Source organism: Mesorhizobium sp. B2-1-8 (assembly GCF_006442545.2).
Classification (GTDB): Bacteria; Pseudomonadota; Alphaproteobacteria; order Rhizobiales; family Rhizobiaceae; genus Mesorhizobium.
Genome location: NZ_CP083952.1, coordinates 5992034 through 6107376, shown reverse-complemented (window position 1 = coordinate 6107376; position 115343 = coordinate 5992034). Strand labels below are relative to the sequence as shown.

At 62.6% G+C, this 115343-nt stretch carries 92 protein-coding genes and 4 pseudogenes (1 of these 96 cut by a window edge); 55 read left to right on the top strand and 41 right to left on the bottom strand.

The window, feature by feature from the left end; genetic code table 11:
• The first annotated feature begins 152 nt into the window (after positions 1 to 152).
• The 3 genes and pseudogenes from FJ970_RS29870 to FJ970_RS29860 all read left to right on the top strand — a co-directional run.
• Entirely contained in the window at positions 153 to 1079 is a 927-nt protein-coding gene (locus tag FJ970_RS29870) for an ArsR/SmtB family transcription factor (RefSeq protein WP_140764438.1), read from the top strand.
• Positions 1080 to 1259: 180 nt separating this feature from the next.
• The gene (locus tag FJ970_RS29865; RefSeq protein WP_140764441.1) at positions 1260 to 2771 is read left to right on the top strand and encodes an alpha-N-arabinofuranosidase; all 1512 of its coding nucleotides are present in this window, start codon (positions 1260 to 1262) and stop codon (positions 2769 to 2771) included.
• Between the two features lie 48 nt (positions 2772 to 2819).
• Positions 2820 to 3047, top strand: a pseudogene (locus FJ970_RS29860) (ATP-binding cassette domain-containing protein); the annotation flags it as partial.
• A gap of 26 nt (positions 3048 to 3073) precedes the next feature.
• On the opposite strand, the gene FJ970_RS29855 reads toward FJ970_RS29860, so the two are convergent.
• The 7 genes and pseudogenes from FJ970_RS29855 to FJ970_RS29820 form a co-directional block, all read right to left on the bottom strand.
• On the bottom strand, positions 3074 to 4705 hold the full coding sequence (locus FJ970_RS29855) for a tetratricopeptide repeat protein (RefSeq protein WP_227791966.1): 1632 nt from the start codon (positions 4703 to 4705) through the stop codon (positions 3074 to 3076).
• 134 nt (positions 4706 to 4839) lie between these two features.
• Positions 4840 to 6201, bottom strand: coding sequence for an HlyD family type I secretion periplasmic adaptor subunit (locus tag FJ970_RS29850; protein WP_181178798.1), 1362 nt, complete (start codon positions 6199 to 6201; stop codon positions 4840 to 4842).
• Between the two features lie 83 nt (positions 6202 to 6284).
• Complete coding sequence (locus FJ970_RS29845; RefSeq protein WP_227791965.1) at positions 6285 to 8582, bottom strand: peptidase domain-containing ABC transporter; 2298 nt, start codon at positions 8580 to 8582, stop codon at positions 6285 to 6287.
• Between the two features lie 207 nt (positions 8583 to 8789).
• A complete protein-coding gene (locus FJ970_RS33735; protein WP_265336208.1) occupies positions 8790 to 18548 on the bottom strand; it encodes a DUF4347 domain-containing protein in 9759 nt (3252 codons plus the stop codon).
• Positions 18549 to 19141: 593 nt separating this feature from the next.
• The gene (locus FJ970_RS33730; protein ID WP_265336241.1) at positions 19142 to 22390 is read right to left on the bottom strand and encodes a YadA family autotransporter adhesin; all 3249 of its coding nucleotides are present in this window, start codon (positions 22388 to 22390) and stop codon (positions 19142 to 19144) included.
• A gap of 411 nt (positions 22391 to 22801) precedes the next feature.
• A pseudogene (locus FJ970_RS29825) lies at positions 22802 to 23239 on the bottom strand (DUF4347 domain-containing protein); the annotation flags it as partial.
• A 90-nt stretch (positions 23240 to 23329) separates the two neighbouring features.
• The gene (locus FJ970_RS29820; protein WP_140756505.1) at positions 23330 to 23644 is read right to left on the bottom strand and encodes a hypothetical protein; all 315 of its coding nucleotides are present in this window, start codon (positions 23642 to 23644) and stop codon (positions 23330 to 23332) included.
• 831 nt (positions 23645 to 24475) lie between these two features.
• On the opposite strand from FJ970_RS29820, the gene FJ970_RS29815 reads away from it, so the two are divergent.
• Genes FJ970_RS29815 through FJ970_RS29800 form a run of 4 tightly spaced genes read left to right on the top strand, consistent with a single transcriptional unit; the run spans position 24476 to position 32746 of the window.
• Positions 24476 to 28252 (top strand): glycosyltransferase, encoded by a 3777-nt coding sequence (locus tag FJ970_RS29815; RefSeq protein WP_140756507.1) that lies wholly within the window; start codon positions 24476 to 24478, stop codon positions 28250 to 28252.
• Positions 28253 to 29332: a glycosyl transferase family 2 gene (locus FJ970_RS29810; protein ID WP_140756509.1), complete on the top strand. Its 1080-nt coding sequence runs from the start codon at positions 28253 to 28255 to the stop codon at positions 29330 to 29332.
• Positions 29333 to 29366: 34 nt separating this feature from the next.
• Positions 29367 to 30443: a glycosyltransferase gene (locus FJ970_RS29805; protein WP_140756511.1), complete on the top strand. Its 1077-nt coding sequence runs from the start codon at positions 29367 to 29369 to the stop codon at positions 30441 to 30443.
• Positions 30440 to 32746 (top strand): glycosyltransferase family 25 protein, encoded by a 2307-nt coding sequence (locus FJ970_RS29800; protein ID WP_140756513.1) that lies wholly within the window; start codon positions 30440 to 30442, stop codon positions 32744 to 32746. Before FJ970_RS29805 ends, FJ970_RS29800 begins: the two co-directional genes overlap by 4 nt.
• 69 nt (positions 32747 to 32815) lie before the next feature.
• Here the strand turns inward: FJ970_RS29800 and FJ970_RS29795 are convergent, their stop codons facing one another.
• Positions 32816 to 33904, bottom strand: coding sequence for an FkbM family methyltransferase (locus FJ970_RS29795; protein WP_181178353.1), 1089 nt, complete (start codon positions 33902 to 33904; stop codon positions 32816 to 32818).
• A gap of 384 nt (positions 33905 to 34288) precedes the next feature.
• On the opposite strand from FJ970_RS29795, the gene FJ970_RS29790 reads away from it, so the two are divergent.
• Positions 34289 to 35101 (top strand): hypothetical protein, encoded by an 813-nt coding sequence (locus tag FJ970_RS29790; RefSeq protein ID WP_227791964.1) that lies wholly within the window; start codon positions 34289 to 34291, stop codon positions 35099 to 35101.
• A gap of 246 nt (positions 35102 to 35347) precedes the next feature.
• Here FJ970_RS29790 and FJ970_RS29785 read toward each other — a convergent pair whose 3' ends face one another.
• Positions 35348 to 35542: a hypothetical protein gene (locus FJ970_RS29785; protein ID WP_140756517.1), complete on the bottom strand. Its 195-nt coding sequence runs from the start codon at positions 35540 to 35542 to the stop codon at positions 35348 to 35350.
• A 386-nt stretch (positions 35543 to 35928) separates the two neighbouring features.
• Here FJ970_RS29785 and FJ970_RS29780 point away from each other — a divergent pair, with 386 nt between their 5' ends.
• Together FJ970_RS29780 and galE are read left to right on the top strand one after the other, a co-directional pair.
• On the top strand, positions 35929 to 36903 hold the full coding sequence (locus FJ970_RS29780) for a UDP-glucuronic acid decarboxylase family protein (RefSeq protein WP_140756519.1): 975 nt from the start codon (positions 35929 to 35931) through the stop codon (positions 36901 to 36903).
• Positions 36900 to 37874: a UDP-glucose 4-epimerase GalE gene (gene galE, locus FJ970_RS29775; protein ID WP_140756521.1), complete on the top strand. Its 975-nt coding sequence runs from the start codon at positions 36900 to 36902 to the stop codon at positions 37872 to 37874. Before FJ970_RS29780 ends, galE begins: the two co-directional genes overlap by 4 nt.
• A gap of 19 nt (positions 37875 to 37893) precedes the next feature.
• On the opposite strand, the gene FJ970_RS29770 is transcribed toward galE, so the two are convergent.
• The 6 genes from FJ970_RS29770 to FJ970_RS29745 are packed head-to-tail and all read right to left on the bottom strand — an operon-like array spanning position 37894 to position 45163.
• Positions 37894 to 39114, bottom strand: coding sequence for a glycosyltransferase family 4 protein (locus tag FJ970_RS29770; RefSeq protein ID WP_140756523.1), 1221 nt, complete (start codon positions 39112 to 39114; stop codon positions 37894 to 37896).
• A gap of 6 nt (positions 39115 to 39120) precedes the next feature.
• Complete coding sequence (locus FJ970_RS29765; protein WP_140756525.1) at positions 39121 to 39861, bottom strand: class I SAM-dependent methyltransferase; 741 nt, start codon at positions 39859 to 39861, stop codon at positions 39121 to 39123.
• Complete coding sequence (locus FJ970_RS29760; protein WP_140756527.1) at positions 39858 to 41156, bottom strand: glycosyltransferase family 2 protein; 1299 nt, start codon at positions 41154 to 41156, stop codon at positions 39858 to 39860. Before FJ970_RS29760 ends, FJ970_RS29765 begins: the two co-directional genes overlap by 4 nt.
• Positions 41153 to 42376 carry a glycosyltransferase family 2 protein gene (locus FJ970_RS29755; RefSeq protein WP_140756529.1) on the bottom strand — a complete coding sequence of 408 codons (1224 nt, stop codon included), beginning with the start codon at positions 42374 to 42376 and terminating at the stop codon, positions 41153 to 41155. Before FJ970_RS29755 ends, FJ970_RS29760 begins: the two co-directional genes overlap by 4 nt.
• Positions 42377 to 42380: 4 nt before the next feature.
• Positions 42381 to 44171 carry an ABC transporter ATP-binding protein gene (locus FJ970_RS29750; protein WP_140756531.1) on the bottom strand — a complete coding sequence of 597 codons (1791 nt, stop codon included), beginning with the start codon at positions 44169 to 44171 and terminating at the stop codon, positions 42381 to 42383.
• Positions 44168 to 45163 carry a glycosyltransferase family 2 protein gene (locus tag FJ970_RS29745; RefSeq protein ID WP_140756533.1) on the bottom strand — a complete coding sequence of 332 codons (996 nt, stop codon included), beginning with the start codon at positions 45161 to 45163 and terminating at the stop codon, positions 44168 to 44170. The genes FJ970_RS29750 and FJ970_RS29745 overlap by 4 nt, the downstream gene beginning before the upstream one ends.
• A 1090-nt stretch (positions 45164 to 46253) precedes the next feature.
• Here FJ970_RS29745 and FJ970_RS29740 point away from each other — a divergent pair.
• From FJ970_RS29740 to FJ970_RS29720, 5 genes are all read left to right on the top strand, one after another.
• Entirely contained in the window at positions 46254 to 47003 is a 750-nt protein-coding gene (locus FJ970_RS29740; protein WP_140756535.1) for a Crp/Fnr family transcriptional regulator, read from the top strand.
• Between the two features lie 340 nt (positions 47004 to 47343).
• Positions 47344 to 47775 (top strand): DUF2231 domain-containing protein, encoded by a 432-nt coding sequence (locus tag FJ970_RS29735; RefSeq protein WP_140756537.1) that lies wholly within the window; start codon positions 47344 to 47346, stop codon positions 47773 to 47775.
• 5 nt (positions 47776 to 47780) lie between these two features.
• Positions 47781 to 49121 carry a PQQ-dependent sugar dehydrogenase gene (locus tag FJ970_RS29730; RefSeq protein WP_140757025.1) on the top strand — a complete coding sequence of 447 codons (1341 nt, stop codon included), beginning with the start codon at positions 47781 to 47783 and terminating at the stop codon, positions 49119 to 49121.
• 121 nt (positions 49122 to 49242) lie between these two features.
• Positions 49243 to 49458: a hypothetical protein gene (locus FJ970_RS29725; RefSeq protein WP_227791963.1), complete on the top strand. Its 216-nt coding sequence runs from the start codon at positions 49243 to 49245 to the stop codon at positions 49456 to 49458.
• A gap of 25 nt (positions 49459 to 49483) precedes the next feature.
• A complete protein-coding gene (locus FJ970_RS29720; RefSeq protein ID WP_227791962.1) occupies positions 49484 to 49639 on the top strand; it encodes a hypothetical protein in 156 nt (51 codons plus the stop codon).
• Positions 49640 to 49715: 76 nt separating this feature from the next.
• Here the strand turns inward: FJ970_RS29720 and FJ970_RS29715 are convergent, their stop codons facing one another.
• The gene (locus FJ970_RS29715) at positions 49716 to 50435 is read right to left on the bottom strand and encodes a Crp/Fnr family transcriptional regulator (protein ID WP_140757029.1); all 720 of its coding nucleotides are present in this window, start codon (positions 50433 to 50435) and stop codon (positions 49716 to 49718) included.
• A gap of 242 nt (positions 50436 to 50677) precedes the next feature.
• On the opposite strand from FJ970_RS29715, the gene FJ970_RS29710 reads away from it, so the two are divergent.
• Positions 50678 to 50872, top strand: coding sequence for a DUF6894 family protein (locus tag FJ970_RS29710; RefSeq protein ID WP_227791961.1), 195 nt, complete (start codon positions 50678 to 50680; stop codon positions 50870 to 50872).
• 11 nt (positions 50873 to 50883) lie between these two features.
• Here FJ970_RS29710 and FJ970_RS29705 read toward each other — a convergent pair whose 3' ends face one another.
• Together FJ970_RS29705 and FJ970_RS29700 are read right to left on the bottom strand one after the other, a co-directional pair.
• Entirely contained in the window at positions 50884 to 51141 is a 258-nt protein-coding gene (locus tag FJ970_RS29705) for a hypothetical protein (protein ID WP_140756541.1), read from the bottom strand.
• Positions 51142 to 51390: 249 nt separating this feature from the next.
• The gene (locus FJ970_RS29700; RefSeq protein WP_140757031.1) at positions 51391 to 51807 is read right to left on the bottom strand and encodes an HD domain-containing protein; all 417 of its coding nucleotides are present in this window, start codon (positions 51805 to 51807) and stop codon (positions 51391 to 51393) included.
• Positions 51808 to 52261: 454 nt separating this feature from the next.
• Here FJ970_RS29700 and FJ970_RS29695 point away from each other — a divergent pair, with 454 nt between their 5' ends.
• The 3 genes from FJ970_RS29695 to FJ970_RS29685 all read left to right on the top strand — a co-directional run bounded on the left by FJ970_RS29695 (position 52262) and on the right by FJ970_RS29685 (position 55023).
• Positions 52262 to 53245, top strand: coding sequence for an ABC transporter substrate-binding protein (locus FJ970_RS29695; protein ID WP_140756543.1), 984 nt, complete (start codon positions 52262 to 52264; stop codon positions 53243 to 53245).
• A 93-nt stretch (positions 53246 to 53338) separates the two neighbouring features.
• Positions 53339 to 54142, top strand: a complete 804-nt coding sequence (locus FJ970_RS29690; protein WP_140756545.1) for an ABC transporter permease — start codon at positions 53339 to 53341, stop codon at positions 54140 to 54142.
• A gap of 122 nt (positions 54143 to 54264) precedes the next feature.
• Entirely contained in the window at positions 54265 to 55023 is a 759-nt protein-coding gene (locus FJ970_RS29685; RefSeq protein WP_227792209.1) for an ABC transporter ATP-binding protein, read from the top strand.
• A gap of 137 nt (positions 55024 to 55160) precedes the next feature.
• Here the strand turns inward: FJ970_RS29685 and FJ970_RS29680 are convergent, their stop codons facing one another.
• A complete protein-coding gene (locus FJ970_RS29680) occupies positions 55161 to 56780 on the bottom strand; it encodes a GMC family oxidoreductase (protein ID WP_140756550.1) in 1620 nt (539 codons plus the stop codon).
• Between the two features lie 386 nt (positions 56781 to 57166).
• Here FJ970_RS29680 and FJ970_RS29675 point away from each other — a divergent pair, with 386 nt between their 5' ends.
• From FJ970_RS29675 to FJ970_RS29655, 5 genes are read left to right on the top strand one after another with little or no spacing between them, the layout of a single operon-like run.
• Positions 57167 to 58441: a flavin-containing monooxygenase gene (locus tag FJ970_RS29675; RefSeq protein ID WP_140757033.1), complete on the top strand. Its 1275-nt coding sequence runs from the start codon at positions 57167 to 57169 to the stop codon at positions 58439 to 58441.
• 42 nt (positions 58442 to 58483) lie between these two features.
• Positions 58484 to 58900, top strand: a complete 417-nt coding sequence (locus tag FJ970_RS29670; protein WP_140756552.1) for a RidA family protein — start codon at positions 58484 to 58486, stop codon at positions 58898 to 58900.
• A gap of 5 nt (positions 58901 to 58905) precedes the next feature.
• On the top strand, positions 58906 to 59580 hold the full coding sequence (locus FJ970_RS29665; protein ID WP_140756555.1) for a DUF1028 domain-containing protein: 675 nt from the start codon (positions 58906 to 58908) through the stop codon (positions 59578 to 59580).
• Positions 59581 to 59601: 21 nt separating this feature from the next.
• The gene (locus tag FJ970_RS29660; protein WP_140756557.1) at positions 59602 to 61092 is read left to right on the top strand and encodes an aldehyde dehydrogenase; all 1491 of its coding nucleotides are present in this window, start codon (positions 59602 to 59604) and stop codon (positions 61090 to 61092) included.
• Between the two features lie 49 nt (positions 61093 to 61141).
• Entirely contained in the window at positions 61142 to 62077 is a 936-nt protein-coding gene (locus FJ970_RS29655; RefSeq protein WP_140756559.1) for a LysR family transcriptional regulator, read from the top strand.
• 15 nt (positions 62078 to 62092) lie between these two features.
• Here the strand turns inward: FJ970_RS29655 and argE are convergent, their stop codons facing one another.
• On the bottom strand, positions 62093 to 63250 hold the full coding sequence (gene argE, locus FJ970_RS29650) for an acetylornithine deacetylase (protein WP_140756561.1): 1158 nt from the start codon (positions 63248 to 63250) through the stop codon (positions 62093 to 62095).
• Between the two features lie 223 nt (positions 63251 to 63473).
• Here argE and FJ970_RS29645 point away from each other — a divergent pair, with 223 nt between their 5' ends.
• A complete protein-coding gene (locus FJ970_RS29645) occupies positions 63474 to 65543 on the top strand; it encodes an FAD-dependent oxidoreductase (RefSeq protein ID WP_140756563.1) in 2070 nt (689 codons plus the stop codon).
• Between the two features lie 24 nt (positions 65544 to 65567).
• On the opposite strand, the gene FJ970_RS29640 is transcribed toward FJ970_RS29645, so the two are convergent.
• The 3 genes from FJ970_RS29640 to FJ970_RS29630 are packed head-to-tail and all read right to left on the bottom strand — an operon-like array spanning position 65568 to position 68325.
• The gene (locus FJ970_RS29640) at positions 65568 to 66593 is read right to left on the bottom strand and encodes an ABC transporter ATP-binding protein (RefSeq protein ID WP_140756565.1); all 1026 of its coding nucleotides are present in this window, start codon (positions 66591 to 66593) and stop codon (positions 65568 to 65570) included.
• An 8-nt stretch (positions 66594 to 66601) separates the two neighbouring features.
• Complete coding sequence (locus tag FJ970_RS29635; RefSeq protein ID WP_140756568.1) at positions 66602 to 67444, bottom strand: carbohydrate ABC transporter permease; 843 nt, start codon at positions 67442 to 67444, stop codon at positions 66602 to 66604.
• Complete coding sequence (locus tag FJ970_RS29630; protein WP_415752056.1) at positions 67441 to 68325, bottom strand: carbohydrate ABC transporter permease; 885 nt, start codon at positions 68323 to 68325, stop codon at positions 67441 to 67443. The genes FJ970_RS29635 and FJ970_RS29630 overlap by 4 nt, the downstream gene beginning before the upstream one ends.
• On the opposite strand from FJ970_RS29630, the gene FJ970_RS29625 reads away from it, so the two are divergent.
• The 3 genes from FJ970_RS29625 (at position 68293) to FJ970_RS29615 (ending at position 69705) form a co-directional block, all read left to right on the top strand.
• Positions 68293 to 68517 carry a DUF6772 family protein gene (locus tag FJ970_RS29625; RefSeq protein ID WP_321575746.1) on the top strand — a complete coding sequence of 75 codons (225 nt, stop codon included), beginning with the start codon at positions 68293 to 68295 and terminating at the stop codon, positions 68515 to 68517. The genes FJ970_RS29630 and FJ970_RS29625 overlap by 33 nt on opposite strands.
• Positions 68517 to 68852, top strand: a complete 336-nt coding sequence (locus tag FJ970_RS29620; protein WP_140756572.1) for a hypothetical protein — start codon at positions 68517 to 68519, stop codon at positions 68850 to 68852. Before FJ970_RS29625 ends, FJ970_RS29620 begins: the two co-directional genes overlap by 1 nt.
• A gap of 148 nt (positions 68853 to 69000) precedes the next feature.
• Positions 69001 to 69705 carry an SDR family NAD(P)-dependent oxidoreductase gene (locus FJ970_RS29615; RefSeq protein WP_246682563.1) on the top strand — a complete coding sequence of 235 codons (705 nt, stop codon included), beginning with the start codon at positions 69001 to 69003 and terminating at the stop codon, positions 69703 to 69705.
• A gap of 43 nt (positions 69706 to 69748) precedes the next feature.
• On the opposite strand, the gene FJ970_RS29610 is transcribed toward FJ970_RS29615, so the two are convergent.
• Positions 69749 to 71071, bottom strand: a complete 1323-nt coding sequence (locus FJ970_RS29610; RefSeq protein WP_140756576.1) for an MFS transporter — start codon at positions 71069 to 71071, stop codon at positions 69749 to 69751.
• A gap of 206 nt (positions 71072 to 71277) precedes the next feature.
• On the opposite strand from FJ970_RS29610, the gene cyoA reads away from it, so the two are divergent.
• The 8 genes from cyoA (at position 71278) to FJ970_RS29570 (ending at position 79566) form a co-directional block, all read left to right on the top strand.
• Positions 71278 to 72459, top strand: coding sequence for a ubiquinol oxidase subunit II (gene cyoA, locus FJ970_RS29605; RefSeq protein ID WP_140756578.1), 1182 nt, complete (start codon positions 71278 to 71280; stop codon positions 72457 to 72459).
• Positions 72460 to 72469: 10 nt separating this feature from the next.
• On the top strand, positions 72470 to 74467 hold the full coding sequence (gene cyoB / locus FJ970_RS29600; protein ID WP_140756580.1) for a cytochrome o ubiquinol oxidase subunit I: 1998 nt from the start codon (positions 72470 to 72472) through the stop codon (positions 74465 to 74467).
• A 9-nt stretch (positions 74468 to 74476) separates the two neighbouring features.
• Complete coding sequence (gene cyoC, locus FJ970_RS29595; RefSeq protein WP_140756582.1) at positions 74477 to 75103, top strand: cytochrome o ubiquinol oxidase subunit III; 627 nt, start codon at positions 74477 to 74479, stop codon at positions 75101 to 75103.
• Positions 75100 to 75477, top strand: coding sequence for a cytochrome o ubiquinol oxidase subunit IV (cyoD, locus tag FJ970_RS29590; RefSeq protein ID WP_140756584.1), 378 nt, complete (start codon positions 75100 to 75102; stop codon positions 75475 to 75477). The genes cyoC and cyoD overlap by 4 nt, the downstream gene beginning before the upstream one ends.
• Complete coding sequence (locus tag FJ970_RS29585; RefSeq protein WP_140756586.1) at positions 75474 to 76292, top strand: SURF1 family protein; 819 nt, start codon at positions 75474 to 75476, stop codon at positions 76290 to 76292. The genes cyoD and FJ970_RS29585 overlap by 4 nt, the downstream gene beginning before the upstream one ends.
• Entirely contained in the window at positions 76289 to 77641 is a 1353-nt protein-coding gene (locus FJ970_RS29580; RefSeq protein WP_140756588.1) for an ATP-binding protein, read from the top strand. The genes FJ970_RS29585 and FJ970_RS29580 overlap by 4 nt, the downstream gene beginning before the upstream one ends.
• Positions 77631 to 78167, top strand: coding sequence for a response regulator transcription factor (locus FJ970_RS29575; RefSeq protein WP_181178357.1), 537 nt, complete (start codon positions 77631 to 77633; stop codon positions 78165 to 78167). Before FJ970_RS29580 ends, FJ970_RS29575 begins: the two co-directional genes overlap by 11 nt.
• 136 nt (positions 78168 to 78303) lie before the next feature.
• Positions 78304 to 79566: a DUF763 domain-containing protein gene (locus tag FJ970_RS29570; protein ID WP_140756592.1), complete on the top strand. Its 1263-nt coding sequence runs from the start codon at positions 78304 to 78306 to the stop codon at positions 79564 to 79566.
• A gap of 18 nt (positions 79567 to 79584) precedes the next feature.
• On the opposite strand, the gene FJ970_RS29565 is transcribed toward FJ970_RS29570, so the two are convergent.
• Positions 79585 to 79785, bottom strand: a complete 201-nt coding sequence (locus FJ970_RS29565; RefSeq protein ID WP_140756594.1) for a KTSC domain-containing protein — start codon at positions 79783 to 79785, stop codon at positions 79585 to 79587.
• Positions 79786 to 79852: 67 nt separating this feature from the next.
• Positions 79853 to 80290, bottom strand: a complete 438-nt coding sequence (locus FJ970_RS29560; protein ID WP_140756597.1) for a GFA family protein — start codon at positions 80288 to 80290, stop codon at positions 79853 to 79855.
• A gap of 167 nt (positions 80291 to 80457) precedes the next feature.
• Between FJ970_RS29560 and FJ970_RS29555 the strand changes: the two genes are divergently transcribed.
• Positions 80458 to 81060, top strand: a complete 603-nt coding sequence (locus FJ970_RS29555) for an alpha-ketoglutarate-dependent dioxygenase AlkB (protein ID WP_140756600.1) — start codon at positions 80458 to 80460, stop codon at positions 81058 to 81060.
• A 154-nt stretch (positions 81061 to 81214) separates the two neighbouring features.
• On the opposite strand, the gene FJ970_RS29550 is transcribed toward FJ970_RS29555, so the two are convergent.
• Both FJ970_RS29550 and FJ970_RS29545 read right to left on the bottom strand, forming a co-directional pair.
• Positions 81215 to 82036 (bottom strand): DUF1236 domain-containing protein, encoded by an 822-nt coding sequence (locus FJ970_RS29550; protein ID WP_227791959.1) that lies wholly within the window; start codon positions 82034 to 82036, stop codon positions 81215 to 81217.
• Between the two features lie 122 nt (positions 82037 to 82158).
• Positions 82159 to 82944 carry an SDR family NAD(P)-dependent oxidoreductase gene (locus FJ970_RS29545; RefSeq protein ID WP_140756605.1) on the bottom strand — a complete coding sequence of 262 codons (786 nt, stop codon included), beginning with the start codon at positions 82942 to 82944 and terminating at the stop codon, positions 82159 to 82161.
• Positions 82945 to 83042: 98 nt separating this feature from the next.
• Here FJ970_RS29545 and uxuA point away from each other — a divergent pair, with 98 nt between their 5' ends.
• Both uxuA and FJ970_RS29535 read left to right on the top strand, forming a co-directional pair.
• Positions 83043 to 84227: a mannonate dehydratase gene (uxuA, locus tag FJ970_RS29540; protein ID WP_140756608.1), complete on the top strand. Its 1185-nt coding sequence runs from the start codon at positions 83043 to 83045 to the stop codon at positions 84225 to 84227.
• 306 nt (positions 84228 to 84533) lie between these two features.
• Positions 84534 to 85880: an NAD(P)/FAD-dependent oxidoreductase gene (locus tag FJ970_RS29535; protein ID WP_140756610.1), complete on the top strand. Its 1347-nt coding sequence runs from the start codon at positions 84534 to 84536 to the stop codon at positions 85878 to 85880.
• Positions 85881 to 86014: 134 nt separating this feature from the next.
• Here FJ970_RS29535 and nanR read toward each other — a convergent pair whose 3' ends face one another.
• Complete coding sequence (nanR, locus tag FJ970_RS29530; protein WP_140756612.1) at positions 86015 to 86698, bottom strand: transcriptional regulator NanR; 684 nt, start codon at positions 86696 to 86698, stop codon at positions 86015 to 86017.
• Positions 86699 to 86934: 236 nt separating this feature from the next.
• Between nanR and FJ970_RS29525 the strand changes: the two genes are divergently transcribed.
• The 9 genes and pseudogenes from FJ970_RS29525 (at position 86935) to FJ970_RS29485 (ending at position 96647) form a co-directional block, all read left to right on the top strand.
• Positions 86935 to 88536, top strand: a complete 1602-nt coding sequence (locus FJ970_RS29525) for an ABC transporter substrate-binding protein (RefSeq protein ID WP_181178360.1) — start codon at positions 86935 to 86937, stop codon at positions 88534 to 88536.
• 86 nt (positions 88537 to 88622) lie between these two features.
• Positions 88623 to 89579 (top strand): ABC transporter permease, encoded by a 957-nt coding sequence (locus FJ970_RS29520; RefSeq protein WP_140756616.1) that lies wholly within the window; start codon positions 88623 to 88625, stop codon positions 89577 to 89579.
• Entirely contained in the window at positions 89572 to 90474 is a 903-nt protein-coding gene (gene opp4C / locus FJ970_RS29515) for an oligopeptide ABC transporter permease (protein ID WP_140756618.1), read from the top strand. Before FJ970_RS29520 ends, opp4C begins: the two co-directional genes overlap by 8 nt.
• Positions 90474 to 92546, top strand: a complete 2073-nt coding sequence (locus FJ970_RS29510; RefSeq protein WP_210243031.1) for an ABC transporter ATP-binding protein — start codon at positions 90474 to 90476, stop codon at positions 92544 to 92546. Before opp4C ends, FJ970_RS29510 begins: the two co-directional genes overlap by 1 nt.
• Positions 92547 to 92571: 25 nt before the next feature.
• Positions 92572 to 93468: a dihydrodipicolinate synthase family protein gene (locus tag FJ970_RS29505; RefSeq protein WP_181178362.1), complete on the top strand. Its 897-nt coding sequence runs from the start codon at positions 92572 to 92574 to the stop codon at positions 93466 to 93468.
• 106 nt (positions 93469 to 93574) lie between these two features.
• A pseudogene (locus FJ970_RS29500) lies at positions 93575 to 93742 on the top strand (ornithine cyclodeaminase); the annotation flags it as partial.
• Between the two features lie 252 nt (positions 93743 to 93994).
• Positions 93995 to 95014, top strand: a complete 1020-nt coding sequence (locus FJ970_RS29495) for an isopenicillin N synthase family dioxygenase (RefSeq protein WP_140756620.1) — start codon at positions 93995 to 93997, stop codon at positions 95012 to 95014.
• A gap of 286 nt (positions 95015 to 95300) precedes the next feature.
• Entirely contained in the window at positions 95301 to 95990 is a 690-nt protein-coding gene (locus tag FJ970_RS29490) for an SDR family NAD(P)-dependent oxidoreductase (RefSeq protein ID WP_140756622.1), read from the top strand.
• 405 nt (positions 95991 to 96395) lie between these two features.
• Entirely contained in the window at positions 96396 to 96647 is a 252-nt protein-coding gene (locus FJ970_RS29485) for a DUF768 domain-containing protein (RefSeq protein ID WP_140756624.1), read from the top strand.
• Positions 96648 to 96713: 66 nt separating this feature from the next.
• Here the strand turns inward: FJ970_RS29485 and FJ970_RS29480 are convergent, their stop codons facing one another.
• The 3 genes from FJ970_RS29480 to FJ970_RS29470 all read right to left on the bottom strand — a co-directional run bounded on the left by FJ970_RS29480 (position 96714) and on the right by FJ970_RS29470 (position 100511).
• Positions 96714 to 97832, bottom strand: coding sequence for a P1 family peptidase (locus tag FJ970_RS29480; RefSeq protein ID WP_140756626.1), 1119 nt, complete (start codon positions 97830 to 97832; stop codon positions 96714 to 96716).
• A gap of 3 nt (positions 97833 to 97835) precedes the next feature.
• Complete coding sequence (gene xseA, locus FJ970_RS29475) at positions 97836 to 99482, bottom strand: exodeoxyribonuclease VII large subunit (RefSeq protein WP_140756628.1); 1647 nt, start codon at positions 99480 to 99482, stop codon at positions 97836 to 97838.
• 72 nt (positions 99483 to 99554) lie between these two features.
• A complete protein-coding gene (locus tag FJ970_RS29470; protein WP_140756630.1) occupies positions 99555 to 100511 on the bottom strand; it encodes a LysR substrate-binding domain-containing protein in 957 nt (318 codons plus the stop codon).
• Positions 100512 to 100782: 271 nt separating this feature from the next.
• Between FJ970_RS29470 and FJ970_RS29465 the strand changes: the two genes are divergently transcribed.
• Positions 100783 to 101073, top strand: a complete 291-nt coding sequence (locus FJ970_RS29465; RefSeq protein ID WP_140756632.1) for a DUF1127 domain-containing protein — start codon at positions 100783 to 100785, stop codon at positions 101071 to 101073.
• A gap of 141 nt (positions 101074 to 101214) precedes the next feature.
• Here FJ970_RS29465 and FJ970_RS29460 read toward each other — a convergent pair whose 3' ends face one another.
• From FJ970_RS29460 to FJ970_RS29440, 5 genes are all read right to left on the bottom strand, one after another.
• Positions 101215 to 101439 carry a type II toxin-antitoxin system HicB family antitoxin gene (locus tag FJ970_RS29460; protein WP_140756634.1) on the bottom strand — a complete coding sequence of 75 codons (225 nt, stop codon included), beginning with the start codon at positions 101437 to 101439 and terminating at the stop codon, positions 101215 to 101217.
• 98 nt (positions 101440 to 101537) lie between these two features.
• Positions 101538 to 102560: a DUF937 domain-containing protein gene (locus FJ970_RS29455; protein ID WP_140756636.1), complete on the bottom strand. Its 1023-nt coding sequence runs from the start codon at positions 102558 to 102560 to the stop codon at positions 101538 to 101540.
• A 90-nt stretch (positions 102561 to 102650) separates the two neighbouring features.
• A complete protein-coding gene (locus FJ970_RS29450) occupies positions 102651 to 104024 on the bottom strand; it encodes a glutamate--cysteine ligase (RefSeq protein ID WP_140756638.1) in 1374 nt (457 codons plus the stop codon).
• A 145-nt stretch (positions 104025 to 104169) separates the two neighbouring features.
• Positions 104170 to 104904 (bottom strand): 16S rRNA (uracil(1498)-N(3))-methyltransferase, encoded by a 735-nt coding sequence (locus tag FJ970_RS29445; RefSeq protein WP_140757039.1) that lies wholly within the window; start codon positions 104902 to 104904, stop codon positions 104170 to 104172.
• 31 nt (positions 104905 to 104935) lie between these two features.
• Positions 104936 to 105583, bottom strand: coding sequence for a hypothetical protein (locus tag FJ970_RS29440; protein WP_140756640.1), 648 nt, complete (start codon positions 105581 to 105583; stop codon positions 104936 to 104938).
• Between the two features lie 87 nt (positions 105584 to 105670).
• Between FJ970_RS29440 and FJ970_RS29435 the strand changes: the two genes are divergently transcribed.
• Both FJ970_RS29435 and FJ970_RS29430 read left to right on the top strand, forming a co-directional pair.
• Positions 105671 to 106369: a type 1 glutamine amidotransferase gene (locus FJ970_RS29435; protein ID WP_140756642.1), complete on the top strand. Its 699-nt coding sequence runs from the start codon at positions 105671 to 105673 to the stop codon at positions 106367 to 106369.
• Positions 106370 to 106645: 276 nt separating this feature from the next.
• On the top strand, positions 106646 to 106786 hold the full coding sequence (locus tag FJ970_RS29430; protein ID WP_023782442.1) for a hypothetical protein: 141 nt from the start codon (positions 106646 to 106648) through the stop codon (positions 106784 to 106786).
• A gap of 36 nt (positions 106787 to 106822) precedes the next feature.
• Here the strand turns inward: FJ970_RS29430 and FJ970_RS29425 are convergent, their stop codons facing one another.
• The 3 genes from FJ970_RS29425 to FJ970_RS29415 are packed head-to-tail and all read right to left on the bottom strand — an operon-like array spanning position 106823 to position 109596.
• Positions 106823 to 107596, bottom strand: coding sequence for a metallophosphoesterase (locus tag FJ970_RS29425; RefSeq protein ID WP_140756644.1), 774 nt, complete (start codon positions 107594 to 107596; stop codon positions 106823 to 106825).
• A gap of 34 nt (positions 107597 to 107630) precedes the next feature.
• Positions 107631 to 108767 (bottom strand): alpha-hydroxy acid oxidase, encoded by a 1137-nt coding sequence (locus tag FJ970_RS29420; RefSeq protein ID WP_140756646.1) that lies wholly within the window; start codon positions 108765 to 108767, stop codon positions 107631 to 107633.
• A gap of 25 nt (positions 108768 to 108792) precedes the next feature.
• Positions 108793 to 109596, bottom strand: coding sequence for a FadR/GntR family transcriptional regulator (locus FJ970_RS29415; RefSeq protein ID WP_140756648.1), 804 nt, complete (start codon positions 109594 to 109596; stop codon positions 108793 to 108795).
• A gap of 207 nt (positions 109597 to 109803) precedes the next feature.
• Here FJ970_RS29415 and FJ970_RS29410 point away from each other — a divergent pair, with 207 nt between their 5' ends.
• Positions 109804 to 111126, top strand: a complete 1323-nt coding sequence (locus tag FJ970_RS29410) for a DUF3422 family protein (RefSeq protein ID WP_140756650.1) — start codon at positions 109804 to 109806, stop codon at positions 111124 to 111126.
• 156 nt (positions 111127 to 111282) lie between these two features.
• Positions 111283 to 112779: an FAD-linked oxidase C-terminal domain-containing protein gene (locus FJ970_RS29405; protein ID WP_140756652.1), complete on the top strand. Its 1497-nt coding sequence runs from the start codon at positions 111283 to 111285 to the stop codon at positions 112777 to 112779.
• Between the two features lie 7 nt (positions 112780 to 112786).
• Here FJ970_RS29405 and FJ970_RS33980 read toward each other — a convergent pair.
• Positions 112787 to 112976: pseudogene (locus FJ970_RS33980) on the bottom strand (hypothetical protein); the annotation flags it as partial.
• 42 nt (positions 112977 to 113018) lie between these two features.
• Between FJ970_RS33980 and FJ970_RS29400 the strand changes: the two are divergent.
• Positions 113019 to 114224 (top strand): FAD-binding protein, encoded by a 1206-nt coding sequence (locus FJ970_RS29400; protein WP_140756656.1) that lies wholly within the window; start codon positions 113019 to 113021, stop codon positions 114222 to 114224.
• Positions 114225 to 114234: 10 nt separating this feature from the next.
• On the top strand, positions 114235 to 115343 hold the 5' portion of the coding sequence (gene glcF, locus FJ970_RS29395; RefSeq protein WP_140756658.1) for a glycolate oxidase subunit GlcF. It continues 217 nt past the right edge of the window; the window shows 1109 of its 1326 coding nt (coding positions 1-1109); its start codon is at positions 114235 to 114237; the stop codon falls past the right edge of the window.

The window sequence follows — 115343 nt, the reverse complement described above, 5'->3', positions numbered from 1 at the left end:
CGAACCTGATCCTCCGGCGTGGCCCGCGCGCCCAACACTGCGCGGTTGCGATCAATTAAAGTGACTTGGAGTCCGTCAGCGCATTGATTAAATCAGATTCCAAGATATACACGACAATTTCGGATATGGATTTCATTTAGACTGGCCAATCGATGAGTCGCAATTTTCTGGTGATCGAACCTGAGGAAGGCATGGCCGTCCTCAAGGGGCTGGCCTCTTCGGCGCGCATCTCGATGCTGAAACTGCTGCATGAGAAAGGGCCGATGAATGTCAATGACATCGCCGCCCTGCTGTCGCTGCCGCAGTCGACGGTCTCGACCAATATACAGGTGCTCGAGGATGCTGGCCTGATCCGCACCGAGAACCAGAAGGCGAAGAAGGGCAGCCAAAAGATCTGCTATCCGACCGCTGAGGAAGTGCTCGTGGTCTTCAAGAGCGAGTATCGTTCGCTCAAGAACGACGCGATCGAAGTGTCGATGCCGATTGGGCTATACACTGGATTCGAGGTCACCGCGCCCTGCGGTCTCTGCTCGGCGGATGGGATTATTGGTCTCCTCGATGTGCCCAACACTTTCCTCGACCCAGACCGTATGAAGGCCGGTCTGTTGTGGTTCACGCGCGGCTTTGTCGAATACCAGTTTCCCAACAATGCCAAACTCGCCAATGCCGAGATTACCGAACTCGAACTGGTGACGGAGCTGTCCTCGGAAGTGCCTGGCACCAGCGCCGATTGGCCCTCCGACATTACGCTGACGATCAATGGCGTCGACGTCGGAACGTGGACGTCACCTGGCGATTTCGGCGACAAGCGCGGCGTCTTCACGCCCTCTTGGTGGAAGCTCAAGGGCTCGCAATATGGCAAGCTGAAGAACTGGCGAATTTCCACCGACGGCACCTATGTCGACGGTGTCAGGATTTCAGAAACCAGCCTCGCCGTCCTCGACCTCAAGGGTCATCATTCAATCCGGGTCCGTATTGGCGTCAAGGACGATGCCAAGCGTCCCGGCGGCATCAATATTTTCGGCAAGGGATTTGGAAATTACGATCAGGACATCCTGCTCAGGATCAAAACCGGTTGATATCATCAAATGTCTCAAAAATAGCGCAGTGATTTCAATATATTGATTCCATTTACGACCGAGATTGTCAGTCAATTGTCAGACTTTTGGTGGTTTTTCGCTTGACGAATGGGTCCTGCTTCCCTTTGATATCGGATAAGGTGATGTAAATCATCATTTGTGATATTGAGGGAGGAATGCATGAAGGCAGCCATTACGGCGCATCCGCACTATGTTGTCTCGGAAATCGATCCGAGGCTCTACGGATCCTTTATCGAGCATCTGGGGCGGGCGGTCTACACCGGCATCTATGAGCCCGGCCATCCAACGGCAGATACCAATGGCATGCGTCAAGACGTCATCGATCTTGTCAGGGAACTCAACGTTCCGATCGTCCGTTATCCCGGCGGCAATTTCGTGTCCGCTTACAATTGGGAGGACGGTGTCGGCCCCAAGGAAGAACGCCCGGTGCGCCTCGACCTCGCCTGGCACACGTCGGAAAGCAACGAAGTCGGCCTGCATGAATTTGCGAACTGGTGCGCGTCCGCCAACACCAAGATGATGCTTGCCGTCAATCTCGGCTCGCGTGGCCTCGATGAAGCACGCAACTTGCTTGAATACACCAATCATCCAGGCGGAAGTGAGTGGAGCGACAAGCGTATCGCCAACGGCCGCAAGGAGCCCTTCGACGTCAAGCTGTGGTGCCTCGGCAACGAAATGGACGGCCCCTGGCAGATCGGCCACAAGACCGCCGATGAGTATGGCCGCCTAGCCCATGAGACCGCCAAAGCCATGCGCGCTTTTTCCAAGTCGCTCGAACTGGTGGTCTGCGGCTCTTCGAATGCCAAGATGCCAACCTATCCCGAATGGGAGGCCACCGTTCTCGACCATACCTATAACGAGGTCGACTACATCTCGCTGCGCATGTATTTCGACAACGAAGCCAATGACGCACCGAATTATCTCGCGATGAGCGAGAAGCTCGACGCCTACATCGTCTCGGTCGCCGGCGTCATCGACTATATCAAGGCCAAGAAGCGCTCCAGCAAGCAGGTCTACATCTCGTTCGACGAATGGAACGTCTGGTACCACTCCCAAGAGCAAGACAAGAAGATCCTCAGCGGCAATGACGGTTGGCCCTTCGCTCCACCATTACTCGAAGACATCTACAATTTCGAGGACGTGCTGCAGGTTGGCCTGATCCTCAACACCTTCATCCGTCGTTCCGATGTGGTCAAGATCGCCTGCCTGGCGCAGCTGGTGAACGTGATCGCGCCGATCATGACCGTTCCGGATGGCCCAGCATGGCGCCAGACGATATTCTACCCCTATCTCTATGCCTCGATCTACGGACGTGGCAATGCGCTGGATCTTAAGCTGGACAGCCCGACCTACAAGTCCACCGTCGCGGGCGAGGTTTCCTGCGTCGACGTGGCCGGCGTGCATGACACCAAAACCGGCCATGTCACCTTCTTCGCCGTCAACCGCCATTCGAGCGAGGCGATCGAAACCGTGATCGACATCACCGGTTTCGGCGCGGCAGACATCGTTGATCACCAGGTGATAACGCACGTGGATTTGAATGCCGTCAATTCGGCCGGGAATCCCGGCAACGTCGGCCCCAAGAAGGGGGAGGGCGCCTCAGTGGCTGGCGGCAGTCTGAGCCTATCGCTGCCGGCCTATTCCTACCAGATGATCCGCCTGAAACTCTGACCTCGGGCGAACCATCGAAAAGTGCATGCGCTGAGGAGGAGCGTCGACGTGACGGCCGAGATCGAAATCAGGAATGTGAGCAAGCATTTCGGTGCCATGACGGTGCTGGAGGATCTGTCGCTCTCCATCAAGGCACGCGAATTCATCGTGTTTCTCGGGCCGTCCGGATGCGGGAAATCGACGCTTCTGCGAATGATCGCAGGCCTCGAAACTGTTGATAGCGGCGAGATCGCCATCAACAACGAGCGTATCAACCAGACACAGCAAAGTCAGAGGACAAACATTTCGGCGAAATGGCCATTTTAGCGTGGAGAGGCGAACTCGGCGAGTTCGTCTGCCGCTTCACCGATACCGTGCGCGGCCGCGCGCTCGAGCCAAAGGCGAGCGGCAACCGGGTCGCGCTCCCCGGCGAGACCTTTCAAGAGATAACGTCCGAGCATGAGTTGGGCCTGGCTGTGCCCACGTCCGGCGGCGGCAGCGTACCATTTCTGCGCTGCTGTCTGGTCGACCGGCAGGCCGTGGCCGGCTCCGTACAGCGCGCCAAGCGCAAACATCGCCCCGGCGTGACCGTCGACGGCGGCCCGCTCAAACAGCTGCATTGCAGCCTCGGGCTCGGGCGCGCCTCCGCGCCCATTGAGTAGCATCTCGGCGAGCGCCACCCGGGCGTCGAGCACGCCGGCGTCGGCGGCCCGCGCAAACCACACGCGGGCCTGAGTTGGGTCGGCCGCCACGCCGCGTCCATCCTGGAGGAGGCGGGCATACATATATTGCGCCTCTGCGACGCCCTCGGCCGCGCGTCGCAGCCAGTGCGCCGCTTGCCCCTCGTTCTGGCGAACGCCGACGCCCTTGGCGAAACAGAGTCCAAGGTTGAATGCCGCGATGAGGTCGCCTGATGATGCGGCCGCCTCGAACCATCCGGCAACGCTTGCACCGTCGTCGGGCTCGCCGGCTCCTTTGAGGACAAGATTGGCGAGGTCGGTCTGTGCCTCCTGATTGCCGCCATTTGCAGAAGTGCGCAGCCAGCGTGCCCCTTCCTCGACGTCCTCGGCCACACCGTTTCCCGTCAAATAGAGCGAGGCCAAAGCGCGGGCGGCGGCCTGGTGGCCCGCTTCGGCCGCCCGCCGATACCAGTTCGCGGCTTCCGCAAAATCCGGTCGCTGCGTCTTCGCATAGCGATCGCCCAGGAGATAGGCTGCCTCGATATTGCCAGCCAAGGCGGCACGCCGCATCCACGCCTCTCCGGCAGCGACATCATGGTCGATGAGGCCACCATCGATCAACGCTAATCCCAACCGAAACTGGGCTGAGGGAAGGCCCTTTTCCGCTGCAGCCTGATAGAGTTGCGCAGCTGCAGCCATGTCGCGTTCCACGCCGAGCCCGTGCTCGCTAAGGACTGCGAGAAGATAGATTGCGGTCGGCAGGCCGGCGTCGGCCGCGCGTCTCACCTCGTCCGCAATCCTGGCCCTGTTCTCGCGCTTGCCGAGGCGAGCCAGCGACAAGGCAAAGCCCAGGCACCCTTCGGGGCAGCCGGCGGAAGCCGACTTCTCGTACCAGCGGTGTGCCGCATCGACATCGCGCATCGATGTGGGGCCGCTGGTAAGGATATAGCCGAGGATCGCCTGTCCCGTGGCCGAGCCTGCCTCGGCCGCCTTGGTGGCAAAGTCGAAAGCGGCCGTGAAGTCTGGTTTCCCCGAGGAATCAGGTTTGAACAAATGCCCGGATTCGGAGCCGCTGCCGTCAGCTTCCGCCGTCACCAGCCCGGTGACGTGGAGAGCGGCGAGGAGCGCCTGCGCATCGGCACTCCCATGGTTGGCTGCCCGAAGCAGCCATCGCGCGCCTTCCATGCGGCTCGGCGGCACACCCGAGCCTTCCAGATAGCACCGCGCGACCCGGTACTCGGCGTCGACAATCCCCGCGCGCGCCGCTACCGCCATCAGCGGAAAGGCTTCAGCGACCTTGCCGCTGTCAGACAGATGGATCGCCCGGCGTAACGATGCCGCCGGGCTGGCGAAACGAGTCAGCCGATCCAGGATTGTCATCGATCCGAGCCTTTGATTCCTCCGGTACTCTATGGCTCCCGCATCGCCTCCTGGCCGATCGGCAGCATCACACCGAGAATGTACTTGAGTATCGTGCGCCGGCCGACCTTGACGTCGGCGGTCACCGGCATGCCGGGGCTGACGGTGAAACCGGCGGGCACACCGTGGAGGGCGACCTGGTCGATGGAAATCCGCGTCCGATAGAACGGCTCGGCGTCGGAAGGCAGCATGGCCAGGGAGCTGTTCGGATCGCGCGCTTGCTCTTGCGCCGAGAAGGAGTCGGGGCTGAGTGCCCGCACAGTGCCATGGGCGAGGCCGTATTGCGAATAGGGGAAGGTGTCGAACTTGATGACCACAGGGTCGCCGACATGCACAAAACCGCTGCTCCTGCCAACGATGTTCGTCTCGATCTCGAGCGGCGCATCTTCTGGCACCAGCGTGATGAAGCGCTCGCCTGACTGCATGACCGAGCCGACGGAGACCTTTGCCACCGATTGAACGATGGCATCTGATTGGCTCCTCAACTCGACCAACTGGTTTCGAAGCTTTGCCTTGTTGAGGAGTTCGCGGGCGTCGGAGATCCGCGAGCTCGCTTCCGACAGGCTTTGCGAGACTTCACCCCGCCAGCCCTGAATGTAGCCGTCGCGCTCGGCGGCCACGCCTGCTTGCTGGCGCTTGGCGGCTTCGGCGGTCTGCTCGGCATTGCCGAGCGCCCGGGACATTTCCGCCCGGTTGTCCTCGGCCAGGAGCGTGTTGAGGCGGCTTCCCACCTGCCTTGCCTCGAGCTGCTTGCGCATCTGTTCGATCGAGTCGGCGACCGTGAGTCGCTGGCGATAGCCGTCGGCATCCGATTGCGATCGCGAAATCACCGAACTGAGTTCGTCACGTTGGCGTTCGAAACTCTCCACCTTGGCGTCGTAAACCGCCTTGCGGTGTTCGAATATCGACATCTGCAGGGTCCAGCTCGGATCGAGGCCGTTATAGGTGAATGCCTGCCCGCTGGCCTCCGCCTTCAATCGCGCCACCTCGGCTTCAAGCGTCGAAACCTGCATCGCCAGCGCCGCCAGGTCGGCTGAGGCAAAGGTCGCGTCGAGGCGGGCAAGCAACTGGCCGGCCTGGACGCGCTGTCCCTCCCGCACCTCGATCGAGCGAACAATCGCTGTATCCAGCGGTTGCACGACTATGTTGGGGGATTGCGATACCACCAGCCCTCTGGTCGTTACGACCTGATCGACCGGCATCAGCCCAGCCAGGGCGATCAGCGCGATGACCAGGCTGGAAACGATCCAGACGATGCCGCGCGCAGCCCGTGGAACAGGCGCGTTGGCGACAGCCGTCGACGGCCATTGGAACTCGAGTATGGCCGGCGTCGTCGGATCCCTCGTTTCCATCCGATGCCGCCGAGCGGGGAGGGCGGTGAGAGAGGTGCTACTCATGATTGCCAGACCTGATGCGAGTGAGCCGCGCGACATGGTCAAACCAACCGCGGCGGAACGGCGACCGGGCGGCCGTGGCGGCCGTCGAGGTGCCGGTTCTGCTGCGACCACAACTGGCGATAGAGCGCGCATCGTTCCAGCAGGGTCGCGTGCGGCGCGACGTCGAGAACCTTGCCCTGATCCATGACCAGTATGTTATCGCACTCGGTAAGCGAGGAGAGCCGGTGCGAAACGATGATCATCGTGCGCCCGCTGGCGATGCGCATGAGGTTGGCGCTGACCACCGCTTCGCTCTCCGGGTCGAGTGCGCTGGTCGCTTCGTCGAGGATGAGGATGGTCGGATCGTGGATGAGGGCGCGGGCGATTGCCAGCCGCTGCTTTTGACCGCCTGACAAATTGGGCGAACCTTCCTCGATGTAGGTGTCGTAGCCATTGGGCATGCGTTCGATGAATTCCTGGGCGCCGGCGAGGTGCGCCGCACGCATGGCATCGGAAAGCGTCAGGCCTGCGCGCCCGGCGATGATGTTGTCGCGGATCGATCCGCGGAACAGAAAGTTGTCTTGGAGGACCACGCCGAGCCCTTGGCGAAGATGGCGCAGGTTGATCTCCTTGAGGTCGACGCCATCGAGCTTGAGAAACCCGCTGTAGTCGCGGTTGATTCCTTGCAGGAGGCGCGCGATGGTCGACTTTCCCGACCCGCTGCGCCCGACAATGCCAAACATGCTGCCGGCAGGAATGTGGAAGCTGACCCGGTCGAGCGCCGGTGTCTTTGTCGCGATATAGCTGAAGGTCAGGTCGCTGAACGTGACCTCGCCGACGAGCCTGGGCCTGAGGCCGGTGGAATTCGAACTGCTCTCCAGCGGCCGGTTGAGAACCGACGCTGCCTCGCCGATCGCCGCACCGACCTCCTCGTAGTCTTCGACCAGTCGCGCCAGGCCGACCAGCGGCTGCGCTACACGCTGGGAGATCATCATGAAGGCGAACAGGCCGCCGACCATATAGCCCGAGCGGTCGTTCATCGCGAGATAGGCGCCGATCAGCATGGTGCCGAGCACCATCAAACGTTCGATCGGCGTGACCATGGTCTGCGGCCAGCTTGCCAGCTGTCCAAAGGCGAGACGCGCCTTTCCCGCTTCCGCCACCCGCTCGTCCCAGAGCGCCTTGCGCTGCGGCTCGAGGCCGAGCGCCTTCACCGTCTTGATGCCGACGACAGTTTCGCCGAGCGCCGCCGCCTTCCAGGTCTCTGCTTCGACCACCCTCTGGTATCTCCGGCGCAGCGGTCTGAGAAACGCAAGGATGATCAGCATGATCACGACCGCGCAGGTCAGCACGATCCAGGCGAGGCTAGCGTTGATATAGAACATGACCGGCACCAGCACGCAGAGCGTGATCATATCCAGGAACGTGCTGAGGAGCTTTCCGGTCAGGAATTCGCGGATACGATAGACTTGAGCCAAGTGATACATCGTCTCGCCAGCCGGATGGCGCTCGAAATAATCGAGCGGCAGGCGCAAGAGCCGGCTGAAGACGTGCAGCTGCAGCTTGGTGTCCAGACGCGCGCCGACGACATTGATGATCAGTCGCCGCGCATGGCCAAGCAGAGTCTCGTAGACGAAAACCACGGCGATCACCGCGGACAACAGCACCAGCGTCGAGATGCTGTTGAACTGCAGCACCTTGTTGACCACCGTCATGACAATGAGCGGCGGCAGGATGGTAAGGACGCTCAGCGTGAACGAGGCGATGGTGATATCGCGCAAGGCATGGCTTTCGAGACGCACCAGTTCGGCGAGCCAGCGAAGGGTGAAGGGGGCGTCCGCCGCGACATAGGACCGTGTGGCGCGCAGCAGCAGTGCCTCGCCCGTCCAAACCTGCGACAGCCGCAACTCGTCAATGGCGACGGCTTCACCATCGTCGGGTGCATCCGCACTTTTCAGGAAGACGACGTTTCGCTCGGCGCTCGCGCCGATAAGCAAAGCCGCGCCGCCATCGTTGAACAACAAGACGACTGGTCCGGCGTCCTGGAAGCGCAGAAGGTGGGACCAGCGTATGCGCACGGCGCGTGACCACATGCCGGCGTCCTGCGCCCACTGCGACAGATCGGCGGCGGCCGGAACCGCGCTCACGGCCTTGAATTCGTTGGGATCAAGTTCGACGCCATGATAGCGGGCGGCCCGCAGCATCGCCTTGAGGCGTGGCCCGATCCCGTCGCATTCGGCGGGACCGCCGGGAGTTTGCGCCGCCGCATCGGGACCGCTCGCCTGGTCGGCCGCGCCTTCGGTGCCGGCGCGGATCGAGACCGGCTGGATTTCCGGGTTCACGGTGATGTTCACCATGGACTTGCCTTCCGGTACGCGGGCGAACTCACCGATGCCCTGAGCAATTTGCCTCCGCCGAGGTCACCGTTCATCCCCCTTTTGTACTCCGAATTGATCCACAGCGCGACTCTCATGCCAATCCTTTTCGCGCGCGCGGATTTCGCATTGGCGCCGCCCGCGCGTCAGTCCTCAAATTTGGACCGTCTCCGTTGTCAACATTCCCGCTCACTCATGCGGCTTCAGAAGATCCTTCAGCGTCGTCTTGACGGTGTGGTCGTTGTTGGCGTAGCCGGTACCAGGCTTCGTCTGGTCCGAGTTGAGATCCGTAGTCGCCCCCGACGGCTTGTTCTGGTTCTGCCCAAATCCCCCGATGGTCTTGAGGACATTAAGCAGGTCTGTCGTCACCGATGCCCCCGCAAGGCCGATCAGGTGGCGGAGCGAGGCTTGGCTGCCAGGATCACCGTCGCCCTTGGTCGAGCTGGACTGCAGGAATTGCCCGGTGTCCTTGAGGCCAAGCGAGTCGGACGTGACCTTGGCGGTCTTCTGGGTCGTTGTCGCCAGGGTTGTGGTCGACGCGACAACCGAGTCTTTGTGACCGCCCGAGGGTCCAGTCGGACCGGTTGGCCCGGTCGGACCAGTCGTGCCCTTAGGCCCGGTATTGCCCTTGGGTCCGGTATCGCCCTTGGGTCCAGTTGCGCCGGTCGAACCGGTTGCGCCCTTCGGCCCGGTGTCGCCTTTCGGTCCTGTCGAACCAGTTGAGCCCGTGGCGCCAGTGGCACCCGTCGCGCCCTTGGGTCCGGTATCGCCCTTGGGTCCGGTCGCGCCGGTCGAACCGGTTGCGCCCTTGGGTCCGGTATCGCCCTTCGGTCCAGTTGCGCCGGTCGAGCCTGTGGCACCAGTGGAGCCCGTTGCTCCGGTACCGCCGGTCGCACCGGTCGAGCCTGTGGCTCCCGTCGCGCCCGTGGCTCCGGTCGAGCCTGTTGCGCCGGTGTTGCCAGTCGCGCCGGTTGCACCTGTGGCTCCAGTCGAGCCCGTCGCTCCGGTATCGCCCGTAGGCCCAGTCGAGCCCGTGGCGCCGGTGTCGCCGGTTGCACCTGTGGCTCCAGTCGAACCCGTGGCGCCCGTATCGCCGGTGGCACCTATGGCTCCGGTTGCTCCAGTCGAACCAGTGGCTCCGGTATCGCCGGTTGCACCGGTGGCCCCGGTTGCGCCGGTCGAACCCGTAGCTCCGGTCGAGCCAGTGGCACCAGTGTCGCCGGTTGCTCCGGTCGAACCCGTGGCGCCGGTATCGCCGGTCGCGCCTGTGGCTCCGGTCGAACCGGTTGCACCCTTCGGCCCGGTGTCGCCTTTCGGTCCTGTCGAACCAGTTGAGCCCGTGGCGCCAGTGGCACCCGTCGCGCCCTTGGGTCCAGTCTCGCCCTTCGGCCCGGTCGCTCCGGTCGAACCGGTTGCGCCCTTCGGCCCGGTCGCTCCGGTCGAACCGGTTGCGCCCTTCGGCCCGGTGTCGCCCTTTGGCCCGGTCGCTCCGGTCGAACCGGTTGCACCCTTCGGCCCGGTGTCGCCCTTTGGCCCGGTCGCTCCGGTCGAACCGGTTGCACCCTTCGGCCCAGTGTCGCCCTTGGGTCCGGTATCGCCCTTCGGTCCAGTTGCGCCGGTCGAGCCTGTGGCACCAGTGGAGCCCGTTGCTCCGGTACCGCCGGTCGAGCCGGTCGCACCGGTCGAGCCAGTGGCTCCCGCCGCGCCTGTGGCTCCGGTAGAGCCTGTTGCGCCGGTGTTGCCAGTCGCGCCGGTTGCACCTGTGGCTCCAGTCGAGCCCGTCGCTCCGGTATCGCCCGTGGCCCCAGGCGAACCCGTAGCGCCCGTATCGCCGGTTGCACCAGATCCTGTGGCGCCGGTTGAACCCGTGGCGCCGGTTGCTCCAGTTGAGCCCGTGGCACCAGTGTCGCCGGTTGCTCCGGTCGAACCCGTAGCGCCAGTATCACCGCTCGAGCCTGTGGCACCCGTATCGCCAATTGCGCCCGTGGCGCCGGTATCGCCGGTTGCGCCCGTGGCTCCGGTCGCACCTGTGGCACCGGTTGCTCCGGTATCGCCAGTCGCACCTGTAGCTCCGGTTGCACCAGTCGAACCTGTATCGCCGGTAGCGCCGGTCGAGCCCGTCGCGCCCGTGTCGCCGGTCGCACCTGTGGCTCCGGTTGCTCCAGTCGAACCTGTGGCACCCGTGTCGCCGGTCGCACCCGTGGCGCCGGTATCGCCAGTGGCTCCCGTCGAGCCGGTTGCGCCTGTATCGCCGGTTGCGCCTGTTGCGCCTGTTGCGCCAGTCGCTCCGGTATCGCCGGTTGCACCTGTGGCTCCGGTTGCTCCAGTCGAACCCGTGGCGCCGGTATCGCCGGTTGCTCCGGTCGCGCCAGTTGCACCTGTATCACCGGTCGCGCCTGTGGCCCCGGTTGCACCGGTCGACCCAGTTGCACCCGTGTCGCCAGTCGCACCAGTCGAGCCAGTTGCACCCGTATCACCGGTCGCGCCTGTGGCTCCGGTTGCGCCAGTCCAGCCGGTGGCACCGGTATCGCCAGTGGCACCAGTCGAGCCTGTGGCGCCTGTATCGCCGGTTGATCCGGTCGCGCCTGTATCGCCAGTCGCACCTGTGGCTCCGGTCGCGCCGGTCGAACCTGTGGCGCCCGTATCGCCAGTTGCGCCTGTAGCTCCGGTCGAACCCGTTGCGCCTGTATCGCCGGTTGCTCCGGTCGAGCCCGTAGCTCCGGTGTCGCCTGTGGCACCAGTAGATCCTGTAGCGCCGGTTGCTCCGGTCGAACCCGTGGCGCCGGTATCACCGGTCGCGCCTGTGGCTCCGGTTGCTCCGGTCGAACCCGTGGCGCCGGTATCACCGGTCGCGCCTGTGGCTCCGGTTGCTCCAGTCGAACCGGTGGCGCCGGTATCGCCGGTCGCACCTGTGGCGCCGGTTGCTCCAGTCGAACCCGTGGCACCCGTATCGCCGGTCGCACCTGTGGCTCCGGTTGCTCCAGTCGAGCCCGTGGCACCGGTGTCGCCAGTCGCACCTGTGGCACCTGTTGCCCCGGTCGAACCCGTGGCTCCGGTATCACCAGTCGCACCTGTGGCTCCAGTCGAGCCCGTCGCTCCGGTATCGCCGGTCGCACCTGTGGCTCCGGTTGCTCCGGTCGAACCCGTCGCGCCCGTATCACCGGTCGCGCCTGTGGCTCCGGTTGCTCCGGTCGAACCTGTGGCGCCCGTATCACCGGTCGCGCCTGTGGCTCCAGTTGCTCCAGTCGAGCCCGTCGCTCCGGTATCGCCGGTGGCGCCTGTGGCCCCGGTTGCTCCAGTCGAACCTGTGGCGCCGGTATCGCCGGTCGCACCTGTGGCTCCAGTTGCTCCAGTCGAGCCCGTCGCTCCGGTATCGCCGGTCGCACCTGTGGCTCCGGTTGCACCGGTCGAGCCTGTGGCACCCGTATCGCCGGTTGCACCTGTGGCTCCGGTTGCACCGGTCGAACCTGTCGCCCCGGTATCGCCGGTCGCACCTGTGGCGCCGGTTGCACCGGTCGAACCTGTCGCCCCGGTATCGCCGGTCGCACCTGTGGCGCCGGTTGCTCCAGTCGAACCCGTGGCTCCGGTATCGCCGGTCGCACCTGTGGCGCCGGTTGCTCCGGTCGCGCCAGTTGCACCTGTATCACCGGTCGCGCCTGTGGCGCCGGTTGCACCGGTCGACCCAGTTGCACCCGTGTCGCCAGTCGCACCAGTCGAGCCAGTTGCACCCGTATCACCGGTCGCGCCTGTGGCTCCGGTTGCGCCAGTCGAGCCGGTGGCACCGGTATCGCCAGTGGCACCTGTGGCTCCAGTCGAGCCTGTGGCGCCGGTATCGCCCGTTGCGCCTGTGGCTCCGGTCGCTCCGGTCGAACCCGTATCACCGGTCGCACCCGTGGCTCCGGTTGCTCCGGTCGAGCCAGTTGCACCTGTATCACCGGTCGCGCCTGTGGCTCCGGTCGCTCCAGTCGAGCCTGTGGCGCCAGTGTCGCCGGTTGAGCCTGTCGCCCCGGTATTACCAGTCGCACCAGTGGCTCCGGTTGAGCCTGTGGCGCCGGTTGCTCCGGTCGAACCTGTGGCGCCCGTATCGCCGGTCGCGCCTGTGGCTCCGGTCGAGCCCGTAGCTCCGGTGTCGCCTGTGGCACCAGTAGATCCTGTAGCGCCGGTTGATCCGGTCGCGCCTGTATCGCCAGTCGCACCGGTTGCACCGGTCGAACCTGTCGCCCCGGTATCGCCGGTCGCACCTGTGGCTCCAGTCGAACCCGTGGCGCCCGTGTCGCCGGTCGCGCCTGTGGCGCCGGTTGCACCGGTCGACCCAGTTGCACCCGTATCGCCAGTGGCGCCAGTCGATCCGGTTGCGCCCGTGTCGCCGGTCGCGCCTGTGGCTCCAGTTGCTCCGGTCGCACCTGTGGCGCCGGTATCGCCGGTCGAACCTGTGGCGCCGGTTGCTCCAGTCGAACCTGTGGCGCCGGTATCGCCGGTCGCGCCTGTTGCTCCGGTCGAGCCAGTTGCACCCGTATCGCCGGTCGCACCTGTGGCTCCGGTTGCGCCAGTCGAACCTGTGGCGCCGGTATCGCCGGTAGCGCCTGTTGCTCCAGTCGAGCCCGTGGCACCCGTATCACCGGTCGCACCTGTGGCTCCGGTTGCTCCCGTCGAGCCGGTTGCGCCAGTATCACCAGTCGCGCCTGTGGCCCCGGTCGAACCCGTGGCACCCGTATCACCGGTCGAACCTGTGGCGCCCGTTGCTCCGGTCGCGCCAGTTGCACCTGTATCACCGGTCGCGCCTGTGGCACCGGTTGCACCGGTCGACCCAGTTGCACCCGTATCGCCAGTCGCACCAGTCGATCCGGTTGCGCCCGTATCACCGGTCGCACCCGTGGCTCCGGTAGCCCCAGTTGAGCCCGTAGAGCCTGTTTCGCCAGTTGCTCCTGTGGCTCCGGTTGCTCCGGTCGAACCCGTGGCGCCTGTATCGCCGGTTGCTCCGGTCGCACCTGTGGCGCCCGTTTCGCCCGTCGCACCTGTGGCTCCAGTCGAACCTGTGGCTCCGGTATCGCCGGTTGCGCCTGTGGCTCCGGTTGCTCCGGTCGAACCCGTGGCGCCCGTATCGCCGGTCGCACCTGTCGCTCCGGTTGCTCCGGTTGAGCCCGTGGCGCCCGTATCACCGGTCGCACCTGTCGCGCCGGTTGCTCCAGTCGAACCTGTGGCCCCCGTATCGCCGGTCGCGCCTGTGGCTCCAGTTGCTCCAGTCGAGCCCGTCGCTCCGGTATCGCCGGTGGCGCCTGTGGCGCCGGTCGAACCCGTGGCGCCCGTATCGCCGGTCGCCCCTGTGGCTCCGGTTGCTCCAGTCGAGCCCGTGGCACCGGTGTCGCCAGTCGCACCTGTGGCTCCAGTTGCTCCAGTCGAGCCCGTCGCTCCGGTGTCGCCGGTGGCGCCTGTGGCGCCGGTCGAACCCGTGGCGCCCGTATCGCCGGTCGCCCCTGTGGCTCCGGTTGCTCCAGTCGACCCGGTGGCACCCGTATCGCCAGTCGCGCCTGTAGCACCGGTCGCTCCAGTCGAGCCGGTGGCACCCGTATCGCCGGTCGCGCCTGTGGCGCCCGTTGCTCCGGTCGAGCCGGTGGCACCCGTATCGCCGGTCGAACCTGTGGCGCCCGTATCGCCGGTCGCGCCTGTGGCTCCGGTCGAGCCCGTAGCTCCGGTGTCGCCTGTGGCACCAGTAGATCCTGTAGCGCCGGTTGATCCGGTCGCGCCTGTATCGCCAGTCGCACCGGTTGCACCGGTCGAACCTGTCGCCCCGGTATCGCCGGTCGCACCTGTGGCGCCGGTTGCACCGGTCGAACCTGTCGCCCCGGTATCGCCGGTCGCACCTGTGGCGCCGGTTGCTCCGGTCGAACCCGTGGCGCCCGTATCGCCAGTCGCACCTGTGGCTCCGGTTGCCCCAGTTGAGCCCGTGTCGCCGGTCGCGCCAGTGGCGCCCGTGTCGCCGGTCGCACCTGTGGCGCCGGTTGCTCCAGTCGAACCCGTGGCGCCCGTATCGCCGGTCGCGCCTGTGGCGCCAGTGGCTCCGGTATCACCGGTCGAGCCCGTGGCTCCGGTTGCTCCGGTCGAACCTGTGGCGCCCGTATCGCCGGTCGCACCTGTGGCTCCAGTCGAACCCGTAGCGCCGGTATCACCGATTGCGCCTGTGGCTCCGGTTGCCCCAGTCGAACCCGTGGCGCCGGTATCGCCGGTCGCGCCTGTGGCACCGGTTGCGCCAGTCGAACCCGTAGCGCCAGTATCACCGGTCGCGCCGGTGGCACCTGTGGCTCCAGTCGAGCCAGTCGCTCCGGTATCGCCGGTCGCACCTGTGGCTCCGGTTGCTCCGGTCGAACCCGTGGCGCCCGTGTCGCCGGTCGCACCTGTGGCACCTGTTGCCCCGGTCGAACCCGTGGCGCCCGTATCGCCGGTCGCGCCTGTGGCGCCGGTTGCTCCAGTCGAGCCCGTCGCTCCGGTATCGCCGGTCGCGCCTGTGGCGCCGGTTGCTCCGGTCGAGCCCGTGGCACCCGTATCGCCGGTCGAGCCCGTCGCACCCGTATCGCCGGTCGCACCTGTGGCTCCGGTTGCTCCAGTCGAGCCGGTGGCACCGGTATCGCCGGTTGCGCCAGTCGCACCGGTCGAACCTGTGGCACCCGTATCGCCAGTCGCACCAGTCGATCCGGTTGCGCCAGTATCGCCGGTTGCACCCGTAGCTCCGGTTGCACCGGTCGAGCCGGTTGCACCAGTAGATCCTGTAGCGCCGGTTGATCCGGTTGCGCCCGTATCACCGGTCGCGCCAGTGGCGCCGGTATCGCCAGTCGCGCCTGTGGCCCCGGTTGCTCCAGTCGAACCTGTGGCGCCGGTATCGCCGGTCGCACCTGTTGCTCCGGTAGCTCCGGTATCGCCAGTCGCGCCGGTCGAGCCTATGGCTCCGGTCGAACCAGTCGCGCCAGTTGAACCCGTGGCTCCGGTTGAACCAGTCGCGCCGGTCGAACCCGTGGCGCCGGTCGAACCTGTGGCTCCGGTCGAACCAGTCGCGCCTGTGACGCCTGTGGCACCAGTCGAACCCGTGGCACCCGTATCGCCAGTCGAACCCGTGGCGCCCGTTGAACCTGTGGCTCCGGTCGAACCGGTCGCGCCAGTTAAACCCGCGGCTCCGGTTGAGCCAGTTGCGCCGGTCGAACCCGCGGCGCCCGTCGAACCCGTGGCGCCGGTCGAACCCGCGGCGCCCGTCGAACCCGCCGCACCAGTTGAACCCGCCGCGCCCGTCGAACCCGTCGGGCCTGTAGGCCCGACCGCGTGGCCTGCGGACCCGGTAGCTCCTATCGTAACCTGTCCGCCGTTGAGGGCGCTGTTGACAAAGGTGAAGTCGCTATTGCCGTTGGTAAAGTTTCCGAGGAATGTCTCCGCATCGAGCAATGTGCCGGTGCCGTTCGCGCCGCTGTATATGTAAACCGTCGCTTCTCCATTGCCGTCAATCACGACCTCGGAGACAGGGGTACCACCCAGATTCTCCAGTACCAATGCATCGCCCGGGAGAAATCCTGCGTATGCCGCACTGACCAATTGGGAGCTGATTTCAGTAACTGTGCCATTCGTGTTGTTGTTACCGTCAGTGATGAAGTGGACGGTCTGGCCGGCGGCTACGCCAACGCCGGTGCCGAACACCAGCGACGCATTGCCGTATAGATTCATGTAGCCGTTGCCGGTCACGTAAATATTGCCGGAGAACGTCGCGGAAGTTGAGAAACCGCTCGCAAGGGCCGCCGCCGTCGTGCCGACGATGTTGATGGAGCCGTCATTCTCGAAGAACTGATTGCCGATGTTGCTAGCAGCGTTGGCACCGGTGAGGGTCCAATTGGTGGTTGCCGACGTTCCCGACGTCAGATTTGCGGTGCCGTTCACGAAAATCTGACCTTGGTTGATCAAGGTCAGTGAGGTGGTGAACTGGGCTGCACCGCTGCTGTCGTTAACTGACCAAACGCTAGCGCCAGTGCCCGTCGCCTGGCGCAGGGTCGGCGGCATGTATATCCGGCTGTCGACCGCCTTTGCATTGCTGCCGGGGTGTGCGCCGACAAACGTGAAATTCGTCCCGGCGGCTGGTGTTGTGGATGGTTGTGTATTGGTGCCATTCCAGACTGAGTTGACATTGTCGAACCATGAGTCGACGGCACTAGCCGCGGTGAAGGTATTCGTCGTGGCCGGCGTGCTGAGAAAAGCGTCGGTTCCGCCAGCTCCATCGCTCTTCAGATCGACAAGCGTACCGGTGGCTGGAGCGCTGCCGAGTGTCAACGCGTACGATTGACCGGCGCCGTCCACCACTGTGAGGACGCTGCCATTCAGGCTTGCCGAAACAATGCTGGTGTTGCCAAAATCGACCTGGTTGGTCGCCGTCGTGATGCTGCCGCCGACGTTCAGCCCGCTGATGGTGCCGCTGAATCCAGCGAGGTTGGTGAGGTCCAGTGTTCCCGTGTTTGTCGCAGGGGTGTTGAAGGTGACCGTGCTTCCGGAGGCAACTGCACCGTCGAGCTTCAGTATCGACAGAGGCGATGAGGTGGCGATTTGGAGGTTGGTGACGCCCGTGGCGATGTTGCCGGTGATGTCCAGCGTGCCGCCATTCGCGATGATGATCCCGGTGCCGGTATTGATGTTCGCCGACACGGTTCCCGAGCCAGTCAGCGTTGCGCCGGTGCCGATCGTGAGGCCGGAGACATCAGTAAGTGTGCCGCCATCGAGCTGGATCTTGCCGTTGGTGATGCTCTCGGCTGCGCTGATCGTCAGATTGGCAGTCGCGCCGATCTCCAGCGTTTGGTTGGCATTGTTGATCGAGATCGCCGCTGCCGAGGTTGCCGTATTCTCTATCTTCAGGATCGAAGTGGCTGCGGTGCTGATCGAGAGCACGACACCGTTATCGATCGTCCCGAACAGGTCGAGTGTACCGCCGCCGGTCGCTGAGATCGTGCCAGTTCCGGTGTAGTGCCCGGTGACGTTCACTGTACCGCGTCCGGACAGGGTCGTGCCCACCCCGAGTTGCATTCCGCCGGAATCGTTGATCGTGCCGCCGGCCACGGTGATCGTGGCTCCCGAGGCCGACAGGTTGATGGCCGAGGCGCCGGTACCAGTCACGTTAAGTGTAAAGGCTGCGACGGCAAGCGAGCCGCCGGTGTTTATCTGCAATGAATTCAGGTTGGCAGTGCTGACGTTGAGAACGGGGTCATTGGCGACATTGTTGATGACGACATCATCACCGTTGACAGGTACCCCGCCGGTCCAGTTTCCAGCGATGCTCCAACTAGTACTGTTGGCTCCAGTCCATGTCTTCGTCGTCAACACTGCCGCATAGGCGCCGATGCCCGCCTCGGTCAGTGGCGGCTGCGCCCAAGCACGGCTCGCGGCGAGTTCCCATATGCCACCCTTCGCCGTTGCGCCAACGAGGCCGGTCGCGGCGGCAATACTCTTGCCGGTCGCGCGCGCCAGGCCACCGACGAGTTCATCACCCTCATCGCCGGCACCGGCATGACAGCTCCATAACCTCAAGCCGCCCCCCTCACGGAGCGCCCCGCCTATCGCGGCGAAATCGTCAGCGTCGTCGTCCAGCGTCCGTGCCGACCACTCGCCGGCCGCGAAGCTCACCCGCCCTGGCGCGCCGTGCGCGATGATGTGCACGGCGTCGAGGCCGTCGCGGCCTTCGAGCGCCAGTGCCATCTGGCGGGCTGCCGGGCGCCGGGCGTCGAGCACGATCGCCTCAACCCGTGGCCTCAGGTTGGCGAGGATCGTGCCGAGATCGGATACGGAGGGATCGACGAAAAGGAGTTCGGAGGGCGCATCGGTCCGCGCCTTCGGGCGATCAGTCGCAGCGTCCGGCAGCGGCCGGCGCCCGTCGAACCGCGGCAATGCACCAATGCCCTCACGGGGCACACGCGACAACACTTGACTCACACCCACCCACTCCCATCGCCCGTGCCGCCGATGTTTCGACGGCACACTCGCGAGTGAACTCCGGAATGGGAAACCGTCTGCCTTCCGCCGAGGACAGACATAGACGCGACATGTCACGATGCGCCTTGTAGACGCACCTTCTTCATGCGCGAAATTGCCTTGCTACCCAGATCCCTGCCCAACCCGCCTGCACAGATCTTGCGGCCACCGGCCGTGCGATCCGCGGGCATCCGCCATACCCAGATATTAGTAAATTCGAAAATTAGCGATTTGTAAACTATTAAGCAGGGAATTGGTAAATTGCCGAGAACGAGGCAGCAGACTTCGGTCAATATTTGAGGGTCGGACTCGCGCGAATTGTTCCTGAAAATCGAAGACTTGCCGGCTTCCTTTCAGGTGCTGCGAATGCTGCGAATAACCGCCATGGCCGGCCGCGGAGCTTGCTGAAGTGCCAGCTGGCGCTGACCATGATCGGCGATCCAGGCGCCGCGGGGCGACTGCCCGAGCCGACAAGGAAGAATTATCGGCGCGCGGGCTTCCAGCGAAGCCCGCGCGCTCGTTCTCGACTTGGACCAGCCGGGTCCATTCGCCGCTCACTCATGCGGCTTCAAGAGATCCTTCAGGGATGTCTTGACGGTGTGGTCGTTGCTGGCGTAGCCGGCGCCAGGCTTTGTCTGGTCCGAGGTGAGATCCGTGCTCGCCCCAGACGGCTTGTTGTGCTCGTTGCCGGATCCGCCAATCGTCTTGAGGACATTGAGCAGGTCTGTCGTCACCGTCGTGGCCGCAAGCCCGATCAGGTTGCGGAACGACGCATGACCGCCGGGGTCACTGCCGATCGAACTCGACTGCAGGAATTGCAGCGAGTCGTTCAGCCCCAGCGTGCTGGCCGTGACGTTGGCGTTGTGGCCGCCATTTCCGTTGCCGGAGTTGCCCTGTCCCTGGTGCGAGCCGTTGTCGGCATTGTTATGGTCGCCGGAATTACCAGGCGCGGGCTGTTCTCCGTTACCGTGGCCGTTATTAGCATGACCAGTCTCACCGCCACCCGAACCGGTTCCTCCGGTCGGCCCTGTCGGACCTTGCGAGCCTGTTGCACCAGTCGCGCCAGTCGAGCCGGTCGCTCCGGTCGAGCCAGTCGCTCCGGTCGAGCCTGTGGCTCCGGTTGAGCCTGTGGCACCGGTGGCACCAGTCGCTCCGGTCGCCCCGGTGTCGCCAGTCGCTCCGGTCGCGCCGGTCGCGCCGGTTGCACCGGTCGAACCAGTTGCACCGGTAGAGCCAGTCGCTCCGGTCGAGCCAGTCGCTCCGGTCGAGCCTGTGGCACCGGTGGCACCAGTCGAGCCAGTCGCTCCGGTCGCGCCGGTCGAACCAGTTGCTCCGGTCGCGCCGGTTGCTCCGGTAGAGCCAGTCGCTCCGGTTGCCCCGGTATCGCCAGTGGCACCAGTCGCTCCGGTCGCCCCGGTGTCGCCAGTCGCTCCGGTTGCGCCGGTCGAGCCTGTGGCGCCAGTCGCTCCAGTTGCCCCGGTAGCTCCGGTATCACCAGTGGCTCCAGTTGCGCCGGTCGCACCGGTATCACCAGTTGCACCCGTGGCTCCGGTTGCTCCAGTTGCGCCGGTCGCGCCGGTGTCGCCAGTCGCTCCGGTTGCGCCGGTCGCTCCAGTATCACCGGTCGCACCGGTAGAGCCGGTTGCTCCGGTCGAGCCAGTCGCACCGGTCGAGCCTGTGGCACCGGTAGAGCCAGTCGCTCCAGTTGCCCCAGTCGCACCGGTCGAACCAGTCGCTCCGGTCGAGCCAGTGGCACCTGTAGAGCCAGTGGCTCCGGTCGAGCCAGTGGCACCTGTCGAACCTGTTGCGCCGGTGTCGCCAGTCGCTCCGGTCGCTCCAGTATCACCAGTCGCCCCGGTCGAGCCAGTTGCGCCGGTTGCCCCGGTCGAGCCGGTGTCGCCAGTCGCTCCGGTCGCTCCAGTATCACCGGTCGCACCGGTAGAGCCGGTTGCTCCGGTCGAGCCAGTCGCACCGGTCGAGCCTGTGGCACCGGTAGAGCCAGTCGCTCCAGTTGCCCCAGTCGCACCGGTCGAACCAGTCGCTCCGGTCGAGCCAGTGGCACCTGTAGAGCCAGTGGCTCCGGTCGAGCCAGTGGCACCTGTCGAACCAGTTGCACCAGTCGAGCCGGTTGCTCCGGTCGAGCCGGTTGCTCCGGTCGAACCTGTGGCACCAGTCGAGCCCGTTGCTCCAGTCGAGCCAGTTGCCCCGGTCGAGCCTGTCGCTCCGGTAGAGCCAGTCGCTCCCGTATCGCCGGTCGCACCTGTGGCTCCGGTCGCACCAGTTGCGCCAGTCGAGCCCGTTGCGCCAGTCGCTCCGGTATTACCGGTTGCTCCGGTCGAACCTGTCGCTCCCGTGTCGCCAGTTGCACCTGTTGCGCCTGTAGAGCCAGTCGCTCCGGTGGAGCCTGTCGCTCCGGTTGCCCCGGTCGAGCCAGTCGCTCCGGTCGAGCCCGTGGCACCGGTCGAGCCAGTCGCTCCGGTAGAGCCAGTGGCACCTGTAGACCCGGTGGCTCCGGTTGCTCCCGTATCACCCGTCGCGCCCGTCGAACCTGTTGCGCCGGTGTCGCCAGTCGCTCCGGTTGCGCCGGTCGCTCCAGTATCACCGGTCGCACCGGTAGAGCCGGTTGCTCCGGTCGAGCCAGTCGCTCCGGTCGAGCCAGTGGCACCTGTAGACCCGGTGGCTCCGGTTGCTCCCGTATCACCCGTCGCGCCCGTCGAACCTGTTGCGCCGGTGTCGCCAGTCGCTCCGGTTGCGCCGGTCGAGCCTGTGGCACCGGTAGAGCCAGTCGCTCCGGTATCACCCGTGGCGCCAGTCGCTCCAGTTGCGCCGGTCGCACCGGTATCACCAGTTGCACCCGTGGCTCCGGTTGCTCCAGTTGCCCCGGTGTCGCCAGTCGCTCCGGTTGCGCCGGTCGCTCCAGTATCACCGGTCGCACCGGTAGAGCCGGTTGCTCCGGTCGAGCCAGTCGCACCGGTCGAGCCAGTCGCTCCGGTCGAGCCAGTGGCACCTGTAGAGCCGGTTGCTCCGGTCGAGCCGGTTGCTCCGGTTGCTCCCGTATCACCCGTCGCGCCCGTCGAACCTGTTGCGCCGGTGTCGCCAGTCGCACCGGTCGAGCCAGTCGCTCCAGTTGAGCCCGTTGCACCGGTCGAACCTGTGGCACCAGTCGAGCCCGTTGCTCCAGTCGAGCCAGTCGCCCCGGTCGAGCCAGTCGCACCATTAGAGCCGGTCGCACCCGTTGCACCAGTCGAGCCGGTAGCGCCCGTATCACCGGTTGCACCGGTAGAGCCGGTTGCTCCGGTATCACCAGTCGCACCTGTCGAGCCAGTTGCACCGGTCGAGCCAGTTGCACCGGTATCGCCCGTCGCGCCAGTCGAGCCGGTTGCACCTGTCGAGCCAGACGCACCGGTTGTGCCGGTCGCACCGGTTGAGCCCGTGGCTCCGGTATCACCAGTCGCGCCAGTCGGTCCCGTCGAACCACTCGCACCCGTGGAGCCTGTGGCTCCGGTATCACCAGCCGCTCCTGTAGAGCCGGTTGCACCAGTCGAGCCCGTGGCACCAGTCGAGCCAGTCGCTCCCGTCGAGCCGCTCGCACCGGTGGAACCTGTGGCTCCGGTCGAGCCAGTTGCGCCGCTAGAACCTGTGGCGCCTGTTGCACCCGTGGCTCCGGTCGCGCCAGTCGGTCCCGTCGAACCACTCGCACCCGTGGAACCTGTGGCTCCGGTCGAGCCGGTCGCACCCGTCGCTCCGGTTGCGCCTGTGGCTCCAGTCGCGCCTGTAGGTCCTGTCGGGCCGGTCTGCCCCACTTGGGTGACATCGACGGACCCTGTTAGGAATTTGTCTCCATTTACACCATTGTTTAAATGTCCATTGTTGGGGTTAAAGCCATCCGCAACATTATATGTGGTAGGACCAGTAGGTGTAAGAATTGCATAGACATCATTGCCATTGCTGACGACATCATACGTATCGCCAACAGTTGGTATTGTCACCGTAACCGAAAATTGAGTAGCACCATCAATAGGACCAGGCGGTAAAACGAAGCTGCCGACGAGCAAATGTGGGCTAACAGAAGTATCTATCACATAGAACGTATTGATACTGCTACTGGTGCTACCGCTAATTGTGCCTGTCAACGTCAGATTACCTGACGAAAGCAATCCGGCGTAACGCGCCACCCCGGAGGGACTCAGCGGCGGTAGCGCATTCGCATGGACAACCAGATCCCACGCACCGCCTAAAGCGGCCGCGCCCACCATCGACCTGGACGCACAAACAACCACGCCGACGGCCCGTTCTAGCGCCGCCACGAATTTCTCGCCGGTGTCGCCCGCCGCCGTCTCGCAGCTCCACAACCGCAACTCACCGTCCGCGGAAAGCGCCCTGCCAATTGCGGCAAAATCGTCAGCCGCTTCCTTCAACGTGGCGACCGACCACTCTCCTGCAGTGAAGCTAACCCGCCCCGGCGCGCCATGCGCCATGATGTGCACCGCGTCCAGCCCTTCGCGCCCTGCGAGCGCCGCAGCGATCTGCTGCGCCGCCGGCCAGCGGCCGTCGAGCACAATCGCTTGAACCTCGGGTCGCACGTTGCCGAGAACGGTCTGGAGGTCGGAGACTGAGGGGTCGACAAAAAGAATTTCAGAGGCGCGGGCCATGACTGGCTCCTGTTGGCTTCGAATTCTATTCAAGCGGAAACCGCCCACCGGCCTGGCTGGCGAGCGCTGAGGACAACAACTTGAGACGCGTCATCTTCCGGACGGCCCGACAGCACCGTCGGGACGTTCTACGGCGGGGGTCTCTACGCGCAGGAAGCTGGCGACCTGGAAATTCCCGCCATCGTCAAACGTGCCAATCGCAAGTGAGCCGGCTGCGGCCGGAACCTTGACGGTGATAGCGACGGCGAGGCTTCGCTTGACGGCCTTGGGAAGAATGACCTGACCGACGATGGCGCTCTTGGCCGTGTCCAGGATCAAATAAGGCACGCTTTCGGTCGAGTCGCCGATGGGCAAGACGCCTCTAACGGCAACTTCCATGACCGCAAACCCTTCTATATAGCTCATCATTTCCTCCTCGGTCAGCGACGATTGCGCCGCGCCTTTCGTGTTCGGTCTTCTAGAAGCGCCCGACCGAGCGCGACGCGGCCGGTCTGGTGGGTGGGTGGGCAGACGCCGGGCACCGTTGTGCACCACGTGTGCCGACGGCGCGCCGCGCTGGTTTTTGGATTTGTTCGTCTGGCAAACGGCAGCGCCGGTAGCCGATCCCTAGATCGGTTCCGAGGTCCGGCCGCGAATGGTTAGGGGGTGGCGAAGCCAAGGCTTCACTCTTCCTGCGATGCGCACGCGATTTTACCCAACTCACGACTTCACTCCCGTCACGTCCACGCCGATGTCGCGGCGAAAACTCGAGAGGGAACTCCGGAACGGGAACCCGTCCGCCTCCAGAAGAAGGACAAACATATGCGCGGCAGCGCACGCTTTGCGAACGCACCTGCTTCAGCCGCGAAGGGGCCTAGCTACTCCAGAACTCCTAAAACCCTCTCAAGAACGCCAACCCACCCGCGAAACTGCGCGAGTGCACTCAACGCTGTATATTAGTAAACCAAAAATTAGGGATTTGTAAACTATAAGCGGACGGATAATTGATCAAGGGGCGGGCGCCGGCCATTCCTTGTCGGCAATTGCTGAAAATTGTTCTTGAGAACCTAAGACTTAACGTCTCCTTTCCAACTCTAGCCATGTCGCAAATGATCAAGGTCGGGCGTGGCAGGCCTCTGGCGGGTGCCAGTTAGAACCACGCATCAACGTTTCTCGATCTTGACGACACCTGGCAAATGGCGGTGAACTATGTCGAGGGGCGTGACGGAACCGCCGCACGGAGCCGACGATTCACAGATGACAAGCCGCAAGCGCCTCTGCCTCAACATGATCGTCAAAAACGAGATGGCGAACCTGCAACGCTGTCTCGGGGCGGTCGTCGACCACATCGACTGCTGGGTCATCGGCGATACCGGCTCGACCGATGGGACCCAGGATTTCATCAAATCTTTCTTCGCTGCCCGCAACCTGCCGGGCGAGTTGCACGAATTCCCATTCCACAATTTCGAGCAGGCGCGCAACGCAGCGCTCGATCATGCCTATGCCTCGCCACTCGCTTACGACTATCTGTTGTTTGACGACGCCGACATGGAACTGGTGGTCGAGGACGCGGGCTTCCGCGAGCAGCTCGACAGCTCGGGCTACCGGCTTCTGCAACGCTCGGATTCCGGCCTGGCCTATTGGAACACGCGCCTGGTCAGGCGCGACGCTGGCGCGCGCTACCACGGCGTGACCCACGAATATCTCGACGTGCCCGAGGGCGTGCAGGAACTGCGCAGTGCCTGGTACAAGGACCACGCCAGCGGATCGAACCGGGTCGACAAGTTCGAACGTGATGCGAAGCTTTTGCTGGAGGCCCTCGAGAAGGATCCGGAAAATCAACGCTACTGGTTCTACTTGGCGCAATCCTATCGCGACGCCGGGCGGACGGCGGAGGCCGCGGTGGCCTACGCCAAACGCGCCGCCATGGGCGGTTGGGACGAGGAAGCGTGGAACGCCCGTCTGCAGGGAGCTCGCTGCCTGCGAAAGCTCGGCGACGAGCCAGGCTTCATCGGCGAGGCTCTTGCCGCCTTCAATCAACGGCCGCAACGTGCCGAGCCGCTCTACGATCTGGCCAGGTTCTACCGCGACAAGGGCATGAACGATGCGAGTGTGCTGTTTGCCGAAGCGGGGCTGGCCATCAAGCGACCCGAACAGGACATCCTGTTTCTCGAGGACTACGTCTACACCACAGGCCTGCTGGAAGAGTTTGCGATCGCCGCGAACTATTCGCGCGATCCCGTGCGCAAGGACCGCGGTTTCGCGGCTTGCAACTGGCTGGCGCTGAATCGAGAGATCGGCGACGGGCCAAGGGACCTGGCGTGGTCCAACCTGTACTTTTATGTCCAGCCCGCCAAGACAATGATGCCGTCCTTCAGCGCGCGCCCAGTTGGCTTCACGGCGCCCGATGGCTATCGGCCATCAAACCCGTCAGTGGCTCGATTGGGCGACCAGATTGTGCTCTTGCAGCGGACGGTTAACTACACGCTGGCCGAAGACAACCTCCAATACGGCACGCCGGGCGGAGCGCCTGTTCACACGCGCAATTTCCTGCTCCGGTTGAATGATGAATTCGCCGTCCAGTCCGCACGCGAGGTTTTGCCGCCGGTTGATATGCCGGAGCCCGCTTACGGCCGGGTTCTCGGATTTGAGGACATGCGTCCGTTCGCCTGGCGCGATGCGCTGTGGGGTGTCTCGTGTGTGCGCGAACTGACACCGGAGGGTTGGTGCGAGCAGGTCGTCGCGCGCATCGACGAGAAAGATTCCTGCCGGCTGACCGACTGGCGCCCGCTCCATCCGGCAGGACCGCGGGTGCACGAGAAGAACTGGATGCCACAAGTCAAGCCCGCCACGGCGGGGGGAGCCGCAGAGAAGCTGCAATTCATCTACCTCTGCGACCCCACCCGGATCGTGGACGAGCGAGGCACGATCGTCAGCGAGATACCTCCCGCGATTGCCGCCCAACGGTTCAGGGGCGGGACCCAGCTGATCGCCTTCGCCGGCGGGTGGCTCGCCTTGATTCATGAAGTGCAGTGGCGGACTGCGGAGAAGCGACGTTACTACCTACACCGGTTCGTCTGGTTCGACGAAGCCAACGCCTTGCAAAAGGTAAGCCGTCCGTTCTTCTTCGACAAAAAAGGCGTTGAATTCGCTGCAGGGCTGGCCTGGCACCCGGACGAAAGGCGTTTGCTGATTTCCTACAGCGTCACCGACAGTGAGTCCTGGATCGCGACCGTCGAGGAGGCGGAGGTGAGATCGTTGCTGCAGGATGTGGATAGTCTGCCATCGGGCGCGGCTGATACAGCGTCCCGGTTGACGCTGGCCTCGCGACATGGCGCGGCGGAAGCAGGGATCAAGCCTGACCGCTCTGACCATGGAGCCATGGGTGACGCAAGCCGGGCACCATCGCAAGGCAAGGACTTTGGGGCCGGCGGCATGAAGTCGACAGACGAAATCTTTCATGAGTTCGCGCCGTTCCTGCGCAACGTCGATTCCCCGCCAGAGCGACGGGAACGATCGCGCCAGTTCGATGCGCGGATTTCTCCGTTCCTGGCCAGCGACGACACCGCGCTTCCGCAAATCAACTGCTTCTACCAAGTGATGTCCGACAAGGCCGAGCATCGTACATTGATCGCGGCCACGACCTCGATGCGGGCGGCGGGCCATCCGGTGCGCGTGTGGAGCTACGCGCCAGAGAAGCTCGCGTTCCTCGTCCCGCATGGGGTCGAAGTCCGCAATGCCGACGACGTCGTGCCGCGGGCCTTGTTCGAGCGGATCGTCTCCGGCTCCGAGATCAGGTATTTCAGCGATATCTTCCGCTACGCCCTGCTGTACGAGCATGGCGGGCTATGGATGGATTCCGACGTCATCCTGCTGCGGCCGTTCCCGTTTCGTGGCGATCATTTCTTCAATCTGCAATGGCGCGGATCGCACAAGGGCCACTTCATCTGCGGCAATGTCATCTATGCCAAGCCCTATAGCCATCACCTCAGGGCGCTGTACGAGTTGTCGATCGAGCGCTTCCACACCGCACACGGCAAGGAATTCGGAGACATCGGCCCCAAGCTTCTGTCCGATTACATTGCCTCCGACGCGGGAGACGCGCTGCGGGAATGGGTGTTCAGCCCGATGTTTTTCAACACCATCGATTGGAATGAGATCGACCGGTTCGAGAAGCCGATAGCGGAATTGGCCGACTACCTGAACGATGACCGTGTGTTCGGCATCCACCTGTGGACGGCACGCAACGAGGCCCGGCCGGCCGGCGAAGGTACGCCGCTGATCTCGTCGCTGATTGACCCACTCGACAGCTTCCCCACGTTCACCAGTCTCGCTGACCGCTTCAATACCGACAAGAATCGGCATACCGGGAACCGACACTGCTACGCCAGAATCTACGATCGCCTGCTGTCGCCCCGGCGCTTGTCCATGCAGCGGCTGATGGAGATTGGCCTGTGCCGTGGTTTGGCCGAGGGCAACCAGACCGAGACCCCATCCGTCTCACTGTGGCAGAGCTATTTTCCGTTCTGCCAGGTGATTGGCGTCGACTTGACTGATTTTTCGCAGCTCAACAATGGACGGTTCAAGTCGTTTGTCGGGGACCAGTCCAAGCTGGACGATCTGCGCCGCGTCGCTGCAAAACTCGAACCGGGATCGCTCGACGTGATCATTGACGACGGCAGCCACGCCTCGTTCGACGAGCAGTTGACGCTCCGAGAGTTCTTCCCCCTGGTCGCCGAGGGCGGCTGGTATTTTCTCGAAGACCTCGACTGGCAGCCGCCGGGCGAGGACCTCGGCAAGATCACGCTGACCAAGACCCTGCTGCGGGAAATCCAGCAGCACGGCAGAGCGCGTTCGGTCGATCCGCTGGGCGTGAGCGCGCTTGCCGATCAGTTCGCCGAGATCCTGTTCTTCGACAGTCATTACGAGTTGAACCGGGCAAAATTGCTCGGTGGCCTAGTGGCTATCCGCAAGGGGGCGTCGGGCTGTCCGCGAGGCAAGATGTATCACGGCATCTTCAGTGAGGGGAATTGATTGAAAGTCGCGGTTTATACTATCGCCTTGAACGAAGCCGCAAACGCGGAGCGGTGGGCCAATTCGGCCGTCGACGCAGACTATCGCATTGTCGCCGACACCGGCAGCACCGACGACACGGTGGAACGGCTGACCGCTGCCGGCGTTACCGTGCACACGATATCGGTCCGTCCATGGCGTTTCGACGACGCCCGTAACGCTGCCATGGCACTGATCCCGCCCGACGTCGATGTCTGCTGTACAATGGACATGGACCGGTATCTTGAGCCCGGCTGGCGGGCCAAGCTTGAGGCCGCCTGGACGTCTGACATGACAAATCTCTTTTGCCGCGTTTCCTATCGAGAGAACGTTGGCAGTCCATTAGAGTTGCGAGGCTGGCCCGCAAAGAATTTTCACCGGCGCTGGGGCTACCGCTTCAAGCGGCCGGTGCACGAAGCGCTGGTCTTCTCTGAAGAGGAAGTGGGCGGCATTTGCGACGAAATCGTTATGTGCGAGGTCCAGGATTGCTCGAAGGCGACTCGGAGCAACTATCTCCCTCTCATGGAATTGGCGCACCAGGAGGATCCGGACGATTCCCAGATCTCCTTTTGGCTTGGTCGCGACTACATGTGGGCCAACCGGCTAGATTTGGGCATCCAGTTGCTTCTGCGTTATCTGGCGCTGCCATCGAGCAATTGGAGCGAAGAGCGCTCCGAGGCCATGCGCTACCTCGCGCGCATGCAGCCAGATAAGCGGATGTTTTGGCTCGAAACGGCAAGGATGGAAGCTCCGCATCGGCGGGAGATCTGGCTCGATTTGGCAGAAGATTTTTACAGCAGGGGCGATTGGTTGAACCTACTTTGGGCGTGCACGAATGGAATCGAGAAGACGCACCGCACCGGAAGCTACCTTGACGACAGGCAATGCTGGGGATCCCGGCTGTTCGACCTAGGCTCGATTGCATCGTCGCATCTTGAAGTGATGGGCCGCGCAATAGAGTGGGGAACGCAGGCGATTGAGCTCGATCCAAACGATCAGCGGCTCAAAGACAATCTGGATTTATTCGTCAAGCGCAGAGCCGCAATTCAGGCCATTGCATGACAGGCCTCGTTACTGCGCTAGGCGGAGCGCTTCAATGAAGATAGCGGTGTATACAATTGCATTGAACGAAGCTGCACACGTCGAGCGTTGGGCTGCCTCGGCCGAGGATGCCGATTATCGCGTTGTGGTAGACACCGGGAGCACCGACGATACCGTCGAGAGGCTGATCCAAGCAGGTGTGACGGTGCATCGGATCGCGGTTCGCCCTTGGCGCTTTGACCTCGCGCGAAACGCAGCCATGGCGCTGATCCCGGCCGATGTTGACGTGTGTTGCACCATGGACATGGATATGTTTCTCGATCCCGGTTGGCGGCCGAAGCTCGAGGCGGCGTGGACACCTGAGACGACGGCGCTGTATTGCCGGATGCTAATTCAATCCGGCGCCGATGACTCACAGCCTTCTCAAGTTTACCCTTCAAAGAGTTTTCACAGGCGGTCGGGATACCGGTTCAAGCGGCCGGTTCATGAGGCGCTTTTTTTTAACGAGCCGGAGGTGACTACCAGCTGCCTGGATATCACAATGCGCCATCTCAGGACCACGGCAACCAACCACGAACGCTATCTATCGATGATGGAACTAGCCTACAAGGAAGAGCCGGGCGACGCACAAATCTGCTTTTGGCTAGGCCGCGAATATATGTGGGCGAACCAGCACGAAAGGGGCAGCGAATTGTTGCAGCGATACCTCTCGCTGCCGACCAGCAAATGGGTGGACGAGCGGTCTGAGGCAATGCGCTACCTTGCACGCATGCAGACCGAACAACGGATGGTATGGCTGGAAAAGGCTCGCATGGAAGCGCCCCATCGCAGGGAGATCTGGCTCGATCTCGCCGAGGAACTGCACGGCCGGGCGGACTGGCCGAATCTGTTCTGGGCTTGCACGCAGGGGATCGGAAAGACGCACCATACGGGGAGTTATCTCGATGACAACAGCTGTTGGGGTTTCCGCTTATTCGATCTGGGTGCGATCGCCGCTTGGCATCTAAACGTGATGGACCTTGCGGTAGAATGGGGACGGAAAGCGCTCGAGCTTGATCCGAGCAATCAACGGCTCAAGAACAACCTCGACTTCTTCGTGCATCGACGCGAGGAGATTAGAGCGGGACGATGACAGACCTCTCTACAGCGCCTCGTGCGCGGCTGTTTACAGCGTTCGGCACGGTCATGTACGTCGACCCCTTCACCGGTGAGTTGCGGCACGGCCCCGTCGAGGGCAGTCCGGCGAACGCATTCTTTGAGCAGGGCAACAGTTCGGAAGGCATGTACCGGCAGGGTCGGCTGATCTATACCGTCAACGGCTCGTCCGAACCGATCACCTGCAACACTGACACCTGTTTTTCCGTGTCACATTCGCAGCCCGAAAGTCACGCAGTCGATCCCACGATATTCGAATTGATTCCCTTAGAGCGTGGTTTGCTGGCGCTGAAGTCCGGCGGGTTGTTTTGGTCGGCCATACCTAACGGCCAAATGAGGCTCAGCGCTCCTGTTTGCAGCACGTGGGAGCTGTTTATCGCTTCGGAGAACTGGTGCACTGAGATCACCGGTTTGAGCGGTGATCTATTGCGTACCGCTGGACCTGAATTCGACAAGAGAGGGATGCATAGCTACATAATTCATCCGATCATACGAGCTAGGGCTAATAGGAGTTCTAAAAGGCCAAGGGTACTTATATACGGTTATACCAAGTGGTCACACGGCAGAGTATACTACGATATAATGTGCAAATTAAATGATATTGGATTTATAGTTGATATTCTTGATTGGCAGGTCAACAACGTCGATCATGTAGAGCATCTCTCTAAATACTACGACTTGTGGATGAGTGCGCTGGACGGGGTGTCCACCTTAGTGGATCAATATAAAATTCCCTACGATCGAATTATCGCGATATCTCACCATGAATTCGACATACGTATGCTTATCGAACAGAAGGGTAAAGAGGTATTCGATAAGTTTGCAAACTATGGTGTAGTTAGTGAATCGTTGTATTCGGCTTCGATGATGTTAGGCATATCGAGAATGCCGGAGGTCGCGCCGCTCGGAATTGACTATCAGAGCTTCTTTAGTCCTTTGCCAGAACGGCTAACGACAGTTGGCTACGCAACATCGATGTCCGTAGAGACGTATGGCGTGGAGTGGAAGCGCGGATATCTTGCCGAAGCAGCGGCGCAGGATGCCGGGTTGATATTCAAGGTGGCTGGCTCAACTGCAAACCAGATTTCATTCCACGATATGCCAACATTCTATCGGAGCGTCGATGCAGTTGTAACAAGTTCGGTTAACGAGTCTGGCCCGTTATCGGTTATGGAAGGGGCGGCTGCGGGAAGGCTCGTAATCGGTACATCTGTGGGCCACTTTCCTCTCAAGGCTTATCAAGGTGGCGGCATCATTGCGCCGCTCGAGCCCAGCAAATTCAAGGCCTTCACCAGTGCCACTCTACGCTACTATAAGGACAATCCTGCTGCCTTCGCGGAAAGGTGCTATGCGACGAGGGAAGCTGCGCGAAAGTTCGACTGGCAATACTCGATTGACGAGTGGGCCGATCTGATCGAAAGACCAGGATCGGCTGCCAAATCTGCTCGCTCAGCTGCTCAAACCTATGTCGACCACGGGTCAATTAGCCTTACGCCTGTCGCCTCGCGGTCAAACGCCGAAGCTGGATCATCATTGATTCACTTGATAAATTTGGACCGCAGCATTACTCGACTTTCTAAATATCAAGCCAATAATCCGCATCTTGTTAGAAATACCCTGAGAGTGCCAGCAATTGACGGTGCGTCCACTGATCGAAGTCAACTAATAAAGGAAGGAATTATTACCGAAGACTGCGCCTATCTTCCAGGTTCTCTGGGATGCGCTTTGTCTCACATCAATCTGTGGAGGTTGGCGGTTTCAGAAAATAAGGTGATCACTATTTTTGAAGATGATGTTCGTTCGTCATTTGATTTTCTTCCGGAATCCGCCCGCATTCTCTCGAACGCACCAGCGGACTGGGAAATGATAAAGTGGGGGTTCTTATTTGATCCGCTGTTTCTATGGCTAGATTTTAGCTTTTCGAAAGCTAAGCTTGAATTTTATGATCGTCGATACAGCAAGCAAGGACATTTGTTCCAATCCGACAAATCCTCTAGAACTCTTATCAAGATAGCACATTCTTTCGGCCTGCAGGCTTACTCAGTTACGCCAAAGGGCGCGCGGAAACTTCTCGAAAAATGTCTGCCTCTGAAGAAAAGAACTATTCCATTTCCAGGAACTGGAGTGATCCTTGAGGATACGGGTATAGACTGCGCCATGTGTGCGGCGTATTGCTCGATGCAAGCGTTCATCTGCATGCCGCCGCTTGTCATCGCAGATGACGAACAGCCTTCGGATCGGGTGGCGGCAGACCAGAAAACGGGTTCATCTGGCTCTTAGCCGACCTTTGGGCAATTTTGCATCATTTTGAACGCTTGACCCATCTAGGCTCCATCCTTGTTTGTGCTTCTATTTTATAGGCACTAGAAAATAGTTATTGTCAAATGGTAGACTATCACTGACCACATAGTGGAATTCTGTGCACCAATCCTCCAGTTTCTGCCGACTCTGTGGCCATACTTCAATCAATATATCCGGGCGCCAGAACTCTATCGTCTTCGACAGGCCGTTCAATATCTCAAATTCCGCACCTTCTACGTCGATTTTGATGAATCCGACAGGCTGCTTATGGACAACGTCGTCACCGCGAATACATTTTATGCCGCCTTGCTTATCAGGCAGTAATTGGGCTCTGCCCATGTTGTCCAGAGCAGGATAGAACACCCGCATTTGACCATTTTGAGCTCCAAGTGCCAGCCCGATGTAATCTGTATTGACATTTATACAATTGTTTAAAGAAAGATTAATATTCAGTATTGCGATTGCGTCGGGATTTGCCTCGAAGGCTATAACCTGTCGTGGGTTGCAGAACTTAGAGACAAAAACGCAGTGGTTTCCAATGTTCGCACCTATATCGAGAAATATCTTGTCAGCATCGTATTGTTTGCGGATAAGATTTAATGCACTTCTGTCGTAAAAGTCTCCCCGACACAAAAACGACTGAACGTAATCATTCCTATCCGTAATAAGGAAGCTGATCATCTGCCCGTCTAAGAGGTGTCTAATTATAGTTCCGCTAATTTCGAATGGGTGTCCCCGAGTGTGGAAGCGCTCCCAAGTATTGCACTCAAGTCGAGATAAAGTCACGCGGCCGTCAAGCTCTGCACATAGAAACATTCTATCGTGGCCTAGTGCGAACTCATTGTTATCCAAAGCAAAGAAAGAGAGTGCATCGCTCCAAACAGAAAGATCATTGCTTACGGAATCCAGCTTACCCGAGTCGATGGTTGACGAAAATGTAGCGAGGTATACTAGCTGACGTGAGGAGCTCTTATCCACAAACTTAAGGTTTGCTACTGCGCCGTCGCGCATTAGCACAACGTTCGATGGGCAGTTTTGGAAGGAGCCGTGCCTGAGCTCACCTGATAAAATATCGACAAAAAGCGTCGTCCCGTGAGAAGTGAACACTCGCTCAGCTGAGCTGATCTGATCGCGCAAAGGGTCCATCTCGACGACGTCGTTTGAGTTTGAGCCAGACTACCCCAGTTTGAACCCTTTGCCAAAATGTGAATCGTGCTAAAGCCCTCAATTGGCCTTGAATTATCTCGCAGGCAAGGTGATGTCGCGGTAGGGCACGCCCCCTTTAGAAGAAATGCCTTTTCATCGCGAACTTTTGGGTTGGAGCCAAGGTAGGTCGGCAACGTCCGGATTTGATTTTTCGGGCGGGTCGGGGTCAACGAAGTGGTGGGTTGCTCTATTGTCTTTCGGGTATTGGAGATGGAGCGTCGAACTTTTATTACAATGTGGCTGGGCCTGGTATCCGCAGGTCCAACTTTTCCGGCGTCAATGCGTTGGGCTGGTTTGGAAGCGAGGCAATCACCGGTGCTGAAGGAAATTTCATTGACCGCGCCCTCTGCCTCCCTCCTCACCGCCCCCATCGAACTCGCCGGCGATTGGGGCCACATGCTGCCGCGCGCGGCCGATCAGGTTGTCGAGCGCATGCGGCATGCCTGCCTGGATGGTGTCCGCCTCGTCTCCGACCGCCAGCCCAGCCGCCTGCGCGTCGACGAACACGCTTCCGGCCCACCGGCGGTCTGGCTGCATCCGGACGGCAGCAGCATGGCGTGGATCATTGTCGACATAGGCGAGCGGGACTGGTCGAAGCTGGCCTACCAATTCGGGCACGAGCTCGGCCATGTCACGGCCAACAGCTGGCAGGCCGACGCCAAGCCGGCGCCGCCCTGCCAGTGGCTCGAGGAAGCGATGGTCGAGGCGTTCTCGCTGCGCGGGCTGGGGCGCCTGGCGAAAGGCTGGAAGGAGAACCCGCCCTTCGCCGGGGACAACGCGTTCGGCGATGCCATTGCCGAGTATCGTCAGAACATCATCCGGGGCTATACCGCGCTCGCCGACAGCCAGGGGCTGACCCGCGACGCCGCGGCGTGGTTCACTACTCATCGCCGCGAGATCGAAATACCCGGCCTCAATCCATTCGCCCAGGCAATGTCGGTGACCATCCTTGCCGAATACGACCGCGCGCCCGAGTGCGTCGAGGCGCTGGGCGCACTCAACCGCTGGCCCGGCCGCACCGGTGTCCCGATCGATGAGTATCTGAAGCGATGGCAGGCGAGTTGTGCGGAACTGCAAGCCTCGCCCCGACTACCGGTGCGTCTGCGCGAGCTGTTGCGCATCGCGTGATCAGCCCAAGCCGGCGAGTATTGTCACCTGGGATCGTCACGCGCGAAATAAAGTGCGGACCCGTCCGCTCGCAGGCTCAAGCGCTCTCGACCGCGCGCGCCAATGGCCGCTCCCATTGCGAGCGGAATTTCGCACCGATTGCACCGCCCATAAGCTGCAGCCAGTCATGCTGGGTCGCGCCGGAAGGTGTTCATCGACACCGTTTGCGGCAGTTGCCATGAATGCGCTGCGTATTGTGATACCTATTCAGAATTTTTGTTCAAAAAAGTAAATAGAAACAAATGCTGCATGTATCGTGTCGATCCCGGCCAACGGCACCATCGGGCTCTCGTTTAAGCCATTGCAGTCGAATCTCTTCGTGCGCACCAGATGTCTAAACGAACCGAAATCCAGCGCCTTGGCCTGGTGTTGAAGGGCAGCTTTGCGCCCGATCTCTGCCATGAGAGACGCGCTTTGAGGGTTCCCGAAAGCAGACGTCGCGGCAACCAAGTTGAGAGTCTCGGGCGAGCGTATTCGACTAGATGCGGTTCTAACCGCCTTGCACGGTAAGTGAGTATTTTGGCCTGCCGCGAGAATCGCACTCCCAAAAACAATCTGGCAAACCTCCGCAACCGCTGACGCCGGACCAGACGAGGCGCCATCGAGCCTCAACCCTGCAGCTCCATTCGGCCGCGTTGAATTGCCCGAGAGGTCGGCGCCCGCGATAGCGGGTCCCATCGAGAACAATGTCATGCCGGTAACGCAAATTGAAAGCAGGCCAGTGGCAAATGGTCCTGCCGCCGGGTTAGAATATTAGGCTTGCCTAATTTGAACCGGAGACCACGAGAATGCAGCAGGCGAAACAAATCCTGGTGACTGGGGGGGCAGGGTTTCTGGGATCATTTTTGTGCGAGCGGCTGCTCGCTGAAGGTCATGAGGTTGCTTGTGTCGACAATTTCTTCACAGGGAGCCGAAGAAACGTCTCCCATCTGCTCGACAACAGATCGTTCGAGGTCATTCGTCATGACGTGACATTTCCACTCTACGTAGAAGTTGCCGAAATCTACAACCTTGCTTGTCCCGCGAGCCCCGTCCACTATCAGTTCGATCCCGTTCAGACGACCAAAACCAGCGTCCATGGTGCGATCAATATGCTGGGGTTGGCCAAGCGGGTTCGCGCAAAGATTCTGCAGGCGTCCACCTCCGAAATTTACGGCGACCCTGAAGTTCATCCGCAAACAGAGGACTATTGGGGCAGAGTGAACCCGATTGGCCCTCGTTCGTGCTACGACGAAGGCAAGCGATGCGCCGAAACCCTGTTTTTCGACTATTGGCGACAGCACAAGCTGAGGATCAAGGTAGCGCGTATTTTCAATACTTACGGACCGAGGATGCGTCCAGATGACGGCCGTGTCGTTTCCAACTTCATCGTGCAGGCCCTGCAAAACAAGCCGATAACGGTATACGGCACCGGCGAGCAGACTCGTTCGTTCTGCTATGTCGAGGATCTTATCGACGGTTTGGTTCGCCTTATGCAGACGCCCGACGATGTCACCGGTCCTGTCAATCTCGGCAATCCGGTCGAATTCACCGTGCTTGAACTCGCAAATCTTGTGATCGAACTTACCGGAAGTCGATCGAAAATCAGGTTTTCACCTCTGCCCGTCGACGACCCAAAGCAGCGGCAGCCCGATATCGGGTATGCTGCGCGCGAACTCGAATGGAAACCAAGAGTCGCATTGCGTAATGGCCTTGCCCAGACCATTGCGTATTTCGAGGACCTGGCTTCGTCTGGGCATGCCCGGCACGCCGCCGCCGAATGAAGACAGTCCTGGTCACTGGCGGGGCCGGCTATATCGGGTCGCACTGCTGCAAGGCGTTCGCCCAATCCGGATGGTCGGTTATTGCCTACGACAATCTCTCGCGGGGCTGGCGCGACGCGGTCAAGTGGGGACCGTTGATCGAGGCAGATATTTCCGACGCCGCGGCCGTGGCGGGAGCCCTCCACCAGTTTCGGCCGGACGTGGTGGCTCATTTCGCTGCTTACGCTTATGTCGGCGAATCCGTCGAGCGGCCGGATCTTTACTACCGGAACAACAGTTTCGGGACCCTGGTCTTGCTCGAGGAAATGCTGAAGGCCGGCCTGGACAAGCTGATCTTTTCGAGTACCTGCGCATCTTATGGTATTCCAGTTCGTTTTCCGATTGACGAGATGCACCCGCAGTCGCCCGTCAATCCCTACGGGTGGTCGAAATTCATCATCGAAAGGATGGTGGAGGATCTATCGGTTGCTCGTGGCCTCGACGCGGTCGTGCTTCGGTATTTCAACGCTGCCGGATGCGATCCCGACGGCGAAATCGGCGAAAGGCATGAACCCGAAACACATGTCGTTCCGCTTGCCATTGAAGCCGCACTGAGGCCTGACCGCATTTTTACCATCAACGGCACCGATTTCGACACCCGCGACGGAACCGCAGTGAGAGACTACATCCACGTTGTCGATCTCGCCCGCGCCCACGTGCTGGCAGCGGAAAAGCTTCTCGGCGACAAGGGCGTCCACGTGTACAATCTCGGAACCGGGGCGGGTACGACGGTGAACGAACTGGTCGACGCTGTGAGCCGAACTTCGGGGGTGCGCCTCCCGGTAGCTTACGGGCCGCGCAGACCGGGCGACCCTCCCGCGCTTGTTGCCGCCGCCGGCAAGGCCGAGCGGGAACTCGGCTGGGTGCCCGAGCAATCCGGTATCGACAGGATCGTCGAGACGGCGCTGGCGTGGTACCGTAGCCGGCAGTAATGATCTTTCACAAGAGGCGCTACCGCGCGGTCAACCAACGATCAAGAGCGCCAGAAACTGCGCCGAGCGAGAAGTTTTCCTCTATCCGCTTCCGCGCCGCTTGGCCGAGGCGGTTCCGCATTCCCGGATCATCCTTCAGCTTCTTCAGTGCGTGCGCAATTTCTGCCGGCTGATCCCTCCGAACAATGAGACCGCCGGATGCTTCGCCGTTTTCCAAAATGTCGGGCAAACCCTGTGCGTCGGTAGCAATGACCGGAAGGCTACAGGCCATCGCCTCCAACGGTGCGACTGGCATGCCTTCGATGCGGGAGGCCGTGACATAGGCATCCGCCGCTGAAAGCCAATGCCGGATCATCGATCGATCCGTGGTGTAGTGGGAAAGCCATCTTGCATTCGGCAATTTGGCCTCGCTCAACAGCCTGGCAAAGACGTCTCGGTCCTGCCCCGAGCCAATGATAACCAGTTCCGATGAGGCGTCGCCGGCAAAGAAGGACCAGGCTTTCAGGAGCACATCGAGCCCTTTCCGACGAATGTCGATGCGTCCGTGGTTGACGACGACGAAAACCTCACACGCCAACCCGAGGGCTTGCCGCGCTTGCTGGCGCCCTATCGCTTTCCATTCGCTGGAATCGATCGGGTTGGCGATATTTGCGATGTTGAGGGCAATGTGCGGGTAGGCTTTGGCGACACGTTCACGCTCCGCAGCCGATGCAATGATCAAGCCGCTGCAGGCACGGAGCGACGCCTGTCTGGCAATCGCCTCAATCCAGGAGAGCGTCCGGTCTCCGCCCTGGAAGGTTGCGTAGAGTGGAATGCGCATGCGGCGCGCCAACCAGGCAAGCGCATCAAAGCGGGTGTACTCATATTCTTGAACGAGAATTACGTCGCATTGCGACCGGGCGAGAACCTTGCGGAACGCCGGGAGCGGCGTCGCGGCCCAGCGTCGCAGACTGTGAGCCGCTGCCGAGTGACCTTGGCGCGCGCGTCTGCCAGGAACAATCCAGATCGGAACGCCCGTTCCGGCATGGTAGTGGCACTCTATCTCCGAAGCGTGCTCAGAAGCGCAAACAATGACCGGTCTGTGTCCGGCTAGCTGTAGGGCGGAGGCGTAGCCAAACAGCCATCCGCCGGTCATCTGTTCGACGAAATCCTTGAGCCGCAACCCTATCGGATCGAGGAATTCCTCAACGACGTCACCCCACGGAAAGAGAGCGATGACAAGGGAAGCGCGGCTGATCATGAGAATTCATTTGCGCCAGGAAAAGGCCGTCTCCGTGCCGCGTGTCGAGCGTTGGTGCAGCGCGTAGCCGACGGCCGTTATGGGCGCTGCGAGAGCGTAAAGTAGGTTGCGGCGACGGCGTCCAAGACGAGAAAATGCGATGTCGTGAAAGAGTGCCGTCACCGGGTTGATGAACGTGGCCCGGCGCTCCGGCGCACTGTCGAAGAGAGCTGCGAGTTCCGGATCCCGGTAGCCGCGCCGGACGTGACCCCATTCCTGCATCAGTTCGCTCTCATGCGGGCAATAGGGCTTCATGATGCGGAAATACGGGTAATGCCAGTCGGCATGCGGCGTCGAGACAAGAACATACCCGCCGGGTCGCACGACCCTCAAGGCCTCTTGTGCCGCGCTGCGGTCATCCTCGATATGTTCAAGCACGTCAAAGAGCGTCGCGACGTCGAAGCTGTCATCCGGGAAGGGGAGGTCACAGGCATCGCCGCAGACGAAGGTCGACCTTGCCCAATCTGGCTGGTGCTTGCCCAACTCGGGATCGAGATCGAGGGTAACGATGTCCGCCTTCGGGTAGAGGATGCTTGCCAGTCCGCTGCGGCCGCCCCCAATTTCCAATATCCGCCCAGGCCCCTCGATCGTCACGGGCGCAACGCGATGAATCGCCCGCATCTTCTCACGGTAAAAAAGGCCGTCCGTCAGGCTGTTTGGAAATGGATTTCGAGACAGGAACTGTCCGAGCGACGCCTTGCGGATCATCGGGTTTTCCTCAGCCAATTTGATGTTCGCCGTTTTCGCCAGCCGAAACGCAAGAGAAACTGGAGACCCGCCAGCCAGCCTTGGACTTCTGCCGCCAGGATTCCGATCCTGCCGGGGGGGCCTTCGAAAAGCGTCTTGACGAATGTTCTCACGAAATATGCGGGTAGCTGCTTCCAGATACGGTCGATGTTTCCGCGGTCCCCGAAATTATCATATTGCGCGACGAGAGCTGCGACGTGGCCCTTCATATAGGCCTTCATCTGCCGCCTAAAGCCCGGCCAGTCGCGGCGATGATGATGGAAGACGACGGCCCGGGGTTCATAAAGGCAAGCCCCTCCTGTTGCCAGAAGCCGGTACCATAGCTCCGAATCCTCCGAACATCCGGCAGCACCGGCGCCGAGGCGCTCGTCGAACGAGCCTACCCGATCGAAGGCGGATCGCCGAAAGGCCATATTGGCCCCGGCGCCGATTTTCCAGACATGCGCTCCGCTTGGCCGAGTCTCCTCGAAGAAGCGTTGGTCGAAGATAAGCGGCACGAAGGTAGCTCCAAAACCGCCCATGTCGAACTGGAAGCGGCGTTGGGCAATCGTATCGAGCCGGGCTGGCAGCACCAGGCCGGTCAATGCCTCGACGTCCCACTCTGCAAAGGCACGCGCGATTTCGGCAGTCCAGCCCGGATGGACCTCGACGTCGTCATCTGTGAAGGCGATGATATCGCGACGGCTTGCACGAATGCCGGCGGATCGGGCAGCGCTCAGCCCGGGGCGTGGCTCGTGAACGTAACGGATGTCGGGGAAGTGGATACATACTGGCCATGCATTGGCGTCGCGCGAATTGTCAACGACGATGACTTCGCCGGGAGCGCTGCGCTGCCTGGCAATACTTTGAAGGCACTGCGCCAGCGCGGGGCCGCGATCACGCGTACAAATGACCACCGAGACGTGCTGCGCGGGCGCGGACGACGCAGTTGCTAGCTCATCGAGGCACCCGACAAGATCCTTGGCATCGAGCGCCGCAGTCAAAGAGAGCACGGACTTTGGGCATCCTTCATAAGTCGCCCGCAACGGGGCGCCCAGTCTGATGCTGCGGGCAGCCAATTGTGCTGCCGAAAATTCCGCTGCAAGCTGCCTCAAGCGTGCCTCTGTGTATGGCAATTCGTCAGGCAAGGACGCTCGCATTCCCAGCGGCAAGTCCTTCCACCAAAAAATCGACAGCGAAGGAGTATCGCCCGCATCGACGTCCGCATCGGGAGAGCCGAGATCGATTTGCCTGATACGGAAGGCGCCGCCACTCACTGGTTCAGCTCCCGAATCGCCTGCACGCGGACACGCGAGCGATCATATTCGCCTGCAAGGCCGTGAATGCCGCCCCACAGCTCTGCAATGGCGAAACCGAAATCCCGACCTTGAAGCTTGCGCACCGCGCGTGCCAGCGCTTTCAGCCGATCGAAGAACCACCAGCGAACCATGGCGCGGTGCCGTGCTCTGAGCGCTGCGTCAGTCCGACGGCTTTTGACAAGGAAGGCCATCATACCAAGACCCCACGTCCAATATTGCCGTCTCAATTGGTCGATCGTCTCGCGGTGCTCATGGTAAACCGCGTACTCTGGTTCGTAGACCATGGACCGGCCTGAACGCAGCACGCGATAGAAAATGTCGAGATCGCCACCGCCAGGCAGCGGTGCTCCAGTGTCGAGCGCTTCGTCAAACCCTCCGAGCGAAAGGAGCAGTGTGCGGTCGAAGGCCATGTTGCAGCCAGCGCCGAGAATACCAGACCCGACCGGATGCAGCGGGTTGTCAAATCGGGCGTTGTGGAATTCATTGCGGTTGAAGCCGCGGCCGAATCCGCCTCGCTGTTCGAAAAAGATCTGGGCCTCTGTGTCGAGGCGAAGCGGCAGCACCAAGCCGGTAAAGCCGCCGGCACCGGGATGATCCCGGCAAACCTTGGCAAGGCCCTCAAGCCAGTTGCGATCAACGACCACGTCATCGTCCAGATAGGCGATCATGCTGCCCGTGGCAGAACGAACAGCTGCGTTTCGTGCAAAATCAAGCCCGGCCCTCGGCTCGAGAACATAACGAATGTCTTTGAAGCGCTGGACGGCTTCGCGTGTAGCCGAATCCGCGGACGCATTGTCCACGACCAGGATTTCGACGAACGGAAAAGCGGACTTCCGGCGGATATCGTCGAGCGAAGCCAGCAGCCGGGAAAGACGTTCGGCGCGGTCTTTCGTACAAATCGCGATTGAGAGGCTCGGCAATGCCGGCTCCGCTACCGGTCTTCGTCGCCGCAACTCCTCTTCCATTTTGGCAACGAGAATACGGGGGGCGAAGCGTTGATCGGCAATGGATCTCAGTCTTTCCGCCGAAAGAACCCCCGTGGTGGGGAGTGTGATCATCTCGAACCCGACAAGCCGGTTCTGCCAGCGGGCAATGAGACCAACGCCATCCTGCTGCGGCCCAAGCTCAATCGGCGCCAGCGGACTTGACAACTCGACGTCGACAATTTTGTAGCCCATCGTCTTAGTTCGTTCCCACGGCAACACGTCCGTGTTGAAACCCGTGAAGTTTTGAAAAATGACCCGGTCGCTTCAGGAGTTGATCCGGCGAACCGACTTCGATCACCCGTCCTTTGGACATGACGATGATCTGGTCGGCGGCCTGGACGGTCGACAGGCGGTGAGCAATGACCACAACGGTGCGATTGTGCGAGTACTGCTCGAGCGCGATCTGGAATGCCTGTTCCGTCTCAACGTCGAGCGCATTCGTGGCTTCGTCCAACAGGAGAATGTCGGGGTTGCGAAGAATGGTACGGGCAAGTGCAATCCGCTGCCTTTGGCCGCCCGACAGGCGCATTCCCTGGTCGCCGATCTGCGTTTCATAGCCCTCCGGAAGCGAGCAGATGAAATCGTCCGCCTTTGCTATGCGGGCCGCCTCGCGCAGGTCGTGCTGATTGGTATCGAAATCGCCGTAGGCGATATTGGCCGCGATGGTATCGTTGAAGAGGTACACTTCCTGAGACATCAACGACAGTCGCTTGCGCCAACTGCGCAACTCGAAACCCGAAAGCCGCACGCCGTCGGCAAGCACTTCCCCTGAAGTAGGGTCCATAAAGCGAAAGAGCAGCACCATGAGGGTCGACTTGCCGGCACCCGACTCTCCAACAATGGCTGTGGTCTTGCCGGCGGGAATGCTGAAGGAGACGTCGTGCAGTGCAAGTGGCTGATCTGGCGCATAACGAAAGGAGACGCCGCGGAATTCCACTGCTGTCGTGAGTGCAGGGGCTGACAGATTGCCTTGGCTGAGAAAGGGCGTTTGCGTTGTGCGCAGAAAATCGTCCACATCGTCTATAGCGCCGGCAAGCCCGTCCAGCGCGATCTTCGATTGCAGCAATTCCCGCGTTGGACCCTGAAGGCGATAAAGGAGCGACAGGAAAGCGGCGAGCGCCGCGATTCCTATGCTTGCGGACTCTGCAATGACGACGAGTGCGCCGATCAGAACCGTGATCGATACCTCGGACACCGGCCCGGGAGTAGCCCAAAGCATGTCGAGCCTCAGTAGGCGGCGCCGTACCCTGTCCGATGTCTTAAGGAACCGATCTTGCTCGTAGTCTTCTTGTGCGAAGGCACGGATCAACTGCAGTGAATTTATGCTTTCCCACATCCTGAGGCCGAACTGCTTGTTTTCTTCGACGACGGCCTTGCCGGTCTCGTCCGCACGTCGCGTGGCCAGGCGAATGGCCATTGCACCGAAGAGCAGAAAAATCATGGAAAAAAAGGTCAATCGAACCGAGATCAAGAGCATCAAGAGAACGAAGACCACGAAGGTGCAAAAGCAGATCATCAAGCGATAGGCCAGGCTCAGCCCTTGGCTGACCTTCCAGGTGTTATTGGCAATCGTCGTGATGATGTCCGATCGTCTGTTTTCGACCCGGTAATCGATGCACGAACTTATCGTCTGATCAAAAACCCTGGATCGCAACCGATGCGCAACGAGGCCGTCGACATATCTGGTCACCCAGGTGTTGATAAGGTGGACCGCATTTTTGAGAATGATGCTGACACACAGCGCTCCGACCAGGAACGCGGTTAGGCGATGCTGCGGAATGGACGACAGGAGCTGGTCAAATACCGGCTGCCATCGACCGGATTGAGGTGGCGAGGCTCCGAGGCTCTGCAGCAACGGGATGAACAGGACGAGACCGGCACCTTCCAGAACCGCCGCAACCAGTCCAAGCCCCACCACAGTCGGTCCAGCCCACGCTGGCGCTGCTGACAGGCGAAAAAGCCGCCGCAATTGCATGAACAGGTTCACCAGATCCTCTCTGCGTAGTGAGGCTGGAACTCGGCGTTCTTGTTTTGCACCCTCTTCACTCGAATTTTGATCCAGCGCGGGACCAATCTGGCCCGGCAATAAATGTCCAGCATGTTCGGCAGACGAGAAATAGCCGTGCCCGGCTCCAGGACAAAGAGTCTCTTGAACAGGTCGTACGCTGCGGAAAGCCGTCCGCAGATCAACGCTCTCACGGCGAGCCAATGCAGCATGTCGACCAGATGATCATCGAGCTCGCCCCCGAATTCCGGGTATTTTTCGCGAAATTCGGCGAGCACAATTTCACACGAACGAAGCATCTGCATGACATCGCTCGACATGTTGATGTTTGTCATTCGGTAGCCCACGAGGTGCTGACGAACGACGCGGAACTCGTAATGTTCCGCGATTCTAAGGCACATCAGCAGGTCTTCGCAGCCTTGTGCGTTCCTGGCCCTCAAGGAAGGATCAAAGCCTCCTACGCGCTCAAATGCGGAGCGTCGAACCAGCATCGAGCTTCCGTTGCCGACAAAATTCGTCCTGCACATGCGTTGGAGGACGCGACCCTCGGCGTCGGGTCGGTTATGCAATGAGAATACCCGGCCATCGCCGTCTATATCGGCAAACCAGCAATATGCCAGGCCTGCAGAAGAGCCACCCTGCTGCAAGGCACACATCTGAAGCGCGATTTTGGATGGGGCCCAAAGATCATCCGCATCAATGAACGCGAGGAACCTCGCATCGGTAGAAGCAGCGCCTCGGTTGCGAGCTTTCGCGACGCCGGCGTTTGACTGCTCTACCAGGCGTATGCGCCGATCTTGTTCGGCATAAGAGGCCACAATTGAAGCAGACAGATCCGTCGACCCGTCGTCGACCACGATGATGTCAAGGGCCTGATAGTCTTGCCTGCAGATGCTGTTCAGGGTCGCACGAATGGTTCGTTCGGCATTGAACATCGGCACCACAACGCCCACCGTGGCATTGTCTCGGATCATGGGCCTCTGTTTCTCCGCGACAATTGGCTATGCAGGTGTTGTGACGGCGAGGCCGCCGAGCTTCTCGATGACGCGGCGCCACCGGCCGCGCCTTCGGAGCAGACATTCGCGCTGGCGCGCAGATTCTTTGCCGCAAAACCCAAAGCGGCGTCACCTCCCGAAACCAGCGTGCTGCATTGCTGCTGCACCGCACACCAAATTATACTGCAATGCACCAAATTGCTAATTTAAATATCTCTAAAGTAGGCCCTCCCAAATCAGTTTTTTTTACGGTCGGAAACAGCAATTGAAGGCACCCGGAAGGTCACTAGTCCCGGCTGCCACGGCGGCTGCTCATACGAAGCGCACCATAGAGCTGCCGCCCCTAATCCTTTGCGACCTCGCCTTTGTGCTGCCGGCGCGACAGAATTGGCGACTGCATCATGCGCTCGAGCATTGACAGCAGCCGTAATCGCTGTGGCGTGGTGATGGCCGCCATTTTGGCAGAGGCCTCCTTCAGAGCTCTTTTCGCAGGACGATGCGCGCCGCGCCAGGAAGCGCGTCGGGGCGCTCGCCCTGCCGATCGGGTGTCATCTGCAAAGAGCTTGAGGGCGAAGACAAACGGCACGGCGGAACCGCCCGAGCGGGGCTCGGTCGAATTGATTCGCCAAGTTCAGTATGAAAGCGTACAAAAAAGGGTCGTCAGCAGCACAATACGGGCGTTGACGCTTGGGAGCGACCATCGCACTCCTGCCCCAGCGTGAGGCTAGGATGTCATGGCGAAAGACCCTGAACGCCCCGGTCTAGCGGCCGAAGTCGTGCGTGCACTTGCCCGGGAATCGGGCGCTACGGAACAGCAGATACGTGACATAGTGTTGCTGATAGGGTTCGACCGCTCCTCGATCCTCAGGGAAGCTCGCCTTCTGGCGAAGGATGGATAGCCGACGAACTTGCGATTTTTCCACAGCAGCTACTGTCGGTTTCATACCGAGACCGCCGCCTGCCTAGTGCTGGCCGGGTAGGACAGTCTATGTTTTGCCACCGTCCGCTCGTTCGAGGGGCGCGGGCGGCCGAGAGATCCTAGTGCTCTTGCCCAGGTGGAGAGCATTTCGTGGATCGCAAGGTTCTGCAGGCCAAGAGCGAGTTGTTGCGCCGGATGAGCGCGGACGATTTCGAACGGCTGCGGCCGCATCTCAAGAGCGTTTTTCTGGAGTTGCGATCGCCGTTGGAGAACGAAGGCCAAAAAATCGAGGCCGTCTATTTCTTGGAGAGTGGCATCGCATCGGTCGTGGCCAAGGCTTCGGCGACGGCGGAAGCAGAGGTCGGAATAATCGGCTTCGAAGGCATGACCGGTTCGGCGCTGATCATGGGCGACGACCTGGCAAGCTTCGATTGTTACGTCCAGTCCACCAGTGAAGCGCTACGGATGAGCGCCGCGCCATTCCTCGAGGCCTTGGAAGATAGCCCTACCTTGCGGCCGTTCCTGTTGCGCTACGTCCAATATCTCCATATCCAGACGAGCTACACGGCATCGATCAACGCGCGGCACAGCCTGGAGGTCCGGCTGGCGAGATGGCTTCTGATGTGCAGCGACCGAACCGTCGGTGACAGGCTTACGATAACCCACGAATTCCTTTCCGTCATGCTGGGCGTCAGACGCCCCGGGGTTACCGTGGGGCTTCAGACAATCGAGAGTCATGGCTACATCCGAGCCCGCCGCGGCGAAATCACGATCCGGGATCGGCAAGGTCTCATGATGCTGGCACGGGACTCTTACGGCCCTCCCGAGCTGCAATACCGCCGGCTGGTCGGGGACCTCGGTTCAAAGAACCCGTCGAGGCAGGACCGTCCGCTCAACTGACCGCCATCGCTGCCGGGTTGCAGGGCCGGAATTGCGGGAATGGCCGACGCGGCGATGCCGGTGACGGCACATTGCCTAAGCCCGCGTCGGCCATTGCGGCATGGTTTGAGAATGCCGCCTAGCCAATCTAGTCGTCCAGGGAAGACTGACAATAAAGGTCAAAGGGTTGGTAAGAAGCGTACGAAACTTAGCACGCCCACGCTTCGCGTGCGCCGAACCGTCATTGATCGGCATTGCCCAGGCAATCACAAGTCCTTGAACGAAAACTGTTCCCGGAACCTCTCAACTCCAGGTTTGTTTGAAGCCCAGGTGCCATCTGGAGCAGGGGTGGAGAAGGTCCATGGTCAATTCGCGATCAATGCCGGTGGTCGCCAGGCGTCCGATCTATCGGGCGCCAATGGCGATCGCAAATGCCTGTTTCATCGGCACGCTCCTGACTGACCTCGCTTATTGGCGGACCGCGGAGATGATGTGGGCCGATTTTTCCGCATGGCTATTGTTGGCCGGTCTGGTGATGGGTGCGCTTGCGGTGATTGCGGCACTTGTTGATCTCTTCACCGGTCGGATGTTCCCAGTACGCTGGGCCTATCTGTTCGGCAGCCTGGTGGTGCTTGTGCTGTCGCTCTTCAACGCGCTGGTGCACAGTCGTGACGCCTGGACGTCGGTCGTGCCGACAGGGCTCATCCTCTCCGCGGCGGCAGTGATCGTCATGCTTCTCGTGTGGCTGCTGCGGTGGAGCACCGGCCGCGCTCCCGTGGAGGCGGTCGAATGAGCGCCATGCGGGTTTCCAACAGACACATCCGGCATGCCATGGGGTTGGGCCTGCTGTGCGGATCGCTTCTGGCATTGCCTGCCTGCAGCGACGACGACCCAGACCCAAGCGGCCAGGTCGGGCCGAACCCGACACTGCCCGAACCGACGCAATATCTGGTTCCGCCAATGCATGTCGCTTCGATCATTGGCTGGAAACAGGATGACAAACCCACGGTTGCGAAGGGGTTGCAGATCCAGGCATTCGCCAAGGGATTGAAGCATCCGCGCTCGCTCTACACCTTGCCGAATGGCGACATTCTCGTGGTCGAGTCCGTGGCACCGCCCGCCGCCGCGATCAAGCGTCCGAAGGACTTGATCATGGGCTGGATCGAGTCCATGGCGACGTCGGGCGGCGGCACCGAAGGAAGCAACCGCATAACCTTGCTGCGCGATACGAACGGCGATGGTGTGCCCGATGTCCAGGGCGTCTTCCTCGACCATCTCAATTCGCCCTTCGGTGTGGCTCTGGTCGGCAACGACCTCTATGTCGCCAACACGGACGCCATCGTGCGCTATCCCTACAAGCCAGGCGATACCAAGATCACCGCGCCGGGCACCGTGCTGACGCCGCTGCCCGGCGGCCCGATCGATCACCACTGGACCAAATCTCTCGTCGCCAGCCCGGACGGATCGCTGCTTTATGTCGGCGTCGGCTCCAACAGCAACATCACCGAGAACGGCATCCAGGCGGAAAAGGACCGCGCCGCCATCTGGGAGGTCGACAGGGCGACGGGCCGTTCGCGCATTTTCGCAAGCGGGCTGCGCAATCCGAACGGTTTGAGTTGGGAGCCGCAGAGCGGAGCCCTTTGGGCCGTCATCAACGAGCGCGACGAACTCGGCCCCAATCTGGTTCCCGACTACATGACTTCGGTCAAGGACGGCGCGTTTTATGGCTGGCCCTACAGCTACTATGGCCAGCATGTCGATCCGCGGGTGATGCCGCAGCGGCCCGACCTGGTCGCCAAGGCGATCCCCCCGGACTATGCACTGAGCTCCCATGTCGCGCCCTTGGGCCTGGCATTTTACACCGGTACCAATCTGCCCGAATCCTATCGCAATGGCGCGTTTGTCGGCGAACATGGCAGCTGGAACCGCAAGCGCTTCAACGGCTACAAGGTCGTTTTCATACCATTCAATGGAGGTCATCCCGACGGCAAGCCTCAGAACGTTGTCACCGGTTTCCTTGACAATGACAACAAGGCGCATGGCCGGCCCGTGGGCGTTGCCGTCGACAAGTTGGGTGCTTTGTTGATTGCGGACGATGTCGGAAACACGGTCTGGCGCGTGACTGCGGCAGCTCGGTAGCCGTTCGGGTCGTATGCGCAGGTAGAGCGCGCGGTGATTTCGGCACGACTTGGTAAAAACCGTACAGTGAAAAGTCGTCAAATTTAAATGACGGAACCTCGTTCCGCGTGAAAATTCCGCATTGGCTGATGCTTGGGAGGAAGCCGTGCACAGTAGCCAGCACAAAAGCAAAGTCGGAACCCAGATCGAGGTCGTCGAAGGGTGCGGCGAATGGTTCGTCCGCGTGATATGCGACGGTCAGGAAACCACCTGCCAATTCGAGCTCGAATCCTTCGCCCTGGCCTATGCCGAGGGCCAAAGGCTTCGGTTGAAGCTGGCTGGTATCAAGCGCCTTTAATACCTGCTACCAAATAGAGCAGTCCATGTCGGCAAATGTCGAACCGACAAATGTCGCGGCGTCGGTGGACGCCATTCTCGACGAGTTGCAGAACGGCCCCTTTTCATCGATGCAAGCCGCCATTGCCATGCTGCGGGAGCGGACCGGTACAGAGCGATCGGATGCAGATCTAAAGGCTTGATCACCAAGAAGGTTGCTGTGCGGGGCATTCAGTTTTTTGAAGAGAAAAGCAGCACCGCACATTGAGCCAAGGCCGTCTATCTCGGCTCATTGTTCATGCTCAGATAGGTAGGGTCGAACTCGGCAATCCCGGCAAGTTGCTCCCAGTCCAGAATGGTGACCGTATGGTTCGTCCAGGTAATCACCTTGATCTTCTTCAGGCCCCCGATCACCCGGTTCATGTGCACGACCGACAACCCGAGTACATCGGCCATTTCAGCCTGTGACAGCGGTAGATGGAAGCTCATGCCGTCGGTGCGTTTCACCGCCTGCAGGCGCACGAACAGTTCGCATATGAGATGGGCCAGATGCGAGGTCTTGGAGCGGCGGCCCATTGCCACGATCCATTCGCGATGAATGGCGCCATCGACCAGCGTGTCAAGCCACAACAGCCGGGCCAGGTGAGGAGCCTGTTCGGTGATGGCTTTCAGCTTGTTGTGATCCGCGAACATCACCCGGCAAGGGGCAAGTGCGACGATACCGTGATCCATGGTCTTGAGCAAAAAGGCGTGGAGATCTACAAAGTCGCCGGGCACCTGCAAGGACGTGAACTGCCGGCCGCCGTCCTCGAGCACCTTATAGCGTGCCGCCAGGCCGTCCAGCAGCATGGTGCTATAGCTTGGCCGGGATCCCACTCCGACCAGGTCCTGCCCCTTTTCGAACTCCCGTCCAAAAGAAACCGTTTCGGCCAACAAGGCCTTCTCTTCGTCCGCGAGAGTGTCGTGCTGGCCGAGTTGCAGGTAGAGAGACTCTAACATGATAGCCTCGAAACGATCGGGGTTGAAACGCCGATCGCCGGTTGTCTCGGACGCAAGCATGGCAGCCGGACCGCAGGCCTTCGGAAGATGGCGGACACTATCAATCGGCAGCCTGGCCGCACTCTGGTGCAAGCGCCGGAGCGGATAGGGAACCACCAGCGCCGCCGAATATTTAGCACGCTAAGGTGTCCAAGGCTGCCCGAAAATGAAACTGTATCATTTCGATCTTTGGCGATGGCCTGGTGCCGGACGACGATGGCCAGCCGTTCGAATCGCGAGAACAGGCGAGGGCGGAAGCCATTCGCATCTTGCAGGATATCGCTCGTGACGAAATGCCGGATCGCGATCTGGTCAAGATCACCGTCAAGGTTCGCAATGAGGCGGGCGCCCAGGTGTTCGAGGCATCGCTTGTCCTGACCGCCGGGTGGAGCGCGTGAACTTGATCCGGTCAGCGTGAGAGTCGCTCTGGAATTTGCACCACATTTTCCGATCCAGGCAGATCGAAGGCCATGGCCAACCGACGCGCGGAGGCCATTTCCACGATCAGCTCTTCAATCGAACGATCCGGCAAACCCGTCTTCACTTTCTGCCTTACCCTTGCTGTGAGTTCATGAACCCGGACAGGCGCGAAAAGCGGGCTGTCGTCCAGCAACCTGCTGATTTCAATCACCACATCGGCGTCAATGTCTTTCGGCAATTCCCGCATGGGCGTCACCTTGGTCTCGAAGCGACCCGAAGGCGATCAGGCATCGCGCACCAGAAGCGTGCCGGCCGCGGATCGATCGTCGGATTCATAAAACCATCCGCCCGGCGCGTCACGAAAAAACATGGTACGAAAATTACCAAACGGGTTGGTCCCCGTAATCATGCATCTTGGCCAAATCGCGCGGCTACGGGCATCGACCGGTGGCGCATGTGGCATGCCGTGGCGCGTTTGCCGCCAGCATCCCTGCATTCACTTGGTGAACTCGTCGTCAAGAATGCGCAGCGCCTCTTCATATCTGGCCGTGGATGCTCCGATCTGCCGTGATTGCCAGATATTGTCGGTCAGATCCGCCCGTTTTACCGGCAGCGCCAATGGGTTCGATGCAGCCCGGCGTACGAATGCGAAATAGTCCTCGCCTTCTCTGCGTGTCATGGCATCGACCGCTGCGGCGATCGTCGGTCCGAAGCCTGCCTCTTCGAGTCTGGTCCGGTTCCAGCCGTCGCTTTTTTCCAGGACGTCGTGCAGATAGGCGACGACTTTCTGGTCCATCGTCTCGACGGCGTCGACCACTCGACGGCAATGATCGATATAGGGGCCTCCTGTCTTGTCGTGCTGCGATGCATGGGCCTGCTCCGCAATCTTGGCCGCCCGATAGAAAATACTCATCACATGATCTCCGCCCTTTCGGCCAGCGAGCCGCGTTGCCTTCAGGCACCACACCCGCTTCCTGGTTTCGCATGCGATCCGCCCCGCAGCAAAACGCTGGCCGCCGGTGTCGGTTCCTGTGCCTTTTGCAGGAGCGGTTCCCGCACGGGACACCCGTCTCTTCGAGCGCCATGGCATCGAGGCCGCTTCGGTCGATGGGCCGACGGAAATGGACCGGCCAGGGGTCCCAGAACTAGGCCGCCGATCGGTGATGGACCGCTTCGGTTTCGACGAAGCAATGGGCAGAAAAAGACTTCTTTTTGCGATCCGGCCCGAATGCTCTCTTGCGGACCTTAGAACACGCAAGGCTCGCTTGGGAGGCGACGCCCAAACAAGAGCGGCTGCCAAAACAAGAGCCGGCATACGCCGCTTGAATGAGGCCGATGCCGGCAACAGCCATAGGGGAACCACGACGATGAAGACTTTCCGAAATCGCCTGATGAGCGCGGTCGGCGCAGGCTTGCTGGGCTTGGGGCTTGCCGCTCCTGCCAACGCGGGCGCCATTCGCCTTGGCATGACGACCTGGGTGGGCTACGGCCCGTTGTTTCTTGCCCGCGACCTTGGTTACTTCAAGGAAGCCGGCGTCGATGTCGACCTGAAGGTCATAGAAGAATCAGCGCTTTACATGGCGGCGGTCGCCGGTGGCGATCTCGATGGCGCCGCCTCCACCGTCGACGAGCTGATGAAATACCGCTCGGACGATCTCTGTTTCAAATATGTCCTGGCGCTCGACGACAGCCACGGCGGTGATGGCGTCGTCACACAACCCGACGTCAAGTCGCTCAAGGATCTGAAGGGCCAGCAGGTGGCCTTGAACGAGGGCTCCGTTTCCGAATTCTGGTTCAATGTGCTGCTGAAAAAGGAAGGCATGACCGAGGACGACGTCACCATCACCAACATGACCGCCGATGACGCGGCGACAGCCTTCATCGCCGGCCAGGTTCCCGCCGCCGTGACCTGGGAGCCGCACCTCACCGAAGTCCGCAAGGGCGGCAAGGGAAAGGTGCTGATCGATTCCACGACCACCCCTGGCCTGATCGTGGATGTGATCGCCCTCAAATGCGATCTCATCGAAAAGCATCCCGAGGACGTAAAGGCCCTCGTCAAGGGCTATTACAAGGCGGTCGAATTCATCAAGACCAATCCGGAAAAGGCCTATGAGATCATGGCCAAGGGCATTGGCGGCTATCTCGAAAAGCCAGAGGATTTCGCGGCCGGCGCCAAAGGCGTGCGCTATTACGACCGCGATCGTAACCTGGAGTTCTTCGGCACGCCGCAGAAGAGCGAGGCGTCCGAGCTGGTGAACTTCGCGCAGGACATCTGGGGCAAGGCCGGCAAGCTCAAGATGACGATCGACGCGAAAACCATCCTCGACACCGATTTCATCAAGGAGCAGTGAGCCTTCGAGAAACCGGGGTCGCTCCGTCTGGGCCGAGCCCGGTTTTCGGCAGGCCAGAGCTTCGCGCTTCAGAAGATCAACGGAGGCCACGCCATGGCACAGAGGCGGACGGCGTGGACGCGCCTGACGACCCCATTCGCCAACATTCCCGCCAGCACGGCAACAACACTCGCGCTGGCGATGTGGGTGGTCGTGATCGGCGGCTGGGCTCTTCTGTCCTACGGCCGCGTCGTGCCGAACATGTTCCTGCCGACGCCCGGAACCGTGCTGCAGACGACCTATCGCATGTCTCTGGACGGCAGCCTCTTCTATCACACTTTGACCAGCGCCAAGGTGGTGATCCTGGGCTTCATCGTCTCCTCGCTGATCTCGGTACCCCTGGGGCTGTGGATGGGAACCTACCGGGTGGTGCAGGCGCCCCTGGAACCCTTGGTCAACTTCATCCGCTACCTGCCCGTGACCTCCTTCGTGCCCCTGTTCATCCTTTGGATCGGCATTGGTATCGAACAGCGCATAGCGGTCATCTTCTTCGGCACCTTCTTCCAGCAACTGGTGATGATTTCCGACTGCGCGCGCAGCGTATCCAGGGATTTGGTCAACGCCTCCTACACTCTGGGCACCAAGCGCAGCGAAGCCGTGTGGCACATCATTTTCCCGGCCGCGCTTCCAGCGATCCTCGACACGCTTCGTGTCACCATGGGCTGGGCCTGGACCTATCTGGTCGTGGCCGAGCTCGTCGCCGCGTCGAGCGGCCTCGGCTATATCAGCCTGAAGGCGATGCGAGGCTTCCAGGTCGACGTGATCTTCATGGCGATCGCCGCGATCGGGCTTCTGGGGCTCATCACAGACACGGCGTTCCGCATTATCCGGGCGAGGGTCGCGCCATGGGCATCCTGATGTTGAACGCAAACTCGCAAACCGCAGTCGGATCAAGGGTAGCAATGAGCGAGACCATCAAGGCGAACGATCTGGCCGGCACGGCCGCGACGACCGGCGATCCGCGCTCGACCGGTACGACGATGGCCATCGAAGACGTGACATTGCGTTACGGCGACGCCAACGGCGTGCTGGCTCTGGACGATGTGTCGCTGAAGGTGGCCAAGAACGAGTTCTGCGTCATCGTCGGCCCTTCGGGATGCGGCAAATCCAGCCTGCTCTACCTTGCGGCCGGCCTCAATGACGCGACTTCGGGCAGCATCAAGGTCGATGGCGGGGAAGTGATCGAACCCGGCCCCGACAGAGGCATGGTGTTCCAGAGCTACACCTTGTTTCCCTGGCTCACCGTGCGCGCCAACATCGAGTATGGGCCCAAGCGCAAGGGCCTGCCGGCGGGGCGGCGCAAGCAGATCGTCGACCAGTATCTCGACGAAGTCGGCCTCGCGCCCTTTGCCGACCACTACCCCGCCCAGCTTTCCGGCGGCATGAAGCAACGCGTGGCGATCGCGCGCGCCCTTGCCAACGACCCGGCCGTTCTGTTGATGGACGAGCCCTTCGGCGCCTTGGACAGCCAGACTCGCGGCACCATGCAGAAACTGCTTTTGCGCGTCTGGGAGAGGCAGCAAAAGACCGTGCTGTTCGTTACCCACGACATAGACGAGGCGCTCGTCCTGGGTGATCGTGTCCTGGTGATGACGGCCAGGCCCGGCAAGATCAAGGCCGAGATCAAGGTCGACATTCCCAGGCCGCGCTCGATGGATGTGATCCTCGAACCCGAGTTCATCGCGCTCAAGCGCCGCATCCTCGGCCTTTTGCACGACGAGATCGACGAGGATCATTGATGCATGTTACCCAAACGCATGCCCACGGGCTCTTCCCGAGGGTGTGCGGCGGTCTTGGGAGAACGACGTGCTTGGTTGGCGCAGTTCAGTGATACCAGACGCTGAGCCGCCCTCAAATCCCGAAGGCGAGGCGGTCTTTATCTTTCGCCCTGATGCGCCGAGCCCAGGATCATCTCCGAGGCCTTCTGTCCGATCATCATGCTTGGCGCGTTGGTGTTGCCGCCGATCAGCTTCGGCATGACTGACGCATCGGCGACCCGGAGCCCGTCCACGCCTCGCACCTTCAGCGTCGCCGGATCAACGACCGCCATCGCGTCCGTCCCCATCTTGCAGGTCCCGACAGGGTGGTAGACGGTCAGCGCTTCGGCGCGCAGATAGGCGAGGATCTCGTCGTCGCTGCGGACATCCTTGCCCGGAAGCATTTCCTTGCCGCGCACTGGATCGAACTCGGACGCGGCGAGGATCTTGCGCGCGATCTTGATGCCTTCGACAAGCACCATGGCGTCGTCTTCATCGGCGAAGAAGCGGTGGTCGATGAGAACGTCGCGGCGAGAACTGTCCCGTGACAATCTGATCTCGCCCACGCTTTTCGGTCTGAGCACGCAGGTGTGAATGGCATAGCCGTGGCCGTATTCGATGAGCCTGCCGCGATGGCTGCGATAGCCCGGCACGAAGTGGAACTGAATGTCGGGCAGGCCGTTCGCATGCCTGGTTCTCGCAAAGCCGCCGGCCTCGACGTAATTGGTTGTGAGCATTCCCTTGCGGCGCGCGAAATACTGGAAGGGCGCTGCGGCGATGCGGGGCAGGTTGGCAAGCGACAGGCCGAGCGTCCTGGTGCTCCTGGAGCGCACGGTGATCATGCCGTCTATATGATCCTGCAGGTTCTTGCCGACACCCGGCAGGTCGAGAACCGGCGTGATGCCGATCTGCCGAAGCTCCTTCGCGGCGCCGATGCCGGACGCCATCAGGATCTTGGGTGAGTTGATGGCCCCGGCACAGAGCACGATCTCGCGGCTCGCCGCGAGTATTTTCTGCTGGCCGTCATGGCGCACGCGCAGTCCGGTCGCGCGCCCTTCGGCGATGACGATGTCGATCACCTCGCGTGCGCTGAGCAGCGTCAGGTTCTTGCGATCGAGCACCGGCCGCATGAAAGCGGTGAAGCTGCTGAAGCGCTGGCCCCGGTTCTGCGTGACGTTGTAGATCCCGACGCCGAACTGGCTCTCGGCATTGAAGTCTCCGTTGGCGGGCAGGCCGGCACGTTCGCCAGCCCTGACGAACATGCCGGAAAGCACGTTCGGATCGCGCGGATTGTCGACCATGAGCTCGCCGTCCGTGCCGTGATAGCGCGGGTCCTGGGCGACCAGGTTGCGCTCAAGCTTCCTGAACACAGGCAGCACGTCGCTGTAGGCCCAGCCTGTGCAGCCGAGCCCGGCCCACTCGTCATAGTCGTCCGCGGCGCCGCGAATATAGACCATCGAGTTGATCGAGCTCGATCCGCCCAGCGCCTTGCCCCGGTTGACCGGAATGCTGCGGTTGTTGAGATGGGGCTGTTGCACGCCAACGAAACAATAGTCGTAATTCGGGTTGCCATAGAGCGACAGGATGCCTGCCGGCACCTTTACCCGCAGGCTGTTGTCGCTGCCGCCGGCCTCTATCAGGCACACTCTGGCCGAAGGATCGGCGCTCAGCCGATTGGCCACCACGCAGCCGGCCGAACCCGCTCCGACGACGATGTAATCATAGCTCTCGGTCTTCATGCCGGCCCCTCGAGAATGCCGGCGCCCGAGGCATCGCGGAACGGGCCGCCGCGGTAGCGCATCCCTCCGCAACCAGTTCCGTGCCGACCCATGCCCGGCTTCGCCCGCCACCTCATGCGGCGCTGCGGATCCGACCGCTGAAACTGTAGATGCGTCTATCGGCGCGAGAAATTCGGAAATGGTTACGCGTGACTTCGGAGATTCGTTATGGGCGCCCACCGGCACGTGCTGCTACTTGTGAGCGCCAATAACGAGACGACCGGATGACACACGGCCTGTCTGGAACACGGTGAAATGGATCACCCCGGGCTGCATCCGCTAGCCGCCGGAAATCGGCTTTCGTCCCGTGCGGCAGGAGCTGTCGGATGGTCAGGAGAGGACTGGGCATGTCGGTCGAGACGATAGACACGCTTGTCGTTGGCGGCGGCCAGGCGGGGGTGGCCATGAGCGAGCACCTGAGCAAATGCGGGGTACCTCATCTCGTTCTCGAACGCGGCCGCATTGCCGAGCGCTGGCGCTCGCAGCGGTGGGACTCCCTCGTTGCCAATGGCCCGGCCTGGCACGACCGCTTCCCGGGCATGGAGTTTCCGATTACGGGTCCCGATGGCTTTCCCTCCAAGGAGGAGGTTGCCGACTATTTTGTCGCTTACGCAAAGAAGATCGATGCGCCGATCCGCAGCGGCGTCGAGGTCAGGCTTGTGCAAAGAAATGTCGGTCGGCCCGGATTCCGGGTCGAGACGTCCGATGGCGTGATCGAGGCAAACAGCATCGTCGCCGCGACCGGACCTTTCCAGGTCCCCGTCATTCCGTCCGTTGTGCCGGCGGAGACGGGCATCCTGCAAATCCATTCCAGCGCGTATCGCAATCCCGCGCAATTGCCAAAGGGCGCGGTGCTGGTGGTCGGAGCGGGATCGTCGGGCGTGCAGATCGCGGACGAGCTCCAGCGCGCGGGAAGGCGCGTCTATCTTTCGGTCGGCCCGCACGACCGCCCGCCGCGGGCCTATCGCGGGCGCGACTTCTGTTGGTGGCTGGGCGTTCTCGGTAAATGGGACCTCGAAACCCCGGGACCAGGCACCGAACATGTCACGATCGCGGTGAGTGGCGCGCGCGGCGGCGAAACGATCGATTTCCGCCGTCTGGCCGCGCAAGGGCTTACCTTGGTCGGCATGACGAGGACCTACCAAGATGGACTGATGAGCTTCGCGCCTGATCTTGCGAAAAACATTGCCCGCGGCGACACCAATCTGATGTCGCTGCTGGACGAAGCCGACGCCTATGTCGCGCGCAACGGTCTCGACCTTCCGGAAGAGCCTGCCGCACGCCGGATCGAACCGGATCCGGAATGCATGACGCATCCGATCCGCGAACTGCACATGGCCGAGGCCGGGATAGCGGCGATCATCTGGGCGACGGGCTTTGCCGCCGATTACAGCTGGCTCAAGGTCGACGCCTTTGACGAGAAGGGCCGGCCAAGGCACCAGCGCGGCGTCTCGACAGAGCCAGGAATCTATTTCCTGGGGTTGCCCTGGCAGTCGCGAAGGGGTTCCAGTTTCATATGGGGCGTATGGCACGACGCCAAGCACGTCGCCGATCGTATTTCGACGCAGCGAAAATATCTGGCCTACCACGCGGCCGCGAAGCGCGAGTCCGTGGACGCCTGACCAAGCCGACGACAGCCGCGAGCCGACCTGATGGAGACCAACATGGCGCATAAGCGAATTCGCACCTTCAACACCAAGGATACCTATCCCGAGCAGAAGCTCGACAACGATCTGTGCCAGGCGGTCGTCACGCGGGGCGGCCGCACGATCTATCTGCGCGGCCAGTGCCCGCAGGATCTCGACACCGCCAAGACCATCGAGAGCCATGATCCGGTCGAGCAGACCCACAAGGTCATGCAGAACATCAAGCAGCTCATCGAGGAATGCGGTGGGACGATGGAGCATCTGGTGAAGGTGGTGATCTATCTGACAGATGTACGCCATCGCGAAGCCGTCTACCGGACGATGGGCGAATACATCAAAGGCGTGCATCCGGTTTCGACCGGCCTAGTCGTGTCAGCCCTGGCGCGGCCGGAATGGCTGGTCGAGATCGACGGCACTGCCGTAATTCCGGACTGAGCGCCATGACCTTCTCCATCGTGGCACGGTGCCGGCGCACCGGTATGTTCGGAGTGGCGGTGTCTTCGTCATCTCCCGCGGTCGCGGCCCGCTGCGCCTATGCGCAGGCGGGCGTCGGGGCGGTTGCCAGCCAGAACGTCACGGACCCGACGCTCGGGCCACGAGCGCTCGAGCTGATGGCGCGGGGCGCCTCCGCCACTGAGGCCGTCGCGATCCTGAAGCGTACGGCCGCTTTCAGCGAATACCGGCAGGTCCTGGCGGTCGACGCGGCTGGCGGCAGCGCAATCCATTCGGGGCCGAAAGCGCTCGGCATCTGGGCCGAGGCGCGCGGCGAGGACGTCGCCTGCGGCGGCAACCTGCTTGCCAGCGATAGGGTTCCGCAAGCCATGGTGGACGCCTTTCTCGCCTCCGAAGGCGATCTCGGCGACCGGCTGATCGCCACCATGCGCGCCGCGCTCGAGGCCGGCGGCGAGGCGGGACCTGTCCGCTCCGCCGGCATGAAGCTGGTGCGCGATGTCTCATGGCCCGTCGCCGACCTGCGTTGCGACTGGACGGAGGAGTGTCCGATCGAGCAGTTGGCGACGCTGTGGGATATCTACAAGCCCCAGCTCGATGCCTATGTCACGCGCGCCCTCAATCCGTCTGGTGCGCCGAGCTACGGCGTTCCCGGTGACGAGTAGTCCCGACAATCTGGAGCCGGCATGAGCGAACTCAGTCATAAGGATTGGATCGGCAAGGCGTCGGCGATCCGTTTTCGCGACGGCGCGTTCATCGACGGCAAGACGATGCCCGCGCGCTCCGGCCGGACGTTCACCAGCATCAATCCGGCCACGGGAGCAACGCTCGCCGAGGTGGCCTCCTGCGGCGAAGAGGAAATCGATCTTGCCGTCGCCGCGGCGCGACGCAGCTTCGAAGCCAGCGGCTGGTCGCGAGCGAACCCTCGGCATCGCAAGCAGGTGCTGCTGCGGCTGGCGGAATTGCTGCGCGAGAACCTGCAGGAGCTGGCGCTGCTGGAATCGCTGGATATGGGCAAACTGGTCAAGGACGCCGCGACCATCGACGTGCCGGGATCGGCGGCGATCTTCCAGTGGTACGGCGAAGCGATAGACAAGGTCTATGACGAGGTGGCGCCGACGGGCCGGGGTGACCTCGCTTTGGTGCGGCGGGAACCGCTTGGGGTCGTGGGCGCCGTCGTGCCATGGAACTTTCCGCTCGACATGGCGACCTGGAAATGCGCGCCCGCGCTGGCCGCTGGCAATTCGGTGGTGCTGAAACCCGCCGAGCAATCGCCCTTCTCGGCGCTCAGGCTGGCCGAGCTTGCCATGGAGGCGGGCCTGCCCGCCGGCGTGCTCAATGTGGTGCCCGGCCTCGGCGAGACGGCCGGCCAGGCGCTTGGCCGCCATATGGATGTGGATTGCCTTGCCTTCACGGGATCGACCGCCGTCGGCAAGATGTTCCTGCAATATTCCGGCCAGTCGAACATGAAGCAGGTCTGGCTGGAGACCGGTGGCAAGAGCCCCAATCTGGTGTTCGCCGATTGCGGCGATCTGGACGCGGCCGCCGACATGGCCGCCTTCGGCATCTTCTTCAACCAGGGACAGGTATGCTCGGCCAATTCCCGGCTTCTGGTGGAGCGCCGCATCAAGGATGCGCTGGTCGAGAAACTGGCGCAGCGGGCAGCGGCGACCCAACCCGGCGATCCGCTCGACCCCGCATCCAGGATGGGTGCGATGGTGGACGCGCGCCACGCCGCGACCGTCATGCGTTTCATCGATGGCGGCAAGAAGTCGGCGCGGCTGGTGACCGGCGGCGACCGGGTCGCCGTCGACGGGCGCGGCAGTTTCGTGCAGCCCACGATCTTCGACGATGTCTCGCCCGACGACCCGCTTGCCCGCGACGAGATATTCGGTCCGGTCCTGTCGGTGATCGCCTTCGACACCGAAGACGACGCGCTTCGCATCGCCAACGACAGCGTCTATGGCCTGGCTGCATCGGTGTGGACCGACAGCCTGTCGCGGGCGCATCGCCTCGCGGAAAGGCTGCGCGTGGGCACGGTTTCCGTGAACACCGTCGATGCGCTGAGCCCGATGACTCCCTTCGGCGGGTTCAAGCAGTCCGGCTTCGGGCGCGACCTGTCGCTGCATGCGCTCGACAAATACACCGCGCTGAAGACCACCTGGATAAAGTATTGAGAAGCGGCCGCGACTTGATCACCGGCCGCAAACCGGCAACATAGCCACCATGCCGCTCCGCTTCACGCTCAGACAACTCGAATATTTCGTCGCCGTTGGCGAAGCGGGTTCGATCGCCAAGGCGGCCGAGCAGGTGAATGTCTCGCCGCCGTCGATCTCGGCGTCGATCGCTCAGCTCGAAGCCGAGTTCGGTGTCCAGCTTTTCGTGCGCAAGCACTCGCATGCCCTGGCGCTGACCGCGGGCGGGCGCCTGTTCCTAAAAGAAGCCGCGCGCCTGCTCAACGACGCGGACGCGCTGCACGATATCGCCGGTGATATCGCCGAAAAGGTGCGCGGACCGCTGGCGATCGGCTGCCTGCTCACTTTCGCGCAGATCGTGCTGCCGGCGTTGCGCAAGAAATTCGAGGACGCCTATCCCGATGTGCGCGTCAGGCAATTCGAGCGCAACCAGGGACAATTGTTCGAGATGCTTCAGCGTGGCGAGATAGACGCCGCGCTGACCTACGATCTGGAGCTGTCGCAAGACATGACCTTCGAGCCGCTGATGCAGTTGCCGGCCTATGTGATGCTGCCGGCCGCGCATCGCCTGGCGGCAAAGGCAGGCATCACAGCCGAGGAACTGGTCGATGAGCCGATGGTGCTGCTCGATCTGCCCTACAGCAGGGAATATTTCCTGTCGGCTTTCCAGCCCAGGGGCCTGCGGCCCAAGATCGTCGAGCGCACCGGCGACATCGCCGTGATGCGCTCGATGGTCGCCAATGGCTTCGGCTACGGCATCGCCAATATGCGGCCGCTCAACACCATGTCGCCGGACGGGAAATTACTGGTCTTCGTGCCTTTGCTGGGCGACCTCCGACCGCTCACAATAGGAATTGCCTTGCCGAACGCCGAGCATCGCACGCTGACAGTGCAGGCCTTCATCGACCACTGCCGCCGCTTCGTCGTCGAGCAGGGCGTCTTCGGCACCGAACGGGTCGTGAAGTGAGGGCTGCCATGCGGCTCACGGCCAGCCATCGGTGAGCCGTTCCAGCAATCTGTCCAGCATCCCGTCGCAACGCCGCAACTGTTCGACGCTGACAAATTCGTCCGGCTTGTGTCCCTGCGCCATGGAGCCCGGCCCGCAGACGACGGCAGGCGTGCCGAGATCGCGGCTGAACAATCCGCCTTCCGTGCCGAACGCGACTTTCATCGTGTCGTTGGCACCGGTCAGCGATTTGACGAAGGCCACCGCCTCCGATGCGGCCGGCGTGTCGAGGCCCGGATAGGTGTTGGTGATCTCGATGTCGATCGCGGCCTCGGCAGCGATCGAAGCGGCGTCCTGCGCAATGCGTGCCGCGGCGTCGCGAAGCCTGTCCAGAATGCCGGCGGCATCATCGGCGGCAATGTTGCGGATCTCGAAATCGACCTGGCACAGGTTGGGCACGATGTTGAGCGCGACGCCGGCATTGATCCTGCCGACATGTACCGTCGTGTAGGGAATGTCGTAGTCGCCGTCGCGGGCGCCGTCGCGGGCCAGCCGTTCCTGTTCGTCACGCAAGGCACGCACGAAATCGCACCCGAGGTGGATGGCATTGAGCGCCAGCGGGGCGAGCGCCGAATGACCTTCGCGTCCCCTGCAGACGGCGCGGGCGGCAAGCTTGCCCTTGTGCCCGGTCGCCACCTGCATGTTGGTCGGCTCGCCGACGATGCACAGCAACGGGCGTTGCGGCACCGCGCTCAGCATTTCGATCAGGTCGCGCATGCCCAAGCAGCCGACCTCCTCGTCATAGGAGAGCGCCAGATGCAACGGTGTCCGAAGCGCCATCTTGGAAGCCCTGACGCAGGCGGCGAGCGCAGAGGCCACAAAACCCTTCATGTCGGCCGCGCCGCGTCCGTAAAGCTTGCCGTCGCGCTCGGTCATTTGGAACGGCGGCAGCGTCCAGTTCTGGCCGTCGACGGGGACGACGTCGGTGTGGCCGGAGAGCATCACACCGGGCCTGCCGGGCGGGCCGATGGTGGCAAAGAGATTGGCCTTGTGCCCATCCGCGCTGTGGACGATCTGGCAGGCAATGCCGCTCGCCACGAGCAAGTCGGCCGCATAGCCGATCAGATCGAGGTTGGAGTCGCGGCTTACCGTCGGGAAGGCGATCAGCCGTTCGAGGATCCTGATACTGTCCATTTTCCTGTCTCTCGGTAGGGTCCCGGCTGTCTAGCATCATGCCGCCGATGCTCTGAAGTCGCATTTCGCTCAGCCCCGGTTCAACACAGACTAATCCGCGCCGGCGCGCGATTAGGCGCGTCCTAATCGGCACAGAAGAAATCCGTAGTTTTCCCGCGCCGGCTCCAACTTATGAGTAGTCTTGGCAGCACCGGCAGTGCCGAGCCGGTACGGAGGAAGCACCATGCGCGATCCACGCTACGACGTCCTGTTCGAGCCGATGAAGATAGGTCCGGTAACGGCCAAGAACCGCTTCTATCAGGTTCCGCACTGCAATGGCGGCGGCTATCGCGATCCGTCCGCGGCAGCAGAAATGCGCCGCATCAAGTCGGAAGGTGGATGGGGCGTCATCTTCACCGAGCAGACGGAAATGCACCACACTTCCGAGATCACGCCCTTCATCGAACTACGGCTATGGGACGACGCCGACATTCCAGCCTTGGCCAAGATGGCCCGGGCCATGCACGAGCACGGCGCGTTGGCTGGCATCCAGCTCGCCTATTCCGGAATCAACGGCCCCAACCTCTACAGCAAGGAGGTGCCGCGCGGGCCGTCGGCCCTGCCGATCCGCACCTTCACCAACGATCCGGTGCAGGCGCGCGCCATGGACAAGCAGGATATCCGCGACCTGCGCCGCTGGCACCGCAATGCCTTCAAACGCGCGAAGCAGGCGGGTTTCGACCTGGTTTGCCTCTATGGCGCGCACGGCTTCGGCATCATCCAGCATTTCCTGTCGACGGCCACCAATCAGCGCGGTGACGAATATGGCGGCTCGCTGGAAAACCGTTCGCGGCTGATGCGGGAGCTGATCGAGGAAGGGCGCGACGCGATCGGCGACACGTGCGGCCTGACGCTCAGGCTGTCGCTGGACGAGATGATCGGCGAGCTCGGCTTCGCCAATTCGGAAGTCCGGGACATGATCGAGATGCATGCCGAACTGCCCGACCTGTGGGATCTCGCGCACGGCGCCTGGGAAGATTGCTCGGGCCCGTCGCGCTTCAAGGAAGAGGCGGCGCAGGAAAGCCTGGTGTCGGGCATCAAGAAGCTGACCTCGAAGCCGGTCGTCGGCGTCGGCCGCTTCACTTCGCCTGACGTGATGGTCAGGATGATCAGGTCGGGAACGCTCGACTTCATCGGCTGCGCCCGTCCGTCGATCGCCGATCCCTTCCTCCCGAGGAAGGTCGAGGAGGGCCGCATCGACGACATCCGCGAATGCATCGGCTGCAACATCTGCATCACCGGCGACATGACCATGTCGATCTCGCGCTGCACGCAGAACCCGACCTTCATGGAGGAATGGCGCAAGGGCTGGCATCCGGAGCGCATGCAAGCCAAGGGCCACAGCGACAGCGTACTGATCGTCGGCGCCGGGCCTGCCGGACTGGAGGCTGCGCGTGCGCTCGGCCTGCGCGGCTACAAAGTGGCCATCGCCGAAGCCGGCACCGAGCTTGGCGGGCGCGTGGCGCGCGAAAGCAAACTGCCGGGCCTATCGGCATGGGGCAGGGTGCGCGACTATCGGCAGTATCAGCTCAGCCAGATGCCTGATGTCGACATCTATTTCGGAAGCCGGCTGTCAGCGGATGACATCCTGTCCTTCGGCTTCCAGAACATCGCCATCGCCACCGGATCGACCTGGCGCCGCGATGGCGTCGCGCGTGCCCATGTCGTGCCGATGCCGATCGACGCCGCGATGCCGGTCTACTCACCCGACGATCTGATGGCCGGCAAGGTTCCGGCCGGCAAGGTCGTCCTGTTCGACGACGATCACTATTACATGGGCGGCGTTCTCGCCGAGCTGATGGCGCGTCAGGGAACGAAGGTGACCTTGGTGACACCATCGGCCTATGTCTCGGACTGGGCCCGCAACACGCTGGAGCAAGGGGCCGTTCACCGTCGCCTGGCTGAACTCGGGGTCGATATCGTGCTCAACAGGACCGTCGTGAATATCGCTTCAGGTGGTGCCGCGACGGCCTGCGTCTACACCGGCGCGAAACATGATCTGACCGCCGATGCCGTCGTCCTGGTCACGTCGCGCAATCAGGACGACGGCGTTTGGCGCGATCTCAAGGCCCGGGAAAACGAGTGGGCCGACAAAGGCATCCGTTCGGTCAAGGTCATCGGCGATGCCGAAGCACCTGGACCCATCGCCTGGGCAACCTATGCCGGCCACCGCTTCGCCCGCGAGTTGGACGAACCCGACATCGGCGACGCATTGCCGTTTCGGCGGGAAGTCGCCGCACTGGCGGCGGAATAGAACCGCGCGGGGGGGCGCGGCAGATCAGACCGCCCGTCCTTCCCTGTCGAAGAAATGCAGATGCTCGGGCTCGGCCAGCAGGCCGACCTCGGCGCCGGTTTCGGGCGTCGGTCCTTGATTGTGGATGACGAGGCATGTCTGGCCCCCGTCCAGCTCGATATGGAGGAGCGTGACGGCGCCGGTATATTCAGCCAGCCTTACCCTGCCGCGCAACGTGGTGTTCGAGGGCTGGCCCAGCGACAGGTGCTCGGGTCGAATACCGACCGATGTGGCCGTCGCGGGAACCGATGCGCCAAGCGCGATCGGCTGTCCGTCGGCGAGCGGCAGGACGTTCATCTTGGGGCTGCCGATGAACTGGGCGACCAAGACGGTTCGCGGGCTGTCGTAGAGATCGCGGGGCGAGCCGACCTGTTCGATCCTGCCGTCGCGCAACACCACGATCTTGTCGGCAAGGGTCATGGCCTCGATCTGGTCGTGGGTCACATAGATCATCGTCGTCGACAGGCGCTGGTGCAACGCCGCGATCTCGGAGCGCATGTGGACGCGCAATTCGGCATCGAGGTTCGAGAGCGGCTCGTCGAAAAGGAAGACGTCCGGATTGCCGACGATGGCCCGGCCGATGGCCACGCGCTGGCGCTGGCCGCCCGACAACTGACGCGGGAATCGGTCGAGCAACGGTTCGAGCTTCAGCGTCGCGGCGGCTTCCGAAACGCGGCGGGCGCGTTCGCTGGCCGGCACCTTGCGGACCTTGAGGCCGAAGCCCATGTTGTCGCGGACCGTCAGGTGCGGATAAAGCGCGTAGGACTGGAACACCATGGCGACGCCGCGCCTGGCCGCCGGCACCTCGTTGACCAGGTGGCCGCCGATGTGGAGTTCGCCGTCGCTGATATGCTCCAGGCCGGAGATCAGCCGCAGCAATGTAGACTTTCCGCATCCCGACGGTCCGACGAAGACCACGAACTCGCCATCCTCGATCTCGAGATCGACGCCGCGGATGACCTCGACCGTGCCGAAATTCTTGCGAATGTCCTTGAGCAGAACCTTTGTCATGACTTCCCTTATCCCTTGACGCCGGAGAGGGCGAAGCTCTCGATGATCTGGCGCTGGGCGATCAGATAGATGATGAGGATGGGAACCACGGCCAGACTCGTCGCCGCCAATTGCAGGTTCCACAGGGGCAGGCCGTAGCTGTCGTTGAAATTGGACAGCGCCAGCGGCAGCGTGAACTTCTCCAGCGAACTGAGGAAGATCAACGGTTCGAGGAACAGGTTCCACGAATGCAGGAAAGTGATGATCGCGACCGCGGCAAGCGCCGGCCGCGACATGGGCAGCGCGATCTTCAACCAGACGCCGAAGCGCGACAGTCCGTCCATCTTGCCCGCCTCCTCGAGCTCCTTGGGCAGCGCCAGGAAGAACTGGCGCATCAGAAACGTCGCCACTACGCCCTGCGGCCCGAACACCGGCAGCAGGATGAGCGGCCAGTGCGTGTCGATCAGACCCATGGCGCGGATCAGGAAGAAGTTCGGGATGATGGTGACCTCTTCCGGCACCATCAGCGCCATTACCAGGAACAGCATCAAAAGACCGGCGCCGGCAAAGCGGATGCGCGCCAGTGCGTAGCCGGCGAGCGAGGCGATGAACAAGGTCAGCACCGTCACCGTCGCGGCAATGTAGAGCGAGTTGAAATACTGCCGCGCGAAAGGCTGATAGGCGAACACTTCCACAAAATTCTCGAAGCGCCAGACGCGGGGGATCAAGGTCGGCGTGCCGAAGATTTCGGTGGTGCTCTTGAAGCCGCCGGAAATCATCCACAAGAACGGGAAGATGAAAGGCACCGCCAGCAACAGCAGCACGATGGTCCAGCAGATGCGGTACAGGATTTCGGTCAGGCGCGGGCTCACTCCATGTCCCTCCGTCGCAGCGTCACCTGCACGAGGGTCAGCGCCATGACGATGACGAACATGATCAGCGCCAGCGCCGCCGCATAGCCGACGTTGAAGAATTTGAAGCCCTGCTGGTAGATGTAGAACGCCAGCACCAGCGTGCCGTTTTCCGGGCCGCCACCGGTCATCTGGTAGATGTGGTCGAATACCTTGAACGAACCGATCGTCGTCAGAACCATGATGACGAGCGTCGTTGGCGCAAGCAGCGGCCATGTGATCATGCGGAAGACCTGCCAGCGCGACGCACCCTCCAGCTTCGCGGCCTCCTCATAGTCGCGCGGTATCGATTGCAGCGCCGCGATGTAGAGGATCATGTTGAGCCCGACCATCTTGATGACACGGGTGACGATGACCGCAGCCATCGCCCAGTTGGGCTCCCGCAGCCAGTTCGGACCGTCTATGCCGATCCAGGCAAGCATCTGGTTCACGGCGCCACCTTCACCCTGCAGCATGAATTTCCAGACGATCGCCCAGGCGATCGCCGACGTGACCACCGGCGCGAAGAAAACCGTCCGAAAGAAGACGACGCCGAAGAACGGCCGCGACAGCGCCAGCGCAAGCGAGAGCGCCAGCGCCATGTTCAGGGGCACCAGCCCCAGCGCGAAGATTACGGAATTGCGCACGACATGCCAGAAGTCGGGGTTCTCCAGCAGGACATTGTGGAAATTGCGGAGCCCGACGAATGTCGCCTGCTGGCTGAGCAGGTTCCACTCGGTCGTCGAATAATAGAAAATGGCGGCCAGCGGCCCAAGGAAGAAGATCAGGAAGCCGATCAGGGTCGGGCTGACAATGAAATCCCCACCAAGGTGAACTGGACGTATCTGTGCTTCGATTTCGATCTGGCAACGATGACGGCGCTCGGGCTGCGCTGCAACGATCGCAGCTTTGATCTCACAGGCTTCGATTCGATCCGCATTCCGGCGATGAAGAACCTGTGGTGCATGCTCAATTTCGGCCTTTTCGCTGAAACCGACGTCGCCAAACGGGCCTTTCTCTACGTCGATTCCATCTGCATTTCGGGAGATTTCTGATGCTGCCCGAGAACATCACCGCGGTCGTCTCGCGCAACGAGCGTTGGCATGGCGAAGCCGCCAGCGAGCCCTATGAGGCGGGATGGGCGCGAGAGGCGATCTTCTTCGTGCGGGCGCTCAAGCAACCCGTCGGCCCCACCGGCTCGGCATGGGTCGAGGTCTCGCCGGACGGCATGCACTGGCTGCGCGAGGGCACCGAATTTCCCATGCCGAAGGAGCGCGACGCCGTGGCGATGGCGCGGCTTGCCCATTTCGGCAACTGGCTGCGTGTCGCGGCACGGTTCGACGGTGGCGCCGAGTGTACCGTGCTGGTGACTCTGCATCTGAAGGCCTGAACCGGCTCGCGCCGGCGCAACGGGCCTTGCCTATGGCCGGCAAATCCGTTTTTCAGCTTATGGAGAAATCATGACCGACGCGTACGCCACGTTTGCCCAGGACAGCTTTGCCGGCAAGACCGTGCTGGTGACCGGTGCCGCCAGCGGCATGGGTTTCGAAACCGCCCGTGCATTCCTCTCCAAAGGGGCCGAGGTCGTGATGTGCGACCGTGACGCGGAAGGCCTTGCAAGGCGCCATGACGAGCTGGGCGGGATGGCCGGGACACCGCACAAGGTGGTGGCAGACATGGGCGATCCCGACAGCATCAAGCATATGTTCGACTATTGCGATGCCAGGCTGGCACGGCTCGACAACGTTGTCACCTGCGCCGCGATCATCACCGCCAAGCGAATCCCGGACCAGGATTGGGCGCACTGGCAGCACGTGCTCGGCGTCAATTTGCTGGGCACCTTCTTCACCGTCCAGGGGGCGGTGCAGCGCATGCAGGGCAGCGGTGGGGGAAACATCGTCTGCGTGGCATCGGACGCCGGCGTGCATGGCGGCGGTGGCCTTATCGCCGACACGGCCTATGCGGCCTCGAAGGCCGGCACGCTGTCGCTGGTGAAGTCGGTCGCGCGCGAACTGGCGGGCAAGGCGGTGCGCATCAACGCCCTCAATCCGGGACCGACCGATTCGCCGATGCATTCCCACATCGACCCGGCCCTGAAGGATCGCATCGCGGCCAATCTCCCCATACGCCGCATGGGCCGGCCCGACGACATGGCTGCCGCGATCCTGTTCCTATGCTCCGACGCCGCGAGCTTCGTCTATGGCGCGGCGCTCGACGTAGATGGCGGTTCGATGTTCCGCTGACCGGCAGGGCGACTGCGTCGAACCTTCTGCAAGCTCTGGTTTTTCAGTCGGCCGGACGGTCCGAGACCGGACGCCGTCCATCGATCCACAAGGCAAGCAAGGTGCAGGCCGCACCCGAGAGTAGGTAGGCGCCCGCTGCGATAAGGCCGAAATTGCCGGCCAGCAGGAGAGCTGCGAGCGGCGCGAAGCCAGCGCCGAACATCCACGCAAGATCCGAGGTTATCGCCGAGCCGGTATAGCGATGCTGTCGCGAAAAGCTCGATGCGACGACACCCGACGATTGCCCGAAGCTCAGCCCCAGCAGGATGAAGCCCAGCACCATGAACAGGGCCTCGCCAACGGTGCCGCCATCCAGGAGCTGCGGGGCAAAGCCACTGAACGTCGCGATGGCGATCGCCGAACCGCCGAGCAGCGCACGGCGTCCGACGCGATCGGCAAGTGGACCCGACGCGACGATGGCCGCGATGCCGAACAGCGCGCTCACCGCCTCGATCGCCAGGAATCGCGCCGGCCCCTCCTTGGTGAACAGGAACACCCAGGAAAGCGGAAACACCGTCACCATGTGGAACAAGGCGAAACTCGCCAGCGGCGCGAAGGCGCCGACGACGACGTTGCGGCCTTCGGTCCTGATCGTGTCCCTTATGCGCGTCGGCTGCAGGTCGCCGCTCTCGTACAGTTTCGAGAATTCGGGCGTCACCACGATACGCAGCCTGGCGAACAGGGCCACGACATTGATGGCGAACGCGACGAAGAAGGGATAGCGCCAGCCCCAGGCAAGGAAGTCGTCGGCCGACAGGTTGGCGACAAAGAAGGCGAAGAGGGCGCTGGCCACGATGAGGCCGATCGGCGCGCCCAGTTGCGGGATCATGGCATAGAAGCCGCGCCGGTTCCGCGGCGCGTTCAGCGCCAGCAGCGAGGGCAGGCCGTCCCACGTCCCGCCGAGCGCCACGCCCTGCCCGATGCGAGCCAGCGCCAAAAGCCAGATAGCGACCGCGCCGATATCGCCATAGGCGGGAAGGAACGCGATGGCGACGGTCGAGGTGCCGAGCAGGAACAGCGCGATCGTCAGTTTCGCACCGCGACCGTAGGCGCGATCGACGGCCATGAACAGGACGGAGCCGAACGGACGGGCGATGAAGGCCAGCGCGAAGATGGCGAAGGAGTAGAGCGTTCCGACGAGCGGATCGTGCGTGGGAAACACCAGCTTGGGAAACACGATGACGGACGCTATCGCATAGACGAAGAAGTCGAAGAATTCCGACGTCCTGCCCACGATCACGCCGACCGCGATATCGCCCGCACTGACCTGGCCGTGGTCCGAGCCGATCAGCCCGCTGTTTGTTTCGCCAGTCGAAATCTGAGCCATCTTGTCCGTCGCCACCGCGTGGAATGAAATATCTGGGACCCAATTGCGGCAATCCCATTGTGCGTTGCACACTTTGCCAGACCCATCCCGGCTGTGCATTGGACAAATTGTCCAATGTCATCGCGCCGCCGCCGGCAGTAGCCCTTGATCGATACCGCACTGCAACATCACAACGCGTTGCGGAGGTCCATCGAGGGCAGCGTCTGATGAAACGATTTGGAGCCTTGCTTCTGCTTCCCCTGGCCGGGCTGTTGAGTGGCTGCGATATGGTGGTGCTCGCGCCGGCGGGCGATGTCGCGGCCCAGCAGCGCGACCTGCTGGTGGTCTCGACCCTGCTGATGCTGATCATCATCGTGCCGGTCATGGCGCTGACTGTCTTTTTCGCCTGGCGCTACCGGCAATCCAACGCTTCGGCGACCTATGCGCCGGACTGGGATCATTCGACGAAACTGGAACTGGTGATCTGGGCAGCACCGCTCCTGATCATCATATGCCTTGGCGCGCTGACCTGGCTCGGCACGCACCTGCTCGACCCATACCGCCGGATCGACCGGATCGAAGCCCGCCAGCCCGTCACCCAGTTGCACAAGCCACTCAGGGTCGAGGTCGTGGCGCTCGACTGGAAATGGCTGTTCATCTATCCGGATTACGGCATCGCCGCCGTGAACGAGCTGGCGGCGCCGGTCAACCAGCCGATCGATTTCCGCATCACCTCGTCGGCGGTGATGAATTCCTTCTACATTCCAGCCTTAGCCGGGCAGATCTACGCCATGCCGGCCATGGAGACGAAGCTGCACGCCGTCATCAACCGGCAGGGTACCTATAGCGGCTTCTCGGCCAACTACAGCGGTGCCGGCTTTTCGGGCATGCGCTTCGCCTTCCACGGTCTGTCCGACGAGGCCTTCGACCAGTGGGTGGCACAGGCCAGGACAGCGTCGGCGGCGCTTGACCGCGACAGCTATCTCGAGCTCGAAAAGCCGAGCGAGAACGAACCGGTCCGGCACTACGCCTCGGTCGATCCCGACCTTTATGGCGCCATCCTCAACCTGTGTGTCGAGCGCGGCAAGATGTGCATGAACGAGATGATGTCGATCGACGCCAAGGGTGGTCTCGGTCTTGCGGGTGTGCGCAACACCTTGCCGCTGCAATACGACAAACTCGCCCGGCGCGGCGCGGTGTTCGGAAACGATCCCTCCTATGTCGCCAGCATCTGCACGGCTGAGGAGGCTGCTGCGGTCTCGCGCGCGTCCCGCGATGCCTGGCCGACCTATTGGCCGGCGAAGAACCTGTCCCCGCTTCGCGGGGCGGGATTGCTCCGGCCAGGGACCGACAGCCGTAGCGCGGAGGCGGATACGCCGACCCTCGGCCTGCTGCGGCGTGAATTGTGAGAGACAGCCGATGCCCGATACGCTGACCAAATTCATTTTCGGCCGCCTCACCTGGGAGTCGCTGCCGCTGCATGAGCCGATCGTCGTCGCCACCTTCGTCGCGGTGGCGCTCGGTGGCATCGCGCTTCTCGGCGTCATCACCTATTTCAAGCTGTGGGGCTACCTCTGGCGCGAATGGTTCACCAGCGTCGACCACAAGAAGATCGGCATCATGTACATGGTGCTGGGCCTCGTCATGCTGCTGCGCGGCTTCTCGGACGCCATCATGATGCGGCTCCAGCAGGCCATCGCCTTCAATGGCTCCGAGGGCTACCTGAACTCACACCACTACGACCAGATCTTCACCGCCCACGGCGTCATCATGATCTTCTTCGTGGCGATGCCCTTCGTCACCGGGCTGATGAACTTCGTCGTGCCGCTGCAGATCGGCGCGCGCGACGTCTCCTTCCCTTTCCTCAACAATTTCAGTTTCTGGATGACGGTCGGCGGCGCCATCCTGGTCATGGCATCGTTGTTCGTCGGCGAATTCGCCCGCACCGGCTGGCTCGCCTATCCGCCGCTCTCCGGCATCGGCTACAGCCCCGACGTCGGCGTCGACTACTATATCTGGGCGCTGCAGGTGGCGGGGGTCGGCACGACGCTGTCGGGCATCAACCTGATATGCACGATCATCAAGATGCGTGCGCCCGGGATGACGATGATGCGCATGCCGGTCTTCACCTGGACGTCGCTCTGCACCAACGTGCTGATCGTCGCCTCTTTCCCGGTGCTGACGGCGGTGCTCTCGCTGCTGGCGCTCGACCGCTATGTCGGCACGAACTTCTTCACCAACGACTTCGGCGGCAACCCGATGATGTATGTGAACCTCATCTGGATATGGGGTCACCCGGAAGTCTACATCCTCATCCTGCCGCTGTTCGGCGTCTTTTCCGAGGTCACCTCGACCTTCTCCGGCAAGCGCCTGTTCGGCTACACCTCGATGGTCTACGCCACGGTGGTCATCACCATCCTGTCGTACCTGGTCTGGCTGCACCATTTCTTCACCATGGGCTCCGGCGCCAGCGTCAATTCCTTCTTCGGCATCACCACGATGATCATCTCGATCCCGACGGGAGCGAAGATCTTCAACTGGCTATTCACAATGTACCGGGGCCGCATCCGCTTCGAACTGCCGATGATGTGGACGGTGGCCTTCATGCTCACCTTCACCGTCGGCGGCATGACCGGCGTGCTGCTTGCCGTGCCGCCGGCGGACTTCGTTCTGCACAACAGCCTCTTCCTGATCGCGCACTTCCACAATGTCATCATCGGCGGCGTGCTGTTCGGCCTGTTCGCCGGCATTGCCTACTGGTGGCCCAAGGCCTTCGGGTTCAAGCTCGATCCGTTCTGGGGCAAGGTCTCGTTCTGGTGCTGGGTGGTCGGCTTCTGGTTCGCCTTCATGCCGCTCTATGTCCTCGGCCTGATGGGAGTGACGAGACGCATGCGTGTGTTCGACGACCCGTCGCTGCAGATATGGTTCGTCATCGCCGCCTTCGGCGCGGTGCTGATCGCCTGCGGCATCGCCGCCTTCCTGATCCAGATCTTCGTCTCCATCCGCAGGCGCGAGGCGCTTGCCGATACGACCGGCGATCCCTGGGAAGGCCGTACGCTCGAATGGTCGACATCCTCGCCGCCGCCCGCCTACAATTTCGCTTTCATGCCGGTCATTCGCGACAACGATGCCTGGTTTGACATGAAGCAGGCCGGCTACGTCAGGCCGCTTGCCGGCTTCAAGCCGATCCACATGCCAAGCAATACCGGCACCGGCATCATCCTGGCCGCCTTCAGCGTTGCGCTCGGCTTCGGCCTGATCTGGTACATCTGGTGGCTGGCGGCGCTGAGCTTCGTCTGCCTCATCGCCACCGCGATCGGCCACACCTTCAACTATCACCGCGACTTCCACATTCCGGCGGCCGAAGTCACGCAAACGGAAGAGGCGAGGACGACGCTCCTCGCCGATCAGGGCTAGGGTTTGAGCATGACATCGACGGCAATCACGGCCGGCACCAAACCGGTCTTCCACCTGGAAGAAGAGCATGCGCACGCCGATGGCGGCTCCACCATGCTCGGCTTCTGGCTCTACCTGATGAGCGACTGCCTGATCTTCGCGATGCTATTCGCCGCCTATGGCGTGCTTGGCGGCAACTACGCGGCCGGGCCGGCGCCCAAGGACCTGTTCGATCTCGATCTGGTGGCGGTCAACACCGCCATGCTGCTTTTGTCCTCGATCACCTATGGCTTTGCCATGCTGACCATGGACAAGGGCCGGTTGGCGGCGACGCAAGCCTGGCTTGCCGTGACCGGCCTGTTCGGCCTGGCGTTCCTGTCCATCGAGCTATACGAATTCGCGCATATGATCCATGAAGGCGCCACGCCGCAGCGCAGCGCGTTCCTGTCGTCGTTTTTCACGCTGGTCGGCACGCATGGCCTGCATGTCACCTTCGGCACCGTCTGGCTGGTGACGCTGATGGTGCAGGTCGCGAGATTTGGCCTCATAAAGGCGAACCGCCGCCGGCTGATGTGCCTCAGCATGTTCTGGCACTTCCTCGACGTCGTCTGGATCGGCGTCTTCACCTTCGTCTATCTGATGGGAATGTTGCGATGAGCGCTCATGATCATGCCGAGGGTCACGGCCACGCCCATGGTGGAGCGGCACACGGATCGTTCCGGGGCTATCTGACCGGCTTCGTCCTGTCGGTGATCCTGACCGCCATTCCATTCTGGCTGGTCATGACCGGCGCCATCGACGACAAGCAGGCTACGGCCATCGTCATCATGGCCTTCGCCGTCGTGCAGATCGTGGTCCACATGGTCTTCTTCCTGCATATGAACACCGCCTCGGAAGGCGGATGGTCGATGCTGGCGCTGATCTTCACGCTGATCCTGGTCGGTATCGTGCTGACCGGTTCGCTCTGGGTGATGTACCATCTCAACGCCAACATGATGCCGGGACTGCACGACATGCGCGAGATGCCATGAGCCCGGCGGCGGGCTCTGGGAGGACCATCATCGAGGCGATCGGACAAACCGGCATTGGCTCGCGTCCCGCCCCGCAAGGGGACGCCGGCGGATCGTCCGCGTCGCGCCTTGTCCTTGTGCTGCTCGGACTTCTCGGCGTGCTGGTGTTTGTCGGGCTCGGCATATGGCAGCTGGAAAGGCGGGTCTGGAAACTCGATCTGATCGCCCGTGTCGACCAGCGCATTCATGCCCCGGTTGTCGATGCGCCTGGCCCGCAGAGCTGGAACGGCATCACCGCGGCCGGTTACGAATACCGCCATGTGCGGTTGGCGGGGCGCTATCTGGGCGGCGCCAACACGCTGGTTCGGGCGGTGACGGAGCTTGGCGGCGGCTATTGGGTGCTGACGCCGATGCGAACCGACAGTGGTTTCGTCGTGCTGGTCAACCGCGGGTTCATTCCCCAGGAGCGCAAGGCTGAGTTCGAACGGGAGAGGGGCGGTCGAACCGCGCCGGCCGTCATTGACGGGCTGTTGCGCATGAGCGAACCCGGCGGAGGATTCCTGCGCAAGAACGACGCCATGGGCAATCGCTGGTATTCGCGAGACGTCGCCGCTATCGCAACCGCGCGCGGGTTGACGACCAATGTCGCTCCCTATTTCGTCGATGCGGAAGCATCCGACATCGAGGGCTGGCCGCGCGGCGGGCTGACCGTCGTGACTTTCCGCAACAGCCATCTGGTCTATGCTTTGACCTGGTTCACGCTCGCTGCGATGCTCGCCATTGCCCTGGCCAGGCCGATGATCGGCCACCGCCAGCGGCAAGGACCCACGAGATGAGCGTTCCCACGCAAGAGCTTCACCATGACAAATCCCTGGTGGCGGCATCCCTTGCCGGCAAGAACGGGACAGTATCGCATACCGATGCGACGAACAGGAAGAATCTGTTCCTGCTCATCCAACTGCGTTGGCTGGCGGTGGCGGGTCAGGTGCTCACCATTCTGGCGACGGAATACTGGTTCGATATCCCGCTACCGCTGGGGGAGATGGCCGGGGTGGTGCTTTTTCTGGTGGGCCTCAACATCTTCAGCCTGCTGGTCCTGCGCGGTATCAGGCCTATCAGCAACACCCAGCTCTTCATCGCACTCATCTTCGACATGGCGGCACTGACGACGCAGCTTTACCTGAGCGGCGGCGCGTCCAATCCGTTCGTATCGCTCTATCTCTTGCAGATCACGCTCGGCGCGGCACTGCTGACGCCAAGGTTTACCTGGATTCTCGTGGCGGCTGCCTCGGCCTGCTTCGTCTTCCTCATCTTCCTCTTCCAGCCGATCGCCATCCCGCATCCTGGCGGCAGCGATCTCCTGTCCCTGCATATCAGGGGCATGTTCATCTGCTTCGTGCTGGCGGCCGGGCTGATTGTGATCTTCATGACGCGCATCAACCGCAATCTGCGCGAGCGCGACGCCTATCTCGCCGATCTGCGCCAGCGCTCGGCCGAGGAGGACCACATCGTGCGCATGGGCTTGCTGGCCTCCGGAGCCGCGCACGAACTGGGCACGCCGCTAGCCACGATATCCGTCATCCTGTCCGACTGGCGCCACTTGCGCGCCCTTGCGCGCAACCGCGAACTGGCGGCCGACGTGGCCGAAATGCAGGCGCAGATCGAGCGCTGCAAGCGCATCGTGTCCGGAATCCTGATGTCTTCCGGCCAGGCGAGGGGCGAGGGGACGATACGCACGACCATTCGCGGTTTCCTCGACGATCTGGTCGAGGAATGGCGCATCAGTCGCCAGCCATTCAACCTAGAATACAAGAACGACTTCGGCCCGGACGAGCAGATCGTGTCCGACACGGCGCTGAAGCAGGTCATCTTCAATGTGTTCGACAATGCCCAGGAAGCATCGCAGGATTGGGTCGGCGTGACTGCCGAGCGGCAAGGCGACAAGCTGATGATCTCCGTGCGCGATCGCGGTCCGGGTTTCGACGAGGGTATTCTGGCAGCACTTGGCCAACCCTATATGTCGAGCAAGGGACGGCCAGGCGGTGGTCTTGGTCTGTTCCTCGTCATGAACGTGGTCCGGAAACTGGGAGGCGATTTTTCGGCGCGCAATATGGAGCAGGGCGCTTGTGTTACCCTTTCGCTGCCGCTGGCGGCACTGACCGATGGAGATGATCGTGACGCTTGATCGATCCCTGTTTATCGTCGAGGACGACGCGACCTTCGCGAAAACGTTGAAGCGCTCCTTCGAAAAGCGCGACTACGACGTCGTCGTCTGCCACGACAGGGAAGCATTGCTCGGCGCCCTCGAAAAAACTGTTCCGGCTTACGCCGTCGTTGATCTCAAGCTTGGAGCCGGCGGCTCCGGGCTGGAGTGCGTCAAGCTGCTCAGCGCCCGCGATGCTTCGATGAAGATCGTCGTGCTGACGGGGTTTGCCAGCATCGCCACGGCGGTCGAGGCGATCAAGCTCGGCGCCAGCCATTACCTGGCGAAACCCGCCAATACCGATGACATCGAAGCCGCCTTCGGCCGTGCCGAGGGCGATGTTTCCGTACCGCTTTCCAGCCGGCCCACCTCGATCAAGAATCTGGAATGGGAGCGCATCCACGAAACGCTGGTCGAAACCGGCTTCAACATCTCCGAAACGGCGCGCCGGCTTGGCCTTCACCGGCGTACTCTGGCCCGCAAGCTCGAGAAGCGCGTGGTGAGGTAGCACAGCGCCGTTGCTCTCGCGAGCGGGCCGAGCCCAGTCTGGCTCATCGATCACCCGGGTGAGCATTCAGTGCTTCCTTGCTCGGTCCGGGATACCTATTTGTCTGAGATTCGCGGACACAGGAGCATGCACGAACGTGGCTCAACGATCGGGCAGTGCTGATCTTCCCCTTCACGGCGGGCGTGTGCCGAAATGGCTGGGCGATCGCATGACGCGTCTCGGCGCGGTCATGTGCGAGGCGATCATCCATCACTATGGCCGCAATGAGTTGCTGCGGCGCCTGGCGCATCCGTTCTGGTTCCAGTCCTTCGGCGCCGTCATGGGCATGGACTGGCACTCGTCCGGCATCACGACCAGCGTCGTCGGCGCCTTGAAACGCGGTCTCACGCCGCTGTCGGGCGAACTCGGCATTCATGTCTGCGGCGGCCGTGGTGCGCATTCGCGCAAGACCCCGCACGAGCTTGCCGCCATCGGCGAGCGCATCGGCTTCGACGGAGCGCGCCTGGCAACCGCCAGCCGGCTGGTCGCCAAGGTGGACAGCGCCGCCGTTCAGGATGGGTTCGACCTCTATTTGCATGGCTTCATCGTCACCGATGACGGCGACTGGGTGGTGGTGCAGCAAGGCATGAACGGTGACAGCAAGGTGGCGCGCCGCTATCATTGGCTGTCCGAAGGTTTGAAGAGTTTCGTCGACCAGCCGCATGCGGCCATCGAAGGCGCCAACCAGGGCGAGATCGTCAACCTGACCGACCGGCGCGCCGAGGCCTCGCGCCAGGGACAGCTTGACCTGCTCCAGGATCTCGGGCCGGATCGTATCCTTCGGGAGTTCGCCGCCCTGGAACCTGGCACCGCACCGGCCCCGGTGCAGCCATTGCTGCCGCATCTGGTCATGCCGGCTCACCATGATGTCCGCGAAAGCGATGTCGTGATGCATCGCCTTCACGGCAACATGGCCGCCGCCGCCGAGCGGGGTCCCGCCGACTTCGCCGAGCTTCTCCTGGTTCCTGGCGTGGGCGCCCGCACGGTGCGCGCACTCGCCCTCGTTGCCGAAGTGGTGCATGGCGCGCCTTGCCGGTTTTCGGACCCGGGCCGTTTTTCGCTGGCGCATGGCGGCAAGGACAGGCATCCGTTCCCTGTTCCGCTCAAGGTCTATGACGAGACGATCGGCGTGTTGAAGTCCGCCGTGCAAAAGGCCAGGCTTGGTCGCGAAGAGGAGATCGGCGCATTGAGGCGGCTCGACGATCAGTCGCGGCAGGTCGAGCGATATGTCACCGGTCCCAGCCTCAAGGAAATTGTCGCGGGCGAGTTCGACCAGTCGCATCTGCTTGGCGGCCGCAGTGTCTTTGGTTGGGAACCGGCGCCGGATCAGATGCCTCCCGAGCAGAACAAGAAGGGATGACAGGCCGCTGGCGCCGCATCACGCCACGCGACGGAACCTATAGTGGTCTTTGATGAATTTATTGAAGAAGCGGCCTTTCGAGGAAGCCCGCATGAACGCCGCATAGGTAGCCGGGGCGATGTCCTCGTAGTCATAGCGGTTGCCGTGCGGCACGAACCAGACCGAGAGGATCCTGGTCGCGGAATCGTATTGCGTGTTTCGAATGACGGTCGACGGCATGGTGGCACCTGACGGCTCCACCGATTAACCCGCCAGCCATGGTCCGGTTCCGTGCCGCCCGAAGGTGCTATCTGTCACGTGGATTGCCGAACTTCGCGACGCGCTTCCTCGAATATCGATCGATGCGCGGCAGCCCGTCTGCAAAGTCGACCCACGGCAGCCTGAGGTCCCAATAGGCATGGGCCTGTGGCCGCAGCCCTTCTGGTCTGTCGAAGAACCCGATTGTCAGATAGAACTCGTCCGGCAGGCCTTCGTCGCTGTAGCCTATCGAGCTCCCACAATCGGAACAGAAGGTACGGACAACGCCCGGCGTCCTGGAGAAAGCCTTTGGCGCTCCTTTCAAAAGGCGGAACTGGCTCGGCCGATATCCGACCCAGATGGTGAGCGGACTGCCGATCGCCCGTCGGCAATCGTCGTCGTGATCGTAGCATATCCAGAAAGGCTCACCCTCCATGGCGGCGGCAATTGCTCCGCAAAAGCAGGCCCCGGTTTCAACGCGCGGCATCCGGCACTCCAAGGCTGGAACATGACCGGCGGCCTCCGACGGAACCGCCGTTTCCTAAACTTTCACGCCGCTCCGGTGTTCCGTCGCGCCGGTTTTGAAATGCGTCCGAGGCAAGCAAGCGCGGTTCCTGTATTGCCTTGCGATCCGGCCTTCACCATCTAGGCACAATGTCGCCGCTCAAACCGAAAACAGCCGGCCATGTGGCCCAGTACGATCTCTTCGGTGCCGCTCAGGATGATCTGCCGGAGGGTTTCGCCTACCAGCCCGGACTGATCACGCGCCAAGAGGAAATCGAACTCGTCCGGCATCTTGAAGGACTGCCCTTCAAGGCCTTCGACTTTCACGGCCATCTGGCAAACCGGCGTGTCGCCGGTTTTGGCCTTCGCTACGATTATGACCGGCGCGAGGTCGTCGAGGCACCGCCGATCCCTGATTTTCTGTTGCCCTTGCGCGCGCAGGTCGCGGCCTTTGCGCGCCTGCCCGCCGAAGCCTTCGCGCAGGTCTTGATCAATGAATACCGGCCCGGCGCCGGTATCGGCTGGCACCGCGACAAGCCTCATTTCGAAGATGTCGCGGGCGTCTCGCTGCTGGCGCCCTGCGATTTTCGCCTTCGACGCAAGAATGGGTCCGGATGGGACCGCCGGACCATCACTGTCGAGCCGAGATCGGCCTATCTCATGACGGGTCCTTCGCGGTCGCAATGGGAACACAGCATCCCGCCGCTTGCCGAGCACCGCTACTCGATTACCTTGCGAACATTGCGGTCCTAGGATCCCTGAGCGCGCGCTGACGTTTCCAGGATCCGGGAAGGCTGTCCGCAGAATTGCTCAACCCGCCCCCCGTGCGGCAAGGTGGGTTGAGCAAATCCCATTGTTTTAGGCAATTCCAGACGGAAAACCGCTACGTGTTTTTCCTGGAATTGCTCTAGGTCAGTATCAGCACGATCTTGTACGTATCCGGATCGACGATGACGATCCGGCCGTCGGCCAGAACGAAATAGTCGTAGGACTCGTACGCCGGGATGATCTTGACGATGCGAGCCGGCAAACGATGCAGCCTTATCTTGTGCCGCGGGACCTCAATGCCGACGGAGACGTCGAAGTCGACGTTGGATACCGGCTGGACCTTGGTTTCCCTGATCACCTGGGTGATCTGGGTCTTCTGTTCAACGGTCACATTGTTGATGGAAGCGGTCGAGGTCTTATCCTGCGTGGAGGTCTTGCCTTGAGCCTGCTGGTCGGTCGTGGTGCCAGCCTTGCCCTGGGCCTGTTGATCCGTCTGGACCTTGGTCTTGTCCTGGGCCTGCTGGTCCATCTTGGTGCCGGCCTTGCCCTGGGCCTGCTGATTGGTCTGGACCTTGGTCTTGTCCTGGGCCTGCTGGTCCATCTTGGTGCCGGCCTTGCCCTGGGCCTGCTGATTGGTCTGGACCTTGGCCTTGCCCTGGGCCTGCTGGTCCATCTTGGTGCCGGCCTTGCCCTGCGCCTGCTGGTCGGTCTGGACCTTGGCCTTGCCCTGGGCCTGCTGGTTCATCTTGGTGCCAGCCTTGCCCTGGGCCTGCTGGTTAGTCTGGGACTTGGTACCCTGTGCCTGCTCTTTCATCTTCGAGCCCTTCTGGCAGTTGGTCGTGCCGGAAGCGCAGTTTGTGTCCGCCCCTGATTGGCTGTCGGCGGGCTGCTGCGACTGGGCCATCGCCGTCCCGCAGCCGAGCCCGATCGCCAGCATGCTGGTAATGAGAACATGTTTCATAGGAAATCTCCTTCGGAGAGTTCGTCCCTTCAAGGGGGAAACTTCGACCAAAAAAGATTGTTCCGAACTGGCTGCGTTAATGCCGCCACCCCCGATAGACCCGAAGACCGAACTTCATGGCGCTACTTCACGCCGATGCCGGCGGTGAGGCCGCCATCTATCTTGTAGTCGGCGCCGGTGCAGAATCCGGCCTTCGACGAACAAAGGAACGCGATGAGTTCCGCCACCTCTTCCGGCTCGCCGATACGGCCGAGCGGATGGGCCGCGCCGAACCGCCTGTAGGCCTCTTCGACATCTGCGTCGCTGCCGCCGTCGCCACGCGCGGCCTTTTCGAGGATCGGTGTGCGGATCGAGCCCGGGCTGACCGAATTGACCCTTATGCCCGATGCGGCATAGTCGAGCGCCAGCGAACGCGTCAGCGTATGGATGGCGCCCTTGGTCGTGGCATAGGCGGCAACGTTCTGCTGGCAGGCGAAGCCCTGCACCGAAGCGACGTTGACGATGGCGCCGCCGCCCCGCTTGATCATTTCCGGGATGCCGAAATGGGCGGTCAGATAGATCGAGCCGACATTGACGGTCATCGCCCGGTTCCAGGTTTCCCAGTCGGTTGTCGTCGCTGTTCCATAGGGGTGCACCGCCGCCGAATTGACGATGACATCGATGCCGCCGAATTTCGCCACGCCGGCGGCGACCGCGTCGCGCACCTGGTCGGAAACCGAGACGTCCACGGTCTGAACCAGTGCCTTCGCCCCGGCCTTGGCGAGGCTCTCCTGCATGGCGGCATTGGCTGCCCGGTCGACGCCGCAGGCGATGATCGCGGCACCCCCCGCCGCAAGGCGTTTGGCGGTTGCCAGGCCGATACCGGTCGTCCCTGTCACCAATGCCACCTTGCCGTCAAAATCCTTCATCGCGGAAGCTCCTTCATTCGCCATCGAAACCGGCTCTTAGTTTGACACTCATCGTGGTCAAACAATAGGTTGCCGGTCTCGCAAAAAAGGAAGTGGCAATGGAACAGTGTTGGCGCTGGTACGGTCCCGATGATCCGGTGACGCTTGAACATGTCAAACAAGCCGGCGCAACCGGCGTGGTTTCAGCGCTTCACCAGATCTATGACGGCAGGGCCTGGCCCGAGGCCGATGTGCTCGAGCGCAAGCGTATCATCGAAGCGGCTGGGCTGACCTGGTCGGTTGTCGAGAGCATCCCGGTCCACAATTCCTTCAAGATCGGCGCGCCGGAGCGCGAGCGCTATGCCGGCTACTATCGCGACAGCATCCGCGCGCTCGCCAGGGCCGGCATCCAGACGATCTGCTACAATTTCATGCCGGTGGTCGACTGGACCCGCACCGACCTGGCCTACCGGCTGCCGACGACCGGCTATGCCTTGCGCTTCGACGGCATCGATTTTGCGGCCTATGATCTCTTTGTCCTGCAGCGCAAGAATGCTGCGGCAAGCTACACGCCGGCACGTATCGCCGAGGCCGAGAAGCGGCGGAAGGCGCTGACGCCGGAGCAGATCGACCAGATCGAGCGCAACCTGATCGCCGGCCTGCCGGCGACGGAGCGCAGCTACAACAGGGACAGTTTCCGCGAGGCCCTGGCGGAATACGATGCGATCGGGCCGAAGGAATTGCGCGAGAACCTCGCCTGGTTCCTGCGCGAGATCATCCCGGCGGCCGAAGAGGCGGGGGTGCGCATGTGCATCCATCCCGACGATCCGCCCTTCTCGCTCTATGGCCTGCCACGCGTCGTTTCGACGGCCGACGATGCGCGTTTCATCCTCAACACTGTCGACAGCCCTGCCAATGGGCTGACCTTCTGCACCGGCTCTTACGGCACGCGCGCCGACAACGATATCGTCGCCATGGTCAAGGGATTCGCCGATCGCATCCATTTCGTCCATCTGCGCAACATCACCATCGAGGAGGACGGCTCGTTCTACGAGGCCGAACATCTGGAGGGTGGCACCGACATGGCGCATGTCATCCTCGCTCTGATGCAGGAAGAGAAGCGCCGTCGCGGGGAAGGTCGCGCCGACTGGCAAATTCCGATGCGGCCGGATCATGGGCACCTGCTCGCCGACGACATCGGCAAGAAGAAGCTCAACCCCGGCTATTCGCTCATCGGCCGGCTGAAAGGCCTCGCCGAATTGCGCGGCATCATGCGCGCCGTGGAGCGGTTCGGGCTGGCCTGAAGCCATCGGGCGATAAGTCGTTTGCGATCTTCCGCTGGGATGTAGCGACAAGCCGCACCGGGCGCTTCGTTTCGTCCGGCATCCGCGTGCCTAACCATCCGATTGCCGATGCGGCCGGGGCTGGCCCTACGACGAGAAGCGGCCTTCGGGGGGATGGTCAACAACTTCATTGAACTGGCATGCAAATTTTCAAGACCGGTCGTGTAGTGCATCGTTGATGCACTTCATGCTTGGCCAGCGCTCCATGAAGGCGGGCGAATTTCCCGCCCCCGGCTAAGGGTCATGCTTATGAAAAAGGATAATCCTTTGACGATCTTCCCTTTCACCGAAGCCAGTCCGATCCAGTTTCAGGCGCCGCTGCCGAAGACGGCGGACGTGGTCGTTGTCGGCGGTGGCATCATTGGCGTGACCGCGGCCTTGTTCCTGGCGCGGCGCAATATACCGGTGACTTTGCTGGAGAAGGGACGTGTCGCCGCGGAGCAGTCCTCGCGCAACTGGGGCTGGATCCGACAGCAGGGCCGCGACGCGGACGAACTGCCCATCGTCATCGAAGCGCAGCGTCTCTGGCGCCAACTGGCCGAGGAGTGCGGCGAGGACATAGGCTTGACGCAAACCGGCGTGACCTATCTTGCGCGGACCGACAAGGAGATGGCTGATTTCGCCAAGTTCCTGAAGATCGCCGAAGCTCATGGCGTCGACACGCGTCTCCTCGACCGGGATGAGACCGCCAGGCTGATCCCGGCCATGTCACGCCCCTTCAAGGGCGCCATGACCACGCCGTCGGACATGCGTGCCGAGCCCTGGGTCGCCGTGCCGGCGCTTGCCCGCCTGGCCGCTCGCCATGGTGTCACCATCGTCGAGAATTGTGCGGCACGCATGCTCGATATCTCCGCGGGGCGCATCAGCGGTGTCTGGACCGAACAAGGCCGCATCGCCACGTCGAACGTGCTTGTCGCCAGCGGCGCCTGGACGTCGCTGTTCCTGCGCGCGCATGGCGTCTCGATCCCGCAGCTCAGCGTCCGGACGACCGTCGCGGCGACCGCGCCGATGCCGGAAATCCATGCGGGCGCCGCAGCGGACGAACGCATCGCCTTCCGCCGTAGAAAGGACGGCGGATACACGTTGGCGGCGGGAGGCAGCCACCTGCTCTATGTCGGGCCGGATGCATTGCGCCACGCGCCGAAATATCTGCCCGCGCTGAAGGCAAATCCTTTCGGCACGCGCTACCTGCCGGCGGCGCCTCGTGCATATCCGGACAGCTGGTCTACCCCACGCAAATGGGATGCCGACAAGGAAAGCCCGTTCGAACGGATGCGCGTTCTCAATCCCGCCCCGGAGGCCAAGGCGCTTCGCGCTATCGATCGTGGGTTCAAGGAGCTTTTTCCGCAATTCGAGGCGGTGCCGCTCAGGGCAAGCTGGGCCGGCATGATCGATGCGATGCCGGATGTCGTCCCCGTCGTGGATCGTACGGCTGCGGTTCCGGGCCTCGTCATCGCGACAGGGATGAGCGGCCACGGCTTTGGCATAGGGCCCGGCATGGGCCGCGTCCTGTCCGACTTGATCCAGGGGAACGAGACTGGACATAACCTTCACAGGTTCCGTCAATCCCGTTTCAGCGACGGCAGCCCGATGCGGATGGGGCCATCGCTTTAGACCAATTCCAGGAAAAGTGCGTAGCGGTTTTCCGTCCGGAATTGCGTGAAAACAAAGAGTTAGAGCGGTTCGGCGATTCTATCAAACGCTGAACCGCTCTAGACCTCGCCTGGTGTACTGGCTCCGCGAGACGGCTAATCTGGTTTCGCCTGGCCGGAATTGAACTTGCGCCGGGCGTTTTCCAAATGCTCGCGCATCGCCTGGCCGGCGGCTTCCGGATCGTGCCGCTCGATGGCTTCGAAGACTGCCTTGTGCCCGGCGAAACTGATGCGGTTTTCGAGCTCGGTGTTGGCCATGTGGATGCGCTGGTTGATCAGCCACTCCACCAGCGCTTCGTGCGCGGCGAGAAATATCGGATTCCCGGGGATCGCGGTCAGCACGCGGTGAAAGGCGACGTCAGTGACGGCAAAGGCGCGGGCGCGTGAAATGGCGCGTTCGTTTTCGGCAAGTGCCGCCGCCAACGCGTCGATCTGCTGGCGTGTCGCCACCTCGGCGGCATGGCGTGCGATCGAGACTTCGAGGAACAGCCGCAGTTGTTCGAAATGGCCAATGCCGTCGGGCTGGTCCATCAGGAGGTGTGCGGTGCCCGTCAGTTGCTCCAGCATGTTCTTCGACGTCGGCCGCGTCACCTTGGGCCGCTCGCCGCTGTTGATGCGCACAAGGCCCATCTTTTCCAGTGCAAATAGTGCCTCGCGTACCGAGGGGCGCCCAACATCGAACATCGACATCAGTTCGCGCTCGGACGGCAGCGAAGCGCCGACCGGATAGACCTCGTCGCGAATCATCGCCTCCAGGCGGAGACGGACTTCGTCGGACAATTTTTTTCGGACCGGCATATTGTGCATGGTCTACCTTTTAAGCTATTAGACCAAGCGCCGCAAGCGAGCACGGGCAAGGATCTGTGGATCGCCAGGGTTTGGTGCGGCCGAGGGTGGGAGGAGGTCGCTACGCGCCAATGAGCGACTGGACGCGAAACCGCGACCAAGCGACCGCGAGAAGGCGCGCTCCAAGGTCAGCCGCAACCGGCCGACACAATCGAAGGGAGGAGAATTCCATGAGACGATTTCTGATCAGCCTTTTGCCGGCCCTGGCGCTCATGCTTGCCGCGGGCGCTGTGAAGGCCGAAGGAGGCGGCACGTTCCGCTCCGCCATGCGCACCGGCTGTATCGAGATGGGCACGCTGCACACCACCTGCGGCCACCGCCTCGACGAGACGGTGCTGCAGGGCCTCGTCCACATCAAGTGGACGGGCGACGGCGTGCAGCCGATGCTGGCCGAGAGCTGGAAGACGTCGGACGGCGGCAAGACCTATGTCTTCAACCTGCGCCATGGCGTCAAATGGCATGACGGCACGCCTTTCACCGCCAAGGACGTAGTGTTCAGCCTCAACCTCTACGCCAACCCGAAGGTCGGCTCGCCCTGGTCGCAGAAGCTTTCCGCCGTAGCCGGATACAAGGCCTTCCAGGATGGCTCGGCGACCTCGCTTGCCGGGGTGAAGGCGCTGGACGACGCGACCGTCAAGATTGAACTCGACAGCGCCAAGCCGCTCTGGGTCGAGCTGCAGCTTATCGCGATCAGCATCTTTCCCGAGCACATACTGGGCAAGGTCGCGCCCGCCGACATCAAGGGCAATGCCTTCTGGGTCAACCGCGTCGGCACCGGTCCGTTCATCTGGAAGAAGTATGAGAGCGACCAGTATGTCGAGGTCGACCGCAATCCCGACTATTTCCTCGGCGCGCCCAAGCTCGACCGCATCATCTACCAGATCTACAAGGATGTGCCGCCGATCATCGCCGCGCTGGAGACGCAAGAGGTCGACGCCATGTCCTATGAGGGCGGCGGCGTGCCGATCTCTGAGCTGCCTCGGCTGCAAAAACTCGACTATCTGACCGTGCTGCCGAAATTCTCCGCCGGCCTGCCGACCTACCTGCAGTTCAACCTGGAGAACAAGCGCTTCGCCGATGTGCGCGTGCGCCAGGCGATGCTCTATGCCATCGACCGCAAGGCGATCATCGAGACCGTCAAGCAGGGCGCCGGCGAACTCTTGAACACGCTGTTCCCGCAGGACTGGGCGCGTGCCAAGGACCTCGAACCCTACGACTACAACCCCGACAAGGCCAAGCAGTTGCTCACCGGCGCTGGCTGGGATGCGAGCCAACCGGTCGACTTCATCTACTATTATTCCGACCAGATGAACGTCGACACCGTCACCGCCATCCAGAGTTATCTGGCCGCCGTCGGCGTCAACATCCAGCTCCGCCTGCTCGACCCGGCGGCGATCAACCAGATCTATGCCGACGGCAGCTTCCAGATGGGCTTCTTCGCGCAAGGCATGGGGCTCGATCCCTCGCTCGGCTCGCCGCTGGTCGTCTGCGGCGCCAAGCCGCTCGCCATGGGTTATTGCAACCCCAAGGTCGACGAGCTCTTCAACAAGGGACTGGAGTCCAACGACCGCGCCACGCGTGCGGCGAGCTATCAGGAGGCCTCGCGCATCCTCAACCAGGACCTGCCAAAGGCCTGGCTTTGGAACGAGGTGCGCCCGCTCGCCTTCAACAACCGCATCGTCGGCCTCGCACAGCACTTCAAGGAACAGCCGCTCGTGATCTTCAATCACCCCGTCTACAACGAAGTCGAGAAGTGGGAGGTGGCGAAATAGCCTCGGATATCCCTGGCGGTCGTGGGGCTCTGAGCGAGCCTCACGATCCGTTGTCTCAGAACCGCCTTCAGCCATAGGAGAGGCCGGTGCTCAGCTATCTCCTGCGAAAACTTTTGCTCAGCATCCCGGTGCTGTTCGGCGTCACCGTCATCGTCTTCGCCATTGCGCATGCCATGCCCGGTGACGCGGTGCTGGCGATGATCACGGCGGAGGCGCCGTCGAGCGAGGAGCTGATCGCCATGCGGCGCGGCGAACTCGGCCTCGACCAGCCGGTCTATATCCAGTACCTCAACTGGATCGGCCAGATCCTGCACGGCAATCTCGGCCGCTCCTTCGTCAATGGCCGCAGTGTCGGCGACATCATCGTCGAGCGGTTGCCGATGACGTTGGAGCTGATGGGTGTCGCACTGCTCGTCGCGTTCGTCATCGGCACCACGCTGGGCGTGATCTCTGCGCTCAGGCAATACAAGCTCACCGACTATTCGCTGACGCTTGCCGGCTTTGTCGGGGTCTCGATCCCGGACTTCTTCATGGGACTGCTGCTCGTCTACGTCTTTGCGCTGGAACTGCGCTGGCTGCCGTCGTCGGGCATTTCCACGGCTGGTGAAAACTTCTCGCTCCTCGACAATCTCAGGCACCTGATCCTGCCGGCGGCGGCACTTGCCTTGTTCCGTGCCGCGATCTTCATGCGCTATGCCCGCGCCGGCATGCTCGAAGTGCTGAACCAGAGCTATATGCGCACCGCCAAGGCCAAGGGCCTGAAACCCCGCACCATCACGCTGCGCCACGGCCTGCGCAACGCGCTGATCCCGCTGGTGACCGTCTTCGGCCTGGCGCTGCCGACGCTGTTTGGTGGTTCGGTGGTGATCGAGACCATCTTCCAGTGGCCGGGCATCGGCCTGATGTTCATCGATTCCGTGGTGAACAGGGATAGCCCAGTCATCATGGGCTACGTGCTGATCACCGCCATCATCGTCATGCTGGCCAACCTTGCCACCGACCTTGCCTACAGCGTGCTCGACCCCAGGGTGAGCTATGACTGACGCTACCGCCGCCGACATGACGATCGCCGCCGGCGCCTCGCGCGGCCTGTGGGGCGAGGCGGCGCGCCGTTTCCTCCACCACCGTCTTGCCACCCTCGGCCTGATCATGCTCGCCATCATTGTGCTCGCCTGCGTGCTCGCGCCGCTGATCGCGCACTACGGCCCCAACGACATCGACCTCAGGGGCCGGAACCAGCCGCCCGGCGGCATCCACTGGCTGGGCACGGACGGCACCGGTCGCGACATCTTCGCCCGCATCCTCTATGGCGGCCGCGTCTCGCTGACGGTCGGCTTCGTCGCCGTGGCGATCTCGGCCGCGATCGGCATCTTCATCGGCTGCGTCGCCGGCTATTTCGGCGGCAAGGTCGACCTCTTGCTGATGGGCCTGATCGACATGGTGCTGACCTTCCCGCGGCTGGTCATCATCATCGCTTTCGTCGCGGTCGTTGGGCCCAGCATCTTCAACACCATGGTGGTGATCGGACTGCTGAGCTGGCCCTCCATCGCCCGCCTGACACGCGGCGAGATCCTGGCCTTGCGCAACCAGGAATTCATCCTGGCTGCTCGCTCGTTAGGAACCTCGCCCTCGGTCATCATCCTCGAACACATCCTGCCCAACGTGCTGAGCCCGATCCTGGTGGCGATCACGCTCGACGTGGCGACCGTCATCTTGCTCGAAGCTTCGCTCTCCTTCCTCGGCCTTGGCGCGCAGGCGCCCGCCGCCAGTTGGGGCAACATGCTGCGCGACGCCCGCACACTGTCGATCCTGGAGAGCGAGCCCTGGATGTGGATTCCACCCGGCGCGATGATCGCCATGGCCGTGCTCAGCATCAACTTCGTCGGTGACGGCCTGCGCGACGCGCTCGATCCGCAGCACATCATAGGTGGCAAATGATGGCCGCCGACATGCTTGCCGTCGACAGGGCCGCGAAGGGGATCGGGCAGCAGGCGGTGCTTTCCGTGCAGGGGCTGAGCGTCGAGTTCGGCCCGCGCGGCAATTCCGTCTACGCCGTCAACGACGTCTCCTTCGAGCTCGCGGAGGGCGAGTCGCTGGCGATCGTCGGCGAGAGCGGCTCCGGCAAGTCGGTCACCGTGCAGACGCTGATGGGCCTGATCCGCAAGCCGCCCGGCCGCGTCACCGCGGGCCGCGCGCTGTTTCGTGGCCGTGATCTGCTGGCCATGCCCGACAGCGAACTGCGCCGGATACGCGGCCGCGACATCGCCATGATCTTCCAGGATCCGATGTCGTCGCTGAACCCGGTGCTGACCATCGGCCTGCAACTGACCGAGGCGCTGCGCGAACACCAGGGCCTGAACGAGGCCGAGGCCGAACGCCAGGCGCTCGACATGCTGGCGCTTGTCGGCATCGCCAACGCGCCGCAGCGCATGCGCGCCTTTCCGCATCAGTTCTCGGGCGGCCAGTTGCAGCGCATCGGCATCGCCATGGCGCTGGTGTGCAAGCCTTCGATCCTGATCGCCGACGAGCCGACCACGGCGCTCGACGTCACCATCCAGGCGCAGATCGTCGAACTTGTCGTGCGCTTGCAGAAGCAGCTCGGCATGGCGATCATCTGGATCAGCCATGACCTCGGCCTCGTCGCCGGCTTTGTCGACCGCGTCGCGGTGATGTATGCCGGCTCGATCGTCGAATCCGCGCCGGTCGACGAGCTGTTTTCGGCAGCCAAGCACCCCTATACGATCGGCCTGTTGAACTCGATTCCGTCGCTCACGGCGGCAAACACCAGGCTGGTGCCGATCAAGGGCGCGCCGCCCAATGTCACGCTGGCGCCGACCTTCTGCGCATTCGCCCCGCGCTGCGACTATGCCGAGGCGCGCTGCAGCCAGGCAAAGCCCCCGCTGGAAGGTGCGGGTGCCGGCCACGCCACCGCATGCTGGCGCTGGTGGGAGGTGGAGCGGTTGCCGCGCATGAGCGCAGCCGCTGCGGACAAGCCCGCCGCGACGGCATCGAAGCAGGAACCGCTGCTCACCGTCACGGACCTCAAGGTGCATTTCCCGATCCGGCGCGGGGTCCTGCGACGGCAGGTCGGCGCGGTGCATGCCGTCGACGGCGTCAGCTTCGAGGTGATGCGCGGCGAGACGCTGGCGCTGGTCGGCGAAAGCGGCTGCGGCAAGTCGACGACCGGCCGCGCCGTACTGGGCCTGGAGCGCCCAAGCGCCGGCAGCATCGTGTTCGAGGGCAGGGACTATGCGGGCGCGACCGGCGAGGAGCTGAAGCTGCGCCGCCGCGACATGCAGATGGTGTTCCAGAACCCGTTTGGTTCGCTCAACCCGCGCATGACCATCGGGCGCATCGTCGGCGAAGGGTTGCGTGCGCAGAAGATCGGCACGCGCGCCTCGCGCGATGCCCGTGTCAGCGAGTTGCTGGCGCTGGTCGGTCTCCAGGAAGCGCTGCGCAACCGCTATCCGTTCGAGCTCTCCGGCGGCCAGCGCCAGCGCGTTGGCATTGCCCGGGCGATCGCCACCAATCCGAAATTCATCATTGCCGACGAACCGATCTCGGCGCTCGACGTCTCGATCCAGGCGCAGATCGTCAATCTGCTCGACGACCTCAAGGCGCGCCTCGGCCTGACCTATCTGTTCGTCGGCCACGATCTGTCGATGATCCGCTATCTCAGCGACCGCGTCGCGGTGATGTATCTCGGCCGCATCGTCGAGATCGGCACCACGCCAGCGGTGTTTGGCGCACCGCTGCATCCCTATACGCGCGCGCTTCTGTCGGCGATCCCGGTGCCCGATCCCAAGGCAGGCGGCACCCGCCGCCGCATCGTGCTTGGCGGTGGCGTGCCCGACCCGTCGAAGCCGCCGCCCGGTTGCCATTTCCATCCGCGCTGCCCCCTGGCGACCGAGATCTGCACCAAGGTCGATCCGGCACGGTGCGATTTCGGCTCCGCCGTCACCGGCCAGCATCTCGTCGCCTGCCACCACGCTGGCGAAGCCACATCATGACAAATCTGGAAAACCGAGGACCCCGATGACCAAGCAATTGGCGGGCATGTATGCCGCCCTGATGACCGGACTGAGCGATGCCGGCGAGTTCGATCCGCAACGCCAGCGCAACATCAACGACTATGTGCTGCGCCAGGGTCTGGCCGGTCTCTATGTCGGTGGCAGCAGCGGCGAATCCGGCTTGCTGACGGTGGACGAATTGTTGGCGCAGCAAGAGGTGGTTTTCGCCGGCGCCGCCTCGAGTGGCGTCAAGCTGATCGCCCATGTAGGCATGCCGAACCTGCGCGATTCCATCCGCCTGGCGCGGCAGGCGCAGAAGCTCGGCTATCACGCGCTGTCGGCGCTGCCGCCGCATTCCTACCCGTTCTCCGACGAGGAAGTCTTCGGCTACTACCAGGGACTGGCGGCGGCAACGGACTTGCCGCTGATCGTCTACGAGATCCCCTTGCGCACCGGCCGGCCACTGCCGCTTGCCTTGCTGGTCCGGCTGCTCGATCTCAACAATGTCGTCGGCATCAAGTTCACCTCCACCGACCTGTTCAAATATTCCCTGCTGCGCAAGCGGCAGCCGCAAAAGCTCTTCTACTACGGCTTCGATGAGATCTATGCCTCCGCCGGCATGCTCGGCACCGAAGGCGGCATCGGCACCACCTACAATCTGCTCGGCAGGCTCTACGTGGCGATCGACCAGGCGGTCCGCGCTGGCGATCTTTCACGGGGGAAGGCGCTGCAGACAGTGTCGCAGGACTTCGTCGAGGCGCTGCTGGAGACCGGCGTCCTGCCGGGCATGAAGGCGGCCTTCCGCGTCATCGGCGTCGATTGCGGCCCGACCCGCGCGCCGATGGCGCTGGCTGTCGCCGATGCCGAGGACCGCATGCGTGCGGTGCTTGCCCGCCCGGCGATCAAGGAGTGGCTGGCGTGAGGCGCGGCTCCTTCACCACAGAAGCGGGTGCCACGCTGAGCGGCGAGAAACGCAGCTTGCGGATCTGCGCGATGGTCGCGGCGTCACGTTCGCGCGGGATGCCGGCCAGATTACGCTGTTCGATTCGGTCGGCTTCGCCATCGAGGACTTTTCGGCGCTGCGTTATGTCAGGCACCAGCCGACCTCGACCGGCCTCTACCAGGAACTCGACATGCTGGCCGATCCCGACGAGCCGCGCGACCTCTTCGGCATGCTCTTGAGGGCAGCCCAATAGGGTATTGGTCGCGCGCCTGCCGGCGGTCCGTATCTGTCGAATGATCGCGGTCGTTGTCAGCCAGCCAGCGTGCGTGGAAAAATTGTTCGCCGCGGCGGCCTCGAAGGGCCGATCGTTTCTTTCTTGGCAATCTGGAGTCGATGAGACTTGCGGGCATTGCTGGCGGTTGTGACTGCCGAAGAGTGCACGCATGTCCAACGGGACTGGTTTGCGGATGGGCACACATCCGCAGAAACCAGGAAGGAGCCTGATATGCCCAGAATAGTACCCGTGCTCGATCTGAGCCGCTTTGAGCAAGGCGCCTCGGAGCACCGGACGTTCCTGGCGGATCTGCGCTCCGCTTCGCGCGATATCGGCTTCTTCTATCTGGCTGGGCATGGCATATCGAGGGCGGAGATCAGCGAAGTGCTCACCGCATCGCGCCGCTTCTTTGCCTTGGCCGAGGCCGACAAGCTCGCGATCGAAATGGTCAGGTCCTCGCAGTTCCGCGGCTATACGCGCGCCGGCGGCGAGCTGACCAAGGGCAAGGCGGACTGGCGCGAACAGCTCGATATCGGGGTCGAGCGCCAGCCCATGGCGCAAGGCCCCGGAATTCCCGCCTGGACGCCGCTGCAGGGGCCGAACCAGTGGCCCGCTGCGTTGCCGGAGCTAAAACCCGCCTTGCTTGCCTGGCAGGCCAAGGCAACGGCAGTGGCGGTCCGGCTGTTGAAAGCCTTCGCGCTGTCGCTCGACCAACCCGAGGATGCCTTCGACCCGATCTACCGTGAGCAGCCCAACCATCGCATGAAGATCGTGCGCTACCCTGGCCGCGAGGCGACCGGCGGTGACCAGGGTGTCGGCGCGCACAAGGATGGCGGTTTCCTGACGCTGCTGCTTCAGGATGACAACAAGGGGCTTCAGGTCGAGTATGACGGCAGCTGGGTGGATGTGGACCCCATTCCCGGCACGCTCGTCGTCAACATCGGTGAATTGCTCGAACTGGCCTCGAACGGCTATTTGCGCGCCACCGTGCATCGCGTCGTGACGCCCCCCGCCGGTATTGAACGCATTTCGGTGCCGTTCTTCTTCAGCGCCAAACTCGATGCGACCATACCGCTACTCGAATTGCCGGAGGAATTGGCGGCACAAGCGCGCGGGCCGGCCAGCGATCCTGACAATCCGCTGTTTCGCGATGTCGGAACCAATGTGCTGAAAGGCCGGTTGCGCTCGCACCCTGACGTCGCGCGCCGCCATTACGCCGACCTGCTGGGGCGGGAAACTGGGGCGGGTTGAGCCAGTTGAAGCAAGAACGAACGGGATTTTTCGTAATTCCGGCTGATTTTGGAAAATCATTCGTCGTATACGCACAAGGATCGGTCCAAAATCCAAAAACCCGTTCGGTGTTTTCCTCCCATTTCGCTGAACGGTGTTCCCCTCTGAAGGTTATGACCTTCTTTTTGGCCGGGCCGTTTCGCGCCCGGCCATTTTTCTTTCCGCCTGCGCGTTGCCGCCGCGGCTGTGATCCGGCAGGGTTCAACAGGTGCCAGCCGTTGCAATCAGTGGAAGAAGGAGAGGTCTCATGACATCCAACGTCGCCGTCATTGCCGGGGCGGGCTCCGGTTTGAGCGCCTCGCTCGCGCGTCTTCTCGCCAGGGAAGGATTCCACGTCGTCCTGGCCGCCCGAAACATCGAGAAGCTCGATGCATTGCGGGCGCAGACCGGCGCGCAAGCCGTGGCGACGGACGTCTCGGATCCAGCGTCGGTGGAGGGCCTGTTCGATGTCGCCGACAAGGCTGGTCCGCTTTCCCTGCTGGTTTTCAACGCCAGCGGACGCGCCCGCGGTCCGATCGCGGAGCTCGATCCCGAGGCGGTCCGTCAGGCGTTGCTGGTTGGGGCTTATGGCGGATTCCTGGTGGCTCAGCAGGCAGCCCGCCGGCTTATTGCTCGAGGGGCGGGGTCGATCCTCTTCACCGGAGCGACGGCAAGCGTGAAGGGGTTCGCCGGTTCCGCCGGCTTTGCGATGCCCAAATTCGGATTGCGCGGACTGGCGCAATCAATGGCCCGCGAACTGGCGCCCAAGAACATCCACGTCGCGCATTTCATCATCGACGGCGCCATTGCCTCGGCCGTTTCCGACCAGGAGTCCGAACCGCAAGATCGCCGGCTGTCGCCGGACGCGATCGCCGAGGCCTATCTCGCCATCCATCGCCAGCATCGCAGCGCCTGGACCTGGGAAATGGAGCTCAGGCCGTGGGTGGAGACCTTCTGACCCGGAATTGGTTTGATGATCGATGTGACTTTCGCATGGCTCATATGCACGACCTCGAGGAGAGTCGACATCGCATGAGGATGTCACTATATAGCGGCGGCTTCGATGGCTCGTGCCTTGAAGCGTAACGTCATAAGGCGGCTGTAGCGACAGCCGTTGAGATACGAAACGGACTGGAAGCCGTAAAGGTAGAAGCAATTGCTCGGAGCGGGCAGATCCCGCCAACGGTACAGTCCTTCAGAATCAGAAAATGTCCTTCACCCCTCGATTTCCTTCGGCTCTGTGGACCCTGGACAGCTTCGGCTTGCCGGCTGGCCGCGACTCGGCTGGAATGGGAACATGCATCCTTTGCGGGATGCCGACGTTTATGATTGCCAACCGGCTTTGCCGCAAGGGAACAGCAGTATGAGTGAACACGCGATCGAATTCTTGCGGGGATGGATCGGCGAAAAGGTCCATTGCCAGTCCCACGCCAGGATCGAGAAGCAGGCCGAGACACTGGCCAAGGAATGCGCCGCCAAGGCGGCCGAGGTCGGCATACCGCTGGAGGACATCCAGGAGGAAGTCGGCGACATCCAGGAACTCATCGCTTCCCGGCTCGAGGAAGCGGCGGAGGCCGACGAAAACCAGCAGGCTTCCAGCGAGGCCGCGGAATAGATTTTCAGGGACAATCCTGTCTGGCTGCGCGGGCTTCGGCCCGCGTTTTCGTCTCAGCCACCCTTCTCAGCCAAATCTTTCCTTGAGCCACGCTTTCGGCAGGGCAGGCACGAAATTGCCATCACGACCGGTCATGTCGTGATTGGCGACAAGAGCGTTCAGAATCGATTCCTCCACCGTCTGGATCACGGCATCGAAGAACGGGTCGATGTCCACATCGGGAATGAAATCGGCGCTGGCGATCCGGCCAGTCAGCCCCAGCGCCGCGGCAGGATTCGCTGTCGAGAAGGCGAGAAAAATGTCGCCCGAACTGTGGTAGCCGAAGCCGCCTGTCATGGCGACGCCGAGCGGCACGCGGCGAGCCAGCCGCTTCATCTGGTGCGGCAGGAAAGGCGCGTCGGTCGCGATGACGGCGATGATTGAGCCCTTTTCCGCGCGCGACGTGGCTTCGCGGATCGCCGGCTCGGTGAGTTCGGATTCGGCACGCAGGCCACGAATGGTGAAATTGCGCCGCTTGCCGAAATTCGACTGCACGAAGGAGCCGACCGTGTAGGTACGCCCTTGCCATGCGACGATGCGCGAGGCCGTGCCGGAACCGGCTTTGAAGCCGAAAGTGATCATGCCGGTGCCGCCGCCGACACTGCCTTCCTCGATCGGACCGCTGGCGGCGCCCTCAAGGGCTTCGGCGACGTGCTCCGATGTCAGATGGTGGCCGTTGATGTCGTTCAGAAACCCGTCATAGGTCTCCGCCGCCACCGGCAAGCCCCAGGCGCTGTCGACGGCCGCCGGCAGCACTTGGTTCATCCAGCGCAGCGTGCCGTCACGCGAAACCCCGCAGGAATGCGTGTTGGTGATGGTGATCGGGAAGTTGAAGGCGCCGGTTTCCTCGATGATGTGCGAGCCGGTCAGCTCGCCATTGCCGTTCTGGCTGAAAATGCCGGCGAAAACCGGCGTCGCCAGCTCGGCGCGCAACCTGGGCAGGATCGCTGTGACACCGGTGCGGACCGGTCCCTTGCCGATGCTGAGCGGACCATCGCCCGATATCAGCGTCGCATAGCCGACCGCGACGCCGGGCACGTCGGTGATCGCGTTGAACGGCCCAGGCGTTCCGTCGAAGCCGATATTGAAGCTTCGCGCGCGCGGCTTGCCGGACGGCGTTGCCAGATGGTGCGGATTGTCGGTCATGCCTTAGAACAATGATCCCTGATCGCCGGGTTCCCTCGTCTTGGCAACTGGGGCCTTGCCTGCGGGCCTAGCAGCCGGCTTTGGCCGCGCCGCGCCGCTGGTCGCCACCGCGTCCGCCGTGCCATCGGCGAACTCCAGCGAAAGCGCCATCCCAGACGCCACGTCGGCGGCCTGCTTGATGACGGCGCCGTCGGCATCCTTCACCAGCGCGAAACCGCGTGCCAGGACGGCCTTGTGCGAAAGCGTCGCCATCAGCCGGTCGGCCTGGACGATGCGGCCGCGCAATCGCTCCAGCCTGAGCAGCATCGCCTGGCCGCCCCGTCTCGTCAAAGCCGTCAGCAAATCCCTCTGCACACGTTGCCGCCGGGCTGTCGGCTCGATCGTGATGCGGCCCTGGAGCAAAGCCAGTTGCTGCCTGTGCCGCTGCAACGACGCCTTGGCGCATTTTGGCAACTGATCCGCGGCACGATTGAGCTCCGCGCGCCGGCTTCTCGCCAGAGTGCGCAGGGCCCCTTGCGCGCGCAAAAGGTTACGGTCGTTGGTGCGCCGCGCCTCGGCAATCCGCTGCGACAGCATTGCCGGCGTCAATTTTACGGCGAAGAACCGTGCTCGCTTGCGCTCGGTGGAAACCATCAGGCCACGACCGAGCCTCGATGTCGCCTCGTCCAGGCGCCGGCGCGGCAGCGCCAGCAATTGATCGGGCGAGGGCAGCGCGCGCGCCGCCGCACGGGCCGCCTGCCGCTTGCGTTCGAAATTGCGCAGCACCGCGGCCTTGAGCCGTGCGCCGAGGCTGACCAGCGTCGCTTCGAGGTCAGCCTTCACCGGCACGGCGATTTCGGCCGCGCCCGTCGGTGTCGGCGCCCGCACATCCGCGACGAGGTCGATCAGCGTCCAGTCGGTTTCGTGCCCGACGGCCGAAATCACCGGAATGCCCGATGCGGCGACGGCACGGGCGAGTGCCTCGTCGTTGAAGCCCCATAGATCTTCCAGGCTGCCGCCGCCGCGCGCGACGATCAGCAGATCGGGGCGCTGGATGGGGCTGTCCCATGCCAGCGCGTTGAAACCGGTGACGGCATTGGTCACTTCCGCACTCGCCGTGTCACCCTGCACGCGCACCGGCCAGACCAGCACATGCAGCGGAAAACGGTCCTTGATGCGATGAATGATGTCGCGGATGACGGACCCGGTCGGCGATGTGACGACGCCGATGGTGCACGGCATGAATGGCAGCCGGCGTTTGCGGCCCGCATCGAAAAGCCCCTCCGCCTGCAGCCGGCGCTTGCGCTCCTCCAGCAGCGCCATCAGCGCCCCGGCGCCGGCCGGCTCCAGATTGTCGATGACGATCTGGTAGTTGGACTTGCCGGGATAGGTGGTGAGCTTGCCTGTGGCGATCACCTCCATCCCTTCCTCGGGACGGAATTTCAGCCGGCTCATCGTGCCTTTCCAGACCACGGCGTCGAGCCGGGCGCGGTCGTCCTTCAGCGCGAAATAGGCATGACCGGAGGAATGCGGCCCACGATAGCCCGAGATTTCACCGCGCACCCGCACATTGCCGAAGACGTCCTCGACCGTGCGCTTCAGCGCGCCTGATATTTCGCTCACCGTGTATTCGGTGGCGTTGGTGCGTGATTCGGATGCTGCTTCGCTCATCTGCCGATTGGGGGCTGGTTGGGCGCCGACGTCAAGGCGGCCATGTCAGCCCCGATAGTCATGACCCGCATCCTACCAGCCTGGCAGGATCTGGTTCGGCTTGCTCCGTTTCATCTTGGCGAAGGCGAGTGCCGCGAAGTCGAATGTTCCCGTCTCCTCGCCAAGCGGGATCGAGATGTTGTCCAGGCTTTCCGAAATATGGCGGGCAAGCGCATCGACGATCTCCGGTCGCGAGGTCTGGCCGCGCATGATGCCGATGCGGCAGTCGGGCAGGGCGCCGAAGCCGTCGGCTTCGCCCAGCACCCGCATCCCGGGCCTGAGCGCGCATTCCGGTAGCACCGAAATTGCCAGTCCGGACAGCACGGCGGCGGTGATCACGGTCGCAGAGAAGCTGGTGAACAGGATGCGGTAGTCGCGGTTCTGCTGGTCCAGCACGTCGACGGCGGCGCGCCGCCAGATGCAGTTCGGCCGGCCGAAGGCCATCGGCAGGATTTCCTGCTCGTGCGTCGCGTGATTGGCCGAGGAGACCCACAGCAGCGGTTCACGCCGCACCACCTCCGATTGGCCGCGCACATCATTGTGCGTCACCAGTGCCAGGTCGAGATTGCCGCGCTTGATGTGTTCGACCAGCCCCGGCGTCGGCTCGCAGATGACGGTCAGTTCGACGCGCGGATTGGAGCGCGTGAAGCGTGCCATGATCTCCGGCAGGAAACGGTCCGCATAGTCGTCCGGCGTGCCGATGCGGATCGTGCCTTCGAGCCGCTGGTCGTCGAAGGCGGCGAGCGTCTCGCGGTTGAGATAGAGCAGCCGCCTTGCGTAGGAGAGCAGCTTGTCGCCTTCCTCGGTCAGCCTGTTGCTGCGCCCCTCCTTCTCGAACAGCGGCTTGCCGATCCGCTCCTCCAGCCGGCGCATCTGCATCGACACCGCCGACTGGGTGCGGTGCACTTCTTCCGCTGCGCGCGTGAAGCTGCCGGTATCGGCAATCGAGATGAAGGTCTGCAATTGATCGAGATCGAGCGGTGCTTTCATCGATGTGATCCATCACGAGTGTTGATGCCAAAGATTAAAAACATTCGTTGGATTAATCAATCGGTCGATGGCAAATTGGCATTGTCCACATGAAGGCATGTGAATCGAAGCCGGAACGGCCGCTGTCATCAGCGCCGATCGTCGGGTTTCGTCCGCCCTACAGCGTCGCCGTCCTTTGGACGCGCAAAGGACGCTGTAGCCCTTGTTTTTGCGCATGATCCTTTTCCGAACCTCCGGTTCGGGGTCATGCGGCAGTCTGAAGGAGACCGACATGACCACGATCGATTTCGCCACCGAGACCTCGCGCATCACCTCGCGTCCGGCCGTTGCGACGCGCGTGGCCAACACCATCTCCAACGCCTATCGCGCCTGGAAAAATCGCCGCGCTTTCTACCGTCTTGGCGAGATGTCGGACGCCGAGCTCGCCGATATCGGCCTGACGCGCGCCGACCTGCATGTCGCAATCGGCGTGCCGTTTGGCCGCGACCCGACGGCGAGGTTGCGCGAAATCGCCAGCGATCGCGTGGAAACGATCGAGGACATCGCCCGCAAGGTGGCTTGATTGGCTGAGTTTCGGTTCAGTTGAACCTTTTTACGGTTCAGCGCGACCAAGGTTCATGCAGGCTCCCCACTCCCTGCCGGTTCCCCGCCGGCCTGCCTGCACGCTGCCCGGTCCTCCCAAGGACCGGGCTTTTCTTTTTGCTCAGGCGAATGCCAGCTTTCGCGACGGCTTTGGTATCGATCTGCCGAGATCATGCGCGGCCTCTATCCAGGACGCTATGGCATCTTGAACATTTGCGACGGCCTCTTCGGGAGTCTCACCGTCGCTCATGCAACCAGGAAGATCTGGTACAAGGGCTGAAAACCCACCTCCGTCCTCGATCGCAAGCGGCGCGATGATGACCGGATATTCAAGTCTGTCAGTCATGTCTCTTTGCCTCGTCGATGAATGTTACGGGTTTCCGGATATTGCGGCGCATCTGCTCCAGCCGTTTGCTCATGGATTTGTCCCGGACGTTTGAACTGCTACCGCCGGTCCATGTCCCGCTTGAACTGGTCGAAGATCGTTTCCACGCCCTTCTGGTATTCGTCGCGCTGCTGGGCGCCGGTCTCGAACATCTTGCCGAAAATGTCGTCGAACGGGTTCCTTGGCCGGCCGCTTGGATTGGCTTGCGGCTGTGGTGGCTGGCGCTGCTGCGGCTGCGGCGCTTGAGGCTGTTGCGGGGTGGGCTGCCCGCCCGGCATGCCACCGAAGCCTCCGCCTTGCCGCAGCATCTCCTCGAAGATTTTCCCCAGCGGGTTGTCGCCGTAGGGACTCTGTGTCTGCTGTGGCTGGGGTTGGCTTTGTGGTTGCTGCGGCGCGCCGCCGCCGAACATGTCCTGCAGCACCTTGCCGAGCGGGTTGTCACCGTAGGGATTTGGTGCCGGCTGCGGCTGGCTTTGCGGTTGCGCCGAGCCGCCGCCGAACATGTCCTGCAAGACTTTGCCGAGCGGGTTGTCCATCTGCGGCGGCGGCGACTGGCGCTGTTGTGGCGCCGGCGCCTGCATGCCGCCTTGCCGCATCATCTGCTCGATGATCTCGCCCAGCGGATTGCCGCCACCCCCAAGACCAGCCGCGGCCTGCATCTGATTTGTCGTCTGCTTGAATAGTCCGCCCATCACCATCGAAGCGATCGCGGGCAGCATCTGCTGCAGGATCTGCTGGCTGACGCCGCTCGCCTGCGCCGCCTGGCTGGCCACCGCGCGCGACAGCTCCTTGGAGCCGAACAAATGTCCCAGGATGCCGTTGCCTTCATCGACGCCTTGGGGCGAGAAGGCGCGGGTCGCGTCCTCGAAATACTTGGCGTGCTGGCCGCTTGCCATCGCCGTCATGAAGGCGCCGAGCCCGTAGGGATCGGCGGTATTGCGTTGCAACCCTTGTGAAAAGGCCGGCAGCAGTGCTGCGACCGCCGCCTGTGTCTGCTGCAGCGAAAGCCCGTATTGTTGCGCAAGCGCCTGCATGCCGTTGCCGTTCTGGGCCTGCGTCAGCATGTCGAACAAGGTAGGCATCGGCTTCTCCTCCGGGAAATCCTCAGGTGAGAGCCTAATTCGTTTCAATGCCCGATTGAAGCAGCTTTTGCCGCTCGCTAGCGCGCGGGGTTAATAGGCATATTCCATGAATACCGGCTCGATCGAGCCGCCCCAGCGCGTGTGATAGGCCGACAGCATCTCCTCGGCGCTGGTCGTGCCGCGCGCCACGACCTCGTCGAGCGTGTTGAGGAACGAGGTTTCGTCATAGCCGTCGCGGTTCCTCTTGCCGCGGTTCTTCAATCCGGTGCGCGAAATGGCCATGACGTCGCGGGCGACTTCGCGCAGCGTGGTGTTGCGGAAAGGCGCGGAAATGCCGAGTTCGGGCACGGCATTGCGCATGGCCAGCACTTCCTTGTAGGTCCAGCTCGACGTCAACGCCTCGGCCGCGTCGAGCGCCGCCTCGTCGTAGAGCAGCCCGACCCAGAATGCCGGCAGCGCGCAGATGCGCCGCCAGGGACCGCCATCGGCGCCGCGCATTTCCAGGAAGCGCTTCAGCCGCACGTCGGGGAACAAGGTCGACAGATGGTTTGCCCAGTCGCCCATGGTCGGCAGCCCGTCAGGCACTTCATTGCGCGCGGCCCCGGCCATGAACTGGCGGAAGGTGATATGCGTCATGTCGTGATAGCGGCCGTCGCGAATGACGAAATACATCGGCACGTCGAGCGCCCATTCGACATAATCGGCGAAGCCGAAATCCGGTGAGAAGCAGAATTCGAGCAGGCCGGAGCGTTGGTTGTCGGTGTCGCGCCAGATGTCGCCACGCCAGCTCTGCAGCCCGTTCGGGCGGCTGTCGGTGAAGGGCGAGTTGGCGAACAGCGCCGTCGACAGCGGCTGCAGTTTCAGCGACACCTGCATCTTGCGGCGCATGTCGGTCTCGCTCTCGAAGTCGAGGTTCACCTGGATCGTGCAGGTCCGGTACATCATGTCGAGGCCCTTGGTGCCGACCTTGGGCATGTAGCGCGTCATGATCTCATAGCGCGACTTCGGCATTTTCGGCGTCTCGGCCAGCGACCATTTCGGGCTGCCGCCGAGGCCGAGGAAGCGGATGCCCATCGGCTCTGCGATCTCGCGCACCTGCGCCAGATGGGCATTGCCTTCGCGGCAGGTCTGGTGGATCGTTTCCAGCGGCGCGCCGGAGAGCTCGAACTGACCGCCGGGTTCCAGCGAAATCGCGCCCTGGCCTGTCGGCTCGACCAGGCCGATGATGCGGCCGTCATCGATGATGGGATCCCAGCCCAGCTTGTTCTGCATGCCTTCAAGGATGGCGCGGATGCCGCGCTCGCCGCCGTAAGGCACCGGTGCATTGCCATCGACATAGAACGGGAATTTCTCGTGCTCGGTGCCGATGCGCCATTTTTCGCGCGGCTTGTTGCCTTCGGCCAGGTGCTCGACAAGCTCGTCTATGCCTTCGATGGGCCGGAAATCGGTTGTGTCGCGCGCCATTGTCAAGCCCTCAAAGGCGGTTGGACCCACCGCCGGCGCTAAATGGACGAAATGTCAGTAGCCGATCAAGCGAAAAATCCTGAGCCACAGGTCAAGAGGAATTGAAGACCACGGCCGGCAAACCGCTCTTGCAAGAGACAACGTCCTACCAGTCGCCAATTGTTGCCTGCATCACCGCAAGCGCCGCCACCGCTGCCGTGTCGGCGCGCAGGATACGCGGCCCGAGCGGAATGGCGGTCACGAAGGGGAGCGCCCGCAGCATCTTGCGCTCCTCGTCGGAAAAGCCGCCCTCGGGCCCGACCAGCAGGGCGAGCTTCTTTTCCTTTACCGCCTGCAAGGCAGGCAGCGGGTTGTTGGTCGAGGCGTCCTCGTCGCAGAAGATCAGTCGCCTTTCCTTGTCCCAACCGGTCAGCAGGCGCTCGAATTTTTCCGCCTCGCGAACCTCCGGCACCGCCAGGATGCCGCATTGTTCGGCTGCCTCGACGACATTGCCGCGCAGGCGATCGATGGACGGCTTTGCCACCTGGGTGTGCTGGGTGATGACCGGCTGCAGGACGCCGGCGCCCATCTCGACTGCCTTCTGCACGAGATAATCGAGCCGGCCCTGCTTCAGCGACGCGAAGCAGTAGACGAGATCGGGCAGGGGCGGCTGCGTCCGTTGCGGCGCCAGTACCTTCAGCCGCACCGATCGCTTTGATTTCGCTGATATCGCTGCCGACCACTCGCCGTCGCGGCCATTGAAGACAAGGATCTGCGCGCCTTCGGAGAGCCGCAGCACATGCAAGAGATAATGGCTCTGCTGCTGGCTGGGCTCGAACTCGATGTCTGGCCCGAGGTCATAGGGCACGAACAGACGTTGCATCTTGTAGTTGGCGCGCATGGCCGAGGAATGGGCGAGGCGGCCGCCGGCGTCAAGCCTTGGCGGAAGGATGCCACACGGGTTGAAAGCCATGACGCAGGACGGCAAGCGTCGTCTCCGGGGTCAGCAGCACAAGCGTCTCATCCTCGAACTGATCAAGGCTGGTTGGCGGGCCGTATCCGGAAAAGGCCCATGGCAATGCCTCGCCTTTGCGCAAGGCATAGGCGTTGCCGCCGGCTGCGATCATCGCGCCATGGGGCAGGCGGGCAAGCACATCCATCGCGACAGCCGGCCGCTTGCCGCCCGACGCCAGCCGCTCCCTGTGCAATCGCTTGTCGACCTGCGGGGCGCGCGGCTCGGCAATACCGAAGGCTTGGCCGAAGCGGGCGACAAAATCCCTGGCCCGTTCGCGCTGGCAAAAGAAACAGGGGCGATGTCCGGCCGCGAGCGCCGTCACCTCGTCGAGAAAGAACAGCTCGGTCCAGCCGGCCTTGCCACCGGCCCGGTTGCGGCCCATCGGCTCGCGCCGCACATTGCGGAATTGACACACGCAGATGATCCAGGCCTGAAGCGCCCAGCGCTTTTTCAGGAGAGTCCTTGTCGCGGGGTCGTGGATAATGCCGCGATTGCCGGTGAACAGGCCGCGCTGCGGCACGGCGTGGATGGCGCCGAACGGATCGACCCGGTTCTGCAGTGGCATAGTCTTCTCCGCGTGCTCGCATCTTGGCTGAAATGCCGGCGCCATGATATCGCTCGTGGCACCTTTTTCATGTCAGCAGGGTTTTCGATGCGTGTGCTGGTTGTCCAGAACTACGACAACACCGGCCTCGGCCAGGTCGGTGCGGCACTGGCGGAAGCGGGTGCCGATCTCGATGTGCGCCTTCCCTACATGGGCGATCCGCTGCCTGAGGACGCAACCGGCCATGATGCCATGGTGGTACTCGGCGGCGGCCAGAATGCGCTGGCCGACGAAGAATATCCCTATTTCCCGGCGCTGCTCGAACTGACCCGCGATTTCGCTGGCAAGGACCGCGCCGTGCTCGGCATCTGCCTCGGCAGCCAACTCGTCGCCCGCGCCTTTGGCGGCGAAAACCGCATCGGCGGCGCCAACGAATTCGGCTGGCGCGGCGTGTCGCTGACGCCGGATGCCAAGGCCGATCCGGTGCTGGCTGAACTGCCGGAAAAGTTCCCGATCTTCCAGTGGCACGACGACACGTTCGTGTTGCCCGAAAACGCCGTGCGGCTCGCCGGCAACGATGTCGCCGAAAACCAAGCGTTTCGCGTCGGCCGCGCCGTCTATGGCTTCCAGTTCCATTTCGAGGCCGACCGGCCGATGGTGAAGGATTGGAGCTCCTCCTTCGCCCCGACCATTGCCGCGCGCCATCCCGACTGGGCCGGCAAGCTCGATGGTGAAATGGCCCGCAACGGTCCCGACGCCGATGCGGCTGGTCTCGCCATCGCCCGTGCTTGGGTGGCGACCATCTAACGTCCGCTCACGGTTCGCGTGACATAATTGGCACGCGGCCATGAATCCGTCTGGGGAAAACCTTTTCATCCTTGGCTTGTGTCCGGCCGCCATCCTAGAAGGCGCGCGCCCTACGCTGGCTGTGCAACCGGGATGAACCTTTTGTGTGACCCGTGCGACACACCATCGATACAGAACACGCCTAGAAGCGCGAAATCGTCGAAACTTTGAAGCGATTTTTCCATTTCAACGCATTGGTAACCGCCTCGTGCACAGATGCAGGAAGCTCAACAAGAGATGACCTCCGTGAAAGCAGCGCTTCTGTCCTTTGCCATGCTGTCCGCCATTGTGCTTTGCGGTCTTGGTATTTACGCCGCCGATGCGGCCAACAACCACAACGCCGTCGACGGCTACGGCGTCACCGCTTCCCTGCGCTAGGCCAAGGCATCCGTCGCGCCCTCGGGCGCCGGGTCCTCAAGGCTCCTTTATCGACATTTCCAGGATGCGTTTGTCTGCGCCGTCCACGACGAGCGCGGTCAACATGCCTGACTGCCAGGCAAGCGTGTCGACATTGACGCGGTTGGCCATCACTTCCGCCTCGGGGACGGGCGTGTGGCCGTGCACCACGATCTTGGCGAAGAGGCCGGTGTGGTCGTGAAAGACGTCACGGATCCAGATCAGGTCCTGCGGGTTCTGATTGTCCAAGGGAATGCCTGGCCTGATGCCGGCATGGCAGAAGAAGAAGTCGCCCGATGTCATCGAGAACGGCAGCGATCGCAGGAAGTCGACATGACTTTGCGGCACGGCGTCGAGCAGGGCTTGATGGCCCCTGCGCACGGCTGATTCCGCCTTGCCGAACCAAACGCCGGTGCCGTTGTTGATCGTCACCCCGTAGGATTGCGCGGTCTGGATGCCGCCGAAACGGATGAACAGCCCTTCGGGGTCGGGCGTCTTGAGAAAATCGAGAAAGCCGATGTCGTGATTGCCGGCCAGCATCATGTTTCGCGGATCACGTTCGCGCGCCTCGATCAGAAAGTCGATGACGCCCTTGGAGTCCGGTCCGCGATCGACATAGTCGCCAAGATGGATGATGCGCCAGTCCGCGACCAGGTCCCTCGCGATCTCGGCCTTGATCTGTCCGTGCATGGCGGCCAGCAGGTCGAGCCGGCCATGCACGTCGCCGATCGCGTAAAGACGCACGCCGTCCGGCCCATGTGCGTCGAGGAAATGGATGCCAGGTTCCGCCAAGGTCTGGATATCTCCGTGGTCAGATGTCACGGACTTAGCGTCGGAGCTGCTCCTTGCCCATGTCGGTGACCAGACGCTTTCCGCACAGCGCCAGCGTGATGTCCATCTCCTTGCGGATGATTTCCAACGCTTTGGTAACCCCTTCCTTGCCCAGCGCGCCAAGGCCGTAAAGAAATGGCCGGCCGATATAGGTGCCCTTGGCGCCTAGGCACAGCGCTTTCAAAACGTCCTGGCCGGAGCGGATGCCGCCGTCCATATGGACTTCGATTTGGTCGCCAACCGCATCGGCGATTTCCTCCAGCACCATGATCGACGATGACGCGCCATCGAGCTGCCGCCCGCCATGGTTGGAAACGATGATCGCGTCGGCGCCGGTCTTGGCCGCCATCAGCGCGTCTTCCTTGTCGAGGATGCCCTTGAGGATCAGCTTGCCGCCCCAGCGTTCCTTGATCCAGGCGACGTCCTTCCACGACAGTTGCGGATCGAACTGCTCCGTCGTCCATGACGACAGCGAAGCCACATCGCCGACGCCCTTGGCATGTCCGACGATGTTGCGGAAGGTACGGCGCTTCGTGCCAGCCATGCCCATCCACCAGCCAGGCCGCACCGCGATGTTGGCTATGTTGGCCAACGTCATCTTGGGCGGCGCCGAAAGCCCGTTGCGGACGTCCTTGTGACGCTGGCCGAGGACCTGCAGGTCGAGTGTCAGCACCAGCGCCGAGCATTTCGCCGCCTTCGCCCGGTCGATCAAACTAAGCACGAAGTCCTTGTCGCGCAGCACATAGAGCTGGAACCAGAACGGTTTCTTCGTCACCGAGGCGACATCTTCGATAGAGCAGATGCTCATCGTCGAGAGCGTGAACGGCACGCCGAATTCCTCTGCCGCCTGCGCTGCCAGCATCTCACCGTCGGCATGCTGCATGCCGGTCAGGCCGGTCGGCGCCAGCGCCACCGGCATCGACACTTTCTGGCCGACCATGGTCGATTCCAGCGAGCGGTTGCTCATGTCGACCAGCACGCGCTGGCGGAACTTGATCTTCTGGAAGTCTTCCTCGTTCGCCCGATAAGTGCTCTCGGTCCAGGCGCCCGAGTCGGCATAGTCGAAGAACATCTTGGGCACGCGTCGGCGCGCGAGATCCTTGAGGTCTGCGATGGTGAGAATGTCGCTCATGATGGTTCCCGCTTGATCGAATTGATTAGGAGCGTCTACGCGCCGGTTCGTTGTCGCCGGCTTCCGAACGCTGCCGCAGCCTCAGCCGCGACACGCGTTGCCAGTCGCCGCTGCGTTCGGCTTCCGCCATCGAACGCTCGACATAGGTCATGTGGTCCATCGCCGCCTGGCGGGCGCCGGCTGGATCGCCGGCCTTGACCGCGGTGTGGATCGCCCGGTGCTGCGTCAGCAGCGCCTCGCGTGCGCCAGGCACGGTGAACACCAGCAGCCGGTTCTGGAACACGCCTTCCGACAAGAGCCGGTAGCAGGAGCGCAGCGTGTGCAAGAGCAGGATGTTGTGCGCGCATTCGCAGATCGCATGATGGAACTCGACGTCGATCTCGGCCTCGTCGTCGAAATCGCAGGTGCGATGCGCCTCGTCCATGCGCGCCATGATGCGGTCGAGCAGGGCAAGGTCCTCGGGTGTGGCGCGCCGCGCCGCGTATTCGGCGGCTATGCCTTCGATCTCGCGGCGGTATTCCAGATAGTCGGCCACCGCCTTGCGATGCGTCGAGATCAGGTCCGCCACCGGCTTGGTGAACAGCTGGCCGATAATGTCGGCGACGTGCGTGCCGCCGCCCGGGCGGGTCGACAGCAGGCCGCGCCCTTCAAGCGCCTTCAGCGCATCGCGCAGGATGGGCCGCGACACATCGAACTGACGTGCCAGCTCGCGCTCGCCCGGCAGCCGGTCGCCGGTGCGCAGCACGCCTTCGAGAATGAGGCTTTCGATCTGCTGCACCACCTCGTCGGCGGTGCGCGAATGCTCGATCCTGGAGAAAATGTCGCTCAAAGGAAGCGCCTGGAGAACGGAATGATGTCGCGCAGATTAAGGCCACTGTCGCCAACTGGTCAAATTATTTATCCAATTCGTCTCGTTCGGTCGATTCTTGCGCCGCGCCGGCATATCGCCTCGGGCTAAACTTTGCTGTTTACGTCCCTTGCCGATTGCAGCAAGACGACGCCATTGCACGAAGGGTCGAAACCAGGGGGACCAGACGTGTCGGACGAGACGTCCAATCTTGAATTCCAGCCGCGCAGCCAAGGCAGCGTCATGGGCTTTCCGGCGCATGAAGGCCGGCCCGGCGCGCTCGGCGAGGTTCATGCCCGTCCGCATCCGCTGGTCGAGAAGCCGCGCGTGCTCGTCCAACTCTCCTTCATGACCGAAGGCGGCTCCGCGGTCGACCATGCCGTGCTTTCCGAACTGTCGCGCCGCCTCGGCATCGCCGCCCCCGAGCGTCATGCCCGCCACCACGCCATGAAATGGGGCAAAGGCACGCTGCGCTGGGAGCGGCACACGGAATTCTCGACCTATCTCTGGGAAGGGCCGCTGGCCGAGAATGGCCGGGGGCAAGAGGATTCGCCTTTCGGCAACGGCTTTTCACCGCCGGGAACCGTCATCTCGGGCATCCGGCTCGAGATCCGCAAATGGACGCAGGCGAACGAGAGGCTGATCGCCGGCTTCGATCCGACCAGCCTCTGTCACTCGCTGGTCGAGCGTGGCAGCGCGGCCATCGTCACCGACTTCCGTCAGGACGGCGACGGCATGACCCGCATGCTGGTGCTCGACCGAGGTCTCACTCCGGCCAGCACCGGCGCGCTGTCGCAGCGGCTGATCGACATCGAGACCTACCGCACGCTTGCCATGCTCGGTCTGCCGCTGGCGCTCACCTTGTCCGGCCGCGCTCGCCGCATCGAGGACCGCTTGGCGCAGACGACGCTGGAAATGAAGGCCGCCGAGACGCGCGACAACCAGACGCTGCTCGCCGACCTGACGGAGCTTGCCGCCGAACTGGAGGCCGATGCCGCTTCCAGCCTCTACCGCTTCGGCGCCAGCCGCGCCTATGACGGCATCGTCACGGAAAGACTCGAGGCGTTGGATGAGGAACCTGTGCAGGGCTACGACACCTGGGCGGGCTTTCTGCTGCGGCGCATGGCGCCAGCCATGCGCACCTGCCGCTCGGTCGAGGAGCGCCAGGCCAATCTGTCACGCAAGCTGACGCGCGCCACCACGCTGCTGCGCACTTGGGTCGATGTCGAGGTCGAGAAGCAGAACCGCGACCTTCTCGCCTCGATGAACAACCGCGCCCGACTGCAACTGCGCCTGCAGCAGACCGTCGAGGGTCTCTCGGTCGCCGCCGTCTCCTATTACGTTGTCGGTCTCATCGGCTATGTCGCCAAAGGCGCGTCGGTATTTGGCCACGCGTTCGCGCCGGAGGTCGTCACCGCCGCCTCGGTGCCGTTCGCCATCCTGCTGGTCTGGTGGGGCGTGCGCAGGGTGCGACGGATGCATTCCGAGCCCGCGAAACATCCGGGCGAATAGTCCGCACTATGCTTCGCACGAAATAGATGTGCAGCGGCAGATTGCCGCTGCGGAAGCCTTGCCTGCGTCCGTCGCCCCGACGCCATCAAAGCAAGGTTTGCAACAAATGCCTCTAGCTGGTAAATCATTTTTACCAGTCGAGTGGAGGAAGTGCCGATGTCCGGCCTTGCCATGCCCAAGCCAGACGCCGGGACGCTGCGCCGGCGCAACGAAATCGTCGCCGACATGCGCATCATCGTGCCGGGCGAGGGCGTGGTCGACGCCGCCAACGAAATGCGCGCCTTCGAAAGCGATGGCCTGACCGCCTACCGGCAGGTGCCGCTGGTCGTTGTGCTGCCGGAGACGGTGGCGCAGGTCTCGCGCGTGCTGAAATACTGCAACGACCGCAACATTCGCGTCGTGCCGCGCGGATCCGGCACCTCGCTTTCGGGCGGTGCGCTGCCGCTGGAGGACGCGGTGCTGCTGGTGATGAGCCGGTTCAACCGCATCCTCGAGATCGATTTTCCCAACCGCATCGTCGTCGCCCAGCCCGGCGTCACCAATCTCGGCATCACGACCGCCGTCGAGCAGGAGGGCTTTTACTATGCCCCCGATCCATCCTCCCAGATCGCCTGCTCGATCGGCGGCAATGTCGCGGAGAACTCCGGCGGCGTGCACTGCCTGAAATACGGCCTCACCGCCAACAATGTGCTCGGCATCGAGATGGTGCTGATGAATGGCGAGGTGGTGCGGCTCGGCGGCGGCCACCTCGACGCCGAAGGCTATGACCTGCTCGGCGTCATGACCGGTTCGGAAGGTCTGCTCGGCGTCGTCACCGAAGTCACCGTGCGCATCCTGAAGAAGCCGGAGACGGCACGCGCCCTGCTGATCGGCTTTCCGACCAGCGAACAGGGCGGCCAATGCGTCGCCGACATCATCGGCGCCGGCATCATTCCGGGCGGCATGGAAATGATGGACCGGCCGGCGATCCATGCCGCCGAGGATTTCGTCCATGCCGGTTATCCCCTCGATGTCGAGGCGCTGCTGATCGTCGAGCTCGACGGGCCGAGCGTGGAGGTCGACCATCTCATCACCGCGGTCGAGGCGATCGCCATCCGCAACGGCTCGACCACGTGCCGCATCTCGCAGTCCGAGCAGGAGCGGCTGAGTTTTTGGGCCGGTCGCAAGGCGGCCTTCCCCGCCGTCGGCCGCATCTCGCCCGATTACTACTGCATGGACGGCACCATTCCGCGCAAGGAGCTGCCGCGCGTGCTGGCCGGCATGCGCGAACTGTCGGAGAAATACGGTCTCGGCGTCGCCAATGTCTTCCACGCCGGCGATGGCAATCTGCATCCGCTGATCCTTTACGATGCCAACGTGCCGGGCGAACTGGACAAGGCCGAAAGCTTCGGCGCCGACATTCTGAGGCTCTGCGTCAAGGTCGGTGGCGTGCTCACCGGCGAGCATGGCGTCGGGGTCGAGAAGCGCGACCTGATGCCGGAAATGTTCAACCAGGTCGATCTCGACCAGCAGATGCGCGTCAAATGCGCCTTCGATCCCAATCATCTGCTCAATCCCGGGAAGGTGTTCCCGCAACTGCGCCGCTGCGCCGAGCTCGGCCGCATGCACGTGCACCGCGGCCAGGTGGCATTTCCCGACATTCCGAGGTTTTGAGCTGATATGTGGGCGCGTGAACACCCCCCTCTGTCCTGCCGGACATCTCCCCCTCAAGGGGGGAGATTGGCAGTTCGTGCGCTTCGCCTTTTCTTCAACGCAGAAGATTGGCGAAACCCTGCGCGACATCTGATCTCCCCCCTTGAGGGGGAGATATCCGGCAGGACAGAGGGGGGCGCGACAGAACTCGGCCTATCCTGTTTCCCCCGCTTTGCGGGGGCGAGGAATCAGGTGCGAATATGACCATCTTCAGCCCCCTGACCCCAGATGAAGTCCTCTCCACCATTGCCTGGGCGGCGGCAGAGGAAACATCGTTCGAAATCCTCGGCCATGGCTCCAAGCGCGGCATTGGCCGTCCGTTGCAGACCGAGCATACGCTCGACCTGTCGAAACTCTCGGGCGTGACCCTCTATGAACCCGCCGAACTGGTGCTGTCGGCCAAATCAGGGACGCCGCTGGCCGAGATCGAAAAGCTGCTGGCCGAAAACGGCCAGCAGCTGGCCTTCGAGCCGATGGATTACGGCCCGCTGCTCGGCGGCGAGCCGGGCAAAGGCACCATCGGCGGCGTGCTCGGCGCCAACCTGTCCGGTCCGCGCCGGCTGAAGGCGGGCGCCGCGCGCGACCACATCCTGGGCATCAATGTCGTCTCCGGCCGTGGCGAGGCCTTCAAGTCCGGCGGCCGCGTGGTCAAGAACGTCACCGGCTATGATCTGTCGAAGCTGATGGCCAACAGTTGGGGTACATTGGCCGTCTTCACCGACGTGACTTTCAAGGTGCTGCCGGCGGCCGAGACCGAAATCACGCTCGCAGTTCGTGGCCTGCTCGATGATGCCGCCTGCGCCGCCATGGCCCTGGCGCTGGGCTCCAGTGCCGAAGTGTCGTGCGCCGCCCACCTGCCGGAGCGCATCGCCGCGCGCGTTGCCGGCGGTGCGCTCGGCACCGAAGCCGCCACGCTGCTGCGCGTCGAAGGCTTTGGTCCGTCCGTTGACTATCGCGTTGCAGCGCTGAAAACACTGCTCGGCAAGGCCGGCCCGCTGGAGGAGATTGCCAGTGAGACCTCCAAGGCAATCTGGTGCGATATCAGGGATTGCAGCCCCTTCATCGATGGCAGCGAAAAACCGGTCTGGCGGGTCTCGATGACCCCCGCCCAGGGCCACCAGATGATCCTGACGCTACGCATGCAGGCAGCCGTCAGCGCCTTCTACGACTGGCAGGGCGGGCTGGTTTGGCTGCGCATGGAGGAGGGCGACCCGGAAGCCGCGCTGCTGCGTGGGCTCTTGAGAAAACATGGCGGCGGCCATGCGACGCTGGTGCGCTCTACCCCTTCCCATCGGGCGGCTCTGCCGGTGTTCGAGCCGCAGGCGCCGGCATTGGCGGCGCTCAGCCAGCGGCTGAAACAGGAATTCGACCCGAAGAACATCCTCAATCCCGGCCGCATGGCCTAGGACATCAGAGATGCAGACCAATTTTTCGCCCGCACAGCTTGCCGATCCGCACGTCGCGGAATCGGAAAAGATCCTGCGCAAATGCGTGCATTGCGGCTTTTGCACCGCCACTTGCCCGACCTATGTAACGCTCGGCAACGAGCTCGATTCGCCGCGTGGGCGCATCTACCTGATCAAGGACATGCTGGAGAACGGCCGTCCCGCCGACAAGGAGATCGTCACCCATATCGACCGCTGCCTGTCCTGCCTCGCCTGCATGACCACCTGCCCGTCGGGCGTCAACTACATGCATCTGGTCGACCATGCCCGCGCCCATATCGAGGAGACTTACAAGCGGCCGCTGCTCGATCGCCTGACCCGCGCCATGCTGGCCTTCGTGCTGCCCTATCCCCAGCGCTTCCGCGCCGCGCTCAAACTGGCAAAACTCGGCAAGCCTTTCATCGGCCTGTTCGAAAAAATCCCGGCACTGAAGCCTCTCGGCGCGATGCTCAAGCTCGCGCCGGCATCGATCCCGGCAGCCTCGCCAATGGCCTTGCCGGGCGTCCATGCCGGGCAGGGGGCGAAAAAGGGCCGCGTCGCCATCCTGACCGGCTGCGCGCAATCGGTGCTCGATCCCGCCATCAACGATACGACCATCTCGCTGCTGACACGGCTCGGCGTCGAGGTCGTGGTGCCGCCGGGCGAGGGCTGCTGCGGCGCACTGGTTCATCACATGGGGCGGGAAGAAGCCGCCCTTGCCTCGGCCAGGCAGAATGTCGATGCCTGGACGCGCGCCATCGAGCAGGGCGGGCTCGACGCCATAATCATCACCGCATCGGGCTGTGGCACGACGATCAAGGATTACGGCTTCATGCTGCGCCTCGATCCGGCCTATGCCGACAAGGCCGCGCGCGTGTCGGCGCTGGCCAAGGACATCACCGAGTATCTGGCCGCCATCGACCTGCCTGAACCCGTGCGCAAGCCTGGCACGGTTGTCGCCTATCACTCGGCCTGCTCGATGCAGCACGGCCAGAAGATAACGCGCCAGCCGAAGGAGTTGCTGGCCAAGGCCGGTTTCGTCGTGCGCGAGCCGCGCGAGGGGCACCTTTGTTGCGGCTCGGCCGGCACCTACAACATCCT

Coding starts and splice junctions, on each gene's coding strand:
- FJ970_RS29510 (WP_210243031.1), top strand. CDS start 90,474: ATGGCCGCCGACATGCTTGCCGTCGACAGGGCCGCGAAGGGGATCGGG.
- FJ970_RS29735 (WP_140756537.1), top strand. CDS start 47,344: ATGGTCAATTCGCGATCAATGCCGGTGGTCGCCAGGCGTCCGATCTAT.
- xseA (WP_140756628.1), bottom strand. CDS start 99,482: ATGAGCGAAGCAGCATCCGAATCACGCACCAACGCCACCGAATACACG.
- FJ970_RS29670 (WP_140756552.1), top strand. CDS start 58,484: ATGGCGCATAAGCGAATTCGCACCTTCAACACCAAGGATACCTATCCC.
- cyoC (WP_140756582.1), top strand. CDS start 74,477: ATGACATCGACGGCAATCACGGCCGGCACCAAACCGGTCTTCCACCTG.
- FJ970_RS29720 (WP_227791962.1), top strand. CDS start 49,484: ATGTCGGCAAATGTCGAACCGACAAATGTCGCGGCGTCGGTGGACGCC.
- FJ970_RS29550 (WP_227791959.1), bottom strand. CDS start 82,036: ATGAAACATGTTCTCATTACCAGCATGCTGGCGATCGGGCTCGGCTGC.
- FJ970_RS29770 (WP_140756523.1), bottom strand. CDS start 39,114: ATGATCAGCCGCGCTTCCCTTGTCATCGCTCTCTTTCCGTGGGGTGAC.
- FJ970_RS29705 (WP_140756541.1), bottom strand. CDS start 51,141: ATGCGGGAATTGCCGAAAGACATTGACGCCGATGTGGTGATTGAAATC.
- FJ970_RS29785 (WP_140756517.1), bottom strand. CDS start 35,542: ATGGCAGAGATCGGGCGCAAAGCTGCCCTTCAACACCAGGCCAAGGCG.
- FJ970_RS29865 (WP_140764441.1), top strand. CDS start 1,260: ATGAAGGCAGCCATTACGGCGCATCCGCACTATGTTGTCTCGGAAATC.
- FJ970_RS29645 (WP_140756563.1), top strand. CDS start 63,474: ATGCGCGATCCACGCTACGACGTCCTGTTCGAGCCGATGAAGATAGGT.
- FJ970_RS29640 (WP_140756565.1), bottom strand. CDS start 66,593: ATGACAAAGGTTCTGCTCAAGGACATTCGCAAGAATTTCGGCACGGTC.
- FJ970_RS29845 (WP_227791965.1), bottom strand. CDS start 8,582: ATGGTGAACATCACCGTGAACCCGGAAATCCAGCCGGTCTCGATCCGC.
- FJ970_RS29525 (WP_181178360.1), top strand. CDS start 86,935: ATGAGACGATTTCTGATCAGCCTTTTGCCGGCCCTGGCGCTCATGCTT.
- FJ970_RS29685 (WP_227792209.1), top strand. CDS start 54,265: ATGGCCATCGAAGACGTGACATTGCGTTACGGCGACGCCAACGGCGTG.
- FJ970_RS29485 (WP_140756624.1), top strand. CDS start 96,396: ATGAGTGAACACGCGATCGAATTCTTGCGGGGATGGATCGGCGAAAAG.
- FJ970_RS29615 (WP_246682563.1), top strand. CDS start 69,001: ATGGGTTTCGAAACCGCCCGTGCATTCCTCTCCAAAGGGGCCGAGGTC.
- FJ970_RS29400 (WP_140756656.1), top strand. CDS start 113,019: ATGACCATCTTCAGCCCCCTGACCCCAGATGAAGTCCTCTCCACCATT.
- FJ970_RS29870 (WP_140764438.1), top strand. CDS start 153: ATGAGTCGCAATTTTCTGGTGATCGAACCTGAGGAAGGCATGGCCGTC.
- cyoA (WP_140756578.1), top strand. CDS start 71,278: ATGAAACGATTTGGAGCCTTGCTTCTGCTTCCCCTGGCCGGGCTGTTG.
- FJ970_RS29585 (WP_140756586.1), top strand. CDS start 75,474: ATGAGCCCGGCGGCGGGCTCTGGGAGGACCATCATCGAGGCGATCGGA.
- opp4C (WP_140756618.1), top strand. CDS start 89,572: ATGACTGACGCTACCGCCGCCGACATGACGATCGCCGCCGGCGCCTCG.
- FJ970_RS29445 (WP_140757039.1), bottom strand. CDS start 104,904: ATGCGCGCCAACTACAAGATGCAACGTCTGTTCGTGCCCTATGACCTC.
- cyoD (WP_140756584.1), top strand. CDS start 75,100: ATGAGCGCTCATGATCATGCCGAGGGTCACGGCCACGCCCATGGTGGA.
- FJ970_RS29505 (WP_181178362.1), top strand. CDS start 92,572: ATGACCAAGCAATTGGCGGGCATGTATGCCGCCCTGATGACCGGACTG.
- FJ970_RS29665 (WP_140756555.1), top strand. CDS start 58,906: ATGACCTTCTCCATCGTGGCACGGTGCCGGCGCACCGGTATGTTCGGA.
- FJ970_RS29755 (WP_140756529.1), bottom strand. CDS start 42,376: ATGGGCTACAAAATTGTCGACGTCGAGTTGTCAAGTCCGCTGGCGCCG.
- FJ970_RS29805 (WP_140756511.1), top strand. CDS start 29,367: ATGAAGATAGCGGTGTATACAATTGCATTGAACGAAGCTGCACACGTC.
- galE (WP_140756521.1), top strand. CDS start 36,900: ATGAAGACAGTCCTGGTCACTGGCGGGGCCGGCTATATCGGGTCGCAC.
- FJ970_RS29850 (WP_181178798.1), bottom strand. CDS start 6,201: ATGGAAACGAGGGATCCGACGACGCCGGCCATACTCGAGTTCCAATGG.
- FJ970_RS29690 (WP_140756545.1), top strand. CDS start 53,339: ATGGCACAGAGGCGGACGGCGTGGACGCGCCTGACGACCCCATTCGCC.
- FJ970_RS29430 (WP_023782442.1), top strand. CDS start 106,646: ATGACCTCCGTGAAAGCAGCGCTTCTGTCCTTTGCCATGCTGTCCGCC.
- FJ970_RS29660 (WP_140756557.1), top strand. CDS start 59,602: ATGAGCGAACTCAGTCATAAGGATTGGATCGGCAAGGCGTCGGCGATC.
- FJ970_RS29560 (WP_140756597.1), bottom strand. CDS start 80,290: ATGCCGCGCGTTGAAACCGGGGCCTGCTTTTGCGGAGCAATTGCCGCC.
- cyoB (WP_140756580.1), top strand. CDS start 72,470: ATGCCCGATACGCTGACCAAATTCATTTTCGGCCGCCTCACCTGGGAG.
- FJ970_RS29765 (WP_140756525.1), bottom strand. CDS start 39,861: ATGATCCGCAAGGCGTCGCTCGGACAGTTCCTGTCTCGAAATCCATTT.
- FJ970_RS29440 (WP_140756640.1), bottom strand. CDS start 105,583: ATGCCACTGCAGAACCGGGTCGATCCGTTCGGCGCCATCCACGCCGTG.
- FJ970_RS29820 (WP_140756505.1), bottom strand. CDS start 23,644: ATGAGCTATATAGAAGGGTTTGCGGTCATGGAAGTTGCCGTTAGAGGC.
- FJ970_RS29695 (WP_140756543.1), top strand. CDS start 52,262: ATGAAGACTTTCCGAAATCGCCTGATGAGCGCGGTCGGCGCAGGCTTG.
- FJ970_RS29620 (WP_140756572.1), top strand. CDS start 68,517: ATGCTGCCCGAGAACATCACCGCGGTCGTCTCGCGCAACGAGCGTTGG.
- FJ970_RS29610 (WP_140756576.1), bottom strand. CDS start 71,071: ATGGCTCAGATTTCGACTGGCGAAACAAACAGCGGGCTGATCGGCTCG.
- FJ970_RS29405 (WP_140756652.1), top strand. CDS start 111,283: ATGTCCGGCCTTGCCATGCCCAAGCCAGACGCCGGGACGCTGCGCCGG.
- FJ970_RS29465 (WP_140756632.1), top strand. CDS start 100,783: ATGACCACGATCGATTTCGCCACCGAGACCTCGCGCATCACCTCGCGT.
- FJ970_RS29470 (WP_140756630.1), bottom strand. CDS start 100,511: ATGAAAGCACCGCTCGATCTCGATCAATTGCAGACCTTCATCTCGATT.
- FJ970_RS29565 (WP_140756594.1), bottom strand. CDS start 79,785: ATGCCGTCGACCGTCATTCGAAACACGCAATACGATTCCGCGACCAGG.
- FJ970_RS29480 (WP_140756626.1), bottom strand. CDS start 97,832: ATGACCGACAATCCGCACCATCTGGCAACGCCGTCCGGCAAGCCGCGC.
- FJ970_RS29545 (WP_140756605.1), bottom strand. CDS start 82,944: ATGAAGGATTTTGACGGCAAGGTGGCATTGGTGACAGGGACGACCGGT.
- argE (WP_140756561.1), bottom strand. CDS start 63,250: ATGGACAGTATCAGGATCCTCGAACGGCTGATCGCCTTCCCGACGGTA.
- FJ970_RS29855 (WP_227791966.1), bottom strand. CDS start 4,705: ATGGCGGTAGCGGCGCGCGCGGGGATTGTCGACGCCGAGTACCGGGTC.
- FJ970_RS29455 (WP_140756636.1), bottom strand. CDS start 102,560: ATGCCTACCTTGTTCGACATGCTGACGCAGGCCCAGAACGGCAACGGC.
- FJ970_RS29800 (WP_140756513.1), top strand. CDS start 30,440: ATGACAGACCTCTCTACAGCGCCTCGTGCGCGGCTGTTTACAGCGTTC.
- FJ970_RS29730 (WP_140757025.1), top strand. CDS start 47,781: ATGCGGGTTTCCAACAGACACATCCGGCATGCCATGGGGTTGGGCCTG.
- FJ970_RS29700 (WP_140757031.1), bottom strand. CDS start 51,807: ATGAGTATTTTCTATCGGGCGGCCAAGATTGCGGAGCAGGCCCATGCA.
- uxuA (WP_140756608.1), top strand. CDS start 83,043: ATGGAACAGTGTTGGCGCTGGTACGGTCCCGATGATCCGGTGACGCTT.
- FJ970_RS29450 (WP_140756638.1), bottom strand. CDS start 104,024: ATGGCGCGCGACACAACCGATTTCCGGCCCATCGAAGGCATAGACGAG.
- FJ970_RS29815 (WP_140756507.1), top strand. CDS start 24,476: ATGACAAGCCGCAAGCGCCTCTGCCTCAACATGATCGTCAAAAACGAG.
- FJ970_RS29435 (WP_140756642.1), top strand. CDS start 105,671: ATGCGTGTGCTGGTTGTCCAGAACTACGACAACACCGGCCTCGGCCAG.
- FJ970_RS29460 (WP_140756634.1), bottom strand. CDS start 101,439: ATGACTGACAGACTTGAATATCCGGTCATCATCGCGCCGCTTGCGATC.
- FJ970_RS29490 (WP_140756622.1), top strand. CDS start 95,301: ATGACATCCAACGTCGCCGTCATTGCCGGGGCGGGCTCCGGTTTGAGC.
- FJ970_RS29780 (WP_140756519.1), top strand. CDS start 35,929: ATGCAGCAGGCGAAACAAATCCTGGTGACTGGGGGGGCAGGGTTTCTG.
- FJ970_RS29555 (WP_140756600.1), top strand. CDS start 80,458: ATGTCGCCGCTCAAACCGAAAACAGCCGGCCATGTGGCCCAGTACGAT.
- FJ970_RS29745 (WP_140756533.1), bottom strand. CDS start 45,163: ATGATCCGAGACAATGCCACGGTGGGCGTTGTGGTGCCGATGTTCAAT.
- FJ970_RS29495 (WP_140756620.1), top strand. CDS start 93,995: ATGCCCAGAATAGTACCCGTGCTCGATCTGAGCCGCTTTGAGCAAGGC.
- FJ970_RS29580 (WP_140756588.1), top strand. CDS start 76,289: ATGAGCGTTCCCACGCAAGAGCTTCACCATGACAAATCCCTGGTGGCG.
- FJ970_RS29715 (WP_140757029.1), bottom strand. CDS start 50,435: ATGTTAGAGTCTCTCTACCTGCAACTCGGCCAGCACGACACTCTCGCG.
- FJ970_RS29675 (WP_140757033.1), top strand. CDS start 57,167: ATGTCGGTCGAGACGATAGACACGCTTGTCGTTGGCGGCGGCCAGGCG.
- FJ970_RS29420 (WP_140756646.1), bottom strand. CDS start 108,767: ATGAGCGACATTCTCACCATCGCAGACCTCAAGGATCTCGCGCGCCGA.
- FJ970_RS29655 (WP_140756559.1), top strand. CDS start 61,142: ATGCCGCTCCGCTTCACGCTCAGACAACTCGAATATTTCGTCGCCGTT.
- FJ970_RS29680 (WP_140756550.1), bottom strand. CDS start 56,780: ATGAAGACCGAGAGCTATGATTACATCGTCGTCGGAGCGGGTTCGGCC.